The 110264-nt window shown below is 62.7% G+C and carries 112 protein-coding genes, 3 tRNA genes and 5 pseudogenes (1 of these 120 cut by a window edge); 72 read left to right on the top strand and 48 right to left on the bottom strand.

Features of this window, described 5'->3' with window-relative positions:
• The first annotated feature begins 76 nt into the window (after positions 1 to 76).
• Together LRP30_RS25595 and LRP30_RS25590 are read left to right on the top strand one after the other, a co-directional pair.
• The gene (locus LRP30_RS25595) at positions 77 to 517 is read left to right on the top strand and encodes a VOC family protein (protein ID WP_249756638.1); all 441 of its coding nucleotides are present in this window, start codon (positions 77 to 79) and stop codon (positions 515 to 517) included.
• Positions 518 to 613: 96 nt separating this feature from the next.
• Complete coding sequence (locus LRP30_RS25590; protein WP_128945675.1) at positions 614 to 1114, top strand: hypothetical protein; 501 nt, start codon at positions 614 to 616, stop codon at positions 1112 to 1114.
• A gap of 65 nt (positions 1115 to 1179) precedes the next feature.
• On the opposite strand, the gene LRP30_RS25585 is transcribed toward LRP30_RS25590, so the two are convergent.
• On the bottom strand, positions 1180 to 1692 hold the full coding sequence (locus LRP30_RS25585) for a hypothetical protein (RefSeq protein WP_249756637.1): 513 nt from the start codon (positions 1690 to 1692) through the stop codon (positions 1180 to 1182).
• A gap of 245 nt (positions 1693 to 1937) precedes the next feature.
• On the opposite strand from LRP30_RS25585, the gene LRP30_RS25580 reads away from it, so the two are divergent.
• A complete protein-coding gene (locus LRP30_RS25580) occupies positions 1938 to 3887 on the top strand; it encodes a DEAD/DEAH box helicase (protein WP_249756636.1) in 1950 nt (649 codons plus the stop codon).
• 78 nt (positions 3888 to 3965) lie between these two features.
• Here LRP30_RS25580 and LRP30_RS25575 read toward each other — a convergent pair whose 3' ends face one another.
• The 4 genes from LRP30_RS25575 to LRP30_RS25560 form a co-directional block, all read right to left on the bottom strand.
• On the bottom strand, positions 3966 to 4259 hold the full coding sequence (locus tag LRP30_RS25575) for a hypothetical protein (protein ID WP_128945672.1): 294 nt from the start codon (positions 4257 to 4259) through the stop codon (positions 3966 to 3968).
• 124 nt (positions 4260 to 4383) lie between these two features.
• Entirely contained in the window at positions 4384 to 4890 is a 507-nt protein-coding gene (locus LRP30_RS25570; protein WP_249756635.1) for a GNAT family N-acetyltransferase, read from the bottom strand.
• Between the two features lie 39 nt (positions 4891 to 4929).
• Positions 4930 to 6069 carry a DJ-1/PfpI family protein gene (locus tag LRP30_RS25565; protein WP_249756634.1) on the bottom strand — a complete coding sequence of 380 codons (1140 nt, stop codon included), beginning with the start codon at positions 6067 to 6069 and terminating at the stop codon, positions 4930 to 4932.
• Between the two features lie 141 nt (positions 6070 to 6210).
• On the bottom strand, positions 6211 to 6765 hold the full coding sequence (locus LRP30_RS25560) for a PAS domain-containing protein (protein ID WP_249756633.1): 555 nt from the start codon (positions 6763 to 6765) through the stop codon (positions 6211 to 6213).
• 455 nt (positions 6766 to 7220) lie between these two features.
• On the opposite strand from LRP30_RS25560, the gene LRP30_RS25555 reads away from it, so the two are divergent.
• Together LRP30_RS25555 and LRP30_RS25550 are read left to right on the top strand one after the other, a co-directional pair.
• The gene (locus LRP30_RS25555) at positions 7221 to 8036 is read left to right on the top strand and encodes a rhomboid family intramembrane serine protease (RefSeq protein ID WP_249756632.1); all 816 of its coding nucleotides are present in this window, start codon (positions 7221 to 7223) and stop codon (positions 8034 to 8036) included.
• A gap of 178 nt (positions 8037 to 8214) precedes the next feature.
• Positions 8215 to 8643, top strand: coding sequence for a CBS domain-containing protein (locus LRP30_RS25550; RefSeq protein WP_249756631.1), 429 nt, complete (start codon positions 8215 to 8217; stop codon positions 8641 to 8643).
• Positions 8644 to 8650: 7 nt separating this feature from the next.
• On the opposite strand, the gene LRP30_RS25545 is transcribed toward LRP30_RS25550, so the two are convergent.
• The gene (locus LRP30_RS25545) at positions 8651 to 9691 is read right to left on the bottom strand and encodes a patatin-like phospholipase family protein (protein WP_249756630.1); all 1041 of its coding nucleotides are present in this window, start codon (positions 9689 to 9691) and stop codon (positions 8651 to 8653) included.
• A 240-nt stretch (positions 9692 to 9931) separates the two neighbouring features.
• Here LRP30_RS25545 and LRP30_RS25540 point away from each other — a divergent pair, with 240 nt between their 5' ends.
• The 3 genes from LRP30_RS25540 to LRP30_RS25530 all read left to right on the top strand — a co-directional run bounded on the left by LRP30_RS25540 (position 9932) and on the right by LRP30_RS25530 (position 14622).
• Positions 9932 to 11020 carry a hypothetical protein gene (locus LRP30_RS25540; RefSeq protein WP_128945670.1) on the top strand — a complete coding sequence of 363 codons (1089 nt, stop codon included), beginning with the start codon at positions 9932 to 9934 and terminating at the stop codon, positions 11018 to 11020.
• A gap of 343 nt (positions 11021 to 11363) precedes the next feature.
• A complete protein-coding gene (locus LRP30_RS25535; protein WP_128940488.1) occupies positions 11364 to 11558 on the top strand; it encodes a hypothetical protein in 195 nt (64 codons plus the stop codon).
• 601 nt (positions 11559 to 12159) lie between these two features.
• A complete protein-coding gene (locus LRP30_RS25530; protein ID WP_249756629.1) occupies positions 12160 to 14622 on the top strand; it encodes an EAL domain-containing protein in 2463 nt (820 codons plus the stop codon).
• Here LRP30_RS25530 and LRP30_RS25525 read toward each other — a convergent pair.
• From LRP30_RS25525 to thrS, 3 genes are all read right to left on the bottom strand, one after another.
• Positions 14608 to 15876: a serine hydrolase domain-containing protein gene (locus LRP30_RS25525; RefSeq protein WP_249756628.1), complete on the bottom strand. Its 1269-nt coding sequence runs from the start codon at positions 15874 to 15876 to the stop codon at positions 14608 to 14610. The two genes, LRP30_RS25530 and LRP30_RS25525, sit on opposite strands and share 15 nt — an antisense overlap.
• Before the next feature lie 63 nt (positions 15877 to 15939).
• Positions 15940 to 16503: a nitroreductase gene (locus LRP30_RS25520; protein ID WP_128933029.1), complete on the bottom strand. Its 564-nt coding sequence runs from the start codon at positions 16501 to 16503 to the stop codon at positions 15940 to 15942.
• A gap of 93 nt (positions 16504 to 16596) precedes the next feature.
• Positions 16597 to 18639 (bottom strand): threonine--tRNA ligase, encoded by a 2043-nt coding sequence (gene thrS, locus LRP30_RS25515; RefSeq protein WP_249756627.1) that lies wholly within the window; start codon positions 18637 to 18639, stop codon positions 16597 to 16599.
• 185 nt (positions 18640 to 18824) lie between these two features.
• On the opposite strand from thrS, the gene LRP30_RS25510 reads away from it, so the two are divergent.
• Entirely contained in the window at positions 18825 to 20000 is a 1176-nt protein-coding gene (locus LRP30_RS25510) for an MFS transporter (protein ID WP_249756626.1), read from the top strand.
• A 90-nt stretch (positions 20001 to 20090) separates the two neighbouring features.
• Positions 20091 to 20468 carry a hypothetical protein gene (locus LRP30_RS25505; RefSeq protein ID WP_091889385.1) on the top strand — a complete coding sequence of 126 codons (378 nt, stop codon included), beginning with the start codon at positions 20091 to 20093 and terminating at the stop codon, positions 20466 to 20468.
• Positions 20469 to 20508: 40 nt separating this feature from the next.
• Here the strand turns inward: LRP30_RS25505 and LRP30_RS25500 are convergent, their stop codons facing one another.
• Positions 20509 to 21780 carry an alpha/beta hydrolase gene (locus LRP30_RS25500; protein ID WP_249756625.1) on the bottom strand — a complete coding sequence of 424 codons (1272 nt, stop codon included), beginning with the start codon at positions 21778 to 21780 and terminating at the stop codon, positions 20509 to 20511.
• A gap of 384 nt (positions 21781 to 22164) precedes the next feature.
• Between LRP30_RS25500 and LRP30_RS25495 the strand changes: the two genes are divergently transcribed.
• Both LRP30_RS25495 and LRP30_RS25490 read left to right on the top strand, forming a co-directional pair.
• On the top strand, positions 22165 to 23532 hold the full coding sequence (locus LRP30_RS25495; RefSeq protein ID WP_249756624.1) for an amino acid permease: 1368 nt from the start codon (positions 22165 to 22167) through the stop codon (positions 23530 to 23532).
• A gap of 2 nt (positions 23533 to 23534) precedes the next feature.
• The gene (locus LRP30_RS25490; protein WP_249756623.1) at positions 23535 to 24746 is read left to right on the top strand and encodes a hypothetical protein; all 1212 of its coding nucleotides are present in this window, start codon (positions 23535 to 23537) and stop codon (positions 24744 to 24746) included.
• On the opposite strand, the gene LRP30_RS25485 is transcribed toward LRP30_RS25490, so the two are convergent.
• Positions 24747 to 24956, bottom strand: a complete 210-nt coding sequence (locus LRP30_RS25485) for a hypothetical protein (RefSeq protein ID WP_249756622.1) — start codon at positions 24954 to 24956, stop codon at positions 24747 to 24749.
• A 92-nt stretch (positions 24957 to 25048) separates the two neighbouring features.
• Entirely contained in the window at positions 25049 to 25387 is a 339-nt protein-coding gene (gene yidD / locus LRP30_RS25480; RefSeq protein WP_128940497.1) for a membrane protein insertion efficiency factor YidD, read from the bottom strand.
• A gap of 248 nt (positions 25388 to 25635) precedes the next feature.
• On the opposite strand from yidD, the gene LRP30_RS25475 reads away from it, so the two are divergent.
• Positions 25636 to 26547: a hypothetical protein gene (locus LRP30_RS25475; RefSeq protein ID WP_128933038.1), complete on the top strand. Its 912-nt coding sequence runs from the start codon at positions 25636 to 25638 to the stop codon at positions 26545 to 26547.
• A gap of 99 nt (positions 26548 to 26646) precedes the next feature.
• On the opposite strand, the gene LRP30_RS25470 is transcribed toward LRP30_RS25475, so the two are convergent.
• Complete coding sequence (locus LRP30_RS25470; RefSeq protein WP_091889370.1) at positions 26647 to 27102, bottom strand: iron-sulfur cluster assembly scaffold protein; 456 nt, start codon at positions 27100 to 27102, stop codon at positions 26647 to 26649.
• 235 nt (positions 27103 to 27337) lie between these two features.
• Between LRP30_RS25470 and folE the strand changes: the two genes are divergently transcribed.
• The 4 genes from folE (at position 27338) to LRP30_RS25450 (ending at position 31306) form a co-directional block, all read left to right on the top strand.
• A complete protein-coding gene (gene folE, locus LRP30_RS25465; RefSeq protein ID WP_091889368.1) occupies positions 27338 to 28030 on the top strand; it encodes a GTP cyclohydrolase I FolE in 693 nt (230 codons plus the stop codon).
• A gap of 84 nt (positions 28031 to 28114) precedes the next feature.
• Positions 28115 to 28537, top strand: coding sequence for a phosphoribosyl-AMP cyclohydrolase (gene hisI / locus LRP30_RS25460; RefSeq protein ID WP_249756621.1), 423 nt, complete (start codon positions 28115 to 28117; stop codon positions 28535 to 28537).
• A 174-nt stretch (positions 28538 to 28711) separates the two neighbouring features.
• Positions 28712 to 29773: a lytic transglycosylase domain-containing protein gene (locus LRP30_RS25455; protein ID WP_249756620.1), complete on the top strand. Its 1062-nt coding sequence runs from the start codon at positions 28712 to 28714 to the stop codon at positions 29771 to 29773.
• 357 nt (positions 29774 to 30130) lie between these two features.
• A complete protein-coding gene (locus tag LRP30_RS25450; RefSeq protein WP_249756619.1) occupies positions 30131 to 31306 on the top strand; it encodes a DUF2336 domain-containing protein in 1176 nt (391 codons plus the stop codon).
• A gap of 165 nt (positions 31307 to 31471) precedes the next feature.
• On the opposite strand, the gene LRP30_RS25445 is transcribed toward LRP30_RS25450, so the two are convergent.
• From LRP30_RS25445 to LRP30_RS25435, 3 genes are all read right to left on the bottom strand, one after another.
• Complete coding sequence (locus LRP30_RS25445) at positions 31472 to 32050, bottom strand: Hpt domain-containing protein (RefSeq protein WP_249756618.1); 579 nt, start codon at positions 32048 to 32050, stop codon at positions 31472 to 31474.
• Between the two features lie 19 nt (positions 32051 to 32069).
• Positions 32070 to 32615: a response regulator gene (locus tag LRP30_RS25440; protein ID WP_008549760.1), complete on the bottom strand. Its 546-nt coding sequence runs from the start codon at positions 32613 to 32615 to the stop codon at positions 32070 to 32072.
• Between the two features lie 97 nt (positions 32616 to 32712).
• A complete protein-coding gene (locus LRP30_RS25435) occupies positions 32713 to 33492 on the bottom strand; it encodes an NAD kinase (protein WP_128933043.1) in 780 nt (259 codons plus the stop codon).
• Positions 33493 to 33744: 252 nt separating this feature from the next.
• On the opposite strand from LRP30_RS25435, the gene LRP30_RS25430 reads away from it, so the two are divergent.
• Positions 33745 to 35313 (top strand): peptidase S10, encoded by a 1569-nt coding sequence (locus LRP30_RS25430; RefSeq protein ID WP_249756617.1) that lies wholly within the window; start codon positions 33745 to 33747, stop codon positions 35311 to 35313.
• Positions 35314 to 35364: 51 nt separating this feature from the next.
• Here LRP30_RS25430 and LRP30_RS25425 read toward each other — a convergent pair whose 3' ends face one another.
• On the bottom strand, positions 35365 to 36747 hold the full coding sequence (locus LRP30_RS25425; RefSeq protein WP_128940504.1) for a serine hydrolase domain-containing protein: 1383 nt from the start codon (positions 36745 to 36747) through the stop codon (positions 35365 to 35367).
• Between the two features lie 125 nt (positions 36748 to 36872).
• Entirely contained in the window at positions 36873 to 37415 is a 543-nt protein-coding gene (locus LRP30_RS25420) for a tetratricopeptide repeat protein (protein ID WP_249756616.1), read from the bottom strand.
• Between the two features lie 250 nt (positions 37416 to 37665).
• Here LRP30_RS25420 and LRP30_RS25415 point away from each other — a divergent pair, with 250 nt between their 5' ends.
• From LRP30_RS25415 to LRP30_RS25400, 4 genes are all read left to right on the top strand, one after another.
• The gene (locus LRP30_RS25415; RefSeq protein WP_249756615.1) at positions 37666 to 38031 is read left to right on the top strand and encodes a hypothetical protein; all 366 of its coding nucleotides are present in this window, start codon (positions 37666 to 37668) and stop codon (positions 38029 to 38031) included.
• A 263-nt stretch (positions 38032 to 38294) separates the two neighbouring features.
• Positions 38295 to 38690, top strand: a complete 396-nt coding sequence (locus LRP30_RS25410; RefSeq protein ID WP_249761829.1) for a hypothetical protein — start codon at positions 38295 to 38297, stop codon at positions 38688 to 38690.
• Between the two features lie 288 nt (positions 38691 to 38978).
• Positions 38979 to 39686 (top strand): outer membrane protein, encoded by a 708-nt coding sequence (locus LRP30_RS25405; protein ID WP_249756614.1) that lies wholly within the window; start codon positions 38979 to 38981, stop codon positions 39684 to 39686.
• A gap of 250 nt (positions 39687 to 39936) precedes the next feature.
• Positions 39937 to 40179: a DUF6719 family protein gene (locus LRP30_RS25400; protein WP_027560017.1), complete on the top strand. Its 243-nt coding sequence runs from the start codon at positions 39937 to 39939 to the stop codon at positions 40177 to 40179.
• Positions 40180 to 40203: 24 nt separating this feature from the next.
• On the opposite strand, the gene LRP30_RS25395 is transcribed toward LRP30_RS25400, so the two are convergent.
• Together LRP30_RS25395 and LRP30_RS25390 are read right to left on the bottom strand one after the other, a co-directional pair.
• Positions 40204 to 40458, bottom strand: coding sequence for a hypothetical protein (locus LRP30_RS25395; RefSeq protein WP_128933048.1), 255 nt, complete (start codon positions 40456 to 40458; stop codon positions 40204 to 40206).
• 304 nt (positions 40459 to 40762) lie between these two features.
• Positions 40763 to 41140 carry a hypothetical protein gene (locus LRP30_RS25390; protein ID WP_249756613.1) on the bottom strand — a complete coding sequence of 126 codons (378 nt, stop codon included), beginning with the start codon at positions 41138 to 41140 and terminating at the stop codon, positions 40763 to 40765.
• A gap of 105 nt (positions 41141 to 41245) precedes the next feature.
• Between LRP30_RS25390 and LRP30_RS25385 the strand changes: the two genes are divergently transcribed.
• Positions 41246 to 41410, top strand: coding sequence for a hypothetical protein (locus tag LRP30_RS25385; protein WP_164934801.1), 165 nt, complete (start codon positions 41246 to 41248; stop codon positions 41408 to 41410).
• A gap of 3 nt (positions 41411 to 41413) precedes the next feature.
• Here the strand turns inward: LRP30_RS25385 and LRP30_RS25380 are convergent, their stop codons facing one another.
• Positions 41414 to 41605, bottom strand: a complete 192-nt coding sequence (locus LRP30_RS25380) for a hypothetical protein (protein ID WP_206734841.1) — start codon at positions 41603 to 41605, stop codon at positions 41414 to 41416.
• Positions 41606 to 41691: 86 nt separating this feature from the next.
• Positions 41692 to 41928, bottom strand: coding sequence for a hypothetical protein (locus tag LRP30_RS25375; RefSeq protein WP_249756612.1), 237 nt, complete (start codon positions 41926 to 41928; stop codon positions 41692 to 41694).
• A 100-nt stretch (positions 41929 to 42028) separates the two neighbouring features.
• Here LRP30_RS25375 and LRP30_RS25370 point away from each other — a divergent pair, with 100 nt between their 5' ends.
• From LRP30_RS25370 to LRP30_RS25360, 3 genes and pseudogenes are all read left to right on the top strand, one after another.
• Complete coding sequence (locus tag LRP30_RS25370) at positions 42029 to 42748, top strand: class I SAM-dependent methyltransferase (protein WP_128940509.1); 720 nt, start codon at positions 42029 to 42031, stop codon at positions 42746 to 42748.
• Positions 42749 to 42823: 75 nt separating this feature from the next.
• Positions 42824 to 43512, top strand: a pseudogene (locus LRP30_RS25365) (class I SAM-dependent methyltransferase).
• Positions 43509 to 43928, top strand: a complete 420-nt coding sequence (locus LRP30_RS25360) for a GFA family protein (protein WP_249756611.1) — start codon at positions 43509 to 43511, stop codon at positions 43926 to 43928. Before LRP30_RS25365 ends, LRP30_RS25360 begins: the two are co-directional and overlap by 4 nt.
• Positions 43929 to 44413: 485 nt before the next feature.
• On the opposite strand, the gene LRP30_RS25355 is transcribed toward LRP30_RS25360, so the two are convergent.
• Together LRP30_RS25355 and LRP30_RS25350 are read right to left on the bottom strand one after the other, a co-directional pair.
• Positions 44414 to 44488, bottom strand: a tRNA-Thr gene (locus LRP30_RS25355).
• 177 nt (positions 44489 to 44665) lie between these two features.
• The gene (locus tag LRP30_RS25350) at positions 44666 to 45130 is read right to left on the bottom strand and encodes a hypothetical protein (RefSeq protein ID WP_128933053.1); all 465 of its coding nucleotides are present in this window, start codon (positions 45128 to 45130) and stop codon (positions 44666 to 44668) included.
• Positions 45131 to 45413: 283 nt separating this feature from the next.
• On the opposite strand from LRP30_RS25350, the gene LRP30_RS25345 reads away from it, so the two are divergent.
• Positions 45414 to 45899, top strand: a complete 486-nt coding sequence (locus LRP30_RS25345; protein WP_249756610.1) for a hypothetical protein — start codon at positions 45414 to 45416, stop codon at positions 45897 to 45899.
• A 43-nt stretch (positions 45900 to 45942) separates the two neighbouring features.
• Positions 45943 to 46461 (top strand): hypothetical protein, encoded by a 519-nt coding sequence (locus LRP30_RS25340; protein ID WP_249756609.1) that lies wholly within the window; start codon positions 45943 to 45945, stop codon positions 46459 to 46461.
• 192 nt (positions 46462 to 46653) lie between these two features.
• Here the strand turns inward: LRP30_RS25340 and LRP30_RS25335 are convergent.
• A tRNA-Tyr gene (locus tag LRP30_RS25335) sits at positions 46654 to 46739 on the bottom strand.
• Positions 46740 to 46946: 207 nt separating this feature from the next.
• On the opposite strand from LRP30_RS25335, the gene rlmB reads away from it, so the two are divergent.
• Complete coding sequence (gene rlmB, locus LRP30_RS25330) at positions 46947 to 47789, top strand: 23S rRNA (guanosine(2251)-2'-O)-methyltransferase RlmB (RefSeq protein WP_164940296.1); 843 nt, start codon at positions 46947 to 46949, stop codon at positions 47787 to 47789.
• Positions 47790 to 47802: 13 nt separating this feature from the next.
• Here rlmB and LRP30_RS25325 read toward each other — a convergent pair whose 3' ends face one another.
• Together LRP30_RS25325 and LRP30_RS25320 are read right to left on the bottom strand one after the other, a co-directional pair.
• The gene (locus tag LRP30_RS25325) at positions 47803 to 48834 is read right to left on the bottom strand and encodes an LLM class flavin-dependent oxidoreductase (RefSeq protein ID WP_128933057.1); all 1032 of its coding nucleotides are present in this window, start codon (positions 48832 to 48834) and stop codon (positions 47803 to 47805) included.
• 141 nt (positions 48835 to 48975) lie between these two features.
• The gene (locus LRP30_RS25320) at positions 48976 to 49899 is read right to left on the bottom strand and encodes a LysR family transcriptional regulator (protein WP_128933058.1); all 924 of its coding nucleotides are present in this window, start codon (positions 49897 to 49899) and stop codon (positions 48976 to 48978) included.
• Positions 49900 to 50011: 112 nt separating this feature from the next.
• Between LRP30_RS25320 and LRP30_RS25315 the strand changes: the two genes are divergently transcribed.
• From LRP30_RS25315 to LRP30_RS25305, 3 genes are read left to right on the top strand one after another with little or no spacing between them, the layout of a single operon-like run.
• The gene (locus LRP30_RS25315) at positions 50012 to 51370 is read left to right on the top strand and encodes an MFS transporter (protein WP_128933059.1); all 1359 of its coding nucleotides are present in this window, start codon (positions 50012 to 50014) and stop codon (positions 51368 to 51370) included.
• Entirely contained in the window at positions 51367 to 51864 is a 498-nt protein-coding gene (locus LRP30_RS25310) for a GAF domain-containing protein (protein ID WP_128933060.1), read from the top strand. Before LRP30_RS25315 ends, LRP30_RS25310 begins: the two co-directional genes overlap by 4 nt.
• 17 nt (positions 51865 to 51881) lie before the next feature.
• Positions 51882 to 53129: an amidohydrolase family protein gene (locus LRP30_RS25305; RefSeq protein ID WP_128933061.1), complete on the top strand. Its 1248-nt coding sequence runs from the start codon at positions 51882 to 51884 to the stop codon at positions 53127 to 53129.
• 103 nt (positions 53130 to 53232) lie between these two features.
• Here the strand turns inward: LRP30_RS25305 and LRP30_RS25300 are convergent, their stop codons facing one another.
• Positions 53233 to 55290, bottom strand: a complete 2058-nt coding sequence (locus LRP30_RS25300) for an ATP-dependent helicase (RefSeq protein WP_249756608.1) — start codon at positions 55288 to 55290, stop codon at positions 53233 to 53235.
• Between the two features lie 129 nt (positions 55291 to 55419).
• Here LRP30_RS25300 and LRP30_RS25295 point away from each other — a divergent pair, with 129 nt between their 5' ends.
• Entirely contained in the window at positions 55420 to 56010 is a 591-nt protein-coding gene (locus LRP30_RS25295) for a TMEM175 family protein (protein WP_128933063.1), read from the top strand.
• 8 nt (positions 56011 to 56018) lie between these two features.
• On the opposite strand, the gene LRP30_RS25290 is transcribed toward LRP30_RS25295, so the two are convergent.
• Positions 56019 to 56399 (bottom strand): YciI family protein, encoded by a 381-nt coding sequence (locus LRP30_RS25290; RefSeq protein WP_164934806.1) that lies wholly within the window; start codon positions 56397 to 56399, stop codon positions 56019 to 56021.
• Between the two features lie 196 nt (positions 56400 to 56595).
• On the opposite strand from LRP30_RS25290, the gene LRP30_RS25285 reads away from it, so the two are divergent.
• The 3 genes from LRP30_RS25285 to LRP30_RS25275 all read left to right on the top strand — a co-directional run bounded on the left by LRP30_RS25285 (position 56596) and on the right by LRP30_RS25275 (position 57440).
• The gene (locus LRP30_RS25285) at positions 56596 to 56781 is read left to right on the top strand and encodes a hypothetical protein (RefSeq protein ID WP_128933064.1); all 186 of its coding nucleotides are present in this window, start codon (positions 56596 to 56598) and stop codon (positions 56779 to 56781) included.
• A 26-nt stretch (positions 56782 to 56807) separates the two neighbouring features.
• On the top strand, positions 56808 to 57011 hold the full coding sequence (locus LRP30_RS25280; protein WP_091889509.1) for a hypothetical protein: 204 nt from the start codon (positions 56808 to 56810) through the stop codon (positions 57009 to 57011).
• Between the two features lie 355 nt (positions 57012 to 57366).
• Positions 57367 to 57440 (top strand) — tRNA-Gly (locus LRP30_RS25275).
• 831 nt (positions 57441 to 58271) lie between these two features.
• Here LRP30_RS25275 and LRP30_RS25270 read toward each other — a convergent pair.
• Together LRP30_RS25270 and LRP30_RS25265 are read right to left on the bottom strand one after the other, a co-directional pair.
• Positions 58272 to 58481 (bottom strand): pyocin activator PrtN family protein, encoded by a 210-nt coding sequence (locus LRP30_RS25270; RefSeq protein WP_245473676.1) that lies wholly within the window; start codon positions 58479 to 58481, stop codon positions 58272 to 58274.
• A 370-nt stretch (positions 58482 to 58851) separates the two neighbouring features.
• Positions 58852 to 59189, bottom strand: a pseudogene (locus LRP30_RS25265) (YhjD/YihY/BrkB family envelope integrity protein); the annotation flags it as partial.
• Between the two features lie 15 nt (positions 59190 to 59204).
• Here LRP30_RS25265 and LRP30_RS45020 point away from each other — a divergent pair.
• Both LRP30_RS45020 and LRP30_RS25260 read left to right on the top strand, forming a co-directional pair.
• Positions 59205 to 59333, top strand: coding sequence for a hypothetical protein (locus LRP30_RS45020; RefSeq protein WP_256477623.1), 129 nt, complete (start codon positions 59205 to 59207; stop codon positions 59331 to 59333).
• Entirely contained in the window at positions 59333 to 59566 is a 234-nt protein-coding gene (locus LRP30_RS25260; RefSeq protein WP_245473677.1) for a hypothetical protein, read from the top strand. The genes LRP30_RS45020 and LRP30_RS25260 overlap by 1 nt, the downstream gene beginning before the upstream one ends.
• Positions 59567 to 59586: 20 nt before the next feature.
• On the opposite strand, the pseudogene LRP30_RS25255 reads toward LRP30_RS25260, so the two are convergent.
• Positions 59587 to 59832: pseudogene (locus tag LRP30_RS25255) on the bottom strand (daunorubicin C-13 ketoreductase); the annotation flags it as partial.
• Between the two features lie 68 nt (positions 59833 to 59900).
• Here LRP30_RS25255 and LRP30_RS25250 point away from each other — a divergent pair.
• The 4 genes from LRP30_RS25250 (at position 59901) to LRP30_RS25230 (ending at position 63600) form a co-directional block, all read left to right on the top strand.
• Positions 59901 to 60320, top strand: coding sequence for a CopG family transcriptional regulator (locus LRP30_RS25250; protein ID WP_128933066.1), 420 nt, complete (start codon positions 59901 to 59903; stop codon positions 60318 to 60320).
• 4 nt (positions 60321 to 60324) lie between these two features.
• Positions 60325 to 61500: a PHB depolymerase family esterase gene (locus LRP30_RS25245; protein ID WP_249756607.1), complete on the top strand. Its 1176-nt coding sequence runs from the start codon at positions 60325 to 60327 to the stop codon at positions 61498 to 61500.
• A gap of 430 nt (positions 61501 to 61930) precedes the next feature.
• Positions 61931 to 62167, top strand: a complete 237-nt coding sequence (locus tag LRP30_RS25235; RefSeq protein WP_164940594.1) for a hypothetical protein — start codon at positions 61931 to 61933, stop codon at positions 62165 to 62167.
• A 1202-nt stretch (positions 62168 to 63369) separates the two neighbouring features.
• Entirely contained in the window at positions 63370 to 63600 is a 231-nt protein-coding gene (locus LRP30_RS25230) for a hypothetical protein (RefSeq protein WP_128933068.1), read from the top strand.
• 461 nt (positions 63601 to 64061) lie between these two features.
• Here the strand turns inward: LRP30_RS25230 and LRP30_RS45015 are convergent, their stop codons facing one another.
• Positions 64062 to 64196 (bottom strand): hypothetical protein, encoded by a 135-nt coding sequence (locus LRP30_RS45015; RefSeq protein ID WP_256477622.1) that lies wholly within the window; start codon positions 64194 to 64196, stop codon positions 64062 to 64064.
• A gap of 668 nt (positions 64197 to 64864) precedes the next feature.
• On the opposite strand from LRP30_RS45015, the gene LRP30_RS25225 reads away from it, so the two are divergent.
• On the top strand, positions 64865 to 65161 hold the full coding sequence (locus LRP30_RS25225) for a hypothetical protein (RefSeq protein ID WP_128937335.1): 297 nt from the start codon (positions 64865 to 64867) through the stop codon (positions 65159 to 65161).
• A gap of 109 nt (positions 65162 to 65270) precedes the next feature.
• Complete coding sequence (locus LRP30_RS25220) at positions 65271 to 65549, top strand: DUF1488 domain-containing protein (protein WP_128933069.1); 279 nt, start codon at positions 65271 to 65273, stop codon at positions 65547 to 65549.
• On the opposite strand, the gene rpsU is transcribed toward LRP30_RS25220, so the two are convergent.
• The gene (gene rpsU, locus LRP30_RS25215) at positions 65539 to 65820 is read right to left on the bottom strand and encodes a 30S ribosomal protein S21 (RefSeq protein WP_128933070.1); all 282 of its coding nucleotides are present in this window, start codon (positions 65818 to 65820) and stop codon (positions 65539 to 65541) included. The genes LRP30_RS25220 and rpsU overlap by 11 nt on opposite strands.
• Positions 65821 to 66257: 437 nt before the next feature.
• On the opposite strand from rpsU, the gene LRP30_RS25210 reads away from it, so the two are divergent.
• Both LRP30_RS25210 and LRP30_RS25200 read left to right on the top strand, forming a co-directional pair.
• Positions 66258 to 66467: a cold-shock protein gene (locus tag LRP30_RS25210; RefSeq protein ID WP_080140125.1), complete on the top strand. Its 210-nt coding sequence runs from the start codon at positions 66258 to 66260 to the stop codon at positions 66465 to 66467.
• 403 nt (positions 66468 to 66870) lie between these two features.
• Entirely contained in the window at positions 66871 to 67107 is a 237-nt protein-coding gene (locus tag LRP30_RS25200) for a hypothetical protein (RefSeq protein ID WP_128933072.1), read from the top strand.
• A 288-nt stretch (positions 67108 to 67395) separates the two neighbouring features.
• On the opposite strand, the gene LRP30_RS25195 is transcribed toward LRP30_RS25200, so the two are convergent.
• Positions 67396 to 67662 carry a hypothetical protein gene (locus tag LRP30_RS25195; RefSeq protein WP_128933073.1) on the bottom strand — a complete coding sequence of 89 codons (267 nt, stop codon included), beginning with the start codon at positions 67660 to 67662 and terminating at the stop codon, positions 67396 to 67398.
• Between the two features lie 406 nt (positions 67663 to 68068).
• Here LRP30_RS25195 and istA point away from each other — a divergent pair, with 406 nt between their 5' ends.
• Together istA and istB are read left to right on the top strand one after the other, a co-directional pair.
• Positions 68069 to 69571, top strand: coding sequence for an IS21 family transposase (istA, locus tag LRP30_RS25190; protein WP_249761693.1), 1503 nt, complete (start codon positions 68069 to 68071; stop codon positions 69569 to 69571).
• The gene (istB, locus tag LRP30_RS25185; RefSeq protein WP_249756397.1) at positions 69568 to 70410 is read left to right on the top strand and encodes an IS21-like element helper ATPase IstB; all 843 of its coding nucleotides are present in this window, start codon (positions 69568 to 69570) and stop codon (positions 70408 to 70410) included. The genes istA and istB overlap by 4 nt, the downstream gene beginning before the upstream one ends.
• A gap of 287 nt (positions 70411 to 70697) precedes the next feature.
• On the opposite strand, the gene LRP30_RS25180 is transcribed toward istB, so the two are convergent.
• A complete protein-coding gene (locus LRP30_RS25180; RefSeq protein ID WP_245473674.1) occupies positions 70698 to 71042 on the bottom strand; it encodes a hypothetical protein in 345 nt (114 codons plus the stop codon).
• An 88-nt stretch (positions 71043 to 71130) separates the two neighbouring features.
• Here LRP30_RS25180 and LRP30_RS25175 point away from each other — a divergent pair, with 88 nt between their 5' ends.
• The 8 genes from LRP30_RS25175 to LRP30_RS25135 all read left to right on the top strand — a co-directional run bounded on the left by LRP30_RS25175 (position 71131) and on the right by LRP30_RS25135 (position 79422).
• The gene (locus LRP30_RS25175; RefSeq protein ID WP_128933074.1) at positions 71131 to 71325 is read left to right on the top strand and encodes a hypothetical protein; all 195 of its coding nucleotides are present in this window, start codon (positions 71131 to 71133) and stop codon (positions 71323 to 71325) included.
• Between the two features lie 781 nt (positions 71326 to 72106).
• Positions 72107 to 72478, top strand: coding sequence for a hypothetical protein (locus tag LRP30_RS25170; RefSeq protein ID WP_128933075.1), 372 nt, complete (start codon positions 72107 to 72109; stop codon positions 72476 to 72478).
• Positions 72479 to 72929: 451 nt separating this feature from the next.
• The gene (locus LRP30_RS25165) at positions 72930 to 73103 is read left to right on the top strand and encodes a DUF3606 domain-containing protein (protein ID WP_128933076.1); all 174 of its coding nucleotides are present in this window, start codon (positions 72930 to 72932) and stop codon (positions 73101 to 73103) included.
• Positions 73104 to 73284: 181 nt separating this feature from the next.
• Positions 73285 to 74091 carry a transglutaminase family protein gene (locus LRP30_RS25160; protein WP_128933077.1) on the top strand — a complete coding sequence of 269 codons (807 nt, stop codon included), beginning with the start codon at positions 73285 to 73287 and terminating at the stop codon, positions 74089 to 74091.
• A 547-nt stretch (positions 74092 to 74638) separates the two neighbouring features.
• On the top strand, positions 74639 to 74911 hold the full coding sequence (locus tag LRP30_RS25155; protein WP_245473675.1) for a type VI secretion protein: 273 nt from the start codon (positions 74639 to 74641) through the stop codon (positions 74909 to 74911).
• 1860 nt (positions 74912 to 76771) lie between these two features.
• Positions 76772 to 76975: a hypothetical protein gene (locus tag LRP30_RS25145; RefSeq protein ID WP_128933079.1), complete on the top strand. Its 204-nt coding sequence runs from the start codon at positions 76772 to 76774 to the stop codon at positions 76973 to 76975.
• Between the two features lie 567 nt (positions 76976 to 77542).
• Positions 77543 to 79045, top strand: coding sequence for a DUF1254 domain-containing protein (locus tag LRP30_RS25140; RefSeq protein WP_249756606.1), 1503 nt, complete (start codon positions 77543 to 77545; stop codon positions 79043 to 79045).
• 200 nt (positions 79046 to 79245) lie between these two features.
• On the top strand, positions 79246 to 79422 hold the full coding sequence (locus LRP30_RS25135; protein ID WP_249756605.1) for a hypothetical protein: 177 nt from the start codon (positions 79246 to 79248) through the stop codon (positions 79420 to 79422).
• 951 nt (positions 79423 to 80373) lie between these two features.
• Here LRP30_RS25135 and LRP30_RS25130 read toward each other — a convergent pair.
• Both LRP30_RS25130 and LRP30_RS25125 read right to left on the bottom strand, forming a co-directional pair.
• Positions 80374 to 80589, bottom strand: coding sequence for a dodecin domain-containing protein (locus LRP30_RS25130; protein ID WP_249756604.1), 216 nt, complete (start codon positions 80587 to 80589; stop codon positions 80374 to 80376).
• Positions 80590 to 81818: 1229 nt separating this feature from the next.
• Positions 81819 to 82139, bottom strand: a complete 321-nt coding sequence (locus LRP30_RS25125) for a DUF1330 domain-containing protein (protein WP_249756603.1) — start codon at positions 82137 to 82139, stop codon at positions 81819 to 81821.
• A gap of 410 nt (positions 82140 to 82549) precedes the next feature.
• On the opposite strand from LRP30_RS25125, the gene LRP30_RS25120 reads away from it, so the two are divergent.
• Positions 82550 to 84466: an adenylate/guanylate cyclase domain-containing protein gene (locus LRP30_RS25120; protein WP_249756602.1), complete on the top strand. Its 1917-nt coding sequence runs from the start codon at positions 82550 to 82552 to the stop codon at positions 84464 to 84466.
• A gap of 182 nt (positions 84467 to 84648) precedes the next feature.
• Here LRP30_RS25120 and LRP30_RS25115 read toward each other — a convergent pair whose 3' ends face one another.
• Together LRP30_RS25115 and LRP30_RS25110 are read right to left on the bottom strand one after the other, a co-directional pair.
• Complete coding sequence (locus LRP30_RS25115; protein WP_249756601.1) at positions 84649 to 84945, bottom strand: hypothetical protein; 297 nt, start codon at positions 84943 to 84945, stop codon at positions 84649 to 84651.
• 395 nt (positions 84946 to 85340) lie between these two features.
• Positions 85341 to 85679 (bottom strand): H-NS histone family protein, encoded by a 339-nt coding sequence (locus tag LRP30_RS25110; protein ID WP_249756600.1) that lies wholly within the window; start codon positions 85677 to 85679, stop codon positions 85341 to 85343.
• Positions 85680 to 86214: 535 nt separating this feature from the next.
• Here LRP30_RS25110 and LRP30_RS25105 point away from each other — a divergent pair.
• A complete protein-coding gene (locus LRP30_RS25105; protein WP_249756599.1) occupies positions 86215 to 86946 on the top strand; it encodes a hypothetical protein in 732 nt (243 codons plus the stop codon).
• Positions 86947 to 87379: 433 nt separating this feature from the next.
• Positions 87380 to 87660, top strand: a pseudogene (locus tag LRP30_RS45260) (ferritin-like domain-containing protein); the annotation flags it as partial.
• 517 nt (positions 87661 to 88177) lie between these two features.
• Here LRP30_RS45260 and LRP30_RS25095 read toward each other — a convergent pair.
• Positions 88178 to 88747 carry a hypothetical protein gene (locus LRP30_RS25095; protein WP_249756598.1) on the bottom strand — a complete coding sequence of 190 codons (570 nt, stop codon included), beginning with the start codon at positions 88745 to 88747 and terminating at the stop codon, positions 88178 to 88180.
• Between the two features lie 708 nt (positions 88748 to 89455).
• On the opposite strand from LRP30_RS25095, the pseudogene LRP30_RS25085 reads away from it, so the two are divergent.
• From LRP30_RS25085 to LRP30_RS25065, 5 genes and pseudogenes are all read left to right on the top strand, one after another.
• Positions 89456 to 90963, top strand: a pseudogene (locus LRP30_RS25085) (FAD-dependent oxidoreductase).
• A 255-nt stretch (positions 90964 to 91218) separates the two neighbouring features.
• Complete coding sequence (locus tag LRP30_RS25080; protein WP_249756596.1) at positions 91219 to 91848, top strand: phosphatase PAP2 family protein; 630 nt, start codon at positions 91219 to 91221, stop codon at positions 91846 to 91848.
• Complete coding sequence (locus LRP30_RS25075; RefSeq protein WP_249756595.1) at positions 91835 to 92440, top strand: cupin; 606 nt, start codon at positions 91835 to 91837, stop codon at positions 92438 to 92440. Before LRP30_RS25080 ends, LRP30_RS25075 begins: the two co-directional genes overlap by 14 nt.
• Positions 92437 to 92784: a DUF3147 family protein gene (locus LRP30_RS25070; protein WP_164939222.1), complete on the top strand. Its 348-nt coding sequence runs from the start codon at positions 92437 to 92439 to the stop codon at positions 92782 to 92784. The genes LRP30_RS25075 and LRP30_RS25070 overlap by 4 nt, the downstream gene beginning before the upstream one ends.
• Positions 92781 to 93263: a DUF3147 family protein gene (locus tag LRP30_RS25065; RefSeq protein ID WP_249756594.1), complete on the top strand. Its 483-nt coding sequence runs from the start codon at positions 92781 to 92783 to the stop codon at positions 93261 to 93263. Before LRP30_RS25070 ends, LRP30_RS25065 begins: the two co-directional genes overlap by 4 nt.
• Before the next feature lie 18 nt (positions 93264 to 93281).
• Here the strand turns inward: LRP30_RS25065 and LRP30_RS25060 are convergent, their stop codons facing one another.
• Entirely contained in the window at positions 93282 to 93797 is a 516-nt protein-coding gene (locus LRP30_RS25060; RefSeq protein ID WP_249756593.1) for a ferritin-like domain-containing protein, read from the bottom strand.
• Between the two features lie 341 nt (positions 93798 to 94138).
• Here LRP30_RS25060 and LRP30_RS25055 point away from each other — a divergent pair, with 341 nt between their 5' ends.
• The 8 genes from LRP30_RS25055 (at position 94139) to LRP30_RS25015 (ending at position 103328) form a co-directional block, all read left to right on the top strand.
• Complete coding sequence (locus LRP30_RS25055) at positions 94139 to 95209, top strand: ROK family protein (protein ID WP_249756592.1); 1071 nt, start codon at positions 94139 to 94141, stop codon at positions 95207 to 95209.
• A gap of 109 nt (positions 95210 to 95318) precedes the next feature.
• A complete protein-coding gene (locus LRP30_RS25050) occupies positions 95319 to 95540 on the top strand; it encodes a hypothetical protein (protein WP_249756591.1) in 222 nt (73 codons plus the stop codon).
• Between the two features lie 14 nt (positions 95541 to 95554).
• The gene (locus LRP30_RS25045; RefSeq protein WP_249756590.1) at positions 95555 to 95956 is read left to right on the top strand and encodes a hypothetical protein; all 402 of its coding nucleotides are present in this window, start codon (positions 95555 to 95557) and stop codon (positions 95954 to 95956) included.
• Positions 95957 to 95972: 16 nt separating this feature from the next.
• A complete protein-coding gene (locus LRP30_RS25040; RefSeq protein ID WP_249756589.1) occupies positions 95973 to 96830 on the top strand; it encodes an SDR family oxidoreductase in 858 nt (285 codons plus the stop codon).
• Between the two features lie 402 nt (positions 96831 to 97232).
• The gene (locus tag LRP30_RS25035) at positions 97233 to 97883 is read left to right on the top strand and encodes a hypothetical protein (RefSeq protein WP_249756588.1); all 651 of its coding nucleotides are present in this window, start codon (positions 97233 to 97235) and stop codon (positions 97881 to 97883) included.
• 1397 nt (positions 97884 to 99280) lie between these two features.
• A complete protein-coding gene (locus tag LRP30_RS25025; protein ID WP_249756587.1) occupies positions 99281 to 100105 on the top strand; it encodes an inorganic diphosphatase in 825 nt (274 codons plus the stop codon).
• Positions 100106 to 100307: 202 nt separating this feature from the next.
• A complete protein-coding gene (locus LRP30_RS25020) occupies positions 100308 to 102278 on the top strand; it encodes an AI-2E family transporter (RefSeq protein WP_249761827.1) in 1971 nt (656 codons plus the stop codon).
• Positions 102279 to 102947: 669 nt separating this feature from the next.
• Positions 102948 to 103328 carry a PRC-barrel domain-containing protein gene (locus tag LRP30_RS25015; RefSeq protein WP_249756586.1) on the top strand — a complete coding sequence of 127 codons (381 nt, stop codon included), beginning with the start codon at positions 102948 to 102950 and terminating at the stop codon, positions 103326 to 103328.
• Positions 103329 to 103529: 201 nt separating this feature from the next.
• Here the strand turns inward: LRP30_RS25015 and LRP30_RS25010 are convergent, their stop codons facing one another.
• The 6 genes from LRP30_RS25010 to LRP30_RS24985 all read right to left on the bottom strand — a co-directional run.
• The gene (locus LRP30_RS25010) at positions 103530 to 104084 is read right to left on the bottom strand and encodes a group 1 truncated hemoglobin (RefSeq protein ID WP_249756585.1); all 555 of its coding nucleotides are present in this window, start codon (positions 104082 to 104084) and stop codon (positions 103530 to 103532) included.
• A gap of 765 nt (positions 104085 to 104849) precedes the next feature.
• Positions 104850 to 105893: a UDP-glucuronic acid decarboxylase family protein gene (locus LRP30_RS25005; RefSeq protein ID WP_249756584.1), complete on the bottom strand. Its 1044-nt coding sequence runs from the start codon at positions 105891 to 105893 to the stop codon at positions 104850 to 104852.
• A gap of 11 nt (positions 105894 to 105904) precedes the next feature.
• Positions 105905 to 107029: a glycosyltransferase gene (locus tag LRP30_RS25000; RefSeq protein ID WP_249756583.1), complete on the bottom strand. Its 1125-nt coding sequence runs from the start codon at positions 107027 to 107029 to the stop codon at positions 105905 to 105907.
• Positions 107026 to 108114 (bottom strand): glycosyltransferase, encoded by a 1089-nt coding sequence (locus LRP30_RS24995; protein WP_249756582.1) that lies wholly within the window; start codon positions 108112 to 108114, stop codon positions 107026 to 107028. Before LRP30_RS24995 ends, LRP30_RS25000 begins: the two co-directional genes overlap by 4 nt.
• Positions 108111 to 109241, bottom strand: a complete 1131-nt coding sequence (locus LRP30_RS24990) for a glycosyltransferase (RefSeq protein WP_249756581.1) — start codon at positions 109239 to 109241, stop codon at positions 108111 to 108113. The genes LRP30_RS24995 and LRP30_RS24990 overlap by 4 nt, the downstream gene beginning before the upstream one ends.
• A protein-coding gene (locus tag LRP30_RS24985; protein ID WP_249756580.1) for a glycosyltransferase family 4 protein crosses the window boundary here: on the bottom strand, positions 109238 to 110264 show its 3' portion. It continues 86 nt past the right edge of the window; only the last 1027 of its 1113 coding nucleotides appear in the window; its start codon lies beyond the right edge, outside the window; its stop codon occupies positions 109238 to 109240. The genes LRP30_RS24990 and LRP30_RS24985 overlap by 4 nt, the downstream gene beginning before the upstream one ends.

The raw sequence follows: 110264 nt of genomic DNA, 5'->3' as shown, positions 1-110264 counted from the left end.
GCGATATCCGGGGTGCTTGTGGATGGAGTTGCCCCGCATTCCGCTTCGCTCCATGCGGGCTACGAGTCGGGCTGGAATGAAGGACGAGATGTCAAGCGAACAAACAACCGAACCAACCCCGCGCCGTCGCTCTCCCTTCACCGCCATCTGCGCGATAGACTACACCGTCATCTTCGTGCGCGACATGGCGGCGATGCGGCGCTTCTACGAAGACGTTCTCGCCTTTCCGCTGCTGCGCGAGCTCTCGCCGAACTGGATCGAGTACGGCATAGGCTGCCACACGCTGGCGCTGGCAAGGCCGAGCCGGACCGCGGCCGATGCGCCGACGCCGACGGGGAGCGCTTCGCTGCAACTGGCCTTCAAGGTGTCGGCAACTGAAGTTGATGCGTGCGCCGACGAACTCGTGCGGCAGGAGGTGGCGCTGCTGTCGCCGCCGACGAACCAGGCGTTCGGTCATCGCACGCTGTTCTTCCGCGACCCCGACGGAAGTCTGCTGGAGGTCTATGCGGAGATCTGAACAGCCCAAAAAGTTCCATCGGGAATCCGCGAACTCTTCACGCCCGCGGTGAAACTTAGGCCCAAGTTCCGGATTTCAGTTCACGGGAGAGGTGCCGTGAAGCGAATTCTGAAACCCGTCACTTACGTCCTGGCCGTCATCTACTTCCTGGTGGACGCGGTCTTCATGGCCGTTGCGCGGCCCATCGCGCTCTGGCTTGGGCGGCACTTCCAATTCGAGCGATTGCGGGCCTGGATCAGGTCGCTGCCGCCTTATCCTTCGCTGGCCTTGTTTTCCGTGCCAGTCATCATTCTGGAGCCGATCAAGCCCCTGGCAGCTTACCTTGCCGCAACTGGCCAGGTCCTGAGCGGCGCGGCGACGTTGATCGTCGGTGAACTGCTCAAGCTCGTGCTGGTCGAGCGCCTGTTCCATCTCACGCGGGACAAGCTGATGCGGATTCCGGCATTCGCTTGGACATACGGGAAGTTCACCGAAATGAAGGCGTGGCTGCAGGCAACCGAAGCCTGGCGCGCCATCCGCGCCTTGAGCTTTGCAGCGAGAGACAGTGTTGCGAAGTTGGTCGGGAGCTTCAGCAAGCTGGCGACCTCCAGGGATTAGATCCGAGCCAGGCGCCCCTTCGCAACGACAGGGAAATCGTCGGTGTCGTCGTGCTTGTGCACTCGCTAGCCGCGGCCGAGCTCGTTCTCCTTCACCACCGTCGCACCCACCACCTTCGTGCCCTCCAGCTCGCGCACGATTCGTTCGTCGGGGCCGACATTTCCAAGATCGAACTCGCGGTCCGGCGTGACCAGGATCATGCGCCGGCCGATGATCACGACAACCGTCATGTCGTTGGTTTCGCCTTCGACCGCCCACGCATGGATGTCTCCGGCATAGGGCTCCTTGCGCCAGGCGTTGGGCGAGCCTGGGTCGCATCGGATTTCGACGCCGTCCTCCGACGTCGTCACGACGAGCTTCGAGCGGCTCGGCTTCCAGCACTCGTCGAGGAGATCATTGACGAGCCGCAGGCAGGCGAAGTCCTCGCATTCGGTGGGCCGCGCAGCGTAGATCGCGCAGCCGCGGCCGGGCTGACAATGCGAGCACCAGGCATTAACCGGCTTGGCCAGCGCCTCGATGGCCATCACCTTGCAGCAAAGCGTGCAATCGCCGCAGCTGCGTTTGGCGGAGGACGTCACGCGGTCATTCCCTTGGGATCCGGTTGTGTTTCAGCTTAGTCGAGGTGGCCGCAAAAATCCGCTGCAACCTTCAGGCGCGGTTCTCATTGCAAAGCCATGCATCACAGGCATGGTGATTTCTGAGCGCTTGGCGTAAAGAGCGCCCAGATCAAATCCCGCGTGCGGTCGGGCCGTTTGCCGCGCATGCAGCTCAGGTCCGCCGGTCCACCGTTTGCGCGCCTGAATCAACCAAGGTTCTCCATCTCGTGTCTTTTCCGGCCCTGATCCCGCCGCTCGCCCGAGCTTTGGCCGAGCGGAACTATGATTCCCCGACTCCCGTTCAGCTCGCCGTGCTCACGGACGAAACCTCCAGCCGTGACCTCCTGGTTTCGGCTCAGACCGGCTCCGGCAAGACCCTGGCTTATGGCCTTGCCATGGCGAAGGGCTTGCTGGGCGAGGCCGAGCGGTTCGACCAGGCCGGCGCACCGCTCGCCCTGATCGTGGCGCCGACCCGCGAGCTCGCCTTGCAGGTTCAACGCGAACTGGCCTGGCTGTATGGGCATGCCGGCGGGCGCGTCGTCTCCTGTGTCGGCGGCATGGATCCGCGGCGCGAGCAGCGCGAGCTTGCGGCCGGCGCGCATATCGTCGTCGGCACGCCCGGCCGGCTGTGCGATCATTTGCGTCGCGGCCGCCTCGACATCTCCGAATTGAAGGTGGTCGTGCTCGACGAGGCCGACGAGATGCTCAATCTCGGCTTTCGCGAGGACATGGAATTCATCCTCGAGACCACGCCTGAGGCGCGCCGCACCCTGCTGTTCTCGGCGACGTTTCCGCGCGGCATCGTCGCGCTCGCCAGGCAATATCAGCGCGACGCATTCCGCATCGAGGTCGCGGGTGACGAAGGCGGTCACGCCGACATCGAGTACCGCGCGATCCGGATCGCGTCTGCCGACGTCGAGCACGCGGTCGTCAACGTGCTGCGCTTCTACGAGGCACCGAGTGCGCTGGTGTTTTGCAGCACGCGCGATGCCGTCAGGCATTTGCAGGCAGCGCTGCTGGAGCGCGGCTTCTCCGTGGTCGCTCTGTCAGGCGAATTGACGCAGAACGAACGCACCATGGCGCTGCAGTCGCTCCGGGACGGACGCTCCCGCGTCTGCGTCGCGACCGACGTCGCCGCCCGCGGCATCGATTTGCCGAGCCTCGACCTCGTCATCCATGCCGATCTGCCCAATGACGCCGAGGTCATGCAGCATCGCTCGGGCCGCACCGGGCGTGCGGGACGAAAGGGCACGAGCGTCCTCCTGGTGCCGCCGGCACGACGCCGGCGCGCGGAATTGCTGCTCAATCTCTCCGGCATCGAGGCGGCCTGGGGCACGGCGCCGCAGGCGGAGGACATCCGCAAGCTCGATCACGCGCGCATGAAGGACGTGCTGTTCACCGAGGACACCACCGCCGACGATCTGGTGCTGGCGCAGGCATTGCTGGCGGAGCGCTCGCCCGAAGATATCGCCGCTGCGCTCGCGCGGCTCTATCGGGCCCGGCTGCCGTCGCCCGAGGACATCATCGATCCCGGCGAGCGCAGCGGCAAGCCGCGCGACGATCGCGGTCGTGACAGGTTTGAAGGTGAAGGCGGCGGCGATCGCCCCGGCAAGCCGCGATCGAAATCTGGCAAGTCATCGTCGAAACATGGCATGGCGGAGGCCAGTGTTTGGTTCCGTGCCGCCATCGGCCGGCGCAAGAATGCGGAGGCGCGCTGGCTGCTGCCAATGATCTGCCGCCGCGGCGGCATCGACAAGCGCGACATCGGCGCCATCAAGATCATGGACACCACCACCGAGTTCGAGATTTCCGAGCGGGTCGCGGATTCCTTCGCCGCCAAGATCAAGCGCCCGGACAAGGAAGACAGCATCCGCATCGAGCCGATGGCGGACACACTGCCGCGGCAGGCGGCTTCGGAGCAGCGGTCATATGCGCCTCGGCGCGAGGCCGCTGACGATGATCACCGTGAGCGTCAGAGCGATCGCGCGCGCAAGGCAGGTGTGTTCAAGCCGCGCAGCAAGTCTCACGGCGAGCGTGGCCCGAAATTTGGCGACGCTCCTTCCTTCGGGAAGAAAAAGAAGCATAAGAACAAGCAGGGCCACGCGGAGCCTTCGGTCACGCCGTGGCCTGTGAAGGGCGCGCCGGGAAAGAAGGCGAGGAAGAAACGGCGAGGCTGAGCGTCCGCCGTTCAGCTCAGACGGCAATGATACCGCCGGATTGCACCGGCGACATCATCTGAAGAGAGAGGCGTGAGTTCAGCGGCCACCGCCGCCGCCGCCACCACCTCCGCCGCCACCACCGCCGCCGGCATCACGCATCGCGGAGCTGTAGCGAGGATCGCTCTGCTTCATGTAAGTCGGCGAGGTGTCGCGATGGGTGACCGTGCGTCGTCCGCCCTGGCTCGGCGTCTCGATCAGGCCGCTGCAGCCCTCGAAGAAGGCGAACTCGCAGCCGTAGGTCCGGTACTGCGCGGCGTTGGCACTGGTCGCGGTGAATGCGGTCGCCGCAACGAAGGCAATCAAGGCAACTTTCGGCAACGTGAGTTTCATGGACATTCTCCAGTCTCGGTTCGGCGAGACCAGAACGGCCCGCACGGTTCTTCGACGGAGGCTGGCTGAACCCGGTTCGAACTGGTGGCTTCACGCCCGCGTGAGCCGCGACCGGGGAGGGGGCTCACGTCGCAGCGAGATCGCGCAGCATGTAGGTCGCGCTTTCACCGTAACATGCGAGCTTTGCGCGCAACTCCGCATCCGTCGTGACGGGCCGAAAGCCGAAACGTTCCCATAGCGGCCGCGTGGCATAGACCGAGACCAGCGCGAGAGCCGCAATGCCCATTGAGCGTGCGAGTTGCTCGATCGTCGCGATATAGGCGCGCGCGACACCACCTCGGGCATCGGGCAGCACGGCGACGTCGTGCACGTAGAGGCAGTCAGCATCATCGGGCAAGCTTGCGAGGAAGCCGTCAAGCGGCGGGATCTGATGCTGCTTCCAGGGATGGGCGAGCCCGTAGCCGACGATCCCTTCGTCCGCCGCGAGCACGCGGCAGCCATCGGGACAAAGCCGCATCTTCTCCGCGAACACATCAGGGCGCTCGGAAAGATCAGGATGGATGCGCGCCGCGATCGCGCCGATCGCAGCAAGGTCGGCCGTGCGCGCGCGACGCCAACGCGGCTTGCTCATGTGGATCCGTTCCAATCTATTCCGCCGCTAAGAGTGAGATCAATCCGGCTTCGGATATTCCAGCTGCATCGCCACGAAGTCGGCCGTGCGCGATCCGTAGCGCGCGTCGATCGCACGCAGCGTTTCGTTCAGCGCCTGTGCCGGCGGGGAGGTGCCGGCTCCCGGCAGCGCCTGCTGCGCCGACCAATCGTCCGCGATCCGGTCCGGCAGGATGCCGAGGCCTCCGCGGCTCGTGCGCGCCTGCGCCGTGGCGGCGAAGGTGAGGGCGCGTGAGCGATAGGTCCGCGACCATGCATCGGCGATCAGTGCGAGCGAGACCTCGTCGACATCAGAGGTCAGTGCGATTCCGAGCTGCTCGCGGTTCCAGAAGGCGAGCGTGTTCGCGATCGCCGTCAGCGCGAAGGGGCGCGTGAAGCGGAACGCGTCGCTGCGGTGGCGCGCATCCCACGCCGCAAGGCCGATGTCGCGGGCGACCGCCTCGGCCTTGGCCCGTCCGGCGATGGCCTCGATCAGGGTGAGGGCCATCGGCATGGATGCGCTGATTCCGGTGGTCGTCGCGACGCCCTGGTCGACGACCAGTCTGCGGTCGGCCGTATAGCGGATCGTCGAATGCTTCTGCAGATCTCGTACGGAATACCAATGCGTCGTGGCCCGCTTGCCGTCGAGCAGCCCGGTGTTGGCAACGACCGTGGCGCCGACGCAGACGCCGATCACGATCGCGCCCTTGCCGGCCTGGCTCCTGATCCACTGCAGGGCGACTGCGTCGTCGTCGCGGCTCATCGCGGGCACGATGACGTAATCGGCGCCGTCGGGGTGCGCGGCGTCGAACTCGGCGATGGTCGCATGCGGCTGCACCCTCAGTGCGGGATAGAGCGTGACAGGTCCCGGCTGCGTCGCCAGGGTGAGGACGTCGGCGACGTTCGCCCGCGCGAGGATGCCGTAGGGCATCAGATAGTCGGTGGTCTCGCTCATGTCGTTGATGCCGACGATGGCGATCAGGGGTCGCTTTCGTTTCGGCGGTTTCAGCGCCGCCAGCGTCGCCTCGGCCTCGTCTCTGGAGATCGCAGGCGCGGTTCCCGATGCCGGCGTACCCGGCAGCAGGAGCAGCCAGGTTCCGCCGATCGCCACCAGCAATGCCATGCCGCCGAGGGCGGTCCACGCCAGAATGCGCCAGCTCATGATGTCACCCGCTCGTCGTCTCACGCGGCGCGGAAGCTATCCGGTCGCAACGATTTCAGGAATGACGCAAATCCGGCAAAATCGGTCATGGCGCGCGACGATCCATCGCACGATCACCGCCTGCGCAGGAGCTTTCGAAATCTACCGCAGGCCCTCATACACCATCAGCCCGCGTGCGATCTGCAATTTGCGGATCGCGCGCGGCAGCAGTTTCTCCGGCTGATGCAGATAGCGCCAGGAGGTCAGGGTGAAGGGGCCGAGCGCGCCGCATTCGTCGTCGAACGGTGCGAGCACGCCGGTCACGCTGACAGGCGTATGCGGACGGGCATTGAAGGGGAGCAGCAGCAGCTCGAGATGCGCCTTGCTGCCGTTCTCGCGTGTGGCCGTGACGCCGGCGATCGCACCCAACGTCTCGTCGGCGACAATCGTGGTGATCTCCTCGATCTCGCCGCGGCTGGCTTGTGTGAATAGCGCCGTAAAGCTCTGGTCCTTGAGATCGCCTCCGGCGAGCGCGCAGACGCGTGTGCCGGCGACGCGGAACGGGAAGCCGAGGTGCTGCTCGCAGGACAGCACGAAGATGTCGCCGAGCAGGTCACGGACCGCGGCCGGATCGATGTCGGCGCGGTCAGGGGCCCGCGCCGTGCCGCGCTTGTCGTCCCAATACGCGAAGAACTCGCGGCTTGACGGATGTTTCATGACTGAACGCTTACCCCGGGGCGCATCCTCACGGCACAAACCTGTCCCGCTTCAGTGCACCCGCGATCCCTTTCGTTGTTGTGCAGGAGGGGATCTGCAGCGTCCATGCCGCGAGGGCGTTTTCGCACCCCTGGGCGCTGCTTTTGCGTCGTTAACGTTAAATTAACTATGCGCTTTGCGCCGGCGGCCCGCCTGCTATGGTGATCGCGGTCGCAAGTCCCGCCGGTTTTTCCAGGTTCTCGGCGAGGCCTGTACTTTGGGCGTCAAACAGTTTGGTCCCGGGACCGCGGGGAGGGGTGGGGATACACCTTATTCCCAGAGGTACCGGAAGTCCGACACGGACAGGCAGGGCTTTCCCAGGGCCCTGCCTTTTCCTTTTGTGCACTTGCGCAACGCCGGCAAAGGCGACTATCTCCAAGTGGATCGCTCCGATCGCGCCTGAAAGCGAAGCTGCCTTGGATTCCCCGCAAAATTCTCCGCCGCAGGATTCTCCGGATCTGCCGGCCGTCCAGGAGGCGCCGCGCGAGCCGATCCTGACGCTGCCCGTGGCGCTGACCGCCTACATCGCCCTGCTGGCGCTGATCCATCTGCGGGTGCTGCTGCCGCCGGAGATCGAGAACTGGACCATCGACGTTTTCGGCTTCATCCCGAAGCGCTACGATTCCTCGCTGCTCAATTTGCAGATCCCGGGCGGGGCGGGTGCGAAGGTCTGGACCTTCGTCACCTATTCGCTGTTGCACGCCAACCTCACCCATCTCGGCTTCAACGTGCTGTGGCTGCTGCCGTTCGGCAGTGCGCTGGCGCGGCGCTTCGGCGCCATCAGGTTCTTCGTGTTCATGGCGGTGACGGCGGCGGCCGGCGCGCTCGCCCATCTCATCACCCATGAGCACGCGGTGGCGCCGATGATCGGCGCCTCGGCCTCAGTGTCGGGGGCGATGGCGGCGGCGATCCGCTTCGCGTTCGCCCGCGGCAGCTTCCTGTCGTTCAGCCGTTCGGACGCCGATACCGCCGCAAAGGTTCCGGCGCTGCCGCTGTCGCGCGCGCTGCGCGACGGACGGGTGGTCGGCTTCCTCAGCGTTTGGTTCGGCCTCAACATCATCTTCGGTGTCGGTGCGATCGGCGTCGATGCCGAAACCACGAGCGTGGCCTGGCAGGCGCATATCGGCGGCTTCTTCGCAGGGCTCCTGCTGTTCGCGCTGTTCGATCCCGTGCCGCGCGTGCGAAGCGATGCTGCGGATGCGTCATCACAGGACGTTTCAGACCGAATTTGAAGCGGCGCTTGCGGCGCGGCCCGAATTCATCCATCATTCCCGCGAAGAATGTTCCGAAAGCGAAGCAATGCTTCGCAAAGCGCACGAGCGTGAACCGGCGCTGAAACTGTTAGTTGAAGACTCGCGAACAAGTTCCGAACCGCCAAATGGCGGACGGCTCCGATTCAGGGAGACGACAATGACGGTACGTTCCATTCTCAACACCAAGGGCCATCAGATCATGAGCGTCGAGCCCGACGTCAAGCTGTCGGCCGCGATCAAGCTGCTCGTTGAGAAGAAGATCGGTGCGGTGCTGGTGATGAACCAGAGCCGGCTCGAAGGCATCCTGTCCGAGCGAGACATCGTGCGCGTGCTCGGCGAGCGCGGCGCCGACGTCCTGGAGGAGCCGGTCGCAGAGGTCATGACCCGCAAGGTCGTCGCCTGCAAGGAGACCGATACGGTCGCCGAGCTCATGGAGATGATGACGACAGGCAAGTTCCGCCATCTGCCCGTGATCGAGAATGGCAAGGTGGTTGGCCTGATCTCGATCGGCGACATCGTCAAGCGCCGCGTCCAGGAATACGAGGCCGAGCAGGAAGCCCTGCGCGACTACATCAAGACCGCCTGAGCGGACTTCACTCGTGTACTGTCGGCGCTGCGCCTTCAGGCGGCGGCGCCAGCACGTGGATCGCTTCCTGGATCGAATCCAATGCACGCTCTGCGGCACGCACGCCGTGCGCGATCAAATCCTCGGCGCGGTGGAAGTCGAACCAGCCGAACTGGCCGACCCGTGGCGTGATCAGCATATCGGGCGGATCGCCGGCGAGGCGGGCGCGGGTGATGCGGTCCTGCATGATGTTGAACGCATCCACCATCACCGAGGAGATGCCGGGGCGTCCGCCACCGCCAAAGAACTCGCGCTTCATGGTCTTCTCGGGCGAGAACAGCCGCGGGAAACGCCGTTTGGTCGTCGTCTCCTCGGCCACCGGCGCCACCGGAGTGGGCATCGCGCCGTGCGAATAGATCGTCGTGGAATGGGTGAAGATGTCGCTGGAAAGATTTGCGGCGATGACGATTTCGGCGCCGAGCGCGCGGGCGGCCGAGACCGGCACCGGATTGACCAGCGCGCCGTCGACCAGCCAGCGGTCGCCGATCAGCACGGGCGAGAAGATGCCCGGCAGCGCATAGGAGGCGCGCATCGCATCGACCACGCGGCCGCGCGTCAGCCAGATCTCGTGGCCGGTGCGCACCTCGGTCGCCACGCTGGCGAATTTGGCCGGGAGGTCCTCGATCAGGGTCTGGCCGACGGCTTCCTCGAGCCGGGTCGCCAGCTTCTCGCCGCCGATCAGGCCGGAGCCATTGAGGCGGATGTCGAGATAGCCGAGGATGTTGCGCATGCCTTGCAGGCTGCGCCCCCATTCTTCCAGCGTATCGAGCTGCCCGGCCGCATAGGCGCCGCCGACCACGGCGCCGATCGAGGTGCCGACCACGACGTCAGGCACGATGCCGTTGGCGAGCAGGGTCCTGATGATGCCGATATGGGCGAAGCCGCGCGCCGCGCCGCCCCCGAGGGCAAGGCCGATGACCGGCCGGCGGATGCTGCCCAAGCCAACTTTCTCGCTAACTTTCTCGCCGTTTGAGCCGTTCGCGCCCCGACCCTTCAAGATGTCCAGCACTGAAAAACTCCCCTACGCCGGGGCCAGGCCCGTATCACCAGACTAGGCGTCACACTGGCGCTCCGCCAGAACCGCGGCGAAGCATGGTTTATGCCGCTTTGGGAAGCGCACAGGGCAGGAGTATGGCGATGGACGGTTGCTTCGGGACTAATCACGCAGGCGTCAACCGGGTTCCAATGACCGTATTCGATCGGGTTCCTGAGGCTTGAATTTGCCGCGTTTTCGGTGAAAAGCAGGGGCATGACACGCGGGGGTGACGGCATCATCGGATGGCGGCGCAGCGTTCGGCTGCTGCCGGCGCTGATCCTTGCCGCGTGCCTCGTGTCCCTCGGCCCGGTTTTCCTTGGCCAAAACGCCGCGCGCGCGCAGCTTTTCTCCGATCGGCCGCCGCCAGTGCCCCCTGCATCGGTGCCGGATCCCGGCGGCGCCATCAATTTGGCGCCGCCCTCCGGGCCGGGCGCCGGCCCCCCGAGCCTGCCGCCGACCCTGGCGCAGCCGGTTACGCCGAGCATGCCGCCGCCCGCAGTCACCTCCGTGCCGCCGGCCGCGCCGCTCAATGCGGCCGCGCCCGGTCAGGGCGTGCTGTCGCTGACCGCGAAATACGGCAAGGATTCTCCCGCGATCACCAGCGGCCTGGTCTGGCGCGTATTCGCCGACCGTCCCGACGAGAACGGCACCTTCAAGCTGATCCGCGAGGACCGCAACGCCACGCCCAACATCGTGCTGCCGCCGGGCACGTACGTCGTGCACGTCGCCTTCGGCCTCGTCAGTGCAGTGCGAACCGTCAGCCTGAAGGCCGAGACCGACCGCGAATCCTTTGTGCTGCCGGCCGGCGGCCTGCGCATCGAAGGCCGGGTCGGCACCAGCCGCATCCCGCAGAACCAGATCTCGTTCGCGATCTACAAGGGCAGCCAGTTCGAATCCGGCGAGCGCGCCTCCCTGGTACCGAACGTCGCCGCCGGCGACGTCGTGCTGATACCGGAGGGCACCTACTACATCGTCTCCAACTACGGCGATGCCAATTCGGTGGTGCGCTCGGACATCCGCGTCCAGGCCGGCAAGCTCACCGACGTCACCATCACCCACCGCGCTGCCGTCATCACACTCAAGCTCGTCAGCGACAGGGGCGGAGAGGCGCTCGCCAACACCGCCTGGTCGGTGCTGACCCCGGGCGGCGACGTCATCAAGGAATCGATCGGCGCCTTTCCGCGCGTCGTGCTCTCCGAAGGCGAATACCGCGCCATCGCCAAGAACGAGGGCAAGGTCTACGAGCGCGGTTTCAACGTCGTGAACGGCGTCGACGGCGAAGTCGAGGTCGTCGCGCGGTGATGCCTCGGCGGCGATGCCGCCGGTGGTGATCTGGTCCGGATGCTGGGCTTCGCGCCTCGGAAAATCCTCCGCTTCTCACATGGCGCACAAGCACACCATCTCCTGTTACCTCTGCGGTAGCGCCCAGGCCGCGTCTCAAGGCGCGAAGAAACCCGCCATCGGCGCCTTATTCCGGAAAACCACGTGAGTTCACCACGCCGGTGGACGATGCCCGATTCCGATCATCAATTTTATTCTCTTTCCATCCCGCTGGGTTATATGTCGCATCGGTCCAGGGGAGCCGGATGCGCAGACCATCGACGGCTGCGCCAGCGGCAATGAGCAGGGGGCCCAGCCGGTCGGGATGTTCGAAGTGATCCTAACGAGGCGCAAGCGGTTTGGCTGGCGATGGCAGGTGTGCGACCAGTCCGGCAAGATATTTGCTGACGGGTTCGAGCGCACGCGCCCGTCCGCCAAATATCACGGCGAGCGCGCGCTGTTCTTCCTGCTGTCGCAGGCCCATCTGAACGACCGCTCCGCCGCCTCGAGCGAGGAGTAGCGGCGGGCGAGCGCCTCGCCTTGCTTTGAGCGAGTACGGGCTACAAGACCTTGCGCTGCCCGTCGGGCGAGGATACGCGGGTGTGCCTGCGATGAAGATGTGCGTTAGACGAGCGACGTTGCCATCCACATATTCCATCATTGCGAGGAGCTCGCGACAAAATTGCAAAGCAATTTTGCGCTGATGCGACGAAGCAATCCAGACTGCCTCCGCGGAGGGATTCTGGATTGCTTCGCTGCGCTCGCAATGACGACGTTGATGCAGTTGCGCACGCTACCTCCCCACGTCGTCCTGGCGAAAGCCAGAACCCATTACCCCGGTCAGCATTGTCGAAGCACGCTAACGGCCAAAGCGATCGCAACAACGATCTGCGGTGGTTATGGGTCATGGCTTTCGCCAGGACGACACCGGGGACGGCGACGCCGTCGCCAATGTCTCAGCACGTTTCGAAAACACAACCGTCATAGTCTCTAACGCCGACTAACCAACACCTGACTTAAAGCTGTCATAATCACCGAACGGACCCCGCGTCCGTGTGCTCTTTACACGCCGTTAAGCGCAGCTGCATTGGATGCGCCGGGATAGTGCGTTGGGGACTGCCATGAGTGCCGCGAAGAAAGTGTCGGGAAAGCCGGCCGCCGAAATGTTCGATGACATCCCGGTGCTTCAACGCAAATGGCGTGCCGCGTTGAAGCCGGGCGAACGGCTGCCGCGCTACGAGGACGTGATGCTCGGCAGTCTCGGACGGCTCGCCGATCACATCGCGCTGCTCAGGGGTGACGGCGCGCTCGAACTGTCGCGCAGCGGACGTTATGTGCAGAAATGGCTCGGCGAGGAGCGCTGGGACATTGCCGTCGCAGAGCTGTCGCCCGATTGCGCCACGGCGCTGACGGAAGCGGCGGCGATCGCGCTCGCAACGGGGCAGCCACATCATGCCAGCGCGCATTGCGTGCGCGACGGCATGGTCAGGACCTACGACGTGCTGGCGCTGCCGACCGCCTCGCGCTGGGGCGCGACGCTGGTCGGCGCCTACATCAACGAGCGCGGCACGCAATATAATCTCCTGGATGCGATTTTCTCCGCGACCGACGACGCGGTGGTCTCGCTGGCGACGCTGCGCGACGCAAGCGGCAAGGCGTTCGATCTCCAGATCGTGCACCACAACAAGAGCGCGGGCGCGCTGCTGAAGGCCGCGACCGGAAGCCTGCTGTGGCGGAGGGTCGGTGAGGGGAGCACGCTGCTGGCCGCACCCGAGATCATGGACTTCCTGCTCAAGGCCGTCTCGGGCGGCCGCGGCGAGCAGCTCGAGATCGAGAGCGACGGACGACACCTCCGCCTCGGCGCCACCGCCTTCGCCGACGTGGTCTCGCTCACGATCTCCGACGTCACCGCGTTGAAGCGACGCGACGCCTCGTTCCGCCTGCTGTTCGACAACAACCCGATGCCGATGTGGGTGTTCGATGCCGAGACCAAGCAGTTCCTCAGCGTCAACGACGCCGCGGTCCAGCATTACGGTTACAGCCGCGCCACCTTCCTGCGCATGAAGCTGCACGAGATCTGGCCCGAGGACGAGTGGGAGAGCCACGCCGAGGCGCTCGAACGCGTTGGCGATGCCTATCATTCCTCGCGCAATTGGCGGCACTTGCGCGCCGACGGCAGCGAGATCGAGGTGCTCACCTTCGGCCGCCGCGTCGCCTTCGATGATCGCGACGGTTATCTGGTCGCGGTGGTCGACATCACCGAGCGGCGCAAGGCCGAGGCGCGGATCGCCCACATGGCCCATCATGACGGGCTCACCGACCTGCCGAACCGCGAATATTTCCAGCAGCGGCTGAAGCAGGCGCTCGACCAGGCCGGCGGAAAGCGGGTCGGCGTGCTCTACATCGATCTCGACTTGTTCAAGAACATCAATGATTCCTTCGGGCATCCATCGGGCGACCGCCTGCTCAAGCAAGTCGCCGAACGTCTGACCACCGCGGTCCGCGGTGCCAATCTCGCGGCCCGGCTCGGTGGCGACGAGTTCGCCGTCATCCTGGCGGCCGACGTCTCGCCGAACGAGGCCAGCGTCTGCGCGACCTTGCTGATCGACATGTTGAAGGCGCCCTATGAGATCGACGGCCAGGAGATGGTGATCGGCGCCAGCATCGGCATCGCGCTGTCACCGGGTGATGGCACGACGTCCGAGGAGTTGATGCGCAACGCCGACATGGCGCTGTACCGGGCCAAGTCCGACGGCGGCGGTGTGCACCATTTCTTCGAGCGCGAGATGGACCTCCAGGCGCAGAGGCGCCGCGACATGGAGCTCGACCTGCGCCGCGCCTTTGCCAATGGCGAGTTCGAGCTGCACTACCAGCCGCTGGTGTCGATCGCCTCCGACCGCGTCTCCGGCTTCGAATCGCTCTTGCGCTGGCGGCACCCGGACAAGGGCATGATCTCGCCCGCCGAGTTCATTCCGGTCGCCGAGGACATCGGCCTGATCTCGCAGCTCGGCGAATGGGTGCTGCGCGAGGCCTGCGCCGAAGCCGTGAAATGGCCTGTCGACATCAAGGTCGCGGTCAATCTGTCGCCGGCGCAATTCCGCAGCCGCAACCTGGTTCAGGTCGTGATCTCGGCCTTGGCGCAGTCCGGCCTGTCGCCGAGGCGGCTCGAACTCGAGATCACCGAGTCGATCTTCCTGGCGGAGACCGAAGCCAACCTCGCCACGCTGCATCAGTTGCGCGAGCTCGGCGTCAGCATCTCCATGGATGATTTCGGCACCGGCTATTCCAGCCTGAGCTACTTGCGCAGCTTCCCCTTCGACAAGATCAAGATCGACCGGTCCTTCGTCAAGGATCTGGCGCAGCGGCCCGATTGCAGCGCGATCGTGCGTGCGATCTCCGGTCTCGGCCGCAGCCTCAACATCACCACCACGGCGGAAGGCGTCGAGACCGAGGATCAGCTCGACTGGCTGCGCGCCGAAGGCTGCAACGAGGTGCAAGGCTTCCTGTTCAGCGCGGCGCGGCCCGCAGCCGAGATCGGAACGCTGCTCGCCGATTTCGGTCAGCGCGCCTCACGGGCGGCGTAGCGGAGGCGGGTAGCAATCGTAGACCAGCGCTTTGAATGCCGGCGTGATGCGGCCGCGCTCGCTCTGAGTCTGTTGCATCATCAGGTAGACCATGTCGAGCTTGGGATCGACGCCGAAATAGGTGCCGCTGCCGCTGTCCCATTTCAACTCGCCGATCGAACCCGGGGGCGGCGGTTTCGCGTTGCCGGGATCGGTGCGCACCGCAAGGCCGTAGCCATAGCCAAAACCGTCGCCGGGGAAATAGAAATAGTCGCGTCCGACGCCGGATCCGGGCCCGATGTGATCGGTGGTCATGGCCTTGAACGCAGCAGGGCTCAGATAACGCTTGCCCGCGAACTCGCCGCCATTGAGCAACATCTGCGCGAAGCGCTGATAGTCGGTGATGGTCGAGAGCAGCCCGCCGCCGCCCGACTGCCATTCGGGATGGTCGAGGCGCTCGCGCTCGGCGGCGAGCAGGATGAAATCGTTCGGCAGCGGCCGCGCCATCCGCGCCAGTTCGTCCTCCGTCGCCAGCGCGAATTTGGTGCTGCTCATGCCGAGCGGATCCAAGATGCGTGCTTTCAGGAATTGGTACAGGGTCTGGCCCGAGATGATTTCGATGACGCTGCCGAGCACGTCGGTGGAATGACCGTAGCGCCACAACGTTCCCGGCTGCCGCGCCAGCGGCAGCTTCGCGATGCGGTCGGCGAATTTCCTGTTGTTGAACTGACCTTCGAAGATATCGGCAGCCTTGTAGGCCTGCTCGACCCATTTGCCGCCGATATAATCGTAGCTGATGCCCGAGGTATGCCGCAGCAGATCCTCGATGTTGACGGGACGGACCGGCGGCACGAGATCGAGCTCCAGCTTGCCGTCCGGCTTGGTGATCTCAAGGCCCACCTTGGTGTCGGCAAAGAGCGGGACGTATTTCGACACGGGATCGGTGAGCGCGAGCTTACCCTCGTCGATCAGCATCATCGCGCCGAGGCACGTGATCGGCTTGGTCATCGAGTGGATGGCAAAGATCGTGTCCGGCGTCATGGCAAGGCCGGTCGTGACGTCGCGCTCGCCGAACGTCTTGAGGTAGACCGGCTTGCCGTGCTGCTGGACCAGGATGACGGCGCCCGGCAGCCGGCCGCTCGTCACCTCGTTGTCGAAGAATGCCGTGATGCGATCGAGGCCATCGGGCGTTGGAGCGGGAATCTCGGCGGCGCGGCCTCGCGCCATGGTGCTGGCCAGCAGCGTAGCCCCGACCAGAAATTCACGGCGTCTCATCCGGGCTTCCTCCCTGGCCGGGATGAAAGCCGGAAGACGCCAAAGGCGTCAACAAAACATCGCTTAAAAACGCGTCACGATTTCCGAAAGGAACGGTCGCGGACGGTCTTCGCTCGGCTTGGTCGGCGTGCCGATGTGGACGAAGCCGGCGAGCTTTTCGTCCGGCTTGAGGCCGAGGCCGTCAAGCACGTCGCGATCGAAGGCGAACCAGCCGGTCAGCCAGCAGGCGCCGTAGCCGAGGGCGGTGGCGGCCGTGACGATGTTCATGGCGCTGGCGCCGGCCGACAATTCCTGCTCGAAGGCCGGCACCTTCGGATGCGGCTTGGTGAAGCTGACGATGCCGATCACGAGCGGCGCGTCGGTGAGGCGCTTGCGCTCGGTCTCGACGTCGGCGGCAGGCGCGCCTGGGTTCTTCCGGGCGAAGACTTTTGCGATCACCTCGCCGGCGCGCTGGCGGGCATCGCCCTCGAAAATGATGAAGCGCCAGGGCGTCAGCTTGCCATGGTCGGGCACGCGCGCGCCGATGGTGAGGATGGTCTCGAGCTCGGCTGCGGAGGGGCCGGGCCCGGTCATCTCGCGCGGCTTGACCGAGCGGCGGGTCTTCAGGAGTTCGATGGCATCTCGCACTGCGATATCCTCTTCAACTGGTCGGCGGACGTACAGACCCGAGATAGGTATGCACGCCCGCAACCGGAAGCGAATTTAGATCGATTTCAGGGCTCAGATGGCGCCACGCGCCCGCTGCACGTCCGGCGGGGTCGCCTCGTCGAGGAGGGCGGCGATCGCCTCCTGCGTCGTCATCACCTTCTGGCCGTCGCTGCCGAGCCGGCGGACCGAGACCGAATGCGTCTCGGCTTCCTTCTTGCCGACCACGAGCAGCGCCGGGATCTTGGCCAGCGAGTGCTCGCGGACCTTGTAGTTGATCTTTTCGTTCCGCAGGTCGATTTCGACCCGAAGGCCCGCGCGCCGCGCCTGCTCGACGACCTGCTTGGCGTATTCGTCGGCCTCCGAGGTGATGGTGGTGACCACCACCTGCACCGGCGAGAGCCAGAGCGGGAAGTTGCCGGCATAGTGCTCGATCAGGATGCCGATATAGCGCTCCATCGAGCCACAGATCGCGCGGTGCACCATCACCGGCGGTTTCTTGCCGCCGTCATGGTCGATGTAGAACGCGCCGAACCGCTCCGGCAGGTTGAAGTCGACCTGCGTGGTGCCGCACTGCCAGTCGCGGCCGATGGCGTCGCGCAGCACATATTCGAACTTCGGGCCGTAGAAGGCGCCTTCGCCCGGATTGATCTCGGTCTTGATGTGATTGTTCTGCGACTGAATCTCGCGCAGCACGGTCGCCATCACCCGCTCGGCGTGATCCCACATCGCGTCGGTCCCGACGCGTTTCTCCGGCCGGGTCGACAGCTTCACGGTGAGATCGCCGGTGAAGCCGAAGTCGGCGTAAGTCGACAGGATCAGGTCGTTGATCTTCAGGCATTCCTCGGCGAGCTGATCCTCGGTGCAGAAGATGTGCGCGTCGTCCTGGGTGAAGCCGCGCACGCGCATCAACCCGTGCATGGCGCCCGAGGGCTCATAGCGATGCACCACGCCGAACTCGGCGAGGCGCAACGGCAGGTCGCGATAGCTCTTCAGGCCGTGCTTGAAGATCTGCACGTGACCGGGGCAATTCATGGGCTTGAGCGCAAACCAGCGCTTGTCTTCGGCCTCGTCACCGGCCGACTGCGCCGCGAACATGTTTTCGCGATACCAGCCCCAATGGCCCGAGGTCTCCCACAGCACCTTGTCGAGGATCTGCGGCGCGTTGACCTCGCTGTAGTCGCCGGTCAGGCGGCGCCGCATATAGGCAATCAGCTGTTGGAAGATGGTCCAACCCTTCGGATGCCAGAACACGACGCCCGGACCTTCCTCCTGGAAGTGGAAGAGGTCGAGCTCGCGTCCGAGCTTGCGGTGGTCGCGCTTCTCGGCTTCCTCGATCTGTTTGAGGTAGGCGTCGAGGTCCTCCTGCTTGGCGAAGGCGGTGCCGTAGATGCGGGTCAGCATCGGATTGTTGCTGTCGCCGCGCCAATAGGCGCCGGCCACCTTCATCAGCTTGAAGGCATTGCCGACCTTGCCGGTCGAGGTCATGTGCGGGCCGCGGCAGAGATCGAACCAGTCGCCCTGGTAGTAGATCTTGATCGGCTCGTTGCCGGGAATAGCGTCGACCAGCTCGACCTTGAAGGCTTCGCCCTTGTCGCGGAACACCTGTTTGGTCTTTTCGCGATCCCAAACCTCTTTGGTGAAAGGTTTGTCGCGCGCGATGATCTCGCGCATCTTTTTCTCGATCGCGGCAAAATCTTCCGGGGTGAACGGCTCGTTGCGGAAGAAGTCGTAGTAGAAGCCGTTCTCGATCACCGGGCCGATGGTGACCTGGGTGCCCGGCCACAGCGATTGCACGGCTTCGGCCAGCACGTGCGCGCAGTCGTGACGGATCAGCTCGAGCGCGCGGGGATCCTCGCGGTTGACGAGCTCGATCTTCGCATCGGCCTCGATCGGGTCATTGAGATCGGCGAGCGCGCCGTCGAGCGCCATCGCGACCGTGCGCTTGGCGAGCGACGGCGAGATGCCCTTGGCGATATCGAGGCCGGTGATGCCCTTGTCGAACTGGCGCTGGGCGCCGTCTGGGAAGGTGAGGGTGACCTTGGGGGCGGGAGACACGGGCTTCAGATTGGAGAGGCTGTACTGGAATCCGGATTCGGATTTTGGCTGGTCGGTCATGCTTTTCTCCTGAGGCTCACTCCTGCGAACGAGCGCAGGTAAGCGGGAACGAGCGATATATCAGGCGATTCGGCCTGCGCAATCCGGCAATTCCAAGAAAGTGGCGCGCAAAAGCTGGGACGGTGCACCAACTATTTCAGAGCGCGCCCTTTAATCGACCGCAGCTCTGCTCTACATGCATTTGCATGGAAAGATCGTCTGCTGCCCGCCGCTTCGCGCCAACCGCCCTGATGCTCGGCAATATCGTCACCGGCTGCTCGGTGCTGGCGCCGGCGGGCATGCTGCCGGAATTGGCAACCGGGCTCGACGTCAGCATCCATGCGGCCGGGCTCCTGATCACCTTTGGCGCGATCACGCTGTGCATCGGCTCGCCGCTCACGGCCTGGCTGACCAGCCGCATCGAACGGCGCACGCTGCTCACGACCACGCTGGCCGTGCTCGCCGTCGGCAATCTTGCCTCGGCGTTTGTGCCCGACTATGCGAGCCTCCTTGCTATCCGTCTGGTGATGCTCGCGGTCGGTGCGCTCTATACGCCGCAGGCCGCCGGCACCGCGGCGCTGATCGTGCCGGTAGAGCGGCGCGGCAGCACCATCGCCTACATCTTTCTCGGCTGGTCGCTCGCTGCCGCCGTCGGCCTGCCGCTGATCACCTTCGTCGCCAGCCGCTACGGTTGGCGCGCCGCCTATGGCGAGATCGGCGCGCTCGCCTGCATCAGCTTCCTGTTGCTGCTGCTGCGCCTGCCATCGGGCCTGAAGGGCGCGCCAGTGGATATCAAGACCTGGACCGAGGTCGGCCGCAGCAAGACAATTCTGCTGCTGCTTGCGATCACCATGCTGCAAATGTCCGGGCAGTTCGTGGTGTTCACCTTCATGGGCCCGCTGCTCAACAAGCTCACCGGCGCCGGACCCGATGCCATCGGCATGGTGTTCGCGATTTACGGCGTCTGCGGCTTTCTCGGCGTCGCCATCGCGACCCGCGTTGTCGACACCTCGGGCCCTTATCGCACCTCGCTGCTGTTCACCTGCCTGCTGCTTGTAGGGATCACCGGCTGGGCGCTTGGCGCCGGCACGTTCGCATTGATGGCGGGCGCGGTCGCGGTCTGGGGCCTTGGCTTTGCCTCGACCAATTCGATGCAGCAGGTGCGGCTGGTCGCGGCCGCGCCGTCGCTGGCTTCGGCGACCGTCGCGCTCAACACGTCCGTTCTCTATATCGGTCAGGCGGTCGGCTCGGCCATCGGCGGATTGCTGTTCGCCCGCGAGCTCCTGCACACGCTCGGCTTCGTCGCGGTCGGTTTCGTCGTGTTGGCGCTGCTCCTGGTCCTGTTGACCCGGCCCCGGTCGGCTGCCGCCGTGATGGCCTGAATCCCGCGGCTTCCGCGTGCAAGATGCTTGGCAAACCGCGCGGGAGAGCGCTAGAACGCCCATCATGGGGACCAGAGAGAGTTGACTGAGATGAGGATGATTTTGGCGGTTGCCGCGGTGCTCTATTCAGCCTCCGCGTTCGCGCAAGCCGACAAGCCACCGATGGTGGGGGACAAGCCGCTGGTGCAGGTCAAGCCCAAGGGGACTAAGGAGGCTGCGGCCAAGCCCGCCGCGGCGGCGAAGGGCAAGCCGCAATCGATCGCGGCGCGGCTCCAGGCCTGCCTCGAGATCGATGACGGCACCAAGGACCGTCTCAACTGCTACGACGCCGTGATCCCGCCGGCGCCGAAGCCGAAGCCGGCGAAGGCCAAGGGCTACGCCGATTGCCGTTTCTTCAAGGAAGAGGACGAGCGGCTGGCCTGCTTCAACGGTTTTGCCGAGAGCATTCCGAAGCTGCCGAAAACCTAAGCGATAGACCGGGCCCTCAGCGCGCCACGGTCACGTCCGTTTAACGGCCCGATGCGGATGGATTGGTGGAGGCGACGCGCGTGAGCGCAAGCGCGGGCGTCGCCGACATCTTCACCAGGACGTCCTTGAGCGGATCCCGCGTCCAGGCCCTCGTCACGTAATCGCGATGAGTGATGCCCTCGCCAGTCTCGACGAACACCACGCTGCCGGGCCGCAATGGCCCGTCCATGTCTTCCGAGACGCTGATGCCCTTCTGCCTCAGCATGCTCATCAGTTCGCGGTCGCGCCGCGCGGTGTAGCGGGTATAGGCGCTGACGAAGAAGCCGGAACGGTGGCTCTCGATCCAGGACGCGAACTTGTCCATTTCGCCATAGACAGCGTCGAGCAGCACGACGCCGCGGACGCGGTCGCTGATGCCGCCGACCTCCAGGCTCCAGGCCGTCGGCAGGAAGCCGCCGCTGTAGCCGACGATCACGATTGGCATGTTGGCGAAGGCCCGCGCGCTGTTGGGATCGCCGGTCAGGCGGGCGAGGTGGTTGGCCGATTCCTCCATGAAGCGCTTGAGGCCGCCTGCCTGCCAGAACTTGCCGGCGCTGGAATCGGCGGCATCGACCGCCATCTGCGGCGCAAGCAGGATGGCGTTGGCGCCGGAATCGGTGATCTGTTTCGGCACCAGCTGGCGGTCGCGCACGTCGCGCTCGAGCGTCGCGCCATTGCCATGGAAGAACACCACGATCACGCCCGGCTTGCGGACGTCGAAATGCTCGGGGACGTGCACCAGCACGCGGCTGTCGCTGTAGGTTTCGTCCTGCCAGTAGACGCGCCCCGAATAGCTGCGGTGGCCGCGGCGGTCGCCCTTGGAGATGTTGAGGAAGGGCGCGTCGGAGGCGGGGTTGTTGCCGAAATAGGGAAAGGCCGACGACTTCATGCTGACGAGCGTCGTCAGGTCTTCGCGCGGCGGACGCTTGTAGGGGAGCTGCGGCTCGAGCGAAGCGACCTTGTAGGGCGCCTGCTCAGGTTGCGGCTGCTGGACGGCGCGCTTGGGCGAGAAGTCCGACATCTGCCGTTGCAGGAAGCTCTCGCTCGCCGAGGGGAAACGCTCCCTGAACTGCGGGGCAGGGAAGCGATCCTCGAACGTGTCGCCGCTTGCCACCTGCGTATTTGTCTTGGCGACCACCTGCACGTTGGCCTGCGAGTTCGCCGCGAGCGCCGCCGGATTGGGCGCCTTGCCGCATTGAACCAGCGTCAGCGACATCGGTACCAAGGCTGAGATCAGGCCGACCCGGAGCACGCGACCGCGCGCGCCGGACATCGTCCGGTCTGCACGAGTGTCAGCTCTCAATTTCGGAACGGCCCCGACCATCCACCCATGACCCCAAGTCACGTCCATCAAGTCGCGTCCATCGGCAATCTTGAGAAAATTGCGCCGACTAGCGTTTAGGCGACGTTAAGCGTCCGGTGAAACTTCCCCACATCCGGAACGCTCAAAGGGACCATGCAATCGTGTCCTGATTGTGGGGGATGAGAACGGGATTGTCCGGGGTTTGCGCAGGTTTATTGCCCAGAACCATGCATAAGCGGTATCAAGATACCCGGTTCGCCTGCCTCATTTAACCCTTGTTAACCCTGCTTGAATTGACTGACCAATCTGCATGATGCTCCCCATGGGGCGAGACGCCTGAGGCTTGAGGACCCGATGACAGCATCAGATGCGGGTACCGCGCCCTGGACTGGCCGGCTGACCGGAAACGGGTCGGGGGTCTCCGTTCTGGTCGCAACCGCCATTGTCGTCGCCGACATGATCGGGGTCGGCGTCTTCACCAGCCTCGGCTTCCAGGTCAAGGACATCCCATCGGGCTTTTCGATCCTTTTGCTCTGGACAGTCGGCGGTATCGTCGCGCTGTGCGGGGTGTTCTCCTACAGCGAATTGGGCGCGATGTTTCCGCGCTCGAGCGGGGAGTACAATTTCCTCGGCCGCGCCTATCATCCCGCCTTCGGCTTTCTCGCCGGCTGGGTCTCGGCGACGGTGGGGTTTGCGGCGCCGGTCGCGCTCGCCGCGATGGCGTTCGGCGAATACGCCAAATCGGTCGTGCCCGAGCTGCCGCCGATCCCGCTCGCCATCGGCGTGGTGTGGCTGGTTTCGCTCGTGCAACTGACCGGCGTCAGGCACTCCTCGACCTTCCAGCTGATCTCGACGATTATCAAGGTCGTGCTGATCGTCGCCTTCCTGGTGGCCGGCTTCGTCATCGGCGTGCCACAGCAGATCACCTTCATGCCGCAGCCGGGCGATCTCGCCCACATCGTCAGCGCGCCGTTCGCGATCGGGCTCGTCTTCGTGATGTACTCGTTCTCGGGCTGGAATGCCGCGACCTACATCATCGGCGAGATGAGCACGCCGCAGCGGAGCCTGCCGCGCGCGTTGCTCGCGGGCACGCTGATCGTGCTCGTGCTCTACGTCGCGCTGAACGCGGTGTTCCTCTACTCGACGTCTGTCAGCGCGCTGGCCGGCCAGCTCGACGTCGCCAGTGTCGCCGGCAGCGCTATCTTCGGCGGCCTCGGCGGCCGGATCGTCGGCGCGATGATCTGTGTCGGTCTGATCTCCTCGATCAGCGCGATGATGTGGATCGGCCCGCGCGTGATGATGACGATGGGCGAGGACATTCCGGCGCTGCGCGTGTTCTCGCAGAGGTCGGCGAACGGTGCGCCGGCCTATGCGATCCTGTTTCAGCTCGCCGTCGCGACCCTGCTGCTGTTCACGCGCAGCTTCGAGGCGGTGCTCGACTTCATCCAGTTCGCGCTGCTGTTCTGCTCGTTTTTCACCGTCGCCGGCGTCATCAAGCTTCGCATCACCGATCCCGATTTGCCGCGGCCCTATCGCGCCTGGGGATACCCGTTCACGCCGCTGGTTTTCCTGCTCGTGACCGCGTTCATGATGTACTACCTGTTGACCGAGCGGCCGGTGCAGTCGCTGTCGGGGATGCTCGTCATGCTCTCGGGCCTGCTGATTTATGTTGCATTCCGCAGGCGGCCGGTTGCCGCTGGCAATTCATCACATCGCGAATAGACATGTTTCGACCCCTGAGAATTGCAGCCATAGCCCTTGCCCTGCTGGCTGCGGCCGTCTCGTCCGCACGTGCCGCCGAGGTCACCTACGACGACACCGCGCGCTTCCTTGCGGGCATGCAGCCTTCGGCGGACTCGCCGCTGGTGCCGCTCACGAAGGATCCGGGCTGGCAGCGTCATGCGAAATTCTTCGATGGCGCCTTCGCCCAGCTCGAGCAACGGCAGCTCTCCAAGATCCGCAGCTGGGCCGACGTCAATCTCGCCGCGCCCCGGCCAACCATGTTCTACATGTTCAGTGGTCCGGATTTCCTCTACGCCAACGCCTTCTATGCCAAGGCCAGCACCTATGTGCTCGGCGCGCTCGAACCGGTGGGGGCGGTGCCCGACCTGACGCGGCTGCCGCGTGGATCGGTCGGCGCTGCGCTCTACAACGTCGAGCGCTCGCTCGCCTCGATCCTGAGCTTTTCGTTCTTCATCACCAAGCAGATGAAGGTCGATCTGCACGCTAATCAGGTCAACGGCACGCTGCCGATCCTCTATGTCTTCCTTGCGCGCTCCGGCAAGACCATCCGCAACGTCGAGATGATCGCGCTCGACGACAAGGGCGGCGTGCATACGGCCGGCGACAATCCGGGACCGAACGCGACGCGCGGCGTCCGCATCACCTTCGCCGGCAGCGATGGGGAGGCGCGTACGCTGTATTATTTCTCGACTGATCTTTCCAATGCCGGTGCACGCGCGACCGGCTTCCTGAAATTCTGCGAGACGCTCGGGCCCGGCAACAGCCTGCTCAAGAGCGCGTCGTATCTGCTGCATTCCGGCAATTTCACCGTCGTGCGCGATTGGCTCCTCGCCAACAGCGCCACCGTCATCCAGGACGATTCCGGCATTCCGCTCGCGAACTACAGCGCGCGGCAATGGCGGTTCTTCCCGTTCGGCCGTTATCTCGGTCCGATCGATGAATTCCCGGGGCGCTACCAGGAGCGCTACGCCGAACTGTTCACGCGCGCCCAACCGATCGATTTCGGCGTGGGCTACCGCTGGCGGACGCACGAGTCGAACCTGCTGCTGTCAGTGAAGGTGCCGGGGAGCGAGGCCGCGCCGGCGGAGACCACTTCGTCCGCCGAGCCGTCGCCAAAGCCGCTACGGCCGAAGCGGCTACGTCCGCCCGAGTCGATCCCGCCGCAGTCCGGACGTTTCTTCTGGTTCCGTTAGCTACCAGTGCACGCTCTGGCTCGGCACGATGAACGCCGTCGTGCTTGGCGGCGTTGCGAGGCTCGTCGCTAGATACCAGCCGGAGCCGAGCACGAGCGCAAGCAGGGCGACGATTGCGAGCAGATCCATGGTTCTGGGGTCGTGGTGCCGCGTGGAGCCAGGATTTGGCTTAATCCTGAAGGGAAAATGAGGGCTGATTTTCCAGCGCATTGTTGTTTCCTCCCCTATGGGAGCATCACATCAACGCGAGCTGAGAGTTCCGGTTCCAGTCAAGACAGCGATGCGCGACGCACCGCAGCAGCTTAGGACGCGTTGACCCCGCGCCAACGGCCGTAGCGCCAAGGCAGGTACCAGCGCGCGCTTTGCGGTGCGGTGAGCGGTACGTTGTCGATGCCTGAGGTGCCGAAGGGATTGCAGCGCAATAGGCGCGCAAGCGTCATCCAGCCGCCGGCCCAGAGTCCGAACCGTTCGATCGCTTCGTCACCATAGACGGAGCAGGTCGGCAGGTGCCGGCAATTGTAACCGACCAGCGGCGAGAGCGTATGGCGGTAGAGCCAGATCAGAGCGCGGCCGAATCTGCGCGGGAGCCGGAGCGCGCCCGCAACGGGATTGGAACAATGCTCGCAGGCTGAATGCTTCATGTGCGCTTTGCTGCAACGTTAAGCGACGTACTGCTCGGTTCCAATGCAGGGAACCGTAAGCTGTTGTTTGCGCGCCATATTTTGCCTGCTTTCTGGGAGCAGTGCAGCAAGTATCTGTGGACGAGCTGTATTCGCCCGGATACCATTTTTATGACGCCCGTGTGTAGAAACATACGCCTGTATGATGGACTCAGAGGGCGCTACCGGGGATTGTTTGGGGACCTTTGGGGCTTGGGGAAGGAACCAGATTGAAACTTCTGAACTCCCTTAATCTTCGCGGCTGGTTGCTAGTGGGAACCGCCGTCTGTGGAGTCGCGCTGGCTGGAGCCGTCGCGACATTCGGGTCGTCAGCGCGAGCCGGTGCTGCCCTCGAAGAGCGCAAGCTGCCGATGAAGTTCAGCTGGGTGGCCTGTGAGCCGAACTGCCGCGGCTGGGTCAGCGCAGTCGGCATCATCACCGCCGATACGCCAAAGGATTTCGAGGAGTTTTCTCGCGGACGCCAGCTCGGCGGCGCCACCGTGGTGCTCGACTCCAGCGGCGGTTCGGTTAACGATGCCATCACGCTCGGCCGGCGCTTCCGCAATCTCGGACTTCTGACCACGGTCGGCATTAGCCTGCCAAACCGCGGCGGGCAAGGCGCCCGTCCGGCGGTCGCGTCCGGGGCCTATTGTGAATCCATGTGCGTGTTCCTGCTGCTGGCCGGCAAGAAGCGCTACGTGCCGGAAGCCGCCCATGTCCGCGTTCATCAGATCTGGATGGGCGATCGCGCCGACGATGCCAAGGCTGCCAGCTACAGCGCGCAGGACCTGATGATCGTGGAACGCGACATCGGCCGTCTCGCCAAATACACCTTCGACATGGGCGGCGCCGGCGATCTGCTGTCGCTCGCGCTCAGCGTGCCGCCGTGGGAGGATTTGCACGAGCTCGACGCCGGTGAGCTCAAGCTCACCAATCTCGTGACGACGGACCTCGTGGCCGACGTGCTGCCGCATGTGGACATCTCCGCGCCGGCGATGGCGGAGCTTGCACCGAAGACGCAGGCCAGGTTCGGCACGGGACCGGAGCAGCCTGCCAAGTCGACCAAGACCGCGGAAGCCTTGGCACCGACCGCCGGCGGCGTGGCCACACCAGCCACACCAGCCGCGGCGACGCAGAAGTAAGTTTCTTCTACCGTCGAAACGACGAACCCGGAATCTAGAGATTGCGGCACGAGATTCCGGGTTCGCGCAGACACACGCCCCGGAACGACACTGATGAAACTAGCCCTGCGCCGCCGCCGGCTGCTTCGCCTTGGCCTCGATCTGGCCGATGGCATCCACCACCGCATCGAAGGTCAGGAGCGTCGAGGCATGCCGCGCCTTGTAATCGCGGACCGGCTCGAGGAACTTGATCTCTTCCCATTTGCCTTGAGGAGGCGCTCCGTTCTCCTTCAGCATCTTGCGAACGGTTTCGCGTAACTCACGGAGTTCGCTCGCAGTCGAGCCGACCACGTGACTTGCCATGATGGATGAAGAGGCCTGTCCGAGGGCACAGGCCTTCACGTCATGGGCGAAGTCGGTGACGGTGTCCCCATTCATCTTGAGGTCGACCTTCACGGTCGAGCCGCACAGCTTGGAGTGGGCAGTGGCGGAGGCATCGGGGTCCGATAGCCGCCCGAGGCGCGGAATATTCCCGGCCAGTTCGATGATCCGCTTGTTGTAGATGTCGTTCAGCATGTGATGGAGTCCAACACTTCCGCACCGGATCGGCCTTGGCGCGCGCCGTCCACGGTCCTATATAGGGGCGGAACCGGCGGAAAAATAGTCCAGCGGGGGTGGCCCAGACCATGCGGCCGACGTTGGTGGAGAGGATCTTTTCCACCAGGTTCAATTATTATGTTCAGGCGTCCGGCGGCTTGCCGCCCCGTCTGCCGGTGACACTCCGGCCGCAAGGCCGTCGAACGGAGTCGATATGGACGCCACGATCAAATCCATCCGCCCCAACAAGCCTTCCGATCGGCAGCCCGAGAGCCGCCCCGCTGAGCTTGATCCTGCCGAATTCCTCGCCGTCGCCGTCCGCGCCGACCAGCCGCGCCCGGCGCGCGCCGAGGCGGAAGCGGCGGTGAAGACGCTGCTCGCCTATATCGGCGAGAACACCGAACGCGAAGGCCTGCTCGACACCCCGCGCCGTGTGGTCGAGGCCTTCGACGAGCTCTATCAGGGCTATCACCAGTGCCCGGCCGAAGTGCTCGACCGCACCTTTGGTGAGACGGCGGGCTATGATGATTTCGTCCTGGTCCGCGACATCGAATTCACCTCGCAATGCGAGCATCACATGATGCCGTTCTACGGCAAGGCGCACATCGCCTATACGCCGGTGGAACGCGTGGTTGGCCTGTCCAAGCTCGCGCGCCTGACGGATATCTTCGCCCGCCGGCTGCAGACCCAGGAGCATCTGACGGCCCAGATCGCGGCCGCCATCGACGAGATCCTCAAGCCGCGCGGCGTGGCGGTGCTGATCGAGGCCGAGCATACCTGCATGTCGGTGCGTGGCGTCGCCAAGCATGGCGCCTCCACCTTCACTAGCCGCTTCACCGGCATGTTCCGCGACAATCCCGCGGAGCAGGCCCGCTTCCTGTCCCTGGTGCGAGGCACGACGCGCTGACCTCGCAAGGCCTTATTTTTTTGAGCATGATCTTTTCGGAAAACCGCTTCACACTTTTCCGGATCATGCTCGAGCGAGGGTCCCGTGTCCGCTCACTCCCATGAGATCGAGGAAGGTCTCGCCTTCCTGCCCAAGTTCGATGCGAGCGGTCTCGTGACCTGCGTCGCGACCGATGTCGCCACGGGCGATGTGCTCATGGTCGCGCACATGAACGCGGAGGCGCTGCGCAAGACGATCGCGACCGGCGAGGCTTGGTACTTCAGCCGCTCGCGCAATGCCTTGTGGCGAAAAGGTGAGACATCGGGTCAGACCCAGCGCGTCGTCGAGATGCGCACCGATTGCGACCAGGACGCGATTTGGATCCGCGTCGAGCAGATCGGCGCGGCGTGTCACACCGGACGGAGGTCCTGCTTCTACCGCAAGGTGGAGGGAGAGGGCGGGGAAGCTAAGCTCGTGTTCGTCAATGCGGAGCGGCTGTTCGATCCGGACGCGGTCTATAAGAAATAGCAAGCTGTCATTACGGGGCGCGCGTAGCGCGAGCCCGGAATCCATTGCAGGGCATCGCGCGCGGCTCAATGGATTCCGGGCTCGCACCTACGGTGCGCCCCGGAATGACCGTGAGGGCTAAATTAACCCGGCATTAACCATACCTGTCCCACGGTGAGACGATAGGGCGCCGAATTGCCGGCGCCGCTCAACGCCGCGCGGGGCGGGCACTTCATCATGTCGGTCGACAATTTCAGTGCGACGCAGACGGCCGGTCTCGATCCGTCGCGGGCGCGCATTGCCGGCGCGATCAAGCAGGCCTCCAATATCTCCGGCGTCAGCTTCCAGTACATGTTGACCACTGCCAAGATGGAATCGGATTTCGATCCGACGGCCGGTGCCACCACCTCGTCCGCGCACGGGCTCTACCAGTTCATCGACCAGACCTGGCTTGGCACCGTGAAGGAGGCCGGCACCCAACTCGGCTATGGCAGCTATGCCGACGCCATCACCAGGACCTCGTCGGGCACCTACACCGTCGATGATCCCCTGGTGAAGCGGTCGATCATGAAGCTGCGCGACGATCCGGAGGCTGCATCCAACATGGCTGCGGCGCTGACGCAGTCGAACAGTTTCAAGCTCACCGGCCTGCTCGGGCGCAGGCCGAGCGACAGCGAACTCTACATGGCCCATTTCATGGGCGTCGGCGGCGCCGCGAAACTGATCGCCAATGCCGAGGACAATCCGCAAGCCGTCGGTGCGCGGCTGTTTCCCAACGCGGCCGCCGCCAACCGCTCGATTTTCTACGCCAAAGACGGCCGCGCCCGCAGCGTCTCCGAAGTCTATTCGGTGCTCGACGCGCGCTATGCCAGCGCGGCCAATTCGAAAGTGACGCGCAGCGCGATGGCGATGTATGGCGATACGCCCACGACGACGCAGGTCGCGAGCGCGAATGGCGTGCAGCCCGCTGCGCCGGTCATCGACAACGCCGCTTATCTCCAGACCTTCCCGAATACTCGCGCCGTGACGCCCGTCGGTGCGACGTCGCCAGCGACGCTCGCGGACAATGCGCCGAGCACGCCGGTGTTTCGTTCGATCTATCAGCCCGGCGACGTCACGCAGCCGGTCTCGACCACCGTGCAGAAATTGTGGGGCAACAACGCCTCACTCACTTCGGTCGCATCCGTGACGCCGGACATGCGGCCGCCGCAGCCGCTCGATCTCTTCAGCGATCGCAGCGGCACGTTCTCGAGCTAACTCACTGATCGAAGAATAAATCGCTCGCGTCCCGGACGCGCCGCGCTGCATCCGTGCACGAAATCCAGATCTTTGTGCGCAACTGCGTCAACACCGTCATTGCGAGCGCAGCGAAGCAATCCAGAATCTCACCGTGGATACATTTCTGGATTGCTTCGCTGCGCTCGCAATGACGGAGCGTGGGCGAGGGCTCGCGCTCTCTCGTGCCCCGGACGCCGCGGCCTTTGTTCCCTTAACAAAACGTCAATAAAACCAGCCAGTTATGGTGAACGCTTTGTTAAGCGTCGTGGTTTATTTTGTGTTGCAGGTGACAAGCCGTCACCACTTTTCGTTTTCGTTGCGTAAGCCGGAAGCACCATGATTGTTCGGCAGTTCATTAATTGGATCAGGACGGCGTCCGCTGGCGAGCGGGCCGAGGCGACGCGGGCGTTGGCCCGGGCCTGGCTGATCTCGGACCTTTCTCATGACGATCGCGTCGCCGCCGAAGGCGCGCTCTTGATGTTGCTCGACGATCCCTCGCCGCTGGTGCGGCAGGCGATGGCCGAGGCCTTTGCGCGCAGCACCGACGCGCCGGCTGCAATCGTGCGGGCACTGTCGGCGGATCAGCCGACGGTTGCGCTGCCCGTGCTCGAACATTCTCCGCTGCTGATCGATGCTGATCTCGTCGACATCGTCGCCACCGGCAATGACGAGGTGCAGTGCGCGGTCGCCCGCCGTATCGCGCTGCCGGTATCGGTCTGCGCCGCCATCGCCGAGGTCGGCTGCGCGGCTGCGGCGCTGGAGCTGATCGAAAATCCCCATGCCGAGCTCGCGCCGTTCTCCTGGAATCGCATCGTCGAGCGCCACGGCCATCTCGCCGCGATCCGCGAGGCGATGCTGGTGCTGGAGGATCTGCCGGCCGCAACGCGCGCGGCGCTGGTGACCAAGCTTTCCGAGACCCTTGCGCAATTCGTCGTGGCCCGAAACTGGCTGAGTGCCGACCGTGCCGAGCGCATCACGATCGAGGCGCGCGATCGCTCCACCATGAACATCGCAGCGCGCTCGCGTGGCGAGGACATGCAGGGCCTGGTGCGGCACCTGCGCATCACCGGCCAGCTCACCGCGGGTCTGATTCTGCGGGCGCTGCTGTCGAGCAATCTCGACCTGTTCGATGCCGCGCTCGCTGAACTCGCCGATCTGCCGCTGGCGCGCGTCTCGGCGCTGCTGCACGACCGCGGCGGCAACAGCCTGCACGCGCTGCTCCGCCGCGCGGGGCTGCCCGAGGCGACATTCGCGGCATTCCAGGTCGCGCTCGATGCCTGCCACGAGCAGGGCTTCGTCGACAGCGACGACGGTGCCGCTCGGCTGCGGCGGCGCATGGTCGAGCGCGTGCTCACCCATTGCGAGACGGACCGCGGCGCGACCGAACCGCTGATGGTCCTGCTCCGCCGCTTCGCCACCGAGTCCGCGCGCGAGGAGGCACGACTGTTCTGCGACGAGCTCGTCGCCGAGGATGCGGTCGATCCGGTCTATGATGATCTGATTGCGGCCTGACGAGACGCAGGCAAAGGCGCATCGCGCCGTGCCCACCGCTTCTTCACACAGATCATGTTGATTGGTGGGCACGCTCCGCTTTGCCCACCCTACGATTCTGATCGTGTCGATAAAGCGGAGTCGAAGCCCCAAACTCCATCATTGCCAGAGGAAAGAGCTGAGCCCTTACTCCGTCGGCGCAATGCTTGGTGCCAGGATCACCTCGAGATGCTCGGGGCGGTCGCGGTTGACGTGGGCGAGATATTCGTCGGCGACCTTGCGCAGGCGCCGGCTGAGCTCGGCGGAGACGCTGATGCTGTCGAGCCTGGTGTTCTCGTGCACGATGGCGAGGATCGCGTTGATGTGGTGCGTGAACAGATCGGCCGGCACCTTCGAAAGATCCGGCGCATGCTCGATGACGCGGCACAGGCTCTCGGCGATTCCCGCTGCCGAAGGAAAGCCGAACGTCGCCGCATCGCCCTTGATGTCGTGCGCGGCGTGGAACAGCTCGTCGCGCAGCTTCTTGGTGAAGCCATCCCGCTGCACGGCGGTCCAGGCGGCGGACAGTCTCTGGACCTCGATCGTCATCCAGTTCCGGAATTCGCCGGACAGGCCCGCCAGCGCCTGCTCGGCGCGGGCGACCGGATCGTCCATGTCCTTGTCTTCGACCCGGCGCAGCACCTTTCGCAAGGGATTGGGCTGCCTGATGACGTGATGCGTGGCGAAGGCCGTGACCTCGATGTCCTTTGCGCTGTTCTTCGCCATGATGCCTGCCTCGTGTGCGCTAGATGGAGGAGCGGGCCTTGTCGAGCAACGAGGGCTGCTGGAGCACCTCGTGCTTTTCGCCGACGCGGCGTTCCGGGCCCATATAGGCGGAGTTGGTGTTGCGGCGCCGGTCCGGGCCGAAATAGGTCTTGGTCTTGATGAAGGGGCGGGGATTGGCGACCACGTTGAGGATGCGCTGATAGAGCCCCTTGGCCGAGATCGGCTTGGCCAGGAATTCGGTGACGCCGGCATCGCGCGCGACCGTGACGCGACGCTTCTCGGAATGGCCGGTCAGCATTATGATCGGCGCGTAGGGATTACCCTTCGACTCCGGCTGGCGGATCATCTGCGCAAGCTCGAGCCCGTCGAAGATTGGCATCGCCCAGTCGGTGATGACGATGTCGGGCACGTAATGGCTGTACATTTCCAGCGCCGTGGCGCCGTCCTCGGCCTCGTAGACTTCGCGTGCGCCGAACGAATGCAGCAGCGTCCGCAGGATGCGGCGCATGTGCGGATTGTCGTCGCAGACGAGGAAGCGCAGCTTGTTGAAGTCGATGCGGAACATGACGCCCGGGCCAAAGCGGTCAACCTTCGTTAACCATATCGTGGCGGGGGTTAATGAAGGGTTGCGATCGGCTCTCCGGACGGGGCTGACCGGCGGCTCAATAGCCGAACTGTTCGCGCAGAATCCGCTCTTCCAGGCTGTGACCGGGATCGAACAGCATCCGCATCGAGATGGTCTTGTCGGAGAGGACCTCGACCCGGAGGACGTCGCGCACCTCGTCGTGGTCGGCGACCGCCGCGACGGGGCGCTTGTCGCCCTCGAGCACCTCGATCACGACATAGGCGGTGTTGGGCAGCAGCGCGCCGCGCCAGCGGCGCGGGCGGAAGGCGCTGATCGGCGTCAGCGCCAGCATCGCGGCGTTGATCGGCAGGATCGGCCCCTGGGCGGACAGGTTGTAGGCAGTCGATCCCGCCGGCGTCGCCACCAAGATGCCGTCAGCGATCAGCTCGGACATGCGCTCTCGCTCGTCGATCAGGATCCTCAAGCGTGCCGCCTGATAGGTCTGCCGGAACAGGGCGACCTCGTTGATGGCGTGATGCAGGTGGACGCGGTCGTTGACGTCGGTCGCCCGCATCAGGAGCGGATTGATCTCGGATTCGTGCGCCGCCTCGAGCCGCCTGCGCAGATCGTGCGTCGAGTATTCGTTCATCAGGAAGCCGACCGTGCCGCGGTGCATGCCGTAGATCGGCTTTCCCGTGTGCATGTTCTGGTGCAGAGTCTGGAGCATCAAGCCGTCGCCGCCGAGCGCGACGACGACATCGGCTTCCCTGGGGTCGCAATTGCCATAGTCCCGGGTGAGCTGGGCGAAGGCGGACTGCGCCTCGCTGCTCGGGCTGGCGACGAAGGCGATCCGGTCGTATCGCGAGGTCTTGGTCATGGCTTCCCGGGCAGGTGCCGCTGGCTCGAGTAAGTTCCGCCCGGCTCGTCTATACGACCTGGGCCTCGATTGTCGAGGAGGACCGCCTTTCAAGGCAAACGGGCGACCGCCGGGTTCAGGACAAAACAGGGGTGTTTCAAGCCCGGTCGGCCTCTTCGAGGGGCGCCGGACCGATGATCCCCCAAACCGTCGTAATTTCGCGCTAGTCTTTCCGTTGGCACCGGCTTTCAGAGCCGGGCACGGAGAACGATCATGGTTTTGAGTTTGCCGGTGCTCCGCCACGTGATGCTGGTGCTGGCGGTCTCGGCTTTCGGGTTCGCAGGATTGGCGCGCGCGGATGATCCGCCGCAGCCCCGCTCCGAGGCGGCGTCGCCAGCCGGACAGAAGGGCGGGCGTGGCGGTGGCGCGCAAAGCACTACGTCGGCTTCGCCGTCGGCGGCCGAGCTGCACCGTCTGCCGCCGGATTCGACCACGAGGCAGACGCTCGAACTGCCTGGCCGGACGCTCAACTTCGCCGCGACCGCCGGCTCGATCCGCGTGTTCGACGGCAAGGGCGAGCCGCTGGCCGACATCGCTTATACGTCCTACGAGCTTGATGGTGCCGACCGCGCGACGCGGCCGGTGACGTTCCTGTTCAACGGCGGGCCCGGCGCATCCTCGGCATGGCTGCAGTTCGGCGCCGCGGGGCCGTGGCGGCTGCCGCTCGACGGCGAAGGGCTGTCGCCGTCGGCCCCGCCCGAGGTGAAGCCGAACGCGGAGACCTGGCTCGACTTCACCGATCTCGTCTTCATCGATCCTGTTAGCACCGGCTACAGCCGCTTTGTCGCGAGCGGCGAGGACGCGCGCAAGTCGTTCTATTCCGTCGACGGCGACGTCAATTCGATCGCGCTCGTGATCCGTCGCTGGCTCGAGAAGCACGACCGGCTGACCTCGCCGAAATACGTCGCGGGCGAGAGCTATGGCGGCATTCGCGGACCGAAGGTGGTGCGCCAGTTGCAGCTCCAGCATGGCGTCGGCGTCAGGGGATTGATACTTGTCTCGCCGCTGTTCGACTTCCGCGAGTTCGCCGGCACGAGCCTGCTGCAATATGTCGCGACACTGCCGAGCTATGTCGCGGTCGCGCGCGAGGCCAAGAGACCGGTCACGCGCGCCGATCTCGCCGACGTCGAGGCCTATGCGCGCGGTGAATTCCTGGCCGATCTCGTCAAGGGCGAAGCGGACAAGGATGCGACCAACCGGCTCGCCGACAAAGTCGCCGAGCTCACCGGTATCGACCAGGCGGTGAGCCGCAGGCTCGCAGGCCGGTTCGACGTCGGTGAATTCCGCCGCGAATTCGATCGCAGGAACGGCAAGGTGACGGGACGCTACGACGGCTCTGTGCGCGGCTTCGATCCCTATCCGGATTCCGGCAGCTCGCGCTTTGGCGACCCCTCCGGCGATGCACTGCAGGCGCCGCTCACGAGTGCCGCGGTCGACGTGCTGACACGCAAGCTCAACTGGCGGCCGGACGGGTCCTACGAAGTCCTGAACGGCAGCGTCGAGGGGCATTGGGATTTCGGCCGCGGCCTCAACCCGCCGCAATCGGTGTCGGAGCTGCGCCAGATTCTCGCCACCGACGCGAAGCTGAACGTGTTGGTCGCACACGGCCTGTTCGATCTCGCCACGCCCTATTTCGGATCGAAGCGTGTGCTCGACCAGTTGCCGGCCTTCGTCACGCAACGCGTGAAATTCGTCGTCTATCCCGGCGGCCACATGTTCTATTCGCGCGACGGATCGCGGCAGGCAATGCGCAGTGAGGTCGAGACGTTGATCAGGGAATAGAGCATGATCCGGAAAAGTGCGTAGCGGTTTTCCGATAGGATCATGCTCCGGCTAAATAGGCCGGCGCTTGCGCGGCTGATATCGACGGCCGATCTCGCGGGCGACGACTTTTTCCGGCTTGACGTTGGCACCGGCGATCCAGATGTCGCTCACCTTGCCGCGCTTGTCGCGGACGCGGCGGACAGGCTCGCCATGGCTGGAGTAACCGGCGGCCCAGGCGAGCTTGCCGGTGTCGCGGCCGGTGACCTCGATCTCGGCGGCATCCATGAATGGGTTATTGAATTGCGGATTGGCGATGAGCACGCGGTTGCCCGCGGGCACGAGATCAGTGGCTCCCCAGATCGTCCACCAGCGGCCGGTCCAGTCGCGCACGCGCCGGTCCGGCGCGCCGCGCGTCTTGAACACGCGCAGGATCTGCAGCGCGCCGTCCATCCAGAGCGGCGCGGCGCCGTCGATGGAGTTGCTGAGGATGCTGATCGCGAGCTCGCAATCAGGAATGGAGCAGGTCCGGGAGATGTAGCCCTGGAAACCGCCGCCATGGCCGAACCAGTCCCAGCCGTCGGTCTTTCCGGCGTTGATGCCGAGGCCGTAATAGCCCTCGAAGCTCTGCGGGATGCGCCAATGGTGGCGCGTCATCTCGCGGCGGCTCGCGGCCGACAGCACGCTCTTTTTCGCATTGGGTGCGAGCTGCGCGAAGAAGCGGGCGGTGTCGCCGGCAGTCGCGACGAAGCCTGCGGCGGAGGCCATCGCGTGCGCGGGATTGTTGCCGGGGATCACGCAGCGCTCGCCGAACGGCACTTTTCGCGTGTGGCCGCACGCGAATGGCTTGCCTTTGGCAAGGGGGGCATTCGGTTCGGTCTCACGTAAGCCGGCCGGCTCGATGATCTCGCGCCTGATCCAGACCGGGTAAGCCTCCGTCGTCACCGCTTCGATGACGAGACCGAGCAGGCCAAAGCCGTGATTGGAATATTTGAAACGCGTGCCGGGTTCGACCGCGGTCGGCAGCTTCAATTCCGCGAGCAGCTCGTTCGCGTTGAGATAGGGGCGGGTGTCGATGAACTGGCCGGAATCGGCGCCGTCGCGCGTCAGTCCCGCGCTGTGCGAGAGCAGTTGCGCGATCGTCGTCTCGGCGACGCGCGCATGCAGGCCGCCGACATATTGGCCCACGGGATCGTCGAGCCGGAGCTTGCGCTGCTCGCGCAGCTTCATGATGCCAGCGGAGGTGAAGCTCTTCGAGTGCGAGGCGATGCGGAAACGGTGGCGGGGCGTGAGCTTCTCGCCGGTGTCGAGATTGGCAAGGCCGAATGCGTGCTCGGCGACGACCTCGCCGCGATGGGCGAACGCGACGATGACGCCGGGCTGTTGGATTGTCCTCAGCTGGAATTCGATCCAGGAGCTAATGTAGTCGATCGCGGATCGCAGCCACGGGTCCATTGCGCACCAATTTGCGAGGGAAAGATTTGGTGCGTGAAGCTAGCCGAGAAAGTGGAACGGGCACAACCCCAAGGTTGTGCCCGCTCAATTCATTCAAGGATGCGAGGTCTCAGTAGACCGATGGCTCAGTAGACCAGCGTCGCGCCGGTCGGCTTATCGAGCGCGGCGGCGAGCGAGCGATATTCGGAGCTGTCGGTGCCGGCGAGCGAGGCGATCTTGTTGAGGTGATACTGCGCCTGTTCGCGGTTGCCCTGCTCGAGCTGCCAGAGGCCGTAATACTGCCAGGTGCGGACGTGGTTCGGATCGTCCTTCAGCGCCAGCTCGTAATAGGCCTTCGACGACTGGTAATCACCGAGCTTGCGATAGGAGTAGCCGATCAGGTTTGCGACATCGGCGACGTCGTCGCGCTTCAGCGATTTCAGCTGGTCGATCGCGCCCGTGTAGTCGTGACGGTCGTAGATAGCAGTATAGGCAGTGCGATAGGCCGCAAGGAATTTGGGATCGTGGACGGAGGAGCTCTTCTTCTTGCCCTTTTTGGACGAGCTGTCCGACTTCGGCGGCGAGGAGGGCTCGTCGCTGCCCGCGGCATAGGCGCTGGACAGCACCGGCGCAGCCGCCAGCGTCATGGCGACAAGTCCCGGCACAACAAGCATTGAGAGTTTGCGCATCTAAGTTCTCCGGTATGGAACGCGGCGATCCTACACGATTGCCCGAAGACCGGAACACCCATGGGGCGAAAACATTCCCGCTTCGCACGATCTATTCGTCCTGCCGCAGATGACAAACTTGTCATCGAGATGAACGGAAGCCTGCAGCGGCCTTCAGATCGGGTTCAGTGCGCAGCCCCTAGGCTCCAACCTACGATCGAAGAGGTGACGAGAGGGCGCCGCCTCAAGATCCTTCCAAGAGGAGACCACCATGTTGAAGACCATTTCCGCAGCCTTGCTCGCCGCTTCCGTGATCGCAGCCCCGGCCTTCGCCGCTGAGGCCGGCAAGACCACCACGACTGCGCCGGTGACCAAGGCGGATCAGAGTCAGACCAAGGCAGCAAACACTGCCGTCAAACCGGATGCGGGCGTCAAGGCCGACACGAAGGCTTCCGACGTCAAGGCGGACGCCAAGGTGGACACCAAGTCGAAGGTGATGAACGCCAACGCTGCCGTCACCCCCGCCGAGCACAAGTCCGTGCACAAGCATCGCCATCACCACAAGCAGGTCACGGCCAAGGAGTCGCTGAAGGCGCAGCCGGACGTGACCAAGCCGGCATCGGACAAGCGCAACTGACGACTGATCCCGCGCGGCGGCATCCCTGACATTGCCCCGCCGCCGAGTGCGGAATTCAGGCCCGGTCCGTTCGCCGTGCCTCGTGCGAAAGCTCGAGGTATCGGCCGCGGGCCGGTGCGTCGTTGCGCCGCTGCAGGCGAATTCCCTTCATGCAGGGTTGGGATCGTGCGGGCTTGGGTTCGTAGAAGCTTGAGGCTAGAACATCTCCGAATCTGATCGAGCGGAGAGCGGGGCCTGTGGGGCGATTGGCGAGATGTGCGGTGATCCTGGCGTTGCCGTTGGCGCTTGCGGCATGTTTCGGCAGCGACGGTGACCGCCCAACGCTGTTGGGTGGGACCCAGGCCGGAGGGCCGCAGCCGTTTCCCGACAATTTCCGCGGCGACACGCTGGCCTTGATGCGCAGCTATCTGAACAATCCGGTCGGAGTGCGCGACGCCAGCATGGCTGATCCGGTGCTGCGCGAGGTTGGCGGGCGCCAATTCTATGTGAGCTGCCTGCACTTCACTCCGCGCGAGACTGATGGCAGCTATAAGGGCATGCGCGAGCGCGCCGTGATTTTCGTCAACGGGCGGAGCGACCGCGTCGTCGATCGGACGAGCGAGCTTTGTGCGGGTGCGGTTTACGCACCCTTTCCGGAACTGGAAAAGATAACGCGGTAGCGCAAAGCCCGCCTTCATCGCCTCGTGATAGGACAGTCCGCGCCGGAGCCGCTGGATCACATTTTGGCGAGCTTTGAACGGGGCGGTTTCGTCTCGCGACAAATCCTTTACGGCAGGCCCTGCACAGGCGACGAGAGCAGCCAGCGCAAGGCGACGTGACGGAACAAAATCGCGCTGTTGCCACCCCGTCACAGTAACGAACGATCAACGTTCCGGCATCGTCGCGAAGCAACCAAATTCACGCCACGTTGTTTGCTGAGGGTCGAATTTGAGAGCATGGGGATGATCATGAAGAGGCTTTTGCTCGGAGCAGTCGCGCTGCTGGCGCTGGCCGCGCCGGCCGCTGCTGCCGACATGCAGCCGCGCACCTACACCAAGGCGCCGGCCTATACGCCGCCGCAGGTGATCTACAATTGGACCGGTTTCTACATCGGCGGCCATGTCGGCGGCGCCTTCGCCGGCGACAACAGCTTCCAGTCGAGCGACGCCCGCTTCCTCGGCGGCGTGCAGGGCGGCTTCGACTACCAGTTCGCGCCCAATTGGGTGGTGGGTATCGAGGCCCAGTATTCCTGGCTGCCGACCAACAACAACGGCGTCACGTTCCCGCTGGGCACGCAGGTGACGTCCAACACCGACCAGCTCGGGTCGGTGACCGGTCGCATTGGCTACACTTGGGGACCAACGCTGCTCTACGCCAAGGGCGGTTATGCCTGGCGCAATAACGGTCTTGGCGTGAACATCGCCGGGGTGCCGCAAACCTTCACCACCACCGGCAACAGCAAGGACGGCTACACCGTCGGCGCCGGCCTCGAATACATGTTCGCGCCGAGCTGGTCGGCCAAGGCCGAGTACCAGTATTACAACTTTGGCAGCACAACCTTCACCTCCGGCCCGGCCGACATCGTCGGCGTTCGTGGCCGGGAGGACGACCATACCGTCAAGGTCGGTGTGAACTACCGGTTCGGCTGGGGCGGGCCGGCGGCCGCGCGCTACTGACCTACCGCCCACGACCAGGATCTGACAAAGGCCGGCTCCCGCCGGCCTTTCGTTTGTCAGCATCTGTTCGCCGGCCTTCCGTTTGCTTTGTGTGAACCATCTGGCGCGTCATTTGCTTGCAAGCAGTGCGGGCGCGCCTTGTCACGCGCGTCATGGGGCCGAGGTAAAGCAAAAATAATTTTTGCGATTTACGGAACTCGCGCTCCTCAACGCGTTATATGAGAATTATCGGGCTGGTGGGACGACGGACATGCGTATCTTTGTGTCGGCAGTGGTGCTCTCGTGCTTCACCTGCCTGCCGTGCTCTGCACAGACAATCCTCAAATCCGAACCTCTGATGCTGGCGCCCTATGAGGTCGCCTTCGTCAAGGACGCCTCCTGTCCGTCGGGCAAGGTGCTGAAGGTCACCGGCGCGATCCGCGGGCTGCATCGCCGGAAGGCCTGCGTGGCCCTGGCAGGCGAGCAGGCGTCTCTCGCGACCGCGACCCCCTGAGAAACGCCGGTTTGGCGTCGGACCTCAATAATTCAGCTCAAGCTCCATCCTCGACTGCTGGTCGGCCTCGGCCTTGTTCTTGGCGGGGTCCTCGCCCTGGGCTGCCTGGCAGGGCGCAATCTCGTAGTCGTTGTCGAGCACCCGGCGCGGTCCCCGCTGCTCGTCGTCCGCGATCACGTCGACGACAAGGCCACTTCGCTGCGCGAGCTTCCAGACGTCGGACTCGCTCGGATAGGCCTTGCTGATCTGGGCCTCGTTGCAGAACAGGGCGTAGGGCATTCTTCCCACTCCAGGAAAGCCCGTTAACGACTTTGCGGGGTGAGGGTTCCGGCCGGCGGCCCGATCACGGCGCCGTGATCAGGGGCGATAGGGCCCTGAGTCCTTAACGAGTCCTGAATCCCCAAAAAAAGAATCCCTGGGACTCTCCGGCCGGAATCAGCGGATGTTTTCGGCCATGACGAGCGACCTGAAAACCTCCTGCGGGCACATGCTCCTGCCCCTGACGCTGGCGCTGTTTGGCGCCTGCGCGGCCAATCTCTGGCTGGTGTGGTCCTGGCTGTAGCCCCCGACTGGAGAGCCGGCCCTACTTTTCGGCCGGTGGACGGGGGGAGGGGTCACAGATGGCGGCGCGCAATTTGGTCAGGGTGGCCGCGCAATATTCCTCGCGCTCGCGCTCGAACCGCTCCTGATGCTTGCGGAAATTGGCAATCCGGGCCTGCATCTCACTGCGGAAATCGCCGCTTGCCCGCGCCGGCGGGAGCTTGACGGGCTGAGGCTGCGGAGGGGTCTGGGGCGGCTCGATCTCGGCGGTGACGGCCTCGACGGCGATGATCTCGACGGTCGCCGCGGGCGCATCCGACGGCGCGCCCGGCTGAAGGATGTCATCCTTCTTGCCGGTCACCGATTGGACGAAGGCCAGTGTCTGCGCGATCAGTGCGTCGCGTTCCCTGATCCACTTCATGATCCACCTTAGTCGCGCCCCATTCCAACAAAGCGGCCGCGCCGAATCAAGGGTCCGTTTGTAAAGGGGATTGCATATTTTTCCCGATCGCCCGACATTGGTCAGATGAATGCCGAAGACAAGCGGATGGACGAAGCGGAGGGCTTGAGGCTCGTCCGCGCATTCCTGTCGTTGCCGCCCGACAAGCGGGCGGAGGTGATCGCGTTCGTCGAGGAATTGGTGCGTGCCCATGGCCGGCCCGAAAAGGGCAAGGAGGTATCGCCGCAGTGATGGCTAGCGCTGGCGCGGATTGACGTTGGGCTCGAACGGCGCGCCGACCACCCGAACCGGCGTCTGAGCGCTGACGTCGGCCGCCATCCGCTGGGCCACCTGCTGTGCCGGATCAGGTGCTGGCGCCGGTTCGAACAGCGCAACTGTGCCGGCGACGGCGCCACAGCACAGCGTCACCGTCGCCAGCAGAAACATGTTTCGGTTTTCTTCCCTGATCCGCATGGATCGAGAACCCATGACGCAGGGCTTTGGTTCCGGTCAGACCCTATCGGAGCGGCCGCCTACAAGTCCGCCCAACGCGGCCAAGCGATGGCGACTAGCTGAATGGTGAAGTCCGAAAATTCCGGCGGGCCGTGTGCGCCGGGTGAGCTTGGGCGGCGGCGCATGCCCGCGGTGCCGATGCCATCTATAGCGCGAGCAGAAACCATTGCGATTGCAAACAGCACGGCCGTCATCACGATGGCCGTAACCGCACCGGCGGCGATCCTGGCCTTCTCTTTGAGCGTGGTGGAACGCATCGTATGCACATGCTACCTCATGTTGAACTCTGATCCAATCTGTGCTCAGTAACTGCGCCCGCGCTGCGCGCGGCCAACCTCCATTCCTGTAGGTCTGCCTATGAACGAGGACGTCAGCGACGGCTGGGCCGCGTCCGCGGCTGCCTGGATCGTCGAGCAGGGGCAAGATGGCGACTATGGTCGCCGCTTCGTGCTGGACGCGCCGATGAGAGAGCGCATCGAAGGGCGCGGCTTTCGCAATGCGCTCGATGTCGGCTGTGGGGAAGGGCGCTTTTGCCGCATCATGCAGCGCGCCGGCATCCGTACCACCGGCATCGATCCGACCGAGGCGCTGCTCGCGCGCGCCCGCGAGCTGGACCCGGATGGCGACTATCGGCTCGGCCGCGCCGAGACGATGGAGCTCGATGCGAGCTTTGACCTGGTCGTCAGCTATCTTAGTCTGATCGACATGCCCGATCTCGGTGCGGCGATCGCCAGGATGGTGGCGGTGCTGCGCCCGGGCGGCACGCTACTGATCGCCAACCTGACGAGCTTCAGCACCGCTGGCCAGCCGGACGGCTGGACGCGTGATGGCGAGGGCCCGTGGCGCTTCGCGATCGACCACTATATGCAGGAGCGGCCGATCTGGGCCGCTTGGCACGGCATCCGGATCCGGAACTGGCACCGTCCGCTCAGCACCTACATGACGCTGTTGCTCGATCACGGTCTCCAGTTGCGCCTATTCGTCGAGCCGCAGCCAACGGGCGGCAGTCCCGAGCAGGTTGCCCGTCATCGCCGCGTGCCCTTCTTCCACGTCATGGAGTGGCAGAAGCCGGCCTGATCGAAAAGACAGGCGATTCCAGAGGCGACGGATCGCCTATACACTGGCCTCGCGACTTGATTTGAGCCTAGTCCGATGATCTCCAATCGTCCTCCCGTGCTCGCTCACGAACGTTTCCTCGCCGACCGCGAGAATTTCGCCGGCCTCGATCTCGCTGCCCGGTTCGAGCGGATCGAGCGGACCAACCTGTGGGGCGCGGGGACTTCGGTGTCGGGCCTCGGCTCGGAGGACCCCGCGACCGCCGCGATCCGGGAGGCGCTTGCTCCATTGCTGCAACGGCTCGGCGCGCGCTCGCTGCTCGATGCGCCCTGCGGCGATGCCGGATGGATCGGCCGCCTGAAGCTCGACGTCGATTACACCGGCATCGACGTCGTGCCGTCGCTGATCGAGGCCAACCGCCGGCGTGTGGCAGGCGGCGGGTCGCCGGGCCGGTTTCTCGTTGCCGACATCACGTGCGATGCGCTGCCGCGTGCGGATGTCATTCTCTGCCGGGACTGTCTGGTGCATTTGAGCTTTGCGAATATCGATCGCGCCCTCGCGCGATTTCGAGAGAGAGCGGCGCGCGCTTCCTGCTGGCCACCACCTTTCCGGAATGGGATGCAAATCGCGATTGCGAGGACGGCGACTGGCGGGCACTGAACATGGAGAAGCCGCCGTTCGACTGGCCGGCGCCGCACGCACTGATCAACGAGCGTTGCGAGGAGGGCGGCGGCGGCTGGCGCGACAAGAGCCTCGGGCTCTGGCAGCTGGAGGATGTCCGATGATTGATGCCAGATGCAGTTGCGGTGCTGTTTCACTTTCGCTTCCGGGACCGACCAGGCTGGTCGCGGCCTGTCATTGCATCGACTATCAGCGGCGAACCGGAGCGCCGTTCGGCGTCGGTGCGTTCTATCCTGTCGAGGACGTCACGATCTCCGGCGCGCCGAAGCAGTACGCTCGCGCCGCCGCAAGCGGCGGCGAGGTCCGCTTCTATTTCTGCGCCGACTGCGGCTCGACGGTCTGCTGGAAGGCTGACAATCTGCCTGACATGATCGGCGTTGCCGTCGGCGCCATCGCGGATCCGGATTTTCCCGCGCCCGTCAGATCGGTGTTCGAGCAATCGAAACATGCCTGGGTCGAGATCGGTGGCGCCGGCGTCGCGCACTTCGAACAGGGCGCAGCGCGCAAGAGTTCAAGCTGAGGCACAGGCATCGAGTCCTGGTGCCGGCGCGGCCGGTGTTCGGTCAAGGACGCTGCCGATGACTTGCGTCGGACGGCGCTCCTGACGTCTGTATCGGTTCACCGGGAGCACGGTCCAGTGGCGGGTGAGGCCTGGCGAGTCCTACCGTTCCGGGAGGTGCGTCGTTGCTGGCGGTACGGGTATTGACGCGCTCTAACGTGACTGTCGATGCAACCACAATGGCGATGGCCAAGGCGACAGCGGATAGGGCTAAGGCTACCCGATCATTCGGGTCCATCGCTAGACCTCCGCGAGACGGCTCTATAGCACGAGGATAACGGCAAACCGATGATTTAGTTCTTGCGGTGGTCGCCGATGAATAAGGAGCCATGGCAATTGACAGGCTTCGATCCGCGGTCGCGGAGGGCGGTGGAAGCTTTGCCGCCCGGGTCGATTGCAGGTTCGACATAGCGCGTCAGGCCACGACGCGGTGTCGGCTAAACCAATGGTGCCGGCTGAGGGGATTGAACCCCCGACCTTCGGTTTACAAAACCGCTGCTCTACCGCTGAGCTAAGCCGGCGACGCCTGAGAAAGCGGGCAGGGGCGGCACATGCCGGGGCCGTCCACCCGACCGTCCACCCTTGCGCGCCGCAATATCAGACTTGGTCGGAAAGTGCCAGAACCGCGATCGTCGTCGCAAGACATGAATCAGGCAGCCTTGCGGGCCGCCTGATGGGTCGCGTTCGATGTGAGCCGCTTACTGGCAGATGTGCCGGCGGCCGTCGTCGCCCTTGAACCAGGTGCCGGGCGTGCAGACGAAGCCGTTACGCTGGGCATAGGTGCGGGTGTCCCAGCCGCGATTGTCCCACGAACGATCGTACGCGTAGGAATTGTCCCAGGCGCGGAACGGAGCGGTTGCGATCGCGCCCGCGGTGCCGATCGCGGCACCGGCTACGCCCGCCGCGACATCGGTCGGCCAGAAGCCGGTGCGGCTCCTGTTCCAATCGTTATTCCAGTCGCCGCTGTTGGTCTGCCGATAGGACATGCGGCGATGGCGATAACCCCTGTCGGTGTACGGATTTCCCGGTCCGAGGTTCTGGCAGTTGGCATTCGGGAACTGGGCCGAGCAGCGGGCAGGATTGTTGACCACCGCCTGTGCCATCGCGGGGCCCGCGAGAGTGGTGGTCGCGATCGCGACGGCGCCGAGGAGTTTGATATTCATGATTGTTGGCTCCCGTTGTGGTTGAACGGGGGCTAAATGCCGAGCGCGCCGGACGTTCCGGTGAAACCGGTCGATTTTAGCAGCCGGACGGTCAAACGGATGTGAGCATACGGGTGGTTCCGGCCGGTGCGCTCGATGCCGTTAACGCTTCGCTAGTGCGCTTTGCAGCATTTGAGCAGCGCGCAATCCTTGCACATTAGGCTTACCGGAAATTGGTGAGCGGGCCTTAACTCTCTCTGCGTCGCGATCGGATAGGTTGTGGCCGGACAACCGGGGCCTTCTCATGCGCGCTGTGGCGCTCGCTGCCTTTCTGATCGGACTGCCTGCGACGGCGCTTGCCGACGGCGGCTTCGATATCGTCGTTCCCGGCCGTCCCGGCGTGCCGATCATCATCAACAATATCGACGCGTCCTACAGCGTCGTCGAGGGCGTCTGGGGCCTCGGCAAGAACCAGCAGGTGCAGCCCACGATCTATGGCGGGCGCTATGTCGCCGAGCGGCAGCCCGACGACGTCGGCCATTATTATCCGACGCTGGGCCTGCGGCCCGGCTACGGCCGGCTCGAGGTCGAGCCGCCCGCGAACCGCAAATTGCCGAAGCCGGCCGAGAGCTACCACCAGAGCTGGGGCGCGTCGTCCGCGCCGCTACCGCCGCAGATGGACGTGCCCGTCGATCCGCCGCCAGTGATCCTCGCGCCCGAGATCAACGACCATCCTCGGCGCCCTCGGCCACGGCCGCATACAGAGATCCCCGGCAAGCCGCCGGGTTAGCAAACGCAAAAACCCAAAAAACGGAAATCAACAGGAGAGAGTAATGCGTCAAATGATTTCGGGACTGGTCGCGGCGGCTGCCGTGATGTTCGTCGCTACCGCGCCCGCCGCGGCCTGCGGCTTCACCACGTGCGCGCCAATTGCGCCGGTCTATTCCGGCTGCAACACCGGCTGCGGCGGCTATGGTTATGGCTATGGTTATGGCTATGGCTATGGCTATGGCTATGGCTATGGCTATGGAGCATATGAGCGCCTCGCCGAGCCGACCACGCAGTATTATTACGTCAACCAGGGGCCGACCTACACAGGCCCGGGCGCCTTCGCGCCGTATCCGACGTATCGTGAAGACGCGGTCGTCGCGCCCGCCAATTATGGCTATGGCTACGGCTATCGTGCCGCTTATCGCTATCACCGCCCGTACTATCGTCCGTATCGCTACGGCTATGGCCCGCGCTACGGCTATCTGCCGCGCGTGCACTACGGCTACGGTCCGCGCTACGGCTACGCTCATCGCCACGCACCGTACTACGGCGGCCATCGCGTGCTGCGCCGCTATTACTGATCTCTGACCGGTTCAGCCGACGAGGCGCCCGTTCGCGTGATGCGGACGGGCGTTTTGCTTTTTGGTGTGAGCGTGCCGTGGTGGCGATCACACGAATGCAGTTACGAGAAAGTCGTCATGTCCGGGCTTGGCTTCGCGCCATGACGTTCTGCCCTGGCTTGCCAAGCCGAAGCTCGCGAAGCGAGCGAAGGCTGGTGGGGGAGGCAGGACTCGAACCTGCGAAGCCATGAGGCGGCTGATTTACAGTCAGCTCCCTTTGCCACTCGGGACACTCCCCCGCTCGACGGCAGCACAATCGGGCCGGACCTTGCCGGCGGACCGAAGACGGCCATGGAACGTGAAGACCGCGACAACCCTGATCGGGGCGCGACCGGGCGCGTTTATGGGCGAAGCAGTGGGGCAAAGTCAACCGAGGCGAACAGCTAAAATCGTCCCTGACGGCACCGAAATTGCCATATTCCGGGACCCGTGACACAAGCGAGCCCATGAAGGATCGAAAATTCGGCCCCAAGGGGGCTCGCGGCGGGGCTAAGCCCTTCAACAGACCCGGGAAATCGGCCGGCCGGCCGGCCTGGCGCGACCGCGATTCGCACCCCGACGGGCCTGTCATCCTCTATGGCTGGCACACCGTCACGATGGCGCTCGCCAACCCCCGGCGGCGGATCCGCAAGCTGACGTTGACCGAGAACGCCGCAAGGCGGCTCGCGGACGAAAACATCGCAACCCGCATCGCGCCCGAGATCGTCCGGCCCCAGGAGATCGACCGTCTGCTGTCGCCAGACGCCGTGCATCAGGGGTTGCTTGCGGAAGCCGATCCGCTGCCTTCGCCTGATATCGAGACCTTGAAGCAGGAAGGCATGGTGCTGGTGCTCGACCAGATCACCGATCCACACAATGTCGGCGCGATCTTACGCTCCGCCGCGGCCTTTGCGGTGAAGGCGATCGTCACCACCGCGCGTCACAGTCCGGAAGCCACCGGCGTGCTCGCGAAGGCAGCCTCCGGTGCGCTCGAGCTCGTGCCGCTCATCACCGTACAAAACCTCGCCCGCGCGCTCACCGCGCTGAACGAGCGCGGCTTTCAGACCGTCGGGCTCGACAGCGAGGGCAGCGAGGATCTCAGCGACGTCGCGCTGCGTGAGCCGCTGGCGCTGGTGTTAGGGGCCGAAGGCAAGGGCCTCAGGCAGCTGACCCGCGAGACGTGTAGCGTCGTGGCGCGGCTCGACATGCCCGGCGAGATCAAGAGCCTCAACGTCTCCAACGCCGCTGTGCTCTCGCTCTATGTCGGCGCAAGCAGGCTCGGGCTGATGAAGCAGGGCGCGACGTCGTAGACCAAAGGCAGACTTACCCGATCATCTCCCGCACCATCGGCACCACCTTGCGCCCATAAAGCTCGATGCTGCGCATCAGCTTCTCGTGCGGCAATGGCCCCGCCGAATACTTCAGCTGGAAGCGCGAGATGCCAAGGGCCTTCGCCGTCTTGGCGATCTTGCGCGCAACGGTCTCGGGCGAGCCGACATAGAGCGAGCCGTGCTCGGCTTCGCTGACGAACTCGTCGCGGCCCATCGGCGGCCAGCCGCGTTCCTTGCCGATGCGATCGCGCATGGCCTTGTAATCGGGCCACAACTCTTCACGCGCCTGTTCGTCGGTCTCGGCGACATAGCCGGGGGAATGCACACCGATCGGCTGTGCCGGGCGGCCGAACTCCCTAGACGCGCGGTGATAGAGCTCGACGTAGGGTGCAAAGCGCGCTGGATCGCCGCCAATGATCGCGAGCATCAGGGGCAGGTCGTAATGCGCGGCGCGCACCACCGATTGCGGGCTGCCGCCGACGCCGATCCAGGTCTTGAGCGTGCCGTTTTCGACCGGCGGATAGACCAACTGATCCCGCAGCGGCGGACGCAGCTTGCCCTCCCAGGTCACCGGCTGCTGCGGCAAGAGCGCGGCGAACAGGTCGAGCTTCTCCTCGAATAGCTCTTCGTATTTGCGCAGGTCGAAGCCGAACAGCGGGAAGGATTCGGTGAACGAGCCGCGGCCGAGGATCACCTCGGCGCGCCCGTTCGAGAGCGCATCCACCGTCGCAAAGCGCTGGAACACGCGGATCGGATCGTCCGAGCTCAGTACCGTCACCGCAGAGCCGAGATGGATGCTTTTGGTGCGCGCCGCGATGGCCGCGAGCACGGTCTCGGGCGAGGAGATCGCGAAGTCGGCGCGGTGATGTTCGCCGAGGCCGATGAAGTCGAGACCGAGCTCGTCGGCCAGCACGGCTTCATCGACGACGTTGCGGATCACCTGCGCATGCGAAAGCATCGCGCCGGCGGTGTCCTTGGTGACGTCGCCAAAGGTATCCAGTCCGAATTCGAGCGGTGCGGTCATCGATGAGGTCTCTGCGGGCGCAACAGGCGCCTGTCATTGAGGGAGGGATCGTTTGCGGTGGAGCTAGGCCGCTAATGCCGGCGCAACAATGCTGCTTCGAGAAACGCACCGTTTCCTTTTTGGAGGGTGTTAGGTGCGTGTTCAGTCGGCTTCGGCGAACATCCCGACCAGAGTTTCGCGCAGCCAGCGTTGCGCTGGCACGGTGTCGTTGCGCTGGTGCCAGAACAGGCTGACGATGCGCGGCGGCGCGCGAAGCGGAAGCGGCATGGCGTGCAGGAACGGCGCGTGCCGGGATTGCGAGCGCAGGTCGCTCGGCAGCACGGCAATCAAGTCGGACTGCCGGACGACCTCGTAGGCGGCGCTGTAGTGATTGACGGTCGCGACCAGGTTGCGCGATAGCCCGCGCGAGGCCAGGAAGAGATCGTAGGACGGCAAGGTCTTGCCGGCGAGACTCACATCGACGTGCCCCGCGTTGAGGAAGGTCCGCGTGCTCAGCCGTTTCTGGGCCGCGAGCGGATGGCCGCGCCGCATGAAGCAGGCGTAGTCGACCGTCCAAAGCGAGCGCGAGCGGATGGCGGCCGGCTGTTGCGCCTCGTTGACATAGACGCTGAGCACGCAATCCACCCTGTTGTCCTCGAGCTGGTCGGCGATCTCGACGACGGTATTGGGCACGGTGTGGACGCGCGACTTCGGCGCAACCTTGCCGAGATGGCCGAGCAGGTTCGGCATCACCAGCGAGGAGACGTAGTCAGACATCGACAGGCTGAATTCGGTCTGTGCACGTGCAGGATCGAACACCTGCTCGTCGAGCGCACCGCGCACGCTTTCCAGGGCCTCGCCGATCGGCTCCCACAGTACCACGGCGCGCTGGGTCGGGCGGATACCGGTGCCGGCTCGCACGAACAGGGGATCGCCGAGCGCGTCGCGCAGCCGCGCGAGCGCGTTGCTGACCGCGGGCTGGGTCATCCGCAACGCATTCGCGGCGCGCGTGACGCTGCCCTCGGTCATCAGTGCCTCGAAGACTTTCAGGAGGTTGAGGTCGAGCGCGCGGAACGACACGTGCATTCACCACGGTGATATATCAGATCATAATTATAAATTATGACGATAATGTCATTTTGTCTATGGTTCCCTCCCGAGCGGCGCGCCGGGCCCGTGACAATCGAGGGGGACTTTCATGTCGATGATATCGGCGCGCATCGAGCGCCTTCCATTCGCGCGCTTCCACACGCATCTGCTGTTGATGGGCGGGCTCGGCTACATGTTCGACGCGATGGACGCGGCCGTGCTGGCGTTCATCCTGCCGGTGCTGCGCACGGCCTGGAATTTGTCGAGCGTCGAGATCGGCGTGCTCGGCAGCAGCACCTATATCGGCTTCCTGTTTGGCGCGTTGCTGGCGGGCACGCTGGGCGACCTGATCGGCCGCCGGGCGGTGATGATGTCGGCGCTGGCGCTCTATTGCGCGGCATCGATCGTGAGCGCGGCGGTCGACACCTGGCCATCCTTCTTCGCCGCCCGCGTCGTCGCCGGCATGGGCACCGGTGCCGAGAGCGCGATCATCGCGCCCTATCTCGCCGAGTTCGTCGCGCGGCGCTTCCGCGGCAGCTTCACCGGCGCGCTGGCCGGCTTCTTCTCCTTCGGTTTCGTCGCGGCGGCCTTGCTCGGCTACTTCATCGTTCCCGCCTATGAGAACGGCTGGCGCATCGTGCTGGTGATCACCGCCGTCCCGGTCGTCATGCTGTTGTGGTGGCGCAGGGCGCTGCCGGAATCGCCACGCTGGCTGGAAAGCCGGGGCAGGAGCAAGGAAGCCGAAGCCGTGCTGGACAGGATCGAAGCCGGCTTCGCCCGTGAGGGTCATGCGCTGTCGCAGCCAGTCGTCGATGCGGTCAGTCCGCCCTTCGCCGGGGGAACGCTGCTGGCCAATTTCGCCGCGCTGCTCGCCGGCCGGCAGGCGCGCATCACCATCATGACCTGGATCATGTGGCTGGCGATCACCTTCAGCTATTATTCCTTCTTCGTCTGGATTCCTGGCCTTCTGGTCCAGAATGGCATGAGCATCACCAAGAGCTTCGCCTATTCGATCGCGATCTATTGCGCGCAGATACCCGGCTATTTCAGCGCCGCCTGGTTCAACGAGCGCGTTGGCCGGCAGGCGACGATCGCGTCCTACATGGTGCTCGGCGGCGCCAGCGCGCTCGGACTCGCGTTCGCGCACAGCGACCAGCAGATCATGCTCGCGGGCATCTGCCTGTCGTTCTTCATGAACGGCACCTATGCGGGCGTCTATGCCTATACGGCGGAAGTGTTTCCGACGCCGGTCAGGACCACCGGCGCCGGCCTCGCTTCCGCGATCGGCCGCATCGGCGCGATCGTCTCGCCGATCCTGGTCGGCTATCTCTATCCCAATTTCGGCTTTGCCGGCGTGTTCGGCATCACCACCAGCGTTCTGCTGATCGGCGCGCTGACCGTCGTCCTGATGGGCGTGCGGACGCGCGGCCGCTCACTGGAAGAGATTGCGGCGGGTGAAGTCGCATGAGGAAGGCGAGACGCCAGGCCGATCCGCTGCTCTGCAATGTGGCGGCCGCGCAGGGCAGGGTGGAGCAGCCGAATGCCCTGTTCTCGGCGCTGGACGACGCGTTGAAATCGGCGATTGGGCACAAGCTGTTCACCATCCTGACCTATGACGGCGACAGCGGCGAAGCAGCGCGGGTCTATTCCAATCTCCCCGGCCCGTATCCGACCGGCGGACGCAAGCGCCTGGCGCCGGGCCCGTGGACCGAGGCCGTTCTCGATCGCGGCGAGGCCTATATCGGCCGCACGCAGGATGATTTGCGCAACGTCTTTCCCGACTACGAGCTGATCGCGTCGCTCGGCTGCGAGAGCGTGCTCAACATGCCCGTGCGCTGGCGCGGGCGCACGCTCGGCTCGCTCAACCTGCTGCACGAGTCAGGCTGGTACGGCGCGGACGACATCGCGGCGTGCCTTCCCTTTGCCCAGCTCGCGCTGCCCGCGCTGCTCACACAGTCCTGACCAGACAGGAAACGACCATGCCCAGCACCCTCTTCAAGAACGTCGCTCTGCTCGATCCGCTCCAGCCGGACCTGCTGGAGGGACATCACGTGCTGGTCGAGGACAATCTGATCAAGGAGGTCTCCGACCGGCCGCTCCAGGCCTCGGCCGATCGGACGATCGACCTGAAGGGCAAGACGTTGATGCCCGGCCTGATCGACCTGCATGTCCATGCGGTGGCGGTCGAGCTCAATCTGGCGCAGCAGGTGCACATGCCGAACGTGCTGGTGACGCTGCGCTCGACGCTGCTGCTGCGCGGCATGCTCCGGCGTGGCTTCACCACCGTCCGCGACGCCGGCGGGGCCGGCCATGCGCTGAAGCAGGCGATCGAGACCGGCCTGACCGAGGGCCCGCGACTGTTCGTCTCCGGCCGCGCATTGAGCCAGACCGGCGGGCATGGCGACATGCGGGCGCGCTCGGATTACCTCGCCAGCGACGCGCCGTGTCCCTGCTGCGTGCGTGTCGGCGCGCTGGCACGCGTTGCCGACGGCGTCGACGGCGTGCGCAAGGCGGCGCGCGAGGAGCTGCAGATGGGTGCCGACCAGATCAAGATCATGGCATCCGGCGGCGTCGCCTCGCCAACCGATCCGGTCGGCGCCTTCGGCTACTTCGAGGACGAGATCCGCGCCATCGTCGAGGAGGCGCACGGGCGCCAGACCTATGTGCTGGCCCATGCCTACACCGCTGCCGCCATCGCGCGCGCCGTTCGCTGCGGCGTGCGCACGATCGAGCACGGCAATCTGGTCGATGCTCCGACTGCGCGCTTGATGGCCGAGAAGGGCGCCTATGTGGTGCCGACGCTCGTCACCTATGAAGCGCTGGCGAACGAGGGCGCCCAATACGGTCTGCCGCCCGAGAGCGTGGCCAAGATCGCCGATGTTCGCGACGCCGGGCTGCGTTCCCTCGCGATCTACCGCGACGCCGGCGTGAAGATGGGGTTCGGCAGCGATCTGCTTGGCCCGTCGCAGCGCCTGCAGAGCGACGAATTCCGCATCCGCGCCGAAATTCTCGGCTCGCGCGCCGTGATCGCCAGCGCGACATTGATCGGCGCCGAGGTGCTGGGCATGGAAGGCAAGCTAGGCCGGATCGCGCCCGAGACCATCGCGGACCTGCTGGTAGTCGACGGCAATCCGCTGCGCGACGTTTCCTGCCTGCTCGGCCAGGGCGAGCACATTCCGCTGGTGATGAAGGCAGGCAAGGTCCAGTTCGACAGGCTGAACGCCTAGAGCATGATCCGGAAAAGTGTGAAGCGGTTTTCCGAAAAGATCATGCTCAGACCAAAAACTAAAGCGCGATGACGATTCATCCCAACCTCATCGCGCTTTAGCTCTACCGCCACATCCCCCGCATCTTCGCGCCGATGTCGATCTTCGGGCCCTGCGCCGCGGTGCGGCCTGCGCCGGCAGCGGCCTTCGGCCAGGCGGTGCGCTCGAACAGGTAGACCAGCTGCTCCGGGATGAAGCGGGTGCGCGAGGCGTAGACGTGGCGGTCGCCCTTGGCGGTCTGGCCGTGGACGAAGAAGCGCTGCGGCACGACAAGATGAAGATCGTCCTTGGCGCGCGTCATCGCGACATAGAGCAGGCGGCGCTCCTCCTCGAGCTCGGCGCTGGTGCCGGCGCCGAGGTCGGACGGCATGCAGCCGTCGACGACGTTGAGCACGAACACCGACTTCCATTCCTGGCCCTTGGCGGAATGGATGGTGGAGAGGATCAGGTAGTCCTCGTCGCGCAAGGGCGGCCCGGATTTGTCGCTGGTCGCATCGGGTGGATCGAGCGTGAGCTCGGTCAAAAATTTCTCGCGCGAGGCGTAGCCGCTCGCGATCTGCTCGAGCTGCATCAAATCGGCACGCCGCGTCTCGGCATCCTCATGAATGCGGTCGAGATGCGGCTCGTACCACAACCGTACGCGCTCGAGATCGACCGGCCATTCCGAGTAGCGCAAATTCTGGGTCGTGCGGACGAAGTCGGTCCAATCGGCGCCGGCGCGAGCAGGCGCCGGAAGCTGACCGAGCGCGGCCAGCGGATCGGTGCTTTCGGCCATCTGGTCGAGCACGCGCTGCGCCGTGGCGGGTCCGATGCCCGGCAACAGATGCAGGATGCGGAAGCCTGCGACGCGGTCGCGCGGATTCTCCGCGAAACGCAAGAGGGCCAGCACGTCCTTGACGTGCGCTGCATCGAGGAATTTCAGCCCGCCGAACTTGACGAAGGGAATGTTGCGGCGGGTCAGCTCGATCTCCAGCGGGCCGGAATGCGAGGAGGTTCGGAACAGCACCGCCTGGTGCTTCAAGAGCGCGCCTTGCTCGCGATTGGCCAGCACCTGTTCGACGATGTAGCGGGCCTGGTCGGCCTCGTCGTGCACGGTGACGAGCTGCGGCTTGTGCGACGAGGCGCGGTCGGTCCAGAGGTTCTTGGTGAAGCGCTCGCGCGCGAGCCCGATGACGCCGTTGGCCGCCGCCAGCACCGCTTGGGTCGAGCGGTAATTGCGGTCGAGCGTGATCATTTCCGCGCGCGGCGAGAAGCTCTGCGGAAACTCCAGGATGTTGCGCACGGTGGCGGCACGGAACGAATAGATCGACTGTGCGTCGTCGCCGACCACGGTGAGGCCGCGGCCGTCGGGTTTCAGCGCCAGCAGGATCGAGGATTGCAGGCGGTTGGTGTCCTGGTATTCGTCGACCAGCACGTGATCGAAGCGGCCGCCGATCTCTTCCGCGATCAGCGCATCGCTCATCATCTGCGACCAGTAGAGCAGAAGATCGTCGTAATCGAGCACGTGCTGGGCCTGCTTGGCCTCGACATAGGCCGCGAACAGGCCTTTCAGCTCGGCCGCCCAGCCGGCGCACCAGGGATAGTGCACCCCTAACACCTTCTCGATCTCCATCTCGGCATTGACGCAGCGCGAGTAGATCGACAGGCACGTGCCCTTGGCGGGGAAGCGGCTCTCGGTTTTCGACAGGCCGCGCTCGTGCCGGACCAGGTTCATCAGGTCGGCGGAGTCCTCGCGGTCGTGGATGGTGAAGGCGGGATCGATGCCGATGCGCTCGGCATATTCGCGCAAGAGCCGCGCACCGATGCCGTGGAAGGTGCCGGCCCAGGTGAGCGCATCGCGCATGATCGCGGCGTTGTTCTCACCCAGCACTTTTCGGGCGATGCGTTCCACGCGGCCGGCCATCTCGGCCGCGGCGCGGCGGGAGAACGTCATCAACAGGATGCGGCGCGGATCGGCGCCTGCGACGATCAGATGCGCGACGCGGTGGGCGAGCGTGTTGGTCTTGCCGGAGCCGGCACCGGCAATGACGAGCAGGGGAGCGCCCACGGTCGCGCCTTCGGCCACGCCATGCTCGACGGCGCGGCGCTGCTCCGCATTGAGCGTGTCCAGATATGTCGCCACGAATCGCCCCGGTGAAAGGGGGAGAGTCGGCGATCCCGTCGCGAATCGCAATGCAGCTGGACGAAACCGGGTTTAGGATTTAGGGGGAAAGACGGCCCGAAGTTCCAGCCCGAGAAACGCGTCCCTGGCATGACCGAGCTCAAGCCCGACCAGTTCGAGATGCGGCGGCTGGAATCGCTCAGCAACACCATTTTTGGTGTCGCCATGACGCTGCTCGCCTACGACCTGCCCAAGGCCGCGGTGTTCACCAGCGCCCCCGGCTGGAGCGATCTTGCCCATGTCTATTCCGGCAAGCTTGCCGGCTTTGCGCTCAGCTTCATCATCGCCGGCGTGTTCTGGATCAGCCATCACCGGCGCCTGGCGCGCCAGCCCATTGGCAGCCGCGGCGCGGTGATCCTGAATTTGTTCTTCCTGCTCTCGATCGTGCTGCTGCCGGTGACCAACGGCCTCTACACCAATTACGGCATGAGCAACGCGGTGGCGGTGCTCTACGGCCTGCACCTGACCGCGATCGCCGGCCTCAATGCCTGGCTGTGGTGGACCATCCTGGGCGGCTGGCGCCACGAGATCATGGCCTCGATGTTTCCGCTGCTCGTGTTCATTCCGGGCACGGTCGTTGCCGCGTTCGCGCCGCATATCGCGCCCTTCGTCTGGTTCATCGCCTTTGGCGGGCTCGTGATCCAGCGCTTCACCATCGCGCGGTCCGAGCTAGACCCGTAAGCGGCACCTCACGGGGATGTCGCGCCGAACCCGTCGGCCGGCACGTAAAGCTTGACCGGGCGGATTTCGTAGACCGCCGTCGGATTGACTGCACGCAGCTTCCGCGCCGCCGCGATCGCCTCATCCTCGGTGGCGCATTCCATCAGGTGAAAGCCCAGAAGCTGCTCCTTGGTCTCGGCAAACGGGCCGTCCAGCACCATGCCCGCGCCGGGGCCCCGCAAGGTGCGGGCTTTCCGGGTCTCGTCCAGACGGGCGGCCGGCCCAAACTGTCCGCTTGCTCTCAGGGGCGCCTGAACCTCGATGACTTTGGCCACGACCGCGGCGTCCTCCTCCGGCGTCCAGGACAAGACCTCGTCTTCCACGTGATAGGCCAGGATGGCGTACAGCATCGTCACCTCTTTTTTTCTGCGCAAGCCCCAAGGACGTAGCACGGCAGCCCGTGCCGACAATCCCGAAGCAAAATATTGCGCGGCAAGCAAGCGACGAAACCGTCCTGAAACCCGATTGCGGCCGCGCCGTGTGAACGCCCCCGGAAGCGGTCGCGACTGATGACCACAAACAACAAGGTTTTTGCTGGAGGCGGCTATGTCGGGTCACACCATCAAGATCATCTGCGACGCGCGTCGGGCGGGGCAATCGGAGCCGGCCGAGCTGCACGACCAGGCCGGCCATCACCGCTATTACGGCAGCTCGGCCGAGAACGGCGGCGAGCGGATCGTGGAGAGCCGGCGCGGCAAACGCCCGCGTGCGCTCAACATCTGCGGCTTTTGAAGGCGTCGACGAGACCGTGACTCGACATGGACGTCCTGCATATATCGATCGCGGCGATGCCGTTCCTGCTCTCGCTGGCGAGCCGGACCGGCAAGGCGATCGCGCCGTGCCTGCTTGCGAGCATCTTCACCGTGCTCCTCTCCGGAGAGCCCCACCGCGCCGTCATGGCCTGGTGCGTCGGCATGCTGATTGCCTCCGTGGCATTCCGTGAGCGGCTTCGCGCGAGCTGAGCCGGCGGGCGGTCTCGACCCTCGATTAAGACAAATCGCAAAAGAAAAGGCGCGGCGGGGAGGCCCCGTCGCGCCCGATTTCTTGCTCGCTGGTCCAGGGCTGAGAGCGCCCCGATGCCAAGCTTTGTCGAGAGCTTAGCGGGCGATCCCAGCGAGGTGACAGCGCTTGAGATAAGACACTGGATCACCTCCTTTCGTTGGTTTCGGGAGATTCCAATATAGGTTGTAAGGCCGCAGCTGTTAAGGGCAGCCCGATTGGCCGGAACCGAGGCCTGTTCGTAAGGCCGGCAAGCTGCGAAAAGTCACCGTCGCGGCAGTTGAGACCGTCGTCCGGCCGTGTTAGGGAGCCCCTGTCGCGGGTGTAGCTCAATGGTAGAGCAGCAGCCTTCCAAGCTGAATACGAGGGTTCGATTCCCTTCACCCGCTCCAACGAGATTTCCCCAACGAAAGCAGCCTTTAAGCATTTTTTCTGAGAAAGTTTTTGCCGTCTTTATCAATTTTCATACAACCCCCGTACAACGAGACACGAATCCTGCGTTAGCGGTAGCGAAGCCTTGTTCGACGAATGGCTAAAGGAAAGCGGCAGTCGAATCCGTGGAATTGCCGGCGGCATTTTCATCGGGACGCGCGCTAAATTGGCTGCGCCTTTGTCGCACCAGAGGCCTCGCCGAGCGTCGTCGATCACACAATCAAGACAGCAGACGCGGTCATCGTCGTCAGGCGGAACCATCGATTATATTTATCAGAATCCTTCCGGCGCCGAGGCCTGCCCAAAAACCAGCCATCACTGCAACACCGAGCTTCCAGCGAGTTTGTTCCGTGCGACCTCCCGCCATGTCTTGAGATCCAGCGCGGACGGCGCCGACGAAAATCCGGGATGCGCACGCCACTCGCCAGCGAGCGTGTGAGTGAGCCCGCTCTCGGTCCGTCGCGAGACCCTGATGCGCGCGATCGTCTCGACTAAGCCGCAGTCTTGCCTGAGGCGAGCGGCGTCGAAGGCAGCCAAAATGCCGGATTGTTTCACGAGGTGTGCACGAGCGGGTCGGCCACGATCATCTGGCTGCCAATGTCGAAGCATCGCTCCCGGTTGCACGCCATCAATAATACGCCGCGAGTGGGCTGCGCAGCCTGTGCGCTGAAGATCAAAAGACGCGGTTTCCGCTCCCCGGTTCATGCATATTTGGACCTCGAAAAACTCAGCCGCGGAAGCTCAGTCGGGCCAATGATGGATTGGAACGAGAGTTCAAGTTTTTCAACTGCTTAAGGGCCGGCGTGTGCACGACGTGTGCACCGGGAGATCAAGAAAAATCTTGCGAAAGCCAAGGTGAGCAGGGCAGGCGTATGGGTTGAACAGACCGGCATTGCTATTTTACCTGCGCTGAACTTCTGCTTGGTGGGAGCGAGGTGTGAGGAGTAATCCCGACACACGTCTTCAATCGGGATGATGGCCTTACCTCCGTACTGCGCCATCAAAAGGAATGCAGTATTCATTGGGCGAGATCTCAATCGCTCATTATTCTATCTAGCTTGAGAGCTTCCGGCTTGTGAGATCTATCTCCGTCGGCAGCGGCGTTTGGCTTGCCTAGCGTAGTAATAGGAGCGCTCGGCGCGTGCGGCTCTCTGCAATCGGCAAGAAGGGCCGTGCATGGCGCGGCTAACTTGGGGCACCTCAGTAGCTTTCTTTGAGTTCGAACCTGCAAGCACACCGTTATGAGCGACGGGATAGCGATTGGCTTCGGTGATTTTGCTGACTTTTTGTTTGAATCTGATCGCGTTCGTTGCGCTTCGGCTGGGTCGTTTCTGGTGCCAAACTGGGGCAGTAACGCGTGCTCATGCAGACGAGCGTGAAGGATAGCGAAGCCGCATTTAGCTTCACGAAGCTGCGCTTCTCCTTCTCTCCGTAAACGATGTTGAGCGTGTCGAATAGCGACTTCATGGCCGCGTTCGCGCTCCAGAGCGAGATAGCAAGGCCGATCGCGAAGGTGAGACCGAGCGTCTGATTGCCCTTCGAGGCCACGCGCGTGAGCTGCTCCCTCGCGACCTCGACGGGCGCCGGCGGGAAGCAATCCGGGAGATCTGGTCGAGCTGCTTGGCGATGCTGCCGGGATCCGAGAAGAGCCGGTAGATCGCGACGAGAGCCGCAAGCGGAAAGATTGCGAGCAGGCTGTAGTAGGTCATGCTCGGCTCGACCACATGCACTGGGGCATCGAGATGGCCCGCAAGGGCGGTGTCCCTGCCGACCGGGTCCTGAACGCGATGACGCTTCCCGAGATCATGCGCTACCACCGCCAGAAGCGCCGCTCGATTGCTCGCGCCGCCTGATGTCGAGTGGCGACGATCTGTCGCTCGAGGGAAGGGTGGTGGCGGTCGCCGCCGATCGCGGGCACCACTTCAGCAAGCCAACACAGGACCGCATACTCCTGGTGGAAGGCCACAGCGTCGAAGGCGAGGCCCATGCCGGTCCCTTCGTGCGGCACCGCTATCTCGCCCGCCGCCGACCCCGACTTCCCAATCTGCGGCAGGTCCACCTGATCCCATTCGAGCTCTTCGCATGAAGGCCGATTTCGAGGTCGGCGGCCTTTGTCGGATCCCAGGCGCGCTTCGTCCAGTCGAGATCGTCCAGCGAGCCCTTTCCGCCGCGGTGCAGGCCGCTGCTGACCAGCCGACCGGGAGGCCCGATCAGCGCCGTCAGCATGTACGGCGCCAGTGGATGGCCCCCGGGGGTCGTGCCGGGGCTCCGCTCCGCGTAGACGCCGGAATTGTGAATGACCGCATGGCCGATCGCGTTGACCTGACCCGCGTGCCGCGAGCGCGTGGAAGCACGCCCTTGACGGGGGAGGGTGGTCATCCATATACCATCCCTTAGGACGCTAGCTGGATGGTAGTTCGGTGCCAAGCAACATTCACGAAATCGGGCGAAAGCCGTCCGACACCGAAAAAATCACGATCAATCTTGGTTTTGTCGATCTCGGTCAGGTCGATTTGATGGTGCAGGAAGGCTTCTACTCCAACCGCACGGATTTCATCCGGACCGCGATCCGCAACCAGCTCGAACGCCATGCCGACGTGGTCAAGCAGTCCACGGCGCGAAAGAGCCTGGACCTGGGTTTGCGAAACTACAGCCGCGAGGATCTCGAGGCGGCGCGGCGGGCGGGCGAGATGCTGCACATCAATGTTCTGGGCCTCGCCACCATCGCCCCGGACGTCACGCCCGAGCTTGCCCGCGCGACGATTGCATCGGTCTCTGTGCTGGGGGCCCTGCATGCCAGTCCGGCGGTCAAGTCCGCTCTCGCCGACAGGACGAGGTAAGGTCATGCTGAACCAGGACATCATTCGCGAAGCCACACGCCTCACGCGCGCGGGCCAACTCGTCGAGGCCACCGCGCTGCTTCAGCGCATGCTTCGGGGCGAGAAAGAGCGGGGCGCTGCCGCACCGAGGACCGGCCACCCTTCCCTTGCTCCAGGAAGAGAGCCGCCGACGATCGACGCCAAGGCGAAAGCCGCCGAGACGAGGCGTCCGCGTCGCACGGCCCGGCCGCCAGCGGACCTTGCCAACAGCATCCACGGGCTCGGACTCGGACGATCGCTGGGCCGCGCCCCGCCGTCTACGGCGGATATCGTACCGGACGGCGCCAGGTTCATCGAAGGCGTCTACGCAAATGCCGCGGGAAGCCGCACCTACCGGCTCTTCATCCCGAGCGGCTATCATGGCCAGGCCATTCCGCTGGTAGTCATGCTCCACGGCTGCACGCAGTCGCCGGAGGATTTCGCCGCCGGCACGCGGATGAACTTCATCGCCGAAGAACAGACCTGCTTCGTGGCATATCCCGCGCAGCGGGCGGAAGCGAACCAGGCGAAATGCTGGAACTGGTTTCGGCCGGCCGATCAGCAGCGCGGCAGAGGCGAGCCCTCGCTCATCGCCGGCATCACCCGCCAGATCATGCGCGACCATTCGGTCGATCCGGAACGCGTCTACGTCGCCGGACTGTCCGCCGGGGCCGCTGCCGCGGCCGTCATGGGATCGACGTACGGCGATCTGTACGCAGCGATCGGCATTCATTCCGGACTGGCCTGCGGAGCAGCCAGCGACCTTCCCTCCGCGCTGATGGCCATGAAGCAAGGCGGCGGACTTGAGGAAGCGCCGAGCGATGGCCCGCCCGTGCCGACAATCGTCTTTCACGGCGATCGCGACACGACGGTGCATTCCAAAAACGGCGTTCGGATCGTCCGCCAGTCGATCGGCGGGTCCCGCACGAAGGCCAAGGTGCATCGCGGGCGGGTACCTGGAGGACATGCCTACACCCGCACGGTCCACACCGACGCCGGCGGGCGCGGAATCCTCGAACACTGGGAAATCCACGGAGCCGGACACGCATGGTCGGGAGGCAGCCCCGCTGGATCCTACACCGATCCGGACGGACCGGATGCGACGAGGGAGATGCTGCGATTCTTTCTCGAACATTCACTGCAGCGGAGACGAAACTACTAGCGTCACTGAGGACCCAACGATCAGGTCTTGGGCTTGTGCTTGACGGCCGCGTCGCGAGCCAGCCGCTCCGCCTTCAGGCGCTCCCGGTTCGCATGGAATGCCTGTTGGTCGCGTCTCATACTCTGACGCCGGCGCCTTGGCGCCCGCATCTCGAAACACCTTTCGAGCTTCGGCCGCGGTCGGCACTTTCCGGCCCGATATGCTATTGCTCATTGCTCCTTCCTCCGGGCGCAAACGGTCCTTGCGCTATAACTGCGCATTCGGACCGCCAACCTAGTGGGTAGGTTTTCCCCCGGCGGGCTTTGGGGGAAGTGCCAGGGGCGGAGATTCGACGTCTCGCAAAGCCGTTAGTTCCAATCGGTTCACGGTGCTCGCACCTGACCTTCACGCGCCTCAGGCCGACCTGCGCTGCGGCTTGGAGGCCGGCCTCTTGGCTGCCGCCTCCTTCGCCGGCTTCTTGCCCTCGATCGGCATCAGCATCTCGCGCTGGCCGCTCGCCGCCTTCTTGGGCTTCTTGGCTGGCTTGCCGCCTTCGCTGACGCGACTTCCTGACCCACGCTCCGCCGCAGCGCCTCAGGTCGACCACGTCGCCGCCCGCGGCCCCTTCGCCGTGATCGGCTTGCCTGCGCGCTTCCGGTTGACCAGATCGATCAGTTCGGTTTCGTAGTGGTCCTCGAATTGCGCGATCGGCCCTGATCTGCTTCCGCACGGACTCGTCATCCGGTTTTGGCCTAAAGATCGGTGTCTGAGCCGCCGTGACTGACGACCACAGGATGAGTAGTGCGACGATGAGGGGTGTCTTCAACCTGCCGTTGGCGCGTCGCGGCTGGGTCGCCCGATTTTGTTTGGGCCGCTTGCTAAGTCAGATAACGGCCGAAACGCTCCCCCGCGGCGTCAACGGCGACCTTTGCGAGGCCCAATTCCTCAGTGAGAGAAGAGGCAGCCTCCAAATGGTGAGCTAACATTCTATAGCGGGCGGAAGCCCTATGCTCCGAATGGAGGGTCGCCTTCTCGTCCGTCAGTTCACTGATGTCGTATCGAAGGAGCGTCTGCGCGAGCACTTCTGTCGCGCCATCAAGCACGGAATTAAGATCGACTAACTGAAGATCGACCGCGTCACATCTGGCACACATTCGAAGTTTCCGCTTCAGCAAAGGGTGGGAGAGCGCACCTCCCCGCCGGCGCTCGTAAGGCAGGTGCCAAGACCGGCGATGCGGACTAAAGCCCTACAGGCCGAAATGTTTCAAAATACCTGGGAATTGGTCACTAACCGCTCCACGGGATTGATAGGTTCCACCTGTTCGAGCGCGCCATGGAGGTGCTGAAACCAATACCGGCACATTGCAACGAGGGGCCTGATTCTGCCCCTGAAGTCGCCGGCTGCCAGGGAGAAGTGCGTTCCTTCAGGACAGCTATCGCCTCTCAGGCGCGGCATTAGCGAAGTCCGCTTGGACCGACCCTAAGGGCCGACAGGTGCAACTGGTCTTGCGGTGCCCGCGGATAGCAACCAAGCATGCGTCAGCCTGTTCACATACATGGAAGCGCATCTTCTGCGGGTCATTACTGACGATGGCGAGTGCCGGTTTTGGTTAGCGGCCGGTACGGAGGAAGAGGCCGTTCAGCTGGTCTTGGACGCCGTCCCAGAGGGGTGGACTGCTAAAGTGATCAATCGTGGATAGTTCAGCGGATACGACGAAGCTGCTGAACTCGCCTTAACCGGCGGCCTCGCGCCGGGAGAAGTCCGCGAGGTAAGCAGAGGAATCGGTCTTAGCTGAAATGTGTCTCCCCTGGTGCGATGCGCCATCGGCAACAACGAAAACGGTTCGGGAAGGCCGGATGATTACAAAACTAGCCTACAGGGAGCCTCAGATGAGCGAACGACGTGAGCTCTATCGAAGTACCAACGGCGATGCCTGGTTTCTCGGGCGCGAGCCCGCCAATGGCCATGCTTTCGTCATTCATCAGCCAAATGCGCCTTCTGGCGGTCGACTGACGCATATCGAACTCGGCGATTTTTTACGGAGCGAGCCGAAAGGACCTGAGCATCAGGCCCTCCTCCGCCTGATTGGGACCCTCGTGAACGTGCCGCCGTACGCTTAGGTTTGATGATCGGGGAAACTTAAGGCACACACAGAGACTGCGTGGGCAAGGAGAATCTAGAGCACCTAGCGCTCGTTCCGCATGTATGGGCTGTTCTCAGACACCAGAAGCATAGATGGATCGGTGTGCGGCACGCCTCCATGGTCAAACGAAGCTTTCGGCAGAGCCACAGTGCAGATCCCCGCGATCAGAGCGACCGAGAACAAAGCACCCAATACAATACAGCGCTGCCTCTGCATTTACTTTTCCTGGGCAGAGTACCAATGGCAGGGCCAACGCGAGTCCTCGACGAGCCGTTCCTATTTTCTGAGTCCGGATGGCCGCCGAGCCGATAGACGCCCAAAACACGCTCTGGCCTAAAGGTTGACGTACGATCAGAGCCGATGAAAGGGCGTGGGCAATGAGTTCCGTGATGCCGCTCGCATGACCCGCGAGGTAGGCTCTATCTGCTCGGCTCTATGCTACTTCTTCTTTGCATGCCCGAAATCAGGCTGCCAAGCCGCTTCCTTGCGGCTCGGCGCTGCGGCGATCACTTTGGCCTTTTCCTTTTTCGGTTTCTTGGCTTCGCGATTGCCGCGTTGCTGTCCCTTCGCCATGTCGCTCTCCTTTGGTGATTTGAGTTCGTCGAGTTCATCCGACTACAGCACGCGACCCCGCGGAGTGCAGACCCTGACGTCCATGTAGCCTTCACGCAGAAATCTTCTGGCGAGCCGTAGCGCGACTGATGCACTGCCACGCCCGAGATTGGAGCCGCCGTATTCGTTGGTCCCACTGACCAGATACGGCACCCGGGTTGCCCTAGCCATTGAGTACGGCGGCTCCGCACACGAGAAGTAGAAGAAACAAGGGAACGATCACCGGCGGCACGATCCATTCCGAAAGGCGAAAACGCTGCATCGAACGCTCCTACGAAACCTTCGGCGGGAGCACACGTGACCCTCAGTCACCGGTCGAAGCCGTTGAGAGGTGCGGTGATGGCAGCGACCCTACGCCCCCGCTGAGCCTTTAGCGAGCGCTAAATGCGTCCCAGGCGGCGGTCGCGCCGGGAGGAAGTCGTTTACCGCGGGATGAGGATAGTGCTGGCTATTGTCGGACCATGGGAGCATGGTCGTCCCGGCCGGGATTGGTCGGGCTTCACTTGCGAAGGGCAAGCTTGCATAACTATGCGCTCGCGGCGAAACCATTACGTTCGGGCATTCTTTCTGAATCCGCGGCATCGAATGGCTTGTGTCCGCAGGGCCCAACCGGGATGCGGGTGTCACCAGTGACTGACCACACTGTCGATCTCGACAAGCATCGCGGCATGGCCGCGCAGAAAGCGACCGATTTGCGCCGAGCGCTGGCCGAGGTCGAGAATAATGTCCGCGAGCTGCGCGAGCGCGAGGCCGATTTGGAGAACCGTCTGCTGACAGTAGCGGCCGCGTCATGGCCGGAGGCCGCAGCCAAAGCGCGTTATCTTCTCAACCTCTATGCTGCAAGCCTGCCCCCCGAGGACACGCGCCACCGCGCGCTAGTGACAGCACTGTTCGACGATTTCGTCCGGTTGTCGGGGGTGGACTGAGGCGAACGAGCGCTGCCTGCATCAGCGCGCGACCGGGAAGCGCATAATCAGGGGAGGCCGTGATTTGAGCGCGCGATAATGCCGCACGCAATCAGGAGCGGAGTAAGCCATGACACTGACCAGCGGCCGTTTCATCGGCCACGAATACGACCGGATGATCGTTCGGTTCTCGATGCACGATGGCGCCAAGGAGATTCCCTGCGCGATCTCAACCTCTGCGATGGACCATCTCGAGGGCGGGCCGCAAGTCAGACCCGAGCAGCGCGAAGCCCAGTTCACCCGCCTGCGGGATCGTATCGAAGCATGTGCCGCAAGCAAATATCGCGCGACGGAGTTCGAAGGCACGCCACCGGGCATCGTGCTGCGAGGCATCGATTTCAGGTCGTAGAAGCGCGTGCTTTGACCTCTGGCAAGGGCGGCTTGCGCTCGAAAGGCTTCTTTTTCGGCGGCGCGGGCAGCAGTCCTTCTCTAATCGCCTGCTTGCGGGCAAGCTTGCGCGCTCGTCGAATAGCTTCGGATTTCTCGCGGGTCTTTCTCTCCGACGGCTTTTCGTAGGAGCGCCGCTGCTTCATCTCCCGGAACACGCCCTCGCGTTGCATCTTCTTCTTGAGAACACGAAGGGCCTGCTCAACATTGTTGTCTCTGACAAGTACCTGCAATCGATGTCCTCCCCTGTGGCTGCAAATGCGGTACTTCCTGCATGCAGCCAATGCGCAGGAGCTTCATTGCGATTTTGAGGGATAGCGGCGGCGACATTCGTCACCGCAGTCGAGGTGCTGATCTGCTTGCAGCAGCGATGCAGCCTGGACATTAACGTGCCCACTCTCGTTGACCACTGTCAATCAAGAAAGCGCTTCATGAAGACCTACGGAAACAATCAAATCCTCCCTGGTCGGAAAGCCAGAAAGGGCCGGACGAAAACAAAATAGCTTCCCACCTTGCAAAATCCGAAAGGTGATGTATATTAGGAGTTGTTCGATTAGCCGCTGTGCCTTGTTGAATGCGCCCGCGGGCTCCTTTTCCAAAGACATCGACGAAGTTGAAGATCACCGTGTGACTGTCACGCGGCACGCGCTTGCGCGCTTTGGAGAAGAAAATGACGACAGGTACTGTTAAGTGGTTCAATGGCCAAAAGGGCTTCGGTTTCATTCAGCCGAACGACGGCGGCAACGATGTGTTCGTTCACATCAGCGCTGTCGAACGCGCTGGTCTTTCCGGACTCGGAGAGGGTCAGAAGGTCGCTTTCGAGATCAAGACCGACAAGATGCGAGGCAAGGTCAGCGCTGAGAACCTCTCGCTGGCTTGATATCGTAGCGCCGTTTCACGGATGTACTGAGACGGCAGTGCGGCCCGCTCGATCACAGGGTTGAGCGGGCATTGCGCGTTTCGATTTGGATGAGACATGACTGGCAAGAGGACGGGCGAGCCTTCCCCTGGTAGCGTCGCGCGCGCCAACCGGCAGCGTGTGGCCCGGGAGGAAGGCGCGCAAGCTCTGGCAGATGCGAACCGCCGGGCCGTCGAAGTCCGTCTGAACATGCAGCGGCTTCGCGCGTTGCGGGAAGCCAGGCTGTTGGAGGAAGCGAGTGCGCGGACAGCTCTGCCGCCACCAAAGAAGAAGCGCAGCAAAGGGAATGCTGGATAGCTGCCGAGTTCAGCCGCTATCGGCACCGATAGAAGTCAGGGCTTCGTCAAAAGGTGGAAGACGGCATATGCTGAACGATGTGCGGATCGCTCCCGAGGTCAACTCGCGTAACGGACATTCTGTCACCTTTGTGCTGGCCATCGGCACGGTACGGCAGATGTGCCACCTTCAGACCAACTTCGCGTCGCAAAATCAGGCTTTCAACTATCTGCACAAGCACCGCAAGCGGTTCGAGCAACTAGCTCGCGAGCGGTTTGCGCTTGGCCAGATCGAAGACGGCTTGATCAAGTTGACGATGTTGTAGGTGAACAAGCGGCTAACCCGGCTTGCCGCGTTGCGAGCGCGCGCGAGGTTCATTGCGCCAGTCCCTCGCTCCACGGTGAGGAAACCGATGCAGGCGCCGCCTGTTGTCCCTGGTACGTAACGCGACGCCGACCATCCCACCCACCACAAACCTGCAGCGACCGACATTAATCCGCTTTCCGACGCGCTTTGCCGCTCGCGTAGTCCACGCTCGGCTCTAGACATCCGTCATTGCGCGGCGGATATCCGTCGCTTTCTGCGCCGCCATCCCGCGAGATCGAGCGGCTCGTCAGTCATCCGGCGTGCTCGCGTCCATCCGTTGTGCATCCGCCAGATCGATGGAGCCGATGGAAAACATTTCCATCCTGGAACCATGCGAGTCTGCCGGCACGATGATCATGGTCGCAACGCGGCGATAAGATGCGAAGGAAAGTCCCTCGATCATCTCCTCGTCTGTGATGACCTGGTAGCTTCCGGCAGGCAGAGGATGATCGATGTCCCTGATTTGGAACGAATGCTTGAAGGTGACGATTTCCCGTCGCGAGCGAGTTGTCATGTACGCCCGCCTTTTGCCGATGCTTTGGGCGCCGGTGTCGGGTTAGCCCTTCAAGCCACCATGCGCTCTTTCGATGGTATTAGCTACCGCTTTCTCGCGGCCCGATCTCACGGCCGGAACGCCGCAAAGCGCTCGCAATTCTACCGGCGGACGCGTCATGGTGCTCGATAACGGCTCCTTCGTTGCGCGGCGGCGATCAGGGTGAGACTCCAGCGACAATCAAGGTGAGACTGCGCCGATGGGGACGGACCGAAGGGAGGGCGTAGCCCGACCGGAGGACCGTCCCCATCGGCGTCGCGCGTTTTTGGACCCGTCTGGCGGCTGGGCGGGGCTGGTGCAAGCTTTTGATTCGTCTCGACAAGAGGGAATCGATGCCTTGCCTGGCCTTCACATCACCGACCACCAGATGAGGCTGTACATGACCTACCGACTGACATTGTCCCCCGAAGCGGCCGCGGCCAAGGCGGGGTTCTCGAAAGCGAGTGCGTATCGGATTGAGGGCGATGCGCGCCCGCCATCGCAGAAGAAGGCGCCGAGGGGCCGGCGACGATCCGATCCACTCGCGCCCTATTGGGACGCCGAGATCGTTCCGATCCTGAAGGCTGCTCCCGGCATCCGCGTGATCGGTGTGCTGGACGAACTGCGCCGGCGGCATCGCGACCTCAACCCCAACATCCGACGCACGCTGGAGCGGCGCATCAATGCGTGGCGGGCGCTCAACGGCCCCGAACAGGACGTGATCTTCCGCCAAGAGCACGAGCCCGGGCGGCTGGGTCTGTCCGACTTCACCGACGTGAGCGCGCTCGGCATTACCATCGTAGGTGAGCCACTCGATCACCGGCTCTATCACTTCCGGTTGGCGTTCTCCGGCTTCGAGCATGCCCATGTCGTGCTCGGGGGCGAAAGCTTCGTCGCCCTGGCGGAGGGCTTGCAGAACGCCCTGTGGGCGCTTGGCGGCGTTCCACGGGAGCATCGCAGCGACAGCCTATCGGCGGCGTTCCGCAATCTGGCGGCTGACGCGCGTGAGGATCTGACACAGCGCTACGCTGCGCTGATGGGCCACTATGGCATGGCACCAACACGCAACAATGCGGGCATTGCACACGAGAACGGCTCGATCGAGAGTGCGCACGGCCATCTCAAGCGCGCACTGGAAGATGCGCTGTTGCTGCGGGGGACGCGCGACTTCGCCAGTCTCGATGCCTACCGGGCTTTTGTCGACGAGATTGTCGGCCGGCGCAACGCCAATCTCGCCAAGCCGATCGCGCTCGAGAAGGAGGCATTGGCGCCGCTGCCGAAAGGCCGCACGACCGACTTCGACGAGAAAGTGATCCCGGTGACGTCGTCAGGCGGCTTCATCCTGCGGCGCGTGTTCTACACCGTTCCTTCAAGGCTGATTGGCCATCGCCTGCGTGTGCGCATCTTCGACGACCGGCTCGAATGCTTCCTCGGCGTCACGCCGGTTGTGACGTTGCGGCGCGGTCGGCCTGTGTCGGAGAGCCAGGGCGGGCATGTCGTCGATTATCGGCACGTCATCCATGCCCTGCGGCGCAAGCCGATGGCGCTCCTCAACCTCGTCTATCGCGACCAGCTCTTCCCGCGCGCCGCTTACAGACGCCTGTTCGAGACCTTGCGGGAGCACGGTGACGATCGGCGCGCCTGCAAGGTGACGGTCGAACTTCTAGCGCTGGCCCACGAGCGAGCCTGCGAAGCCGAGCTCGCCAAGGCGATCGCGATGGATCTGGACGCCGGACAGTTACCCGATCTTGCCGCGCTGCGCGACCGCTTCCGACCCGAGGCGGCCTCGATCCCGCGCGTCGCCGTCAAGCTGGCGCCGCTCGACGTCTACGATGAACTCGCCTCCGTCAGCGTCATGTCGGGCCGCTCGAATCTGGGAGAGGCAGCATGACCAGCATCGCCACCTCCGTCGATGCTGCTCGTGTCGAGTTGCTTCTCAATGAGCTCCGCCTGCCGGGCGTCAAGGCGATCTGGCCGAAGCTCGCCGCACAGTCGGACAAGGAAGGGTGGCCTGCCGCCCGCTTCCTCGCCGCCCTTGCCGAGCACGAGGCATCCGATCGTACCCGCCGTCGGATCGAGCGACACATGGTGGAAGCGCGTTTGCCCGCCGGCAAGACGCTCGCCACCTTCGACTTCGAGAGCGTGCCGATGCTATCAAAGGCACAGGCGATGGCGCTCGCTGCCGGCGACGCCTGGTTGAAGGCCGGCGCCAATTTGCTCTTGTTCGGTCCACCGGGCGGCGGCAAGACCCATCTCGGCGCGGCGATCGGCCTGGCTCTCGTCGAGAACGGTTGGCGCGTTCTCTTCGCGCGCACCACTGATCTGGTGCAACGGCTGCAGGTCGCGCGGCGCGAGCTGGCGCTGGAGTCCGCGATCGGCAAACTCGATCGCTATGACCTCCTGATCCTCGACGACATCACATATGTGAGCAAGGATCAGGCGGAAACCAGTGTGCTGTTCGAGTTGATCGCCGCCCGCTACGAACGACGCTCGCTGCTGATCACGGCCAATCAGCCATTTGGCGAATGGGGGCGTATCTTCCCGGACCAAGCAATGACGTTGGCTGCCATCGATCGTTTGGTCCACCACGCCACGATCCTCGAGATGAACGTCGAAAGTTACCGTCGAAAAGTTGCCCTCGATCGCAAGCGCGGTCCAGGCCGGCCGCCTGTTCACACTACCCCCAACGAACTCGACAAGACTGCGATTGACGCTGGCAGCGCCGCTTGATTGTCGCGCAGCGTCAATCAACGCTTGCCAAGCCGGCGGCCAGCGTCAATTATCTCCTGACTCGGCCGCCTCGTCTCATCTTGATTGACGCGCCGCTCTCATCCTGATTGTCGCGCTATACCTTCGTCGGCATCCGTCGGTCACCGAGCGTTAAGTGCGCTCCCACCGGCGACGAGAGCGTCCATTTCCACGGCTTGGCCGGGTCGACCGCATTGTGCCGCCGGTGGTCGCCCCACTGTTCTCCTGCTTTTGACGACCTCCCGCCCGAGCGAGCGGCGGATACGGCCTCACTGAAAACGTCTGATCTCGAAGGTGAACGTCGCCCGTAAGACCGATCCATCTTCGTCGCGCACATTGATTGCAAGACGGCGTGCAGGAGCATCGATGGTGCAGAGGCGAATTTCATCTTTGGCCAAGTGTGCCAGCGCCAAGGTTGCTTCGTGCAGCATAGCCTCAATCGAAACGAGATCTATCCCCTGTTCGTCGGGGATCATCTCGTCACCTTCGCGCTGATCAAAAAAGTACCTACGCATGCAATTGCTCCCGGATAAGGCGGGAGCGCTGCAGCGTCTCTGTGTCACCGGAAATGCCCAGATCGGATCGGTGATGATGCCGAGCTGGCCGACTTCCAAGCATTCCTCAACCTTGGACGCTGAGTCAGTTCCGATTGTGGTTAGGTTCGAGCTGGCATGTTGGCCGGCCACGGCGCATACTCGACGAATGAAAAACCGCATCGGCTGGACGACTTGCCCCTCCATTGGAGGGAAATATGCAGTGGCCGAACTCCTCGAGGGTGGTGTAGTCGGCAATGAACTCATCACCTTCGCCACCAAGGCGCAGGCCCAGGAATTCATCGATTCTGGCCAGGCCGATGAGCTGGGGGCGCGGGGTTCCGTGCCAAAAAGCCGCGAATGACCAGGCGCGAGACCCTGCGCGACAAATGGACTGTAGATCTCGAGTGTCCACGTTGTGGGAGGCTGGACGTGGCGCGGCTCTCACAGGCGGACGGCTACGCCTATGTGAGGGGGAAACCGCTACCCGCGTCGATCATGTGCCGTTCGGCTTTGCCTACATTGATCCGGTGACCTGCAGCTTTCAGTGCTCGAAATGTCAGGTCCCAATACTGTGACGTTGCTCCCGCGAATGAGCGACAAGCAGGTCATGACTATTCTTCGCGAATTGCACGCTGCGGAGGAGGGTTTCGTCGGGATGGCCGTCGCGCTGACCGGCGGTGACGGGCAGGCCACTTCGAGGACCTTATCCGATAAGCGCCGCAATTCCTCTCCGGCAGTTCGTCCCAGGATTTTGCGACGTTCGACTAACGCTTGCGCCGTTTCAAGTCACACCGTCAACGGAGGCGCAGCGTAAAGGATATCACCCCAAGGAAACCATGGTGCGCCGTTCGTACGCAGAGCGCTACCGGCAGCGTTCACGACACGCGTGACAATCTGCGCGCGCAGCCCACCCCAGAACAGAACGCCCTTTACACTATCGAGCTAGCCATATAGCGTCCGTGTACAGGTCAGCAAAATGCTCACCTCGAAGCTGCCCATGAAGTAGCGACTTCCGAAGTCGCCGCCAGTCGTCGTAGCAGCAGCTCACGTGCCATCGGAAGGCGCAATCATAACATTGTGTTTATCACAGCGCGTCAGCGTCGCAGGTGCGTCTCTGCGCGCGCTCAAGAAAGGCGACCTTCATGAAACTTCCTGCAATCTTGCAAGGCGAGGCACGGACCCGCTTCCTTCAAGGAATCGCGTTCGGCGCAGTGGCGACCATGGCGATTGGATTCATGTGGGGCGGTTGGGTCACGGGGGAGAACGCCAGAATCATGCGCACCACGGCGGAGACCAGCGGCCGAATGTCCGTTCTGGTACCGCTTTGCGTCGCTCAGTTCACAGCCGCAGACGGCGCCCTCGCTAAATTCAAGGCGGCAAGCGCTTACTCCAGAGAGAACGTCGTCAGCGAATTCGTGAAGAAGGTGGCATCCACGAGCATGGATTACTCGTTCGCCAAGGCTTGTGCCACCGGGATCGAAACTGAACTCGCAAGCGCAGCGACAAAGAGTTGACGAGCGTACCCGCAAGCCGCACCGAGGCTGTGCGTAGAAAATACATAGCTGTTCGGTAGAAAATGGGCGACGACGCTGAAGAGCGTCATGATTGCGCCACACGCCCTTTCTCGTTCAATGCTTTGACGCTGCGAAAGTTGATCAGTTAAAGGCCGATGTGCCAATTGCGCGCCGGACCAAGGGAGGTGCGCGTCGAACGGCCGAAAGGCTCGCCATAAGCAGGGTAGGCGTCGCATCGCCGCCTTACTGGCGCTCATGATCCTAAGGGGGCCCACTTGCGGTCTCCACTCATGATCAAATACAATTAAAAGCGGCGGAACGTCGCTTCGAAGCGAATGTTGGTTTGACGGAGACAGAATCTTCGCGAGCAGCGGGGCAGTCCCCGTCGCGGCCGGAGCGGTGCAACGCCCGCCTGGTCGCGCCGGTCCTTCCTTTATCGCGAAAGAAACATATGAACAGGCAAAAGCCGGTCGATTTCAGCAATTCGCTGAATCTCGCCAATAAAGTGCAGGTCAAGATCCTGCGCAGGCGCCTCAAGCTATCGGATGAGCAGTTTAGAAGCGTCGTTCGCAAGTCGGGCAGTTCAATCTCAGCCATCATCAAGGAATCCGCCAGTCTGAAGTAGGAGCTTAGGTCGCGCTTGCCTCAGCACCGACCTAAACAGCGACCCGCCAGAAACGACCGGGCTGCGGCCGTGCCAGAGCGCTGGAAGCAGGCAGCCAAGACAGTCTGCCCGCGCCGCCGCTGCCAACGAGATCATCCCTGGAGCCAGTTCGAGCTTATCCAGTCGGGGCAGGCCCTAACGCATGAAAATACAAGTTGGCTTTGAAATGACCTACGAATTCCAGCAAGTCACACCATTGATTGCTGTCGTCGGTGTGCATTTCACCCGGGCATCCGACATCATTGTGCCGGATTACCTCATCACTGAGCCTTCCGTGCCGATCTCGCCATACCGCGACGGCTTTGGAAACTGGTGCAGTCGGTTCGTTGCGCCACCCGGCCGCATGCGCCTTTCCGCCAACGGTACAGTGCGCGATAGCGGGCTGCCTGACGTGATCATGCCTTCCGCCACGCAGTGCCCGGTGCAGGATCTGCCGCCTGATACCATCGTTTATCTGCTTGGCAGCCGCTACTGCGAAACCGATCGGCTTTCCGACATTGCATGGAAGCTGTTCGAGAAAGTGGCGCCGGGTTGGCCGCGGGTCCAGGCGATCTGCGATTTCGTGCATAATCACATCGCGTTTGGCTACGAGCACGCGCGGGCCACCATAACAGCTTGGGACGTATTCAACGAAGGCAAGGGCGTCTGCCGCGACTATGCGCATCTTGCCATTGCATTCTGCCGTTGCATGAACATTCCAGCCCGCTATTGCACCGGCTATCTCGGCGACATCGGCATCCCGCCGCCCCACGCTCCCGGGGACTTTGCAGGCTGGTTCGAAGCCTATCTTGGCGGCTGCTGGTACACATTCGATGCACGCAACAACACTCCGCGAATCGGCCGCGTCCTGATTGCGCAAGGCCGCGATGCGGCGGATGTTCCGATCGTCCAAACTTTCGGACCCAACAAGCTCCTCAGCTTCAAGGTGTGGACTGATGAACTTGTCTAACGCGCTCACCCCTGGGCGATTGGGTACCAGGCGGAGATTGATCTCGCTAATTGGTTAGAAGGCTGCTACACGGTTCGCATCACCGCGCGCTACGTGGCTGTTATCGGTGACTGAGAGCGTTGTGCTCCCGCCTCAACCCAAGAGAAGGCGGTCAGATGTCAAATTCCGACAAATTCGACATTCGTGAGTGGCTCGTACCACCTTTGTTGGTACCGGTCTTCCTCGTACTGCTGGTTGCGGTGACGGACCTTTTATAGCGGTAAGTCCGTCAATCTCCATGTGTCAGACCTGCAAACCGGGGCGTTGAGCCAGTTCAAGGCAAACAGGAGACCCAAAATGGCAAACACGGCAATCATCAGGGATGCCTACGGGGTTCCGGCAATCTTCGTTGGTTCGAAGACTGGCCGGGACGATGCGCCCTTTGTTTTCGTGAGGGTCGGAGGTGAGGAGCGCCGGATGCGGTGGTCCGAATGGGATGCTCTTCCGGCCTGGACCGGCGAGAGTCCCACCTGGGCGAGTAAAACCAAATAGCTATGGAGTGCTCAGCATGAGGATGGTTCGAACAGGCATATTGACCGCGGCGCTTTTGCTGACATCCGCACTGGGCACATTCACGCCAGCGGCTGTTGCCGCGGAGCCGAACTGCCGTGCGGTCGAAAGCACCAGCGCCCGCCTTTCCTGTTACGATGCGGCATTTCCTCCAAAAGCCAGGAAGCCCAACGAAGCCGGCGTCGACTCGTCGTCAGGCTACAAGGATCCATTTCTTGCGGAAGAAGCCCGAACCGCCGCGAAGCTAAAGAATATCTGCCGCGGTTGCTGAGTTTCGCTTCCGAACATGCGCGCCAATTAAGAGAGCCCGTAAGATGACGTACGATGCTAAAGATCGCCGAGTGGGCCGCCAACGAAAGCGTGCTCTTCATCTGGCGGGCAGGGTTTTGGATGGGAGGGCAGACCGCTCTGCGAGTTCTAAGGACCAATCGGCCAGAAGGCAGCACCTGCTTGACGGGCCAGCAGAATTCAAAGCGGTCCGCGTCGATCGTTCGAGGAAGACCTCAAACGATGCTGAGTGATCGAGGTTTGTCACCGCGTATGGTCGCTTCGGCCCAGAGTCATGATGACGCATGGAACATCAGGGTATTAAATACACGGTGGTCCAAACGATCAAGCCGCCCGGCTGGAAATGGTCGTTTGAGCGAGACGGTCGGTCAACCCGAACCGGAATTGCCTTCAATCGAGCGGAGGCTGTCAGCGCAGCTGAACGAGCGATCAGCCGATCGCTCAGAGATCAGCAACGCCAATAGAAGCGCTCGGTTTGCAGCTCCTGCTTCAATTTGAATTTGGTCTCTGTCCTCGGCACGTTGCCTCTCGACGCCGGCGTCGCAAAGCGCAAGTGCGGATCACAAGAGCTCGGCGTCACGGCGGAGAATTGCAGGGAGTTGCTCCCGGCCTGTACCGCATTACGGACCATCGATTAACTCCCAGCAATTCGCAAATAGTTCCTGCCAGGACCGAACAAAGCGCTCGCTATTCGGCAGATAAAGGCGCACTGTCTCACTACCATCGAGCGGCCCTTAGCATCTATCGGTGGTGTGAACGCAAGTTGCGCTCCCGCTCAACCCCGCAGCGGAGCGTCAAACATGCCGGCTCAACGGTCCCCAGGACAATCCTTGACATTCGAATACCGCCTCGCGCAAGAGGCGATCAATCTCCGCCTACAGGCCAAGGGGATGCCCGTTGGCGTCCGCCGCACGGAGCTTCTGCGAAAAGCCCGGCAGATCGATGTTGCCGGGGAGCTCAACAAGTGGCTGACCTCGCCGGGACTACAGCCGCCATCTTGAATTTTGGCCTCACCGACGTGATGAACTTCAGCACTCCACGTGGAGACTAACCTTTATCGGGATTTTACTCTCACCCTCCCGGGGCTGGTAAGCCGCCGCCTGCGCTCTATTTAAGCGGGCGGCGTTTTTGCTCGAGATGGTATTGGATGTGACTTCTAGCGGCTGATCGTGATTTCCATGTGGCTTTCTAGGAACGCCGCTGGGAGAACGGCTTTAAGCTTAATCACCTTTTCGGATCATGGGCTACTATCGGTGACTGAGAGCTGGTCGCTCCCGCCTTCAAGCCGCGGGATGCACATGTGCAACAAGTGCGACCAGATAGACAACGAGATTGAACAGCTCCGCGGGTTGATAGCACCGGGAATGGACGCGCTTAGCCTGGCGTTGATCCGATGCGCCATCGATAAGGCCGCCTTTAAGTGCCACGGGAGCGCGCACAGCTAAGTGTGCCCTGCCAAAGATTGGCATCCTTCCGGCTGGCGCTCTTCGCACGTTCGGGCCTTGCACCCCCGGTGTCTACCAATATGAGGTGACGGTTAAGTCGGCCTGCCGGCGAAGTACTGGGAAGGGCGCGGCAATTGCGTTCGTTCCCGGACGATAACGATTCCAAAGCGCCGCCGAACTAGCGACCCTGAAAGGACGATTGGCCGTGACTGGCCTTAGCTCAGAGCACCGCGACGGGGAGGTGAGCCGAACCAGGTCATGCAAGCTGCCGAGAGCGGCCTTTGTCCCATTGCGGATCCAGCGCGCTGCTAAAGTCCCGGCGCTGGCCTATTTCCGACCACGATGTTTTTCAATCCAGCGGCGGCTTTTTTGTCGTATGGTGGCGGATGGACCGTGCCATGCTTCAAAAACACCTAGCGATAGCGGAGCGCCACATCGCCCAGGGCGTGAAGCTTCTTGCAAAACAGGAAGCGCTGATCGCCGAACTGGCCCGGCACAACCACGACACCGAGGGCGCAAGGGCCGTGCTGGCGACAATGAGGGAAACCCAGACCCTGCACATCGACGACCGGGATCGCATTTCGAGGGCATTGGAACAGTAGGCCCTTGATTAGGTCAAAGGCCACTAGCCTCTCGGGTCAAAGCTTCAGGCATGGATGAGCCCATGCCAGAGAAACGTCCAGACCCCAAGCCGACGCGTTTGGAAGAGGCTCGACGTATCCTCGAGGAGTACGCGGTTAACCTCCGCGAGATCATCAAGAAGCTCCGCCAAAAGTTGAATTAAGGCCGCTTCAGTTTGAATGTCAGCGGCCAGTTTCCACGGTAACTGCCGGTCATCGCCCGAGGCGGACAGCGCTCTTTCGCGACTGCGATTGCTCGGTCACCAAAACCCTTTCATGCGACCGTCACATGGGTTGTGTCGTGGCCGATTTCGCCCGCAATACGACTTTTGGTCGCGGGTGAGACTGCTCGGGCGAATTGTTTCACAAGTTAGAATTGTGACGGCGCTGCATTCCTTAGGGGACGTTGTATTCCACAGGGAGGCGACAACGATGACGAATGCCGTCAGATTTTTCGCAGCTATCGCGGCTTGCGCAGTATTGATGCTGCCGCACTTCGCAACTGCCCAGACTTCCGGTATCATTCCTTCATCCTTGGTCACGCCTGATATGGTCGAGTCACGTCTGGGCGTGCTCGAGTTCAAGGACGGGGTTCCGAGCAAGGCGACGGCCGACAAGCTCTTCGACAATCTCGATTTCACCTATGCCTATCGCGCGTTCATGGACAACATGCGCGGCGTCAGCATCCATGCGCTGCGCGAGGGGTTGCGAAGCGTCGGCGTCAAGGAGAACGAGGTGATCGTCTTCTCCGACCTGATGGATGCCAAGTCGCTATTCCTGACGGCGAACGCCGACACCATCTACGTCATGGGCTACCTCGATCTCAGCAAGGGGCCCGTGGTGGTGGAGACACCGCCCATGTTTCTGGGCACCGTGCAGGACGCCTGGTTTCGCTGGATCATTGATCTGGGCTTGCCCGGCCCCGACCGGGGCGAGGGCGGCAAGTACCTGATCGTGCCGCCCGACTACAAAGGTCATCTGCCGGACGGCGGATACTTCGTCGGGCACGCCCGCACCAACACCATCCTGTGGTTCGGCCGCTCCTTCCTGGAGGATCACAAAAATCCCAAGCCGGTCGCCGAGACAATCCGTAAGTTCACCAAGGTCTATCCTTACGAGCCGGGCGGCGTGGGCACGCCGATTTCGGACTTCCTGGCCGGCAAAGCCAAGCTGGGGCGGGTCACCGCACCGCGGCCCACGGTATTCCATGAAGGCAGTGGCAAGGTGATGAATACCCTTCCGCCGAACGACTGGACCTTCTACGAAATGCTCAACGAGGTCGTGCAGAAGGAGCCGGCCACCTCACTCGACGCAGAGCTGATGGGGCCGGTCGCCGCCATCGGCATCGTGAAGGGCAAGCCGTTCGCGCCCGACGTGAGGATGAAGAAGATCATGACCGAGGCGCTCGCGCTCGCCAACGCGACCTCGCGCGCCCTGTTCATGGTCCCGCGCGACCCGAGCTGGTTCTATTATCCGAACTCGTCATGGTTCAACTTCTTGTTCGTGAGCGGCTACGAGTTCGAGACTCCGATCCCGGAGATCACACGTGAAGGAGTCAAGCCATTCCCCGTTACGGGCTACCGGACCATGGATGCGCGCACCAACTTCTTCTACGGCGTCACCGGCATCACGCCTGCGATGGCGATGCGCCTGCCCGGCATCGGGTCGCAATATCTGCTGGCAATGACCGACGCCGAGAAGGACGCTTTCGACGGCGCCAAGACCTACAAGGTGACGTTGCCCAAGGGCATTCCGGAAGAGAACTTCTGGTCGTTCACGGTGTACGACAACATGACGCGCTCGATGCTCGACACGCCGCAGCGCTATCCACGCGCCGGCAGCCAGAGCTACCCGTCACCGGCTGCAGAGGCGGATGCCGACGGCTCAACGACCATCTACTTCGGCCCGACGCAGCCCGCAGAAGTGAAACGCGGCAACTGGATACAAACCGACCCGAAGAAAGGCTGGTTCGTGATCCTGCGCCTCTACAGCCCGCTTGAGCCGTTCTTCACTAAGAGCTGGCGGCTGAGCGAAGTCGAGCAGGTGAGGTGACATGCGGCGGCGGCAGGCATAACCAATCGCCTGCCGCCGCACGCTGGACGAGCGAGGCTGGCAATTGCCGCTTACGGACACATCGAGAGGAGGGCCACGTGGCACCTAATTGGTCGGCTGTACTGTACTTCCCCGCCTTAGCAGCAGCTTTCGCTTTCAGCGGATCCACTGGGCTGGCTGCCCAGGAGAATGTGCAAAGTATGTTAGCTGCCCAGATCCGCTTGCAGGGATTCGTCTGCGACAAGGCGATTGGTGCGAAGAAGGACGCGAAGCGCTCAAGACCTGATTATGCCGTTTGGGTGCTCAACTGTGGTAACGCGCGCTACCGCGTGAGCCGGGCACCCGACATGGCTGCCAAAGTCGACCCGCTCCGTTAACTGGCCGTGCCTCACTAGCCGCCGGCTGGCAGCCTTTGGCAGGACGGGCTGTTGTCTGACCCGTATTCATCTACCTGATGCGCGTGTCGCGATGACAATCCGACCGTCTCCACCCCGAAACTGAAAGATGAACTGGTCGAGCGGACGAGTGAGTGATGTCCGCAAGTGGGCCCGTCCCCTCCATCTGATCGCCGCTGCGTCTGCTCTTGGGGGGTAGACCAGACAAACCGCTGGTCTACGTCCACAGCCGCCTTTTTTCCGAAGCGCATCCCCCAGACAACCCGCACTATTAGGTCTTCTGTTCTGTCATTTGTAGGATAACACTGTCTTTGATTGGGGCTGATTGGACATCGATTGCTGTGGCTAGCTCAAACTTCCCCATGATGGATTGGAGCGAGAGTTCAGGTTTCTCAATGCGTTAGAGGGCGGCGTGTGCACCAGGAGATCAAGAAAAATCTATTGAGGGCAAGTGTGGCCTTGCGCTTTGGACTGATGTGGCATCGGCAGAAAGCTTGGACGGGCAGGGTACTCCTGTCCGAGCTGATAGTTTCACGAATGGCATTTGGCTTTTCGCCTGCCGGTGAAGGCATGCTGACTGCACCGAAAGTGAAAAATAATGTCGAGGGTTCGAGTCGCTCCGTCGTCTCGCCCCCCGAAGCTTTCGTTTTCGACTCGAGTAGTCGCGCCTCCAATGTGGCGCCTGCAAAGCGCAGAACCTACGTAAGCTCACAAAGCTGATCCCGTCGCCCACGATCCAGCCCGCTTAGGCACAATCAAACGGCCCACGCGCCCAGCGCGTCGTACGACCCTGGATCATGACTTCGTGGACTTCTTCGACACAATCGGCGCAAAGCGGGACTCTTTCCAAATCGGGTGACAGTTTGGCGGGCCGCTCGACGCGTCTTTCTCCACCGAGCCATCCTCGCCACGCAAGCGGGCGAGGTATGAGGCTCAGGAGCCCTCGAACTTGAACGATACGTTGAGTTTGGCGCGATAGGCCTCCACTTTTCCCATGGCATCCAGTTGCATATCTAGTTTGACGATCTCTGCAACGCGAAGATCCCGAAGAGATTTTGCAGCTTGCTCGACCGCGTTAGCGGCGGCCTTCTCCCAAGAATCGTTGCTGGTACCGACTAGTTCAATGATCTTGTAGACGCTATCAGGCATGTCGTCCTCCTGTTCGGTATGAAGCAGGAAGCAGGGCGCCCCCTGCCTTGTGGAATCTAGCATCAAGATATCGGCGCTTATACGACGCGATATGGTCTCAGGGACTTCGCTCGGAGTTGAGAAGGGGCAAGCCGGGACTTGGAGGGGAGGATGGCTCTTGGCGCGAAGCGGACGTCCGGTCGGACCCGCACGCCGGAGTGTCGAAGCGCAAGTAGAAATGCGTTGAATTGGCAGGCGGCGGTCGAGGCGCTGATGCTGGCGGCGGCTCGCGGCGCCGCGCCAGGTAGCGGGCAAAGAGACGATTCGAACGCTGATTTCAGTGAATCACTTGCGGACGTTGCAGATAGGGCGGTGCCCACCTTACTGCATTTCAAGTTCCTTGAGGCCGCAATCCATTTCGGCTTGACGGTGGTCTGCCGGCCTTCGTCAGGCAGCCACCCATCTCCCCGTCTGGCAACGTCAGTTGCGCCATCGTTATGCAATGCAGTGATCAATTCAGTAATACTCCTCGCCGCGGGCAGCGCGCTGCGATATATTTCCGGTCGGAAGGACTGCTGAGCCCCAAGGTTTATGGGCATCATGGTCACCCCCACGCCCGGAATGCGGAGAGTGCTGCGGCAAGCGCACGTGTACGGCCGTTTGGTCGCACATGGTGGGAAATTGTACTATCCCGGCGGGAACCACCGGTTATGCAGTGAAGAGACCGCGATCGCGATGGTAAAGGCAGGCTGGCTCAGGCATCGCGGCGACGAGTATGAAATTACATCCGACGGCATAAGGGCCGATGCGCGGCGTGAATAGCTCCTTCTGACCGGCACGTCCGCCTTGTGCAGAAACAGTAGTGATATGCAGGCTCAGACCGAGAGAATTCCACAACCACGAGTGCGCCCCCGAGGCATCGATAATTTACGGGCCCAATCGGACGTCGCCGGGACCGCAATGCCCGAGGGCGAGATAGGCTGATCTATTGCGGTGACGGTTTTCTCACCCGATGTCAGTGGCGCCATCCGCAACGCCGGCTGTTAGCCACCAGACCCGAGCAAAAACGCATCGACCGACGCAGCTAGTCGGCCGGCCACTTGCATGGCCGGTGTGGACTGAAGGGGCAGCGAACCGACAGAATGGGTTGCCAGCCCAGTGCCGGCAAGAAGAGCTATTGCGATCGCAGAGAGATACTGAATCCTCATGGCGATGGTCCTTTTCATCGCCCTACGAACTAACCGGACGTCTCAGAAGTGGTTCCCGAGCCGCCTAGAGGCCTCAAGCGTGATCAGCATGTCGAGATCGCTCGTGCTTTCCTTGCGCAGCTTAATCGGTGGCTGGTACTCGGGTGAGTTGTACCAAGCGGCTAGTGATTGCTTGTCAGGAAATTCGATGACGACGACGCGATGCGGCTCCCAATGGCCGCCCTCCAGGAACTGATGCGCGTTGCGCTTTGCCAGATACCGCTCACCGTATTTTTCGATCACAGGTCCAACCTTGACCCGATATTCTTCGAATATAGCGGGCTCCGTGATGATGTGTTCGGCGATTAGGTAGGCCTTTGGCATAGGCCAGTCTCCGCTCTTGATTTGCATGCCGGGAAATTATCACGCCCACCAGCCGACCAGAGGAAGGCGCAGCGCCCGGTATTGCGCGATACAAAATTTCGTGCGGGGACGCGCGACTGCCCGCCCTGACAACACCTCACGCCTGCTTCCCAATCTTGCCTCGCGCAAGCGACCACGGGCGAGCTTGCAGGCGCCCGGGAAGCGGCTTGCGTAATGGTCAATATTTCGGCCGTACTTGGTCAAGCTCCAAAACTGACTTCATCCCATGGGATCTCCGCGCAGGCTGCGAGAGGCTCACTAGCCGCGGTCGCCCGCCGCTCCACTCATTCGCTGCGCGTTCGCTCTTTCTTCATGTGTGATATGTTCATCTAGTATACGATTGTTCGGACACCGAGAACGAGCGGGGTGCCATGAGAGGCGTCACGGAGTGGCTCGAATCAATCGGCTTATCGGAGTATGCCCAGCGCTTCGCCGAAAACGGCATTGACCTCTCAGTCGTCCGCGACCTGACAGAGCAGGACCTAAAGGAGCTGGGTGTCCTGCTAGGTCACCGCCGCAAGCTGCTGCGCGCCATCGCAGAGCTTGATGACGAAATTAGGCCTCCGGCTAAAACAGAGCTTTACCCGGGCCGACCGGACGAAGGCGAGCGGCGTCACCTTACAGTGATGTTTTGTGACTTGGTTGGTTCCACAGCCCTTGCGGCGCGATTGGACCCTGAGGATATGCGAACGCTGATTGGCGCGTACCATACCTGCATCACCGAGGTCATAAGCCGCTATCACGGAAAGATTGCCCGTTACATGGGCGACGGGGTGTTGGTCTATTTCGGCTATCCGCAAGCGCATGAGGATGATGCCGAACAGGCTGTGCGTGCCGCCCTCGCAATCATCGATGCAGTTGCGAGCATCCGGAATGTCGCCGCTGCCCTGGAGGTTCGCGTCGGCATTGCGACAGGCACTGTGGTGGTCACCGAGCTTCTGATTGAGAGTGTTCCGGCGGAGCAAGCAGTTGTTGGTGAGACGCCGAACCTCGCTGCGCGGCTGCAAACGATGGCCGAGCCAGGGTCTGTGTTGATCTGCGCGAGCACGCGTCGGCTCACCGGGGGTGAGTTCGATTACTGCGACCTAGGTCCCGTCGCGCTGAAAGGCTGGGCGGAGCCGGTCCGGGCCTATCAGGTGCTGCGGGCGAGCGGTGTCGAGAGCCGCTTTGAGGCGATGCACACCACCAAGCTGCCGCCGCTGTTCGGGCGTGACGAGGAGATGGAGCTGCTGTTACGCCGCTGGCAACAAGCTATCCGGGAAGAAGGACGGGTAGTGACCCTTACGGGCGAGCCGGGTATTGGCAAGTCCCACATTGCGTCGGCGCTTAATGAGCGGCTCCAGGGTGAATCACACGTCACCCTACGCTATTTCTGCTCTGAGCATCATACCCACAGCGCGCTGTTCCCATTCATCAACCAGCTCGAACGTGCCGCCGGATTCAAGCACGGCGACTCGCCTCGAGAGAAGCTATCCAAGCTCGACGCTCTGCTGGCGCAATCCACGCGTCATCCCGAACACTTGGCGATTCTGGCAAACTTGTTGGTGCTGCCGACCGATGATCACTACCGGCTGCAGGACCTCACTCCACAAAAACGTAAAGAGAAGACCTTCGCCGCATTATTGGCCCAGCTTGATGGATTGGCGGCGAGGCAGCCGGTCTTACTCATTTTCGAAGATGTGCACTGGATTGATCCCACCTCGCTTGATCTGCTCGCAGCTACGGTGGAGCATGTGCCGCAGCTTGGGGCACTGGTGCTGATTACGGCGAGAGCCGAATTCACTCGCCCCTGGCCGAGTTATCCTCACACCACCACCATCCCACTCACCCGACTTGGCCGACGCGATGGCACGGCGTTGGTACTGCGGGTGACCGGAGGCAAAACCCTTCCCAAGGGGGTAATGGAGCATATTCTCGCGCACACCGATGGCGTGCCCCTCTTCGTCGAGGAGTTAACGAAGATGGTGCTGGAAGGTGGGCTGTTGCGAGAGCACGACGGGGAATATGTTCTTGACGGGCCTTTGCCGTCATTCGCAATCCCGACCACCTTACAGGCTTCGCTGATGGCTCGACTTGATCGGTTGTCACCGGTGCGGGATGTGGCCCAAATCGGCGCCGTCGCGGGGCGAGAATTTCACTACGAGCTTGTGAGCGCCGTCGCCGGGCTGCCGAAGCAGAGGTTGGACGAGGCTCTTGAGCAGTTGGTCCGTTCGGATCTGATGTTCTGCAGGGGTGAAAATCCACATGCGGTATACACCTTCAAGCACGCTTACGATTGCTGGAGCTAGCTTAAGCTTGCTCATGATGGATTGGAGCGAGAGCTCAAGTCTTTCAAATGGTTAGATGCACGACGTGTGCACCGGGAGATCAAGAAAAATCTATCTAGGGCAAGGAGCTTTTGGAACTTGCGACCGAGGTATGGTTGGAGATTGGAGTAAACGCCTTATGCAGTCTCGATGCACCGTAGTCCTCAGGCGACAACTACGTCCGGATTGACGGAGCACAGTTGCGGAAACATGGCGTTCTGACGGGCTCTAACGTCGACGATCACGCAGTCTGCATCGACCAGCGCGCAATAGGAAACCCGGCTCACGACACCCAATTTGGAATAGTCGGCGAGAATCACGCGCTTCCGCGCATGAGCAAACATCGCTCTTGCGATCTCTGCTTCGTCTGGATTGTAGCTCGTCGCACCAGCCGTCGCATCGAGACGAGAGACCATCGCGAAATCTGCCCGAACTATTTTACGAGAGCTGCCCGGTTTCATTCGGCTCGAGACGCAGAGGACGTTCGCTGTCCGCGGCTTTGCTGAGCAGTCGTGCAATTACTTCCCTAAGCTCCTGTGGCCTCGAACTTGTACCGTCGCACGTGACGATCCTCCTGGCGTGCTCGAAGACATAGCTTTCGGCCGCATCATCGCCCAGACGAATGGACCTCGGCGCGGCGAGGACCTGAGAAACCAAGCCCAAACAGGCTCACACGCGGCGTTTGATAGGTGCCACCCCCACTCAAGCCGTGGATGAGTGGAGATGGCCGGATCGGCCTGTTCGATGCTGCGGCGCTTGCCCTCGTGTTCTTTCAGTCGATCGAGAAGCCAAGCGGATGACAGATGAGGAAAGCTATGCGTTGGCCTTCTTCCCAACGTGATCGCGACCGCAGCGCTCACTTTGTCTGCCACTTTTGAACGGAAGCCTGGTCGATTAGGAAATCGTCCAACTTCCGGCCGCCTCGAAGCTGCGGCCGCAGCCACCGAGGCAGCCTGCCGCGACCCGACCACGTCTCCGCCGGGTTCTTCGGATTGCGATATTTAGGACGGACGGGCGGGTATGGGCGGCGCTTACGATCGAACCGTGTGGCCTCGTCGGCCAGTCCGATCTTGTGGAGCCGTTCTTCCAATTGTGCTTTTTGCACTAACATTTTCTGAGTGAGGCTCGCGGTGACCTGTTGGTGAAGTATCCAGAGCTCGTCAAGGGAGAGCGAATTGAAGTGCTCGGTGTTCATGGATCCAATCCGAATTCTCGGGAGCAGGCACAGGCAGACAAGTCGGGAATGAAGGAGCAGACAAGCCACCAGATAGATATTTGTCCTACAATCCACATTTAAATCCGGAGGTGGCAGGCAGAAAGGCATGACCGGGGTAATATCATGGCGGAGCATTTAATTCGGGGCGAGAGGCAACCCTCGCTGACGGCCCGCAGACCGGTATCATGACATCCGCAAACTTAGCGCCCGACCAGTTGCGCTTTCGCATTGCCATTACCGGCGCGGAGATGAGCGCAAAAGTTGGCGCAGCCACGGCAATCGGCCGGGCGGCCGCGTCGCGGACCGCGAGCGGGATCGATCGCGGCGGACGCAGGTGGCTCGATTTAATTGAGCGACAGCCGCGTGTTGCAACCCAGGAATGCGGACCGGCCTAATTAATTCAGCTGGCCATGGGCACAATTAATTCATCACGCTGTCAGATTTAAGCCGCATGGGAGCCCATGTCGCCGCGAAAGCTCGTTCCGGATGGGGGGCGCAACACCGGGAGTTTTCTATGTCCGGTCATTTACGATATTACTTGGTCAGTTTGGGCCTTGTTGGAGTTCTTTCTGGGACACCTGCATTCTCGAACCCTTTTGCCGAGTTGTTCAATATCACTCCCCGCGAACCCGCTCCAATCTCTCCGGCGCAATCGGAATGCTTGGGGCGACCTGGCAACTCGACCCCCGACGGCCAGCATTGGGTCTATCGAATGGACGGTCACCGCAAATGCTGGTTTCTGGGCGAGGGGCTCGCGACGGTGAAGAAGCCCATTCGTCGCCGCGCGGCCAAAGATCACGTCGCCAGTTTGGACGAGAACGGAACTGTGCGGCGCAGCCGGAGCGCGGTCGTTGAGGCGCGCGCGGAGTTGCTGCGGTCCGCACCGGCCGAGGGGTCTCAGCCGCTACCCGAAATCAAGGTAGCTGATGCCGCTTCCGAACTCGGTACGGTTCCCGCCTCGACCTCGGCGGCGCCCATCCCGGAGTTTAACAGTCGCCTGCTCACGCCCGAACACTCCATGCCTAGTCAAGTCGATGTTGAGCAGCTTCTCGCGGTCGTGCCGGTGGCCAACGATGCGGTGCCTTCGCCCGATCCTATGGTGCCTGGCTTGCGGAGTGGGGAGATGCGCGACGAGGCGCGGAGCTGGACGGCAACTTGGTTAGGCGTGCTGCTGATGACGCTGGGGGGCCTCTCCGTCTTAAGCTCGAGCCGCACGCTTCGGCAAGCGGTGAAAGTAGGGCACTGAGGTAGCTAGGCAGGGTACCTGACGCGCCGCACGCGATCGGGCGTGCCTGGGCTGGCTGCGGACGCACGGGGGCCGCCCGACGCACCACTCACGCAGCGCGCCGGCTGATATCGTTTCGCCAAAATCGCAGGGGCAGCGTCCCAGATGATCTTCATCCAGATTAATTTGACGGTGCGAGTTCTCCCGGGCACACGGAGTTCATAATTCCCTTCCGATCGCTGGGTGGCTCCGGTTGTTCACCCTGATCCAGTGCTTCTGCCGACCGCCACGATAGGGTCGATTGCGATGCTTGGAGACCCGGCCCTCAAGTTCCATGCGGCAAGCCGCCAGAAATAGGTCAGATCCAATCTCCCCGCGCTCGAACGGTGCCACGCTGATCCGGCCTGAGCGCTAATAGCTGCTGCAGATTTGCCTTGCGCAGGTGGAGGGGCAGGGAGTGGCTCGCTCGCAGCTTTATTTGATGGGCGAAAAGCTCTGGAATGATGCCAACGCAATCTCGGATGCCCGAGACCAGCTTGATGGTGGTCAGGATAAGGATTAGGGCATCCGGATGAACGGCAAGGCCAATGTCGTCCCGTCAACACCCGACGCAATTGCCTTCCGCCGCACACCTCAGGAGGTGCTGCACATTGTGTCTATTTGACTGAGCAACAAGGCGCTAGCAAAGGCGGATTCTATCCAAACGGAATGAACGGCAGGCTCAAGTCGACCTAAGGCTCGTCACTGCGAACAGACCGGGCGTGCAGGGCGGGCCGTCGAGCGCGAAGCAACTTTGGTATGGGGTGGCCCAAGCTCTCTGAAGCGCAACTGGGGTGACGCTCACTTTAGCTCATGCACTGTCATAGGCACTATCGACCAGCCGCCTAGCTCAACACACAGCGCTGCAACTGGAAAAATACGCATAAGCTTCGTCCCCAAAGCTTACGATCACCAACCGCCACCCCCAGCGGGAGCGCAAGAGATGAGGCTGGAAGGCGGACAAGATTATTTTTTCAGAATAAGCCCCATTGCGCGCGCCATTCGCCTCACGGATCCGGTGTGCCGACCGAGCGCCGCCACTATCTCCGAGACGACACGACGACGCGCCAGCCACGCAAGCCGCTTCCGCTCAGCCTCAGTCCACTCCTTTGGCTTCGACCATCTCATTTCGGCGGTGAGCGACTTAAAGCGCGCCGAGGCGTCCCTGGAAGGGATGACGCAAATCAGCGGGTAGGGGCGAGCGCAAGAGCGGCTATTGCTTGGTCGCCTCTAGGGGCTGCTGCGGCGTTGGAGTTGCAGCCGCTGCGGCTTGCGCTGGCGCTCGAGGCGTTGACTTCGCGCGGGGTTTGGATTGTGCGATCGGCGGTGGTGACTCGGGCTCGGCCACCGTCCCGCCGTCCGACGTGCCCTGGAATGGAATGTTGCACTTCTTCGCAATCGAGGCTTGCTCGACGGCAACCATTTGGCCCTTCATTTTCGCTAATCCAGCCGCCGTCTGTTTGTCGCCGCCGACGAAGAAGGCCGCCGGCCAGAAGATGACGATCGCTGCTGCCGTGGCGACGCCATCTTTCGTCCGCTGGCTGTCCTGAGTGCCTGACAGCGTCGCGGCCCTGGTCGAAATTTGCTGGGCTTCGAGCGCTAGCTGCTGGCAAGTGTAGGACTGATATTGAACCGATGAAACATCAGCCGGCGTAATGTCTGCTGCCGATGAGGCATAGCCTGCCAGCGCGGGCGCTAGGACTTTCGGAGCGGCGGTGTCAGTACCAAGCGCGGGGGCGGTCGGGCCTAATCCTACCCCGATAGGCAGATCAATTTCGTACACTGAGAAGACCGCCAACTTGGGGCGGCCCAATTTCTACTTCGGCGGCTGTAGGCCCGACGCGGCCAGCCATTCTCTCAGGTGAGAAGCGGTCGTAGCTCGTCGAGCTTGGCGGACAAGCTGCTCTCTGTCGGGCGGAATGCCTTGGGCCTCCTCCCCGAGACGCTGCGCCTCCTCTACGAGCAGTTCTTCCAAAGTGGTATTCTTGAAACGAAGTCTTCTCAGCATGGCCGTTGCTCCCTGGAATGCAGGCGGGGGCGCGATCTCTCTCTCAGCACCGGTGCCTACAGAAAGTCAGTCTTGTCCGGTGCTCGGCAATGCCTTCACACAGGCGAAGGTTGCTAAGCATGGTCGGGCACGGTTGGTCGGGCTCGTCTTAACGCGATAAAATTACCTATAATAAAAGATTTCAGTTCCACCGGATCGGGGTAAGTCCCGCGATGTTCCGGTGCTGATTGATGTGTTCCCGGGCTTCCGCTTCTGTCAGCGGCGGCGGTGTCGCAGCGCGCTCAATCTGAGCCCCGAAGAGGCCTCGGAAGCGAAAAGGCATCATTCTCTTTTTCGCAAAGCAGAAGCTGCACCACGACAGCCCATATGGGTCTGGCACATGTAGGCCCGAATGCGGAGGCCTCTATCGAGAGGAACAGGAGGCCTCTATCGAGAGGAACAGTTGTGCTTTGCCCTTCGTTTGTACGCCGGAGGACAAATGCCATGAACGCGCTGGATGAAGATACCAAATCGCTTTGGATGGAGACGTTCATTCCGGCGGCTGCGCGCTTTTCGGGTCAGGCACGTGCCGACGTTGGCGTGGTCGGCGCCGGCATCGCCGGTCTGTCGGTGGCCTATGAACTGGCGGCGCGCCGGCGCTCGGTCATCGTGCTCGACCGCGGCAGAATCGGCAGCGGAATGACGGCGCGTACCACCGCGCATTTGGCGACGGCCCTGGACGACGACTACAAGGAGTTGATCAAGGTCCGCGGTGAGGATTGCGCCCGGCTCTACTACCAGAGCGTCGCCGCCGCGATCGACCGTGCGCAGGCGATCCAGTCCTCCGAGGGAATTGATTGCGATTTCCGCCGCGTCGATGGCTATTGGGTGTTGGCGCCGGAGACGCTGCCATCGCATCTGGATGAGGAATTCGAAAGCTGCAGGAAGCTGGGAATTCCTGTCGAGCTCTGCAGCGATCCGACACCCATCCATCACGGCGGTCTTGCATGCTCGCTTCGTTTCCCCCAACAGGCGCGCTTTCATCCGACCAAATACCTTGCCGGATTGGCGAAATCGCTGCATCGGCGCGGCGCCAGGCTTTACGATGACACCTGCGTCGAGACGATCGAGCGCGGTCGCGGAGAAATCGTTCTCAAGACTTCAGGCGGCGAGGTGCGGGTCACGGACGTTGTCGTCGCGACGAACTCGCCGGTCAATCTGCAGGTCGCGATCCATACCAAGCAGGCATCCTATCGCACCTATGTGATTGCGGCCAAGGTCCCGGCCGGCTCGCTGCCGGATGCGCTGTATTGGGACACGCTCGATCCCTATCACTATATCCGCCTGCAGCCGGCTTCGGCGGATGAGGACATCGTGATCGTCGGCGGTGAGGACCACAAATCCGGCGAGGCCGACGATGGTCAGGCGCGCTTTGCTGCGCTCGAACAGTGGATACGCGCGCGGTTGCCGATGATCGGCGAGATCAGCCATCGCTGGTCAGGCCAGGTGCTCGAACCCATGGACTTCACCGGCTTCGTTGGACGTAGCCCGGACGAGCAGCATGTATTTCTCGTCAGCGGCGATTCCGGGCAGGGCATGACCAATGGCCTGATGGCAGGGCTCCTGATTGCGGATTTGATCCGGAGCGCAAGATCTCCATGAACATCACCACCTTCATCAGCGAGAACATCACGCCGCTGAAAAACTTTGCGGAATATCTCGGCGCCGATGCGCTAACCTCGGTGGAGCGGCTCCGCTTGGGAGAGGGCCGGCTCGTTCGCTGCGGTTTGAAGAAGATTGCCGCCTGCCGCGACCGCCACGGCGAATTGCACCTGCTGTCGGCAAGCTGCACCCATCTTGGCTGCGTCGTGCATTGGAACTCGCTGGAGCAGTGCTGGGATTGCCCCTGCCACGGGTCTCAATTCGCGCCGGACGGCACTGCGCTCAATGGGCCCGCCGTATCTCCGCTCGCGCCGGTGCAAATTCCGCCGACTGTCCAGGCCGCGGAGTAGCGACAGGTGACAGCCGCGGACGAAGAGGCCTGCCACATCGTCTGCTTCGGCGGCTTCCCGTTCACGCGGCATGACATCGGCTCGCGTCCGACGGATCCTCGAGGGAGTTCGATGTGATCTACCCCGCAATGGGTAGCAAGGTTCGTTCCGAGCATTCGCTTGCGCTGGGCGCGGATCATACGGCGGAAGGCTGATTGTCGATGACAAGCAGCAGAGCACGATCAGAGGTCTTTATTGAAGTCGATCGCTTGAGCCATGTTCAAAATTGCTAGAGTTTCAGCAAGTCGCCTTAGAGGCCCAAGCTTTCCGGTCAGCGTCCGGCCGACCAAGGCGGATGTCGTGGCCGCACGCTTCATCGCCCGCAACACTGCGCCGGCTCCGGAGATGGTAGCCCGCGCCCTGACTTGGGGTGCCGACGAGAAGGTCCTGCTGGTCCTGGCGGCGGCTGGTTGGCTCGCGTCGCGCGGGCGGGGCGAGCCGCTGCGGCGCGCCGGCAACCATGCTTTGCTGGTCACGGTCGCGGCGTCGCTACTGCCCCATGGTTTGAAGCTTCTGTTCGACCAGACCCGACCGGACCGCAGGACAGTGATCGGGCACCTCCACGGCGTCCCATTTTCCGGGAAACGTGAGGACGCCTTTCCCTCCGGCCACGCGCTGCACATGGGAGCCTTGGCATCGGCGGCCGGCGCGTTGCCGGCCGGCCCCCGTCGGGCGATCCGCGCCATTGCGGTCGGCATCTCGCTGACGCGCCTAATCGTCCTGGCGCACTGGGCGAGCGATGTCGTTGCTGGTTTCGCATTGGGAGCGGCTCTTGAACGGCTCCTGCGGCTGTGCACCGGCTATCCCCTCGACACTTCAACGGAGAACGATCATGCCGACCCTTGAGGATCTAAAGGGGTACGCGGAACGTGCCACCGGTTTGCGGCGCCCCGGCAAGCGGAAAGCTATGGGCCTCGCGCAAGCGCGAAAACCTCACACTGTCCGCTTCAAGGACGACGGTCTCGTCCCCAATCATCCGCGATGGCCGCTGATCATCTACCGCGGCGCAATCGATCTCGATGAGCGCCACGACCCCGCGGCCGTGATCGAGGACCTGTTCGAAGCGAACGGATGGGCAGACACTTGGCGCGACGGCATCTACGACTACGTGCATTATCACTCCCGGATCCATGAGGTGCTCGGCATCGCGCGCGGAAAGGGGCGCGTCCGTTTCGGCGGTAAGAAGGGCAGGATCTTCACGTTGAAGGCCGGCGACATCGCTATTCTGCCGGCCGGCACGGGTCACGAGAGCCTATCGGCAGACGATGACTTCCTTGTCATCGGCGCCTACCCGCCGGCGGGCACGTACGACGAGTGCACAACGGTCGAGGACCGTCCGCGCGCCCTCAAGACCATTCCGAAGGTGCCTGTGCCACGCAAGGATCCGGTCTACGGGATCGGCGGGCCCTTATCGAAACTCTGGAGGAAAGCGAAATGACCGAATACGTGATCCGCTTCCTCGCCGGAGGCGCCATTGTGTCGGCCTTCGCGATGCTGGGAGATCTTCTACGTCCCAAGAGCTTCGCCGGTCTGTTCGGAGCAGCACCCTCGGTCGCGCTCGCCACACTAGGAATCGCGGTGTACCAGCATGGCGCCGCTTACGCAGCCCTGCAAACGCAGGCGATGATTGCGGGAGCGATTGCGCTCGCCATCTACAGCGTCGTCGTTTGTCAAATCCTCGCTCGCGCGCGGCTGCGAGCGTTGCCTGCCACTTTGCTATCCCTCGTCGTCTGGCTGATCGTCGCCTTCGGCGTACTGATGCTTGCCGGAGGGCAGACATGACGCCGATCCGCCTTTCGCCGTCATCTCTGAAGGAAGGCCGCTGGTACGAATATCTGATCCGCTTCGCGCTCGGCGGCGCCGCGACCGTCTTCGCCGGCCTCGTCAGCAGCCGCTATGGAGCCTCTATCGGCGGGCTTTTCCTCGCCCTTCCGGCGATCTTCTGCGCTAGCGCCACGCTCATCGAGAAGCATGAAATTCGCCGCAAGCGTGAGGCGGGCCTCGCCGGCGAGCGCCGCGGGCAAATGGCGGCCGCGGTCGACTCCGCCGGCGCCGCGCTCGGCGCGCTCGGCATGCTGGCCTTTGCGATGGTCTTTTCGTTAACGGCGGAAACCAGCATCGCAGCCGCCTTCATAGGTGCATCGCTTGCTTGGCTGGTCATCTCGATGGTGGCCTGGTACGTGCGGCGCAAGTCGCGATCAGCGCGGGGAGGGCGGACGAAACAAAAAGGCAGCGGCTCCGCGATTGTGCGAAGCCGCTGAGGTCGATCCACGCTGCCATCAAGCCGCGCTCGACGCCTTCCTGTTCACACCCTTGCGCAGAGCAACCGTGTTGAGTTTGGTATTCGCTGCCTTCTCCTCGTTGAGGTTCGTGGTGAGAAAGCGCACGATGTCGTCGTGCTCGAGCTCCTCGGCCCAGGCGATCAGCGTGCCATAGCGGCAGATCTCATAGTGCTCGACGGCCTGCGCGGCCGCGACGAGGGCAGCATCGAGTACGGCCTTATCCTCGATTTCGCCGGCGATCTCGTCGGCCTCCTTGATGATTCCGTCGATCGCTGGACAGTGCGTGCCGCTGGGCTCCTTGCCGAGCTTCTCGAACACGCTCTGAAGCCGCTCGACCTGCTTGTTGGTCTCTTCGAGATGGCCCTTCAGTCCCGCGACGAGGTCTCGGTTGGTCGCCTTTTCGATCATCTTGGGTAGTGATTTGATGATCTGCTGCTCAGCGTAGTACATGTCCTGCAGTCCGTGCATCAGCAGGTCTTCCATCGATTTTATGTCCTTCGTGAACATTCCCATATTTGAATCTCCTCTCGCAACGATGGCGATGGAACGCGGCTGACCGGCTGCCGTTCCTGTCTATGCAGCGCATTCGGAGGATCGAAATGAACGGGAAGAACATTTCGTCAGCCTGCTGGTATGGGCGCGGTGGACGGGCGATATGCCGCGGGCATCCAGGAGGCGCTGTTCGAGACGGCCGTGAAGGGGGCAGGGCAGGGAGCGTCAAGGGAGCTGCGCGCCTGCTTCTCGGCTGTCTCCCAAGAGGTGCACCGGCGAGACCGGTCTAGCCAGGCGAGGAACGGGATAACCCTAAGCGTCGTTGATACCGCACATTTACTTGCGGCTTGTCTAGGCTCAAGATGGCTGACGAAACGATCACGACCACCGGCATCGCCGCTCACGGCGCCTCCCGCCTCCCGTCAGTGCAGGTCGACAGCTTCAACATTGAGCTGAAGGATGAGGAGGGTTTTCTTGGGGATCGTGCCAGCAAGGGCGCTTTCCGGGACACTCTCGAAAAGTGGCGGAAGCCACTGCGCAAGTCCGGTGAAGACCCGCTCGGCAAGGAGCTTTCCGAAGACATCAGCAAGAAGGAGCTCGATGCGATCCTGCTCGGCGATGATACCGATGCTTGGGCGGTCGTGCAGAGCGCGATCGAAGACTTCGCACAAGAACTCGCCCACGTGACGCGTCGCTTCCTCAAGACCAAGGCCTGGGAGAAGACTGAGCGCATCGTGGTCGGCGGCGGCTTCAGCAATAGCCGGCTCGGCGAACTCGCCATCGCGCGCGCCGAAATCATCCTAAAGGCCGAGAACTTCAAGATCGAGATGCTGCCGATCCATCAGCATCCGGACGACGCAGGCCTGATTGGCGCGCTGCATCTCGCTCCTTCGTGGATCTTTGAAGCTCATGATTCCATCCTTGCCGTTGACGTCGGAGGCACGAATATCCGCTGTGGCATCGTAGAAACGCGTCGCAAGAAGGCACCTGATCTCTCCAAGGCGTGCGTGTGGAAATCCGAGCTGTGGCGTCATGCCGATGACGAACCGAGCCGAGAGGAAGCGGTTAAGCGTCTCGTCAAAATGCTCAAGGACCTGACCACGAAGGCGGAGAACGAGGGATTCAAGCTGGCGCCGTTCATCGGCATCGCGTGTCCTGGCGTCATCGAGAGCGACGGCTCGATCGTAAAGGGCGCGCAGAACCTGCCCGGCAACTGGGAGAGCAGCAAGTTCAATCTCCCGGCAATTCTGGTCGAAGCCATCCCTCAGATCGGAGAACACGACACGACGATCGTCATGCATAACGACGGCGTGGTGCAGGGGCTGTCCGAGGTCCCGTTCATGAAGGACGTGAAACGTTGGGGCGTGCTGACGATCGGCACCGGCCTCGGTAACGCTCGCTTCACCAATCGCAACTGCAAGAGCGAACGCTGAGCCTAACTTCTTTCGAGGCAGGCCGACACAGCAAGAATATCGGGAAGGGAGGAACGGCGCGCCCCGCCAACTGTTTGCTCAATTATCGCGGAGCATAGGAGGAGCATCCATGCCTACGCAGATTGTTTTGGACCATAGCGGGGACACGCGGCACGAATTTGACGCGGCAGACCTGGAAGCATTGGCCAAGGTGGAGCAGCGCTTCAAGAAGTTGACCGGCAAGGGATTCACTGCAGCAACGCGGATGGGGCCCGGCGAAGTCGCCGTCGTGCGGGTGTTCGCCCCGACGGCCCAGGAGACGCTATTTTACCCGCGCCTCGTCGGCGGCTAGGTGAGCGCAGGGCCATGCTTCTGTTCGGTGCTCGACGCCCGGTGGGTTCACGGCTGCAGACGCTCCGCGAGCTCTATGCCAGCTTCATTGGAGAAAACTCGCCAGAAGCCCGCGGCCGCCATCTGCTGCGCGCGTGGCTGTCACCGGTACAACTCGCGCAGTTCGATGAGCACCGGTACTTCGATGTGGTCGGTTGCGATACGGCCAAGCGGTACCGCATCAACTATGGGACGGCTGCGAACGTCCACGAGCTCGACGGGGCGGGAACGCCGAGGGTGGGTTGGTGCTTCGCGCCTTCAGCACGGCTTGTGCCCGGCGACGTGATGCTCGCGCAGAAGATTGCGCTGGAAACCAACGAGAATGCCGTGCTTGCGGTGGCGAACGAGTTTCCACCGCGGATGCCGTTTAACCGATGACCGCAGGGAGAATGCCATGCTCGATTATCCGCGCCCGCCTTATCCCAGCCAACAGCAACCAATGCCCGGCTCGACCTCGGCGATGAAGCCACGTCCGGACCATGGCGAGGACAGTTACAAGGGATCGGGCTGTCTTGCAGGCAAGAAGGCCGTCATTACCGGAGGGGACAGCGGGATCGGGCGAGCGGTGGCAATTGCATATGCCCGGGAGGGGGCCGACGTGCTCATTTCTTATCTCGACGAGCATCAAGATGCCGAGGAGGTGAAGGCTCTTGTCGAGAAGGAAGGCCGCAAGGCTGTCTTGTTTCCCGGAGACCTGCGAAAGCCAGATTACTGCCGCGCCGTCATTGAACGTGCCGTCGATGAGCTCGGCGGAATCGATATCCTCGTCAACAATGCCGCCCACCAAGCCGCGTTCAAGGATATTGCGGATATCAGTGATGACGAATGGCAGAGTACGTTCGAGGTCAACATCCATGCGATGTTCTATCTCGCCAAGGCGGCCGTTGGGCATATGAAATCGGGATCCGCCATCATCAACACCGCTTCCGTGAATGCCGACATGCCAAACCCCATCCTGCTGGCGTATGCGACCACCAAGGGTGCGATCCAGAACTTCACGGGGGGTCTTGCCCAGATGCTTGCCGAAAAGGGCATACGCGTGAACGCCGTCGCGCCGGGCCCGATCTGGACGCCGCTGATCCCGTCAACCATGCCGTCGGACACAGTAAAGAACTTCGGTAAGCAAGTGCCGATGAAACGAGCCGGGCAGCCGGCTGAGCTCGCAACTGCCTATGTCATGCTGGCCGATCCGCTCTCGAGCTATACGTCCGGTGCGACGCTTGCTGTAACAGGCGGGAAACCTTTCATCTGATCGCGAGAGCGACGAGACGGAAGCTTGGTGTGGCGTAACGCCCAGCGCGCACCATTGCTAGTGGCCGCGGTTCTCGTCCTGCTTGTTTGTTCTTCTTAGGTTTGTCGGTCGCGGACAGCGAGTACTTGAAACCGGCACTTCTGGCTTCCTGGTGTTTGTCAGCTCATGCGAAATCCTGTCCGGCAGTTTTTGAGCGCCGAGCTTTGGGCACCGTCTCCGATCGATTGCGGGGCTAACGCCAGAACAGTGCAAGCAGCAGGATCACCGGAAGCGGAATGCCCAGCAGCCACAATAAAGCGCCTCTGCCAAGTGTCATGGCGCTATCCTCCTGTTGTTTCCCGGAAACCAAGTCCAGAAGCCGCCCGAAGTTCCTGCAACAGGAACGGACGATTCAACCGCGCGTTGGAACCGGAGCATGAGCTACTGGAGGAGTTCGCCATGGCTACACGCACCGTTCCCAATGTGTTTTTTGGCTGGACATGGTCAGCCGTACTGGCCGGCGTGTTCACTTCGTTGGTTGTCCAGATCCTGCTGACCATGCTTGGGTTCGGCATCGGTCTGCTCGCGATCGACATTCCCACTGCTGCATCGGCGCCTGCTGGCGCAGGCTGGGCCGCATTCGTGTGGTGGGCGGTCTCAGGGATCATCGCCGCATTTCTAGGCGGCGCCGTTGCGGCAGCCAATTCGCCGGATCAGACCGCCCTCGGTCGGGTCGGTCATGCGATGGCCGCCTGGGCGGTCGCAACCGTCGTGGTGGTCGGTGCAGCGGCGATGTTGCCGGCTTCGGCAACCAGCATCGCCAGCAACCTCGTCGGCCCATCATATTCCGCCAGCATGCGCGTCGCATACTGGTCGAACAATACTGGACGGGAAACCGTCGGCGCGACAACGAGAGCTGCAACGCCCGCTCAGATTGATGCAGCCCGGAAGCACTTCGCATACGCGATGTTTGCAAGCTTCTGCGCCCTTCTTCTTGGCGCGGGAGCGGCCTACGCCGCCGGAATGGCGACCACGGGCCAGGCTGTCAAGGAAGCGGCGCGACCTGTGACATGACGAGTCCTGGCCGAGGTTTGGTGCAGGGCGCTACGCGCACGGGTGATGATGTGACTGTGTCCTGAGGTCCGCGTTGGGTACGGGAGCGGGGTTGGGTGTCGGCGAAATCCGCCTACCGTCCAACGGATGTTTCTCGATTCTTTCCGTCCTACTTCCCGCACCGAGCGTAGTGCCGGCCATCAGGCATCCTGGACCGGCAGCGTACAAAAAGCAGCCTGGAGCCAATGTATCCGGCATTTGGCTTGCACCGACAGGGAGACCAGAAGGCAAAACATATGACCGTGTGAGAGGACGAGATACGAACCTACGGCCATCAGCTCTGGGAAAAGACTGGGCGGCCTGAAGGCCGCGACAAGGAATTTTGGGAATTGGCCAACAAGAGTTGCGGAATCAGAACAAATCTTCTCCGGTGCGCACCCCCGATAACCTCTGATGAGCAAGAATTACCCAATCTGCTTCGGGCATCGGCTGGGTTTGTGAAAACCATCCGCAGCTGACTTGGACCCAAGGCCCGATGGGCTGCCAGTGCGGGGCGAGGATGGCATAGTTTGTCAGCACGGAGGACGTGATCCTGGCGTCACCTTAGAGGTGACGATGTAAACGCTGAGCCCACCGAGTCTTAGCGACGCGAACGCCTCTTCGTTGCACGCCGGTTGTAGGGTGAACGGTTGATGGGCTTCAGGGAAATCCCTTCGCGCCGCGCCTTGCTGCGGATAGCCGCGACGGGACGTTGAAGTTTGACGCTCATGACTCCGGTTGGCGTGTTGCCCTTCGCGAGCTGCTTGAGCATTTTCACATCTGCGCTCGACCAGGGTTCACGCGTACGACGCTTGTATGAGGGATTTGCCTTGCGCGGGCCCTTCTTGCCGATCGGCGAGCCGGGTCGCTTCCATGATGCTCTTGCCATTAAAGTCCTCCTGTAGGTCGTTCTTGAACGAAGGAATCAGCAATTCGGTTCCGATGAACAGGAACGGCAGGGGTCGGCGGGAAGTTCTTCGTTGACCAAGGTCAATGGAGGTATCAATGCGCGTCCGACTAGCATCGATATGTCTTGTGCTGTCCGGTGGATTGGCGATTGCACAGCCTGCCAGGCCGGCGGACGACCTTGGCGCGCCGAGCGGGCGTTCGGCGCCCGAAGACAAAGGTCAATTGCAGCCGCAGGGCTGGACCGGGCCTACCAACACCGGTTCAGGTGGTGCGCCTCCGGAAAGTCCCCAAGGGCAAAGCCCACCACGGATGCAGCCGGCGCCGGACGGATCGACAAAAACCACAGTCGAGCCTCCCAAGTAGCCTCATGTGCTCTTGCGCGTCGGCGCGGTAACGCCGGCGCGGCGCGGGAGGAACAAACGATTCACGTTGCCGTTTCAAAGGCCAGACCACGCAGCGCGTGCAGACCCATGACGAATCTGAGCAAGCTCCCGACGTGGGCCGACGAAAAAAATATCTACGCCGTGATCGAAACGCCCCGTGGAAGCACCTGCAAATTGGAGTTCGATCCGGAGCTGAAGGTGTTCACGCTTGCGAAGCCCCTAATGGTGGGGCTCACCTATCCCTATGATTGGGGCTTCATTCCCTCGACACAAGCCGAAGACGGGGACCCGCTGGACGTTCTCATCATCCACGTATCCCAGACGTATCCGGGCGTCGTGCTCCGATGCCGGCCGATCGGAATTCTCGAAATCCTCCAGAAGCGCAAAGGCAAGGAGGAGCGCAACGATCGCATCTTCGCTGCGCCAGAGCGCTCGCCGTTAGAGAGCAATCTTGAAGACATCAGGAATCTGCCGTCTCGCGCCGTCGAGGAGCTCGAACAGTTCTTCCGCGCCACGAACGCGCTCGAAGATAAGGAGCTTGAGTTCCTGGGTGGCGCGGTCCCGGAGCCGCCGTCAAGGCCATCAAGCGGCTATCAATTGCGACGGGTGGCTAGAGCGTCCGCCAAAAGGATCCGTGCGACATTCCAATCTGCTTGCCATGCCCGATCTGTAGATCCCCAGAACTCTGGCAACTCGTGCGTCCGAGGCGTCATCCCGGTGCTCTTATCGCGTGAGAACACGCCGTCAGTTCGGCGGCCGGCCCGTCACCAAACGAGTACTATTGATTCATCCAATCGGAAACGACCCGTAGATGTTCGCCTGGGCGCAGCCGGCAGACCATGTGACAAGCCGCACATTCCCGCGGCCCGCAAAAGACTATGTAAGAAAACCAATTTTAGAACCAATATTTGAGCCACGGTTCCTGCCATGCTGCAACAAGTTCTTCTGCACGTAATGCAGATGCGCCGATCGCATCCGAGGAACAAAAGGGAACATCCAGCCGTAATCAAGGGTGAGCTGAGCAGAACCGAAACCGAGCCTTTGAGATATGCCGGGCCCATCCCGCCTATGGACCTTGCCTGGAAGTCACATCGCGAGCTCTCTATTGCCTGCGGTGGTCGCGAGCAATCTTTTCATCGGCCTGGCCCTTGTGGCATTGCTCTATTTCGGGCGTGAGCTCTTCGTGCCGGTTGTTCTTGCGTTGCTGTTGAGCTTCGTGCTCGCTCCGGTCGTTCGGCTTTTTCGTCGCTTGTATGCCGGCCGCGTGGGCTCAGTTCTTGCCGCGGTGGCGCTTGCATTTCTGCTGATTTTCGGGCTCAGCGCCATTATGACCCAGCAGGTCGCACAACTCGCCGAGAACCTGCCCCGCTATCAGCTGACGATCAGCGATAAGATTCATTCGGTCCAAGACGTCGTGCTCAGTCCTGGAATCTTCAATCGGCTAAAGGATATGCTCGGAGATCTCCGCCAGGAAATTTCCAAGCCGCAGGAGCAAGGACGGAAGAATGCAAGCTCTTCTGAACCCGCCCAGACTTCTGCAAGAGAATCCCAGGCTAAGCCACTGCCGGTGGAAATCCAACAGCCGCCGCCTAGACCGTTTGATGTGGTGCAAACAATCGTCGGGCCGCTGTTGGCGCCCTTGGCGACGACGGGCATTGTTATCGTTTTTGTGATCTTTATGCTGCTTTTTCGCGAAGATCTGCGGGGCCGTTTTGTGAGACTCGCAGGCGCGCAGGATTTGGGGCGCACGTCCGAAGCAATCGACGATGCCGGCCGGCGACTGAGCCGGTATTTCCTGACCCAAACCTGCGTCAACGCAACGTTCGGGATCGTCATCGGGATCAGTCTTGCGGTGATCGGCATTCCCAACCCGGTGTTGTGGGGCATCTTCGCGGCTCTAATGCGCTTCGTTCCTTATATCGGCGCATTCATCGCTGCCGCCGTTCCTGCGGCGCTTGCCATCGCGGTTGATCCGGGGTGGTCGATGTTTTTATGGACGCTGGCATTGTTCGTGATCGTAGAACCGATCCTCAGCCAAATTGTGGAACCCATGCTGTATGGCCACAACACAGGGCTCTCGCCGGTAGCCGTCGTGGTGGCTGCAGCCTTCTGGACCTGGTTATGGGGGCCAATTGGACTTCTGCTTTCGACACCCCTTACGGTGTGCCTGGTGGTATTGGGGCGTCACGTTGAGCGATTGGAGTTCTTAGATGTGATCCTAGGTGATCAGCCGGCGCTCACGCCAGAACAGAATTTTTTTCAACGTATGCTGGCCGGTGATCCCGACGAGGCCGCGGACCAAGCCGAGAAGATCATGAAGGAGAAATCCCTCTGCGCCTACTACGATGAGATCGCAATTCCTGGGTTGCTGCTGGCGCGCGCCGACGCGCGACGCGGCGCTCTGGAGCTGGAGCGCCTGCAACGGATTAAGGAAACTGTCGAGGGCGTTATCGACGATCTTTCCGATCACGATGACTGCGCTCCACCTGTCAAGAGCAACGCCGACCTTCATGACTCCAACACACTTGAAATCGAGGTAGTCGACCCTCCGGATCTGGCGCCGCCCATTGTACCGACTGCAATGTTAAGATCCGATTGGCGAGACGGAAAGCCTGTATTGTGCATCGGGGCGCGAGATCCTCTTGACGACGCGACGGCGAATATGATCGCGCAGCTTCTCGAAAAACATGGCGTCGGCGCCCGCATTGAGCCTTCGGCTGCTGCCTCAGCTTCCAGTATCCTTGGGCTTGATACAGCCAACATAAGAATGGTGTGCGTATCTTGCCTTGGAAGCGCAAGTCCGGTGTATCTACGCTTCTTTCTTCGCCGTCTGCGTCGCAAAATGCCACACGCCACGCTCCTTGTCGGCCTATGGGGATCGGCCAAAGACTCGGAGGATGAAGAGAGTCTGGATGATGAGACGATCGGCGCGGATTTCTATGCGAAGTCGCTCCGCAAGGCGGTAGAGCTTTGCATTGAAGCGGCACACTGCTCGACCGCCGCGCCCGAAGGAGAAACAAAACGGATCGAAGCGCGCCGATCTCGAGCACCGCGATCTGCTGGTAGGAGAGGTGGGCGCAATTGAGGACGCCTCCGCCTGCTAGCGGCGTGGGACGATTAGATCGGAGAACGAAAATGCGCGTATGCACGCAGTCTTCTGTTCGATCGGACCCTCTCCCATCCTTAAGTTTGTTCCTGTAGCGGCGGCAAGTGTCAAATGCCAGCCTCGATGCGATGCCAACCGGCGACTTAGAGGTCGGCGGAGGAGCAATTGGCGGCGAATTCAAACGAGGGGCTTCTTCTCGGCGACGATGTGTGTGGCTTAGACGTTTCCGTGAAACTCGGCTCCTCCAACACGCGGCGAGTATGTGGATCGGCCGCCCTCGTTTTGCGTTGGCAACCGGCCGCACGCTCTACATTGCCATCAGTCCGTGAAGGCCAATTGCCGGCAGTACGCCCGGAAATCGCCTTCGGCGCATTGGCACGCTGCTTCAAATGCAGCGCCGACAGTCTCGAGATCGGGGCATCGGCGCCATTAACGCAGAGCCGACATTCGGGCTTATTCGCACGTCCAAGAAGGGCCAAATCGAGCATTGCGGAATGCGCATCGTCGAACACGATCTTGAAAAAGCGACCGCTGCGCTCAAAAAAAGGGGCTGGCGCGCTATCATTGTGAAATGTTCTCCCAAGCCAGGAACGCCCCCGTAGCGGCCGAGTTAAGCAGACAAAACCCACTTGTGAGGGAGACGAAGCCATGGCCCGCGCAACAGCCCATCCGGATCATCAATGCATCTCAAGCGAAGACATTCAAGGAACCGAGGTTTATGGGGCAGACGGGAAGAATATCGGTGAGATAGATCACCTCATCATCGACAAGGTGTCAGGTCGCGTGGCTTATGCCGTCATGAGCTTTGGCGGATTTGTCGGGTTGGGCCACAGCCATTACCCCATTCCCTGGGGCGCTCTGACCTATGATACGTCGTTTCGCGGTTTTCGAACCAATATCACCGAGCAACAGCTGAGGGACGCGCCTGAGTTCAGTGATGATTCGTGGCAGGATCGCGACTGGGAAACGCGCACTCACCAGTATTACGGAACCCCTACGTACTGGGAGGCGCGACCAGGTGGCCTATAATGGTAGGCAGCGCATCTTAAAGTTTCTGATCGTCAGTGTCAGTCTGGGCGCGCTAGGCGTAGAATATACTCTGACACGTCGCGCAACTGATTGCTCGCGAGCCACGTAGCACAGCAGCTCTCCTTATCGTCTCGTCAGCGGAAGCTAATAATTCCGATCGGCTTTGCCCGCAGCGGGAATGGCTGTAAACAGATAGGTGCTTCAGCCGCGCTTGGCGGAATAGCCAGCGGTCACCTCATCTTTGTGAGCGGCAAAGGCTTCCAGGACTTCGGCCTTCTCGCGCTTAGGAACCTTGAAGTGATCCAGGCTCCGTCCGAGCTCCGCAGCGACTTCGTCGAACTCTGCGGGGGAGATCCGAAGATTGCGGTGAGCCTCCTCAAGGCCAAGCGACGTTGCGCCGGGCCTGGTAGCTGTGAACTTAAAGGACCCACCCGACACGTCGCAGACCCATAGCGTGCGCATGAACTTGAGGCCGGGCAGCCTTTCCAAGCTCTTGGTGTGCCATTCTCGCAGCTGCGGATTCTTCGACTCCTGACCGACGATGGGGTTCTTCACGACGGCATCGCTGAAGTGATCCACGACCGCCGCGATGGCGAAAACGCCGCCCAGCCGCTCATACAGACTTTTCTCAGGCGTGGTTTGCCTGTCCTGTGCGTACGCTTTATCCGAACTTGCCAATGACAGTGGGATGGCGGTCATCGCCAACCCCGCGACGATGCTTCGTCGCGAGATAGAAGTCGAAAGAGCCCTTGCCATTGATGCCTCCTCGGAGATAGCTCGAAAGGCCTTACACCACCTTGAGCACATGCACGCTGTGTCGTAGCTCGGTGTGCTCCGGTGCCAACGGGTGCGTCCTCGATGTCCGACCCGTATGACCGGCGCTCTCCTTGCTGCCTCGTTAGGATTGCCTTGGAAGGAAAAGGTTCCCGTCAAAATCGAATTGGACGTCTCGATCCAAAATCGCGCTATGTTTCATGGCTGCGAATTGTGCGGACGGTGGTGTCAATTTGGCGCGTGTCGGCCGTGGTTAGAGTCCTTACGGCCGACACGGAGGCAAGCGCTTTGGGTTAGTCTGAACCGGATTTGAGGCTTGCGCTCGCCAAAGTCGCGCTTTTTTCTTGCGCCACAGTCGATCGAAGGCTCTCCGCGCCTCAGCCAAGAAGCCGATTTCGCCGGAACATGAAACTGGTCGGAGCGAATCTTCTGGCGACCTCGAGCGCGCGGCTTTCGCAGCTTTCCAGCGCAATCTTCTGGGAGAGCCTGACGTCTCCGATTGGCAGTCCGCCCCGCGGCAGGAAACACAGCCCGACCTCCTCTTTCATCGACCTCGCAGACATTCGCCCCTTGCCCGGGTAGATCCTGTACTGCTTGCCGGTGTCACCGCCCGAGCAGCGCCCCTATGGGTCCTTTGCGTTCGGGCTATACTACGCCGGTTATGGCGCGGGCTGGTTGGGCAGCAGCATCGTCGCAGGCCAGCTATACGACAATCGCCGATCGATCATCAACGCTGATCGGCGATCGTCAGGCGGTCCCGCGCAAGACGGGCTTCCCGTGAGCCGCAAGGGCAGGCAGCATTGTGGGGGAATCCCCTGCGATACGAAGCGCAAAATAGGCAATCGTCGCCCGAAGGCCGTCCTTCAGCGCCACGCGCGGCCGCCACCCCAACGCCCCCGCGGCTGCGTCGATGACGGGCTTGCGGCGCTTGGGATCGTCCTTCGGCAGGGCCTCAAAGCGGAGCGGGGAGGTCGATTCCGTATATGCCAGCACCTCGCGCGCGATGGCCTCGATCGTGACCTCGTGCGGATTTCCGAGGTTGCACGGCCCCATGATGGAGCGCGGACTCTCCATCAGGAGTTGGAGCCCGCGAACGAGATCGTCGACGAAGCAGAAGCTCCGGGTCTGCGTTCCGGCGCCATAGATCGTGATGGGTTCGCCGCGCAAAGCCTGCACGATGAAATTGGAGACGACACGCCCGTCATTCTCCAGCATGCGTGGACCGTAGGTATTGAAGATGCGCGCGACCTTGATCTCGACCCCGTGCATGCGGTGATAGTCGAACATCAGCGTCTCCGCGGCACGTTTGCCTTCGTCGTAACAGGCCCGCGGTCCGATCGGATTGACATTGCCGAGATAGGATTCCGGCTGCGGGTGGACTTCGGGGTCGCCATAGACCTCGCTCGTCGACGCCTGAAGGATTCGGGCGCCTTTCCAACGCGCGAGTTCGAGAATGTTCATTGTGCCGACCACGCAGGTCTTCATCGTGCCGATTGGATCCTTCTGGTAGTGGCGGGGTGAGGCCGGGCAGGCGAGGCTATAGATGCGGTCGATACCGTTCTCGATCTCGATGGGATCGCGTACGTCGTGTTCGATGAAGCGGAAATTCGGGTGATTGAGCAGCGGCCGGATGTTGTCGATCGACCCCGTGAACAGGTTGTCGAGGCAGATCACCGTGCTGCCGCGTTGCAGAAGCGCGTCGCATAGGTGCGATCCGATGAAGCCGGCGCCGCCGGCGATCAGGATCGTGGGTGAGCGGCGGGAGGCATGAATGCGGGTCTGTAGCGTCATGATAGGGGCTTTCAGAGTTCGGCGACCTGCATGGGACGCACGGCGGGAAGCCGCGTGGTCTTGCGGCGGCGCCGCGCGGATGTCTCGACGTAATAGGCCTCCAATTGCCGGGCGCGATGGTCCGAGGTGTGTTCGGCGAGAACCCGCCGCCGCGCGTTATGTGCGATCGTGCGCCGCTGTTCGTCCGGCATGTCGCGCAGGATCTCGACCACCTCGCGCGAACCGGACGCCAGCAGGATTTCCCGTGACGGCTCGAAGATCGTCTCGATGCCGGGCCAGCGGTCCGAGATGATGGGCGTGCCGCAGGCGGCGGCTTCGAACAACCGGACGCTCGGCGAGTAGCCCAAGGCCTTCATGTCGGCGCGAGTGGCGTTCAGCGTGAAGCGCTGTTCCGCGTAGAAGGTCGCATGCTGCTTGGGCGTGATGTGCTCGATGCGAGCGACGTTGGTGGGCCAGGTCACATGCTCAGGATATTGCGCGCCCGCGACGACGAATTGCCCGGATGGCAGCGAGCGAGCCGGTGCGAGCAGTAGCTCGTCGAGGACCGGCTGCCGGTCCGCGCTGTAGGTGCCGAGATAGCCGAGCGCCCATTTCGGCTTAGCGCGCTGGGGCGTGTAGATGTTCGCATCCGCACTGCAATACAGGACACGCGCCAGCGGGCTGCCATAGCTCTCCTCGATCATGCCCGGCACCGGGCCGCCGGCAAACGACAGATAGAGATCGAAACGCGGGATCATCGCGGCGGAGAGATAGTCGAGACCTTGCTCGAGCTTCGACAGCGTGACCGGCGTGTCGATGTCGTAAAACGCGGTGATCCCGCGGGCGTGGGTCGTCGTCCATTCGGCGATGGCGATGCCATCGGGCACATAAGAGCCGATGACCACCAGATCGGCATCCCGGATCAATCTGCCGAACCGGAGCGGAATGTCTCTCAGGGAATGGTAGAGCTCGATAGTCCAGGCCACCGGCTTGGTCAGATCGCGGTGTTCCCGATACCAGGGCACGTCGCGCTCCAGGAATGTGACACGATGCCCTCGTCGCGCCAGCGCTTCGATCAGGGCGCGGTAGGTCGTGGCGTGACCGTTGCCCCAGGACGAAGTGACCGAAAGACCGATGACCACGATGGAAAGCTTCATTCTGCTGCCTCGATTCGCGAACTGCTGCCGACAAAGAGATCGTTGAACTGGCGTGCGCGTTGCCGGTAAGTGTGCTGGCTGAGAATGCGCGTGCGGGCACGGCTGGCCATCGCTTGGGCCCGGCCAGACGTCAGCGACGCGAGATGCTCTGCGACCTCCGCGCCGCTTGCAGCGACCAGCACCTCGCGGTCGGGCTCGATGAAATGGTCAATGCCGTCCCATTGATCGGTGATCAGGCATGCGCCGGCACCGATCGCTTCGAACACGCGCGTTGGCGGTGAGAAGCCGTAGCGCGCCATGCTGTCGCGGTTGACGTTCAGCGTGGCCAGTGCGGAACCGAAGAAGGCGTTGTGATCCTTGGTTCCGACATGACCGACTTTGCGCAGATTGGCGGGCGTGTCCTTGCTGTCCCAGCCGGAGCCGCCGAGCACGAAGGACCTTTCGGGCACTTGACGCGCGACGTCGAGGAAGAAGCGCTCGACGCGCTTCTCGCGATCGGGCAGGCGGTTTGCGAGCAGGCTGAGATCGCAGGCGAAGCGCCGATCTGGTGGCGCAGGAAAATGCGTGGCCGGATCGAGCGCATTGTAGATCGGCACGCAGTCCCGCGCGCCCATGGCGCGATAGGCCGACACGACGCCGTCGCCGCCGCCATAGGTCAGAACCAGGTCGTAGGATCCGATCGCGCGACGCAGATGATGCTGCGGATCGCTTTCCATCGCCTCAAGCGTGGCGGGAGCGTCAACGTCCCAATAGATCCGCATGATTCGCGACGGCAGCTCGGCGACTGCATTCTCCAGCTCCTGATCGAAGACGCCGACGCCGCTGGCCTTGATGAGCATGTCGGCCGATTGGGCGGCGGCACCGAGCGAGCCGCGCCAGCCGTCCGGCGTCGCGGGATAGATGATCACTTTCGCCCAATCCGGATCGTCAATGTCGCGATGGGCCTGGCGCTCGAAGGCGTCGGGCTCGAAGAACGTGATGTCGTGACCGAGTGCTGCAATCTCCTTCAGCATGCCGCGGTAATAGGTGGCGGCGCCGTTCCAGTAGGACGAGACCAGGCTGGATCCGAAGAAGCAGATCTTCATGCGACGGCTCCGACGCATCGCTGGGGCTGTGCCGAGCCGCGTGAGTCGCGGATATCAGCCACGATGCCGACGAGCTGTTCCGCCCGATGACGGCAAGTATGTTGTTCCCTGATCGTCCTCAGTCCCTTCTGCACCATTGCGGAAGACATCTCCCGATCGTCGAGAACGGCACGAAGCGCATGTTTCATCTGGCTGCCATTGGTGACGCTGAGATAGGCTCCATCTGGGAACAGACCCTCTGTATCCGACCAGGGTGCCGAGACCAGCGGAATGCCGCACGCCAACGCTTCGAACACGCGAATTGTGGGAATGCCTGGAAGCGACCGCACATAGGGCCCCCGCGGCACGTGGACCGTTGCACGCGCGCCGGCGAAAGCGACGGGCGCCCAGTGCGCCGGCAGCCAGCCGCCATGCCGGATGCGAGCGGTCTCAATGGTGTGGAGCGCCGCGTCGGAATAGCGCACGCCATAGACGCTCGCGCACAGCTTCAGCTCGGCGACGGGTTCGACCAGGAATTCGTTGAGCTCAGCGCTGCGCTCGCCATCGCCCCAATTGCCGATCCAGACCAGATCGTCGCTAGCCTCGACCTGCGGCAGCGGATGATACAGCGCGACATCGGCGGCCTCATGCCAGGTGAAGGCCCGATCGGCCCAGCCGAGCTTCAGGTAGATCTGCCGAAGCACCTCGCCGAAGGCCAGCACGCCGTCGAATCCGTCGAGGTCGAATTGCGCGAGCTCCTCAGGTGCACTGACGGCGCGGTGATGGGTGTCGTGGAATAGCAGCGTGAAGGCGGCGCCCTGCGCGCGCTTGCCTCCAATTTGCGCGATCAGATCGGGCGAATTCCATTCATGCACGATGACAAGGTCGGCGCCGTCCAGAGCGCGATCGAGATCCAGGCAGGTGTCGTACTGACGAATGTCGACGCCTGCAAACAGCCTCGGAATATCGGCCATCGCATTGGCGCCGCCCTCGCGAATGGCGTTCAAACGGCTCCAGCCGTCGAACGGCTCGTATACAATGACCTTGTGGCCAAGCGCGTGAAGCTCACGCGCATAGCCACGCAGAAAATGCGCATTGCCATTGTTCCAGCAGGAGGTGAATGCGTGATAGAACAGGACGCATCTCATGCGCGCACCTCGATCTGGCAGGTGGGCGCGACCGGGCGGTGAGATGTAAGCAGGCTTTCATAGAGACCGAGATAGGCGTTTGTCATTCGCGTCAGCGAATAAGTCAGGGAATGCTCATAGGCGGCGCGATGCAGCCGTGCCCGTGCGGCTTCGTCGGCGCAAAGCATGGCGAGCGTCTGATGCAGCGCCTTGCTGTCGATCCGATCGAAGAACAGCGCGGCTCCGCTCCACAATTCCCGGAAAGTCGGGATGTCCGACAGGACGAGCGCGCAGCCTGCCGCAGCTGCTTCCAGAACCGAGAGGCCGAATGGTTCGTAGATCGCGGGGCTGACGAAGATCGCCGCATGCCGGAGGCGGGCGGCCATAGCGTCGTGTGGCAACTCCCCGAGCCAGGTGACGCCCGCTGAAAAGCCTGCATCGATGGGGCCGGCGACCTCAACCGGCCAGTCCAGTCCGGGCGCAGCGGCTGCAAGGGCCTCAATGTTCTTGGCGCGATCCCACAGCCGTCCGGCCGCGAAGATCAGATCCTGCTTGCGCCCCGCGGGGTCACGAGGCGCAATTCCATTCCAGATCACCGCACCGCGCGACTGCGGCTGATAGATCGCTGCGACATTGTCGTGGAAAGCCTGGCTTGGACACACCCACGCCGCCGCTGCATCGAGCGCTGCCACGACGCGTTCGGTGTAGCGGCGCCATCTGGGTTCGGTGAGCCAAGTCGTATCGCGGCAGGCGAGCGCCCAGGAATTCACGCAGGAATGCGCGACCAGCACCGTCGGGGCACGCCAGGCGAAGCTCGCCTCGCGAAAGCTGTTGAGATGGATGATATCAGGTATGTGCCTGGCTTCGAGATCGGCGAGGACGCGCCTTGCCTCGGAGATGTTCTGTCCTTCCGGGTCCTGCCATTCGAGCGCGAGCTCCGTCTCGATCAGGTGCACACCGACGTCACGCAGCATCGTGTGCTGATCGGCGCGCGCGCGGGGGCCAAGCGTCACGAGGAAGACATCGGCGCCGGAGGCAGCGAGG

Origin of the sequence: Bradyrhizobium sp. C-145 (assembly GCF_023375135.1) — a bacterium.
GTDB lineage: Bacteria > Pseudomonadota > Alphaproteobacteria > Rhizobiales > Xanthobacteraceae > Bradyrhizobium > Bradyrhizobium zhanjiangense.
The sequence above is the reverse complement of the archived record's forward strand: the minus strand, read 5'-3'. Positions and strand labels throughout refer to the sequence as shown.

What these genes read in the sequence shown, in the direction of transcription:
- LRP30_RS25595 (WP_249756638.1), top strand. Translation starts at nt 77, where the DNA reads ATGAAGGACGAGATGTCAAGCGAACAAACAACCGAACCAACCCCGCGC.
- LRP30_RS25575 (WP_128945672.1), bottom strand. Translation starts at nt 4,259, where the DNA reads ATGAAACTCACGTTGCCGAAAGTTGCCTTGATTGCCTTCGTTGCGGCG.
- LRP30_RS25570 (WP_249756635.1), bottom strand. Translation starts at nt 4,890, where the DNA reads ATGAGCAAGCCGCGTTGGCGTCGCGCGCGCACGGCCGACCTTGCTGCG.
- LRP30_RS25565 (WP_249756634.1), bottom strand. Translation starts at nt 6,069, where the DNA reads ATGAGCTGGCGCATTCTGGCGTGGACCGCCCTCGGCGGCATGGCATTG.
- LRP30_RS25560 (WP_249756633.1), bottom strand. Translation starts at nt 6,765, where the DNA reads ATGAAACATCCGTCAAGCCGCGAGTTCTTCGCGTATTGGGACGACAAG.
- LRP30_RS25550 (WP_249756631.1), top strand. Translation starts at nt 8,215, where the DNA reads ATGACGGTACGTTCCATTCTCAACACCAAGGGCCATCAGATCATGAGC.
- LRP30_RS25540 (WP_128945670.1), top strand. Translation starts at nt 9,932, where the DNA reads ATGACACGCGGGGGTGACGGCATCATCGGATGGCGGCGCAGCGTTCGG.
- LRP30_RS25535 (WP_128940488.1), top strand. Translation starts at nt 11,364, where the DNA reads ATGTTCGAAGTGATCCTAACGAGGCGCAAGCGGTTTGGCTGGCGATGG.
- LRP30_RS25530 (WP_249756629.1), top strand. Translation starts at nt 12,160, where the DNA reads ATGAGTGCCGCGAAGAAAGTGTCGGGAAAGCCGGCCGCCGAAATGTTC.
- LRP30_RS25525 (WP_249756628.1), bottom strand. Translation starts at nt 15,876, where the DNA reads ATGAGACGCCGTGAATTTCTGGTCGGGGCTACGCTGCTGGCCAGCACC.
- thrS (WP_249756627.1), bottom strand. Translation starts at nt 18,639, where the DNA reads ATGACCGACCAGCCAAAATCCGAATCCGGATTCCAGTACAGCCTCTCC.
- LRP30_RS25510 (WP_249756626.1), top strand. Translation starts at nt 18,825, where the DNA reads ATGGAAAGATCGTCTGCTGCCCGCCGCTTCGCGCCAACCGCCCTGATG.
- LRP30_RS25505 (WP_091889385.1), top strand. Translation starts at nt 20,091, where the DNA reads ATGAGGATGATTTTGGCGGTTGCCGCGGTGCTCTATTCAGCCTCCGCG.
- LRP30_RS25500 (WP_249756625.1), bottom strand. Translation starts at nt 21,780, where the DNA reads ATGTCCGGCGCGCGCGGTCGCGTGCTCCGGGTCGGCCTGATCTCAGCC.
- LRP30_RS25495 (WP_249756624.1), top strand. Translation starts at nt 22,165, where the DNA reads ATGACAGCATCAGATGCGGGTACCGCGCCCTGGACTGGCCGGCTGACC.
- LRP30_RS25490 (WP_249756623.1), top strand. Translation starts at nt 23,535, where the DNA reads ATGTTTCGACCCCTGAGAATTGCAGCCATAGCCCTTGCCCTGCTGGCT.
- LRP30_RS25485 (WP_249756622.1), bottom strand. Translation starts at nt 24,956, where the DNA reads ATGCGCTGGAAAATCAGCCCTCATTTTCCCTTCAGGATTAAGCCAAAT.
- yidD (WP_128940497.1), bottom strand. Translation starts at nt 25,387, where the DNA reads ATGAAGCATTCAGCCTGCGAGCATTGTTCCAATCCCGTTGCGGGCGCG.
- LRP30_RS25470 (WP_091889370.1), bottom strand. Translation starts at nt 27,102, where the DNA reads ATGCTGAACGACATCTACAACAAGCGGATCATCGAACTGGCCGGGAAT.
- folE (WP_091889368.1), top strand. Translation starts at nt 27,338, where the DNA reads ATGGACGCCACGATCAAATCCATCCGCCCCAACAAGCCTTCCGATCGG.
- LRP30_RS25450 (WP_249756619.1), top strand. Translation starts at nt 30,131, where the DNA reads ATGATTGTTCGGCAGTTCATTAATTGGATCAGGACGGCGTCCGCTGGC.
- LRP30_RS25445 (WP_249756618.1), bottom strand. Translation starts at nt 32,050, where the DNA reads ATGGCGAAGAACAGCGCAAAGGACATCGAGGTCACGGCCTTCGCCACG.
- LRP30_RS25440 (WP_008549760.1), bottom strand. Translation starts at nt 32,615, where the DNA reads ATGTTCCGCATCGACTTCAACAAGCTGCGCTTCCTCGTCTGCGACGAC.
- LRP30_RS25435 (WP_128933043.1), bottom strand. Translation starts at nt 33,492, where the DNA reads ATGACCAAGACCTCGCGATACGACCGGATCGCCTTCGTCGCCAGCCCG.
- LRP30_RS25430 (WP_249756617.1), top strand. Translation starts at nt 33,745, where the DNA reads ATGGTTTTGAGTTTGCCGGTGCTCCGCCACGTGATGCTGGTGCTGGCG.
- LRP30_RS25425 (WP_128940504.1), bottom strand. Translation starts at nt 36,747, where the DNA reads ATGGACCCGTGGCTGCGATCCGCGATCGACTACATTAGCTCCTGGATC.
- LRP30_RS25420 (WP_249756616.1), bottom strand. Translation starts at nt 37,415, where the DNA reads ATGCGCAAACTCTCAATGCTTGTTGTGCCGGGACTTGTCGCCATGACG.
- LRP30_RS25415 (WP_249756615.1), top strand. Translation starts at nt 37,666, where the DNA reads ATGTTGAAGACCATTTCCGCAGCCTTGCTCGCCGCTTCCGTGATCGCA.
- LRP30_RS25405 (WP_249756614.1), top strand. Translation starts at nt 38,979, where the DNA reads ATGAAGAGGCTTTTGCTCGGAGCAGTCGCGCTGCTGGCGCTGGCCGCG.
- LRP30_RS25400 (WP_027560017.1), top strand. Translation starts at nt 39,937, where the DNA reads ATGCGTATCTTTGTGTCGGCAGTGGTGCTCTCGTGCTTCACCTGCCTG.
- LRP30_RS25395 (WP_128933048.1), bottom strand. Translation starts at nt 40,458, where the DNA reads ATGCCCTACGCCCTGTTCTGCAACGAGGCCCAGATCAGCAAGGCCTAT.
- LRP30_RS25390 (WP_249756613.1), bottom strand. Translation starts at nt 41,140, where the DNA reads ATGAAGTGGATCAGGGAACGCGACGCACTGATCGCGCAGACACTGGCC.
- LRP30_RS25385 (WP_164934801.1), top strand. Translation starts at nt 41,246, where the DNA reads ATGAATGCCGAAGACAAGCGGATGGACGAAGCGGAGGGCTTGAGGCTC.
- LRP30_RS25380 (WP_206734841.1), bottom strand. Translation starts at nt 41,605, where the DNA reads ATGTTTCTGCTGGCGACGGTGACGCTGTGCTGTGGCGCCGTCGCCGGC.
- LRP30_RS25375 (WP_249756612.1), bottom strand. Translation starts at nt 41,928, where the DNA reads ATGCGTTCCACCACGCTCAAAGAGAAGGCCAGGATCGCCGCCGGTGCG.
- LRP30_RS25370 (WP_128940509.1), top strand. Translation starts at nt 42,029, where the DNA reads ATGAACGAGGACGTCAGCGACGGCTGGGCCGCGTCCGCGGCTGCCTGG.
- LRP30_RS25360 (WP_249756611.1), top strand. Translation starts at nt 43,509, where the DNA reads ATGATTGATGCCAGATGCAGTTGCGGTGCTGTTTCACTTTCGCTTCCG.
- LRP30_RS25350 (WP_128933053.1), bottom strand. Translation starts at nt 45,130, where the DNA reads ATGAATATCAAACTCCTCGGCGCCGTCGCGATCGCGACCACCACTCTC.
- LRP30_RS25345 (WP_249756610.1), top strand. Translation starts at nt 45,414, where the DNA reads ATGCGCGCTGTGGCGCTCGCTGCCTTTCTGATCGGACTGCCTGCGACG.
- LRP30_RS25340 (WP_249756609.1), top strand. Translation starts at nt 45,943, where the DNA reads ATGCGTCAAATGATTTCGGGACTGGTCGCGGCGGCTGCCGTGATGTTC.
- rlmB (WP_164940296.1), top strand. Translation starts at nt 46,947, where the DNA reads ATGAAGGATCGAAAATTCGGCCCCAAGGGGGCTCGCGGCGGGGCTAAG.
- LRP30_RS25325 (WP_128933057.1), bottom strand. Translation starts at nt 48,834, where the DNA reads ATGACCGCACCGCTCGAATTCGGACTGGATACCTTTGGCGACGTCACC.
- LRP30_RS25320 (WP_128933058.1), bottom strand. Translation starts at nt 49,899, where the DNA reads ATGCACGTGTCGTTCCGCGCGCTCGACCTCAACCTCCTGAAAGTCTTC.
- LRP30_RS25315 (WP_128933059.1), top strand. Translation starts at nt 50,012, where the DNA reads ATGTCGATGATATCGGCGCGCATCGAGCGCCTTCCATTCGCGCGCTTC.
- LRP30_RS25310 (WP_128933060.1), top strand. Translation starts at nt 51,367, where the DNA reads ATGAGGAAGGCGAGACGCCAGGCCGATCCGCTGCTCTGCAATGTGGCG.
- LRP30_RS25305 (WP_128933061.1), top strand. Translation starts at nt 51,882, where the DNA reads ATGCCCAGCACCCTCTTCAAGAACGTCGCTCTGCTCGATCCGCTCCAG.
- LRP30_RS25295 (WP_128933063.1), top strand. Translation starts at nt 55,420, where the DNA reads ATGACCGAGCTCAAGCCCGACCAGTTCGAGATGCGGCGGCTGGAATCG.
- LRP30_RS25290 (WP_164934806.1), bottom strand. Translation starts at nt 56,399, where the DNA reads ATGCTGTACGCCATCCTGGCCTATCACGTGGAAGACGAGGTCTTGTCC.
- LRP30_RS25285 (WP_128933064.1), top strand. Translation starts at nt 56,596, where the DNA reads ATGTCGGGTCACACCATCAAGATCATCTGCGACGCGCGTCGGGCGGGG.
- LRP30_RS25280 (WP_091889509.1), top strand. Translation starts at nt 56,808, where the DNA reads ATGGACGTCCTGCATATATCGATCGCGGCGATGCCGTTCCTGCTCTCG.
- LRP30_RS25270 (WP_245473676.1), bottom strand. Translation starts at nt 58,481, where the DNA reads ATGGCGCAGTACGGAGGTAAGGCCATCATCCCGATTGAAGACGTGTGT.
- LRP30_RS45020 (WP_256477623.1), top strand. Translation starts at nt 59,205, where the DNA reads ATGCACTGGGGCATCGAGATGGCCCGCAAGGGCGGTGTCCCTGCCGAC.
- LRP30_RS25260 (WP_245473677.1), top strand. Translation starts at nt 59,333, where the DNA reads ATGTCGAGTGGCGACGATCTGTCGCTCGAGGGAAGGGTGGTGGCGGTC.
- LRP30_RS25245 (WP_249756607.1), top strand. Translation starts at nt 60,325, where the DNA reads ATGCTGAACCAGGACATCATTCGCGAAGCCACACGCCTCACGCGCGCG.
- LRP30_RS25230 (WP_128933068.1), top strand. Translation starts at nt 63,370, where the DNA reads ATGAGCGAACGACGTGAGCTCTATCGAAGTACCAACGGCGATGCCTGG.
- LRP30_RS45015 (WP_256477622.1), bottom strand. Translation starts at nt 64,196, where the DNA reads ATGGCGAAGGGACAGCAACGCGGCAATCGCGAAGCCAAGAAACCGAAA.
- LRP30_RS25220 (WP_128933069.1), top strand. Translation starts at nt 65,271, where the DNA reads ATGACACTGACCAGCGGCCGTTTCATCGGCCACGAATACGACCGGATG.
- LRP30_RS25210 (WP_080140125.1), top strand. Translation starts at nt 66,258, where the DNA reads ATGACGACAGGTACTGTTAAGTGGTTCAATGGCCAAAAGGGCTTCGGT.
- LRP30_RS25200 (WP_128933072.1), top strand. Translation starts at nt 66,871, where the DNA reads ATGCTGAACGATGTGCGGATCGCTCCCGAGGTCAACTCGCGTAACGGA.
- LRP30_RS25195 (WP_128933073.1), bottom strand. Translation starts at nt 67,662, where the DNA reads ATGACAACTCGCTCGCGACGGGAAATCGTCACCTTCAAGCATTCGTTC.
- istA (WP_249761693.1), top strand. Translation starts at nt 68,069, where the DNA reads ATGAGGCTGTACATGACCTACCGACTGACATTGTCCCCCGAAGCGGCC.
- istB (WP_249756397.1), top strand. Translation starts at nt 69,568, where the DNA reads ATGACCAGCATCGCCACCTCCGTCGATGCTGCTCGTGTCGAGTTGCTT.
- LRP30_RS25175 (WP_128933074.1), top strand. Translation starts at nt 71,131, where the DNA reads ATGAAAAACCGCATCGGCTGGACGACTTGCCCCTCCATTGGAGGGAAA.
- LRP30_RS25170 (WP_128933075.1), top strand. Translation starts at nt 72,107, where the DNA reads ATGAAACTTCCTGCAATCTTGCAAGGCGAGGCACGGACCCGCTTCCTT.
- LRP30_RS25165 (WP_128933076.1), top strand. Translation starts at nt 72,930, where the DNA reads ATGAACAGGCAAAAGCCGGTCGATTTCAGCAATTCGCTGAATCTCGCC.
- LRP30_RS25160 (WP_128933077.1), top strand. Translation starts at nt 73,285, where the DNA reads ATGAAAATACAAGTTGGCTTTGAAATGACCTACGAATTCCAGCAAGTC.
- LRP30_RS25155 (WP_245473675.1), top strand. Translation starts at nt 74,639, where the DNA reads ATGAGGATGGTTCGAACAGGCATATTGACCGCGGCGCTTTTGCTGACA.
- LRP30_RS25145 (WP_128933079.1), top strand. Translation starts at nt 76,772, where the DNA reads ATGCTTCAAAAACACCTAGCGATAGCGGAGCGCCACATCGCCCAGGGC.
- LRP30_RS25140 (WP_249756606.1), top strand. Translation starts at nt 77,543, where the DNA reads ATGGTCGAGTCACGTCTGGGCGTGCTCGAGTTCAAGGACGGGGTTCCG.
- LRP30_RS25135 (WP_249756605.1), top strand. Translation starts at nt 79,246, where the DNA reads ATGTTAGCTGCCCAGATCCGCTTGCAGGGATTCGTCTGCGACAAGGCG.
- LRP30_RS25130 (WP_249756604.1), bottom strand. Translation starts at nt 80,589, where the DNA reads ATGCCTGATAGCGTCTACAAGATCATTGAACTAGTCGGTACCAGCAAC.
- LRP30_RS25125 (WP_249756603.1), bottom strand. Translation starts at nt 82,139, where the DNA reads ATGCCAAAGGCCTACCTAATCGCCGAACACATCATCACGGAGCCCGCT.
- LRP30_RS25120 (WP_249756602.1), top strand. Translation starts at nt 82,550, where the DNA reads ATGAGAGGCGTCACGGAGTGGCTCGAATCAATCGGCTTATCGGAGTAT.
- LRP30_RS25115 (WP_249756601.1), bottom strand. Translation starts at nt 84,945, where the DNA reads ATGAAACCGGGCAGCTCTCGTAAAATAGTTCGGGCAGATTTCGCGATG.
- LRP30_RS25110 (WP_249756600.1), bottom strand. Translation starts at nt 85,679, where the DNA reads ATGAACACCGAGCACTTCAATTCGCTCTCCCTTGACGAGCTCTGGATA.
- LRP30_RS25105 (WP_249756599.1), top strand. Translation starts at nt 86,215, where the DNA reads ATGTCCGGTCATTTACGATATTACTTGGTCAGTTTGGGCCTTGTTGGA.
- LRP30_RS25080 (WP_249756596.1), top strand. Translation starts at nt 91,219, where the DNA reads ATGTTCAAAATTGCTAGAGTTTCAGCAAGTCGCCTTAGAGGCCCAAGC.
- LRP30_RS25075 (WP_249756595.1), top strand. Translation starts at nt 91,835, where the DNA reads ATGCCGACCCTTGAGGATCTAAAGGGGTACGCGGAACGTGCCACCGGT.
- LRP30_RS25070 (WP_164939222.1), top strand. Translation starts at nt 92,437, where the DNA reads ATGACCGAATACGTGATCCGCTTCCTCGCCGGAGGCGCCATTGTGTCG.
- LRP30_RS25065 (WP_249756594.1), top strand. Translation starts at nt 92,781, where the DNA reads ATGACGCCGATCCGCCTTTCGCCGTCATCTCTGAAGGAAGGCCGCTGG.
- LRP30_RS25060 (WP_249756593.1), bottom strand. Translation starts at nt 93,797, where the DNA reads ATGGGAATGTTCACGAAGGACATAAAATCGATGGAAGACCTGCTGATG.
- LRP30_RS25055 (WP_249756592.1), top strand. Translation starts at nt 94,139, where the DNA reads ATGGCTGACGAAACGATCACGACCACCGGCATCGCCGCTCACGGCGCC.
- LRP30_RS25050 (WP_249756591.1), top strand. Translation starts at nt 95,319, where the DNA reads ATGCCTACGCAGATTGTTTTGGACCATAGCGGGGACACGCGGCACGAA.
- LRP30_RS25045 (WP_249756590.1), top strand. Translation starts at nt 95,555, where the DNA reads ATGCTTCTGTTCGGTGCTCGACGCCCGGTGGGTTCACGGCTGCAGACG.
- LRP30_RS25040 (WP_249756589.1), top strand. Translation starts at nt 95,973, where the DNA reads ATGCTCGATTATCCGCGCCCGCCTTATCCCAGCCAACAGCAACCAATG.
- LRP30_RS25025 (WP_249756587.1), top strand. Translation starts at nt 99,281, where the DNA reads ATGACGAATCTGAGCAAGCTCCCGACGTGGGCCGACGAAAAAAATATC.
- LRP30_RS25015 (WP_249756586.1), top strand. Translation starts at nt 102,948, where the DNA reads ATGGCCCGCGCAACAGCCCATCCGGATCATCAATGCATCTCAAGCGAA.
- LRP30_RS25010 (WP_249756585.1), bottom strand. Translation starts at nt 104,084, where the DNA reads ATGGCAAGGGCTCTTTCGACTTCTATCTCGCGACGAAGCATCGTCGCG.
- LRP30_RS25005 (WP_249756584.1), bottom strand. Translation starts at nt 105,893, where the DNA reads ATGACGCTACAGACCCGCATTCATGCCTCCCGCCGCTCACCCACGATC.
- LRP30_RS25000 (WP_249756583.1), bottom strand. Translation starts at nt 107,029, where the DNA reads ATGAAGCTTTCCATCGTGGTCATCGGTCTTTCGGTCACTTCGTCCTGG.
- LRP30_RS24995 (WP_249756582.1), bottom strand. Translation starts at nt 108,114, where the DNA reads ATGAAGATCTGCTTCTTCGGATCCAGCCTGGTCTCGTCCTACTGGAAC.
- LRP30_RS24990 (WP_249756581.1), bottom strand. Translation starts at nt 109,241, where the DNA reads ATGAGATGCGTCCTGTTCTATCACGCATTCACCTCCTGCTGGAACAAT.